Below are 114,496 nucleotides of genomic sequence, written 5' to 3'. Positions count from 1 at the left end.
GGCGCGCTGTTCCAGGCCATCTCCCGCAACCCGCTGGGCAGTCCGGACGTGCTCGGCCTCGGGCAGGGGGCGACGGCCGGCGCGCTCGTGGTGATCGTGCTGACCTCGGGGACCGCCAACCAGGTCACCGTCGGCGCGCTGGTGGGCGGCCTGGTGACCGGGCTCGCCATCTACGTGCTCGCCTGGAAGCGGGGCGTGCACGGCTACCGGCTGGTCCTGGTCGGCATCGGCGTCTCCGCCATCGTCACGGCGGTCAACGGCTATCTGCTGACCAAGTCCGACATCGTGGACGCGGCCCGCGCGGTCGTGTGGATGACCGGCTCCCTCGACGGCCGTGACTGGGACCAGGTGTGGCCACTGCTCGCGCTGACCGCGGTGCTGGTTCCGCTCGTCCTCGTCAACGCGCGTGGGCTGCGGATGATGGAGATGGGCGACGACGTGTCGTACGCCCTCGGGGTGCGGGTCGAGCGGGTGCGGCTGCTGCTCATGGTGGCGGCGGTGCTGCTCACCGCCTCCGCCACCGCCGCGGCCGGTCCCGTCAGCTTCGTCGCCCTCACCGCGCCGCAGCTGGCCCGGCGCCTGACCCGCTCGCCCGGTCCGAACCTGCTGCCCTCGCTGTGCATGGGCGCCGCCCTGCTCGTCGTCGCCGACTGGGTCTCGCAGCGGGCGTTCGGCTCCGAGCAACTGCCCGTGGGCGTGGTCACCGGCGTGCTCGGCGGGGTCTACCTGCTGTGGCTGCTGGTCAGCGAGCGCAGGGCGGGCCGGATATGAGCACCGGTGCGGAGAAGAGCACCGGCAGCGGACTGAACAACCAAGGGAGCCCAGTGAACCGCCTGTCCACCGAGAAGGTCACCCTCGCCTACGACCAGCGGGTCATCGCCGAGCAGCTGTCGGTGGAGATACCCGACCAGTCGTTCACGGTGATCGTCGGCCCCAACGCATGCGGCAAGTCGACGCTGCTGCGGGCGCTGTCGCGGATGCTCAAGCCGAGCGAGGGCCGGGTGCTGCTCGACGGGCAGGTCATCCAGTCGATGCCCGCGAAGAAGGTCGCGCGGACCCTCGGCCTGCTGCCCCAGTCGTCCGTCGCGCCCGACGGCATCACCGTCGCCGACCTGGTCGGCCGCGGCCGCTACCCGCACCAGGGCATCCTGCGCCAGTGGTCCGCGGACGACGAGTGGGTCGTCCAGGAGTCCATGCGGCAGACCGGTGTCGCCGAACTCGGTGACCGTTACGTCGACGAGCTCTCGGGCGGGCAGCGCCAGCGCGTGTGGATCGCCATGGCGCTGGCCCAGCAGACACCGCTGCTGCTGCTCGACGAACCGACGACCTTCCTGGACATCCAGCACCAGATCGACGTACTGGACCTGTGCGCGGAGCTGCACGAGGAGCAGGGGCGCACGCTCGTCGCAGTGCTGCACGACCTGAACCACGCCGCCCGCTACGCCACCCACCTCATCGCCCTGCGCGAGGGCCGGGTCGTCGCCGAGGGGGCCCCGAAGGACATCGTCACGGCGGCACTGGTCGAGGAGGTCTTCGGACTGCGCTGCCAGGTCATCGACGACCCGGAGACGGGCACGCCGCTGGTCGTGCCGGCGGCGCGCAAGACCCGCGCTCAGGGCACGGGCGGCAAGGTCGCGGCTACAGGAGCTTCCTGAGCTGCAACAGGTCCCGCACCCCCGCGTGCAGCCTGACCCGGCCGGAGCCCCAGGCCTTGGCGAAGTTCAGCTCGCCGCCGACCAGGGCGACCAGGTCGTCGCCGGTCATGGCGAGTCTGATCTCGGCCCTGCCGGGTGGCGGCCCCGGCACGGTGTCGTGCACGTCGATCCGCCCGCCGCGCATGCGGCCGACGAAGGTGATGTCGAGGTCCGTGATGTGGCAGCTCACCGAGCGGTCCAGGGCCGCGGCGTCGCGGACGTCCCCTTCGGCGCGCTGCATGTTGTCCGAGAGTTTGTCGAGTGCGCTGCGGCACTCCTCGATCGTGGCCATCGCGGTCGACGGTACCGCAGCGGTTCGCGGTAGCGTCGGGGCATGGACGACGCAGTTCCCGAGCCCCCGCCGGTGGCGGAGGAAGAGCCGGCGCACGACCCCGCCGCACCGGCCCCCCTGAACGTGCCGCGCACGCCCACCGGTGACGCCGCTGTGGACGCGGCCCTGGACCGGCTCGGCGACGCCGACCACCTCGCCACGGACGGGCACATCGAGGTGTACGAGGATGTACACCGGGGGCTGCGTGACGCGCTCACCGCGCTCGACGTACGCCCGGGACCCCCGGTGCCCCCGACACCGCCTGGACCTAGGAGCTGAACCGAACGTGGCAGGAGTCGCACGCCGCCGTCTGGACGCGGAGCTGGTCCGCCGGAAGCTCGCGCGTTCGCGTGAGCACGCCGGCCAGCTGATCGCCGCCGGACGCGTCTCCGTCGGCAAGACCGTCGCGACCAAACCCGCCACGCAGGTGGAGACCGCGGTCGCGATCGTGGTGGCCCAGGACGACGGCGACCCCGACTACGTCTCCCGGGGCGGCCACAAGCTCGCCGGGGCGCTCGCCGTCTTCGGGCCGCGGGGGCTGCCCGTCGAGGGGCGCAGGGCGCTCGACGCGGGCGCGTCCACCGGCGGTTTCACCGACGTCCTGCTGCGGGCGGGCGCCGCCCACGTCGTCGCCGTGGACGTCGGATACGGACAGCTCGCGTGGTCCCTCCGGAAGGATGAACGCGTCACCGTCAAGGACCGTACGAACGTACGCGAGTTGACGCTTGAAGCGATCGATGGGGAGCCAGTGGATCTTGTCGTGGGGGATCTGTCCTTCATCCCGCTCGGGCTGGTCCTGCCCGCCCTGGTGCGGTGTGTGAAACCGGACGCCGACCTGGTGATGATGGTCAAGCCGCAGTTCGAGGTGGGCAAGGAGCGGCTGGGCAGCGGGGGAGTGGTACGCAGCACCGAGCTGCGCGCCGAGGCGGTACGGGGGGTGGCCGAGAAGGCCTGGGGGCTGGGGCTCGGGGTGAAGGGTGTGACGGCCAGTCCGCTGCCCGGGCCGTCGGGGAATGTCGAATACTTCTTGTGGCTGCGGGCCGGGGCACCGGAACCGGACCCGGCCGACGTTGACCGTGCAGTGGCGGAGGGGCCGCGTTGACCGAGAACCGAGCTCGTACTGTTTTCCTGCTCGCCCACACGGGGCGGCCCGCCGCCGTGCGCAGTGCCGAGCTCGTGGTGAAAGGGCTGCTGCGCTCCGGGCTGGGCGTGCGCGTCCTGGCGGCCGAGGCGCGCGACCTGCCGCTGCCGGCGGAGGTGGAGCTGGTCAAGGAGGCCACTCCGCAGTGCCTCGACGGGTGTGAGCTGCTCATCGTGCTGGGCGGCGACGGCACGCTGCTGCGCGGTGCCGAGTTCGCGCGGGCGTCGGGTGTGCCGATGCTGGGCGTCAACCTCGGGCGTGTCGGGTTCCTCGCGGAGGCCGAGCGGGACGACCTCGACAAGGTTGTCGACCGGGTGGTGACCAAGGCGTACGAGGTCGAGGAGCGGATGACCGTCGACGTCGTGGTGCACCGCAACGGGGACATCGTGCACACGGACTGGGCGCTGAACGAGGCGGCCGTGCAGAAGGTGTCCGCCGAGCGGATGCTGGAGGTCGTCCTGGAGATCGACGGGCGGCCGGTGACGGGGTTCGGCTGTGACGGGATCGTGTGCGCGACGCCGACGGGGTCGACGGCGTACGCGTTCTCCGCGGGCGGGCCGGTGGTGTGGCCGGAGGTCGAGGCGCTGCTGATGGTGCCCATCTCCGCGCACGCGCTGTTCGCGAAGCCGCTCGTGACATCGCCGGATTCCGTGTTGGCTGTGGAGGTTCTGCCGCACGTTCCGCCGGGTGTGCTGTGGTGTGACGGGCGGCGGACCGTGGAGCTGCCGCCGGGGGCGAGGGTGGAGGTGCGGCGGGGAGCCGTGCCGGTGCGGCTGGCCCGGCTGCACCATGCTTCGTTCACGGACCGGCTGGTGGCGAAGTTCGCGCTGCCCGTTTCCGGGTGGCGGGGGGCTCCGCACTAGTGTCCCGCGCCGGAAGTTCCTAGGTAGTTCCCGCTGAGCTGCGGACGGTCAACGCCCCTGGTCGGCGGCGAGAATCCGACCGCCGAGACGAGACAGATCTACCGACGGATTTCTGGCGCAGCACACTAGCGGGCCGAGGGGGGTGGTCGCGGCGCGTCGGCGGGTGCGGGTGGATTGTGGTTGTTCGCGCCCACGCGGCGGAGCCGCACATTGATACAGCCCCGCGCCCCTGGGCCCGGTCCACTCGCGTGGGTGACAGGGGTGGGGAGGTCGCACTTCTCCGTCCCGACCTCGTAAGGTCGTGTCCGTGTTGGAGGAGATGCGGATACGGTCGCTGGGCGTGATCGACGATGCTGTCGTCGAGCTGTCGCCCGGGTTCACCGCGGTCACCGGTGAGACGGGTGCGGGCAAGACCATGGTGGTCACCAGCCTGGGGTTGCTGCTGGGCGGGCGGGCCGACCCTGCGCTCGTGCGGATCGGGGCCGGCAAGGCGGTCGTGGAGGGGCGGATCACCGTCCCCCGGGACGCCGCGGCCGCGGTGCGTGCCGAGGAGGCCGGGGCCGAGCTCGACGACGGGGCCCTGCTGATCAGCCGTACCGTTTCCGCCGAGGGGCGCTCACGGGCGCACCTGGGCGGACGCAGCGTGCCCGTGGGCGTGCTGGCCGAACTCGCCGACGAGCTGGTGGCCGTGCACGGGCAGACCGACCAGCAGGGGCTGCTCAAGCTGTCCCGGCAGCGGCAGGCGCTCGACCGGTACGCGGGCGACGCGGTCGCCGGGCCGCTGGCCAAGTACGGCGAGGCGTACAAGCGGCTGCGGGCCGTCTCCACCGAGCTCGACGAGATCACCACCCGGGCGCGCGAGCGGGCCCAGGAGGCCGATCTGCTGCGTTTCGGGCTCGACGAGATCGCCGCCGTGGAACCCCGTGCGGGTGAGGACGTGGAGCTGGCCGAGGAGGCCGAGCGGCTGGGGCACGCCGAGGCGCTGGCGTCCGCCGCCGCGGCCGCGCACGCCGCCCTCGCGGGCAACCCCGAGGACCCGGAGGGCGTCGACGCCGGGACGCTCGTCGCGGGCGCCCAGCGGGCCCTGGACGCCGTACGGTCGCACGACCCGGCGCTGGCCACGCTCGCCGACCGCATCGGGGAGATCGGGATCCTGCTGCGCGACGCGGCCGGCGACCTCGCGGGATACGCCGACGACCTGGACGCCGATCCGCTGCGGCTGTCGGCCGTCGAGGAGCGGCGGGCCGCGCTGACCGGACTGACGCGGAAGTACGGCGAGGACATCGCCACCGTGCTGGCCTGGGCCGAGCAGAGTGCCGCCCGGCTGACCGAACTCGACGGTGACGACGAGCGGATCGGGGAGCTGACCGCCGAGCGGGACGCGCTGCGGTCCGAACTGGGCGGTCTGGCACAAGCCTTGACCGACGCCCGGGCGGAGGCCGCCGAGCGGTTCGCCGCCGCCGTGACCGCCGAGCTGGCCTCGCTCGCCATGCCGCACGCGCGCGTGTCCTTCGACATCCGGCAGACCGAGGACCCGGAGGGCGTCGAGGTCGGCGGGCGTCCGGTCGCCTACGGGCCCGCGGGCGCCGACGAGGTCGAGCTGCTGCTGGCCCCGCACCCGGGCGCGCCGCCCCGGCCGATCGCCAAGGGCGCGTCCGGCGGTGAGCTGTCGCGGGTGATGCTGGCCGTGGAGGTCGTGTTCGCCGGGACGGATCCCGTGCCCACCTACCTCTTCGACGAGGTCGACGCCGGAGTCGGTGGCAAGGCGGCGGTCGAGATCGGCCGGCGGCTCGCGCGGCTGGCGAAGACCGCACAGGTCGTGGTGGTGACGCATCTGCCGCAGGTGGCCGCCTTCGCCGACCGGCAGCTGCTGGTCGAGAAGACCAACGACGGGTCCGTGACCCGCTCCGGCGTCAAGGTCCTGGAAGGGGAGGAGCGGGTCCGCGAACTGTCCCGCATGCTCGCCGGCCAGGAGGACTCGGAGACGGCCCGGGCGCACGCGGAGGAGTTGCTGGCGACGGCAAGGGCGGACGGTTAGCCGGGGCGACGCCACCGGCGGGGGTGTCGGCAGGGAACGGGCGGGTCGCCCAAGTTCACTCGTGTGGGTGACTCGGCCCGGCGCATTCCCCCGGTGCCGCGCCCCGCTGCCCGGCCGCCGGCGTTCCGGCGTTCCCGGAACCCCCGTCTGTCCTGGCATCCTTGGCGGAGTACGCGTGCGAAACCGCGTCGTGACCGCCCGACCCGAACCAGGAGCCCGGCCACGTGACCCCCGTGAGCAGCCACGCACCGCATGGCCAGTTGCCGCTGCGCACCGTGCAGGTGCTGGGCGGAGGCAACGCCGCCAGCAGTGCGCATGTGCGCTCGCTGGCCGCGGGGCTCGTCGCGCGGGGCGTGAAAGTCACGGTGTGCGCCCCCTATGAGGCGGACCGCGCCTATGACTTCGGTGGAGTCGGCGCCGACCACGTGCATGTGCCGCGCAGCAGCGACCCGGTGTCGGTGGCGGCCCTGCGGGCGGCCTGCGCCCACGCCGATCTGGTGCACGCGCACGGGCTGCACGCCTCCTTCCGTACCGTGCTCGCCCTCAGCGGGCGGCGCGTACGCACGCCGCTGGTCGTGACGTGGCACGACCGGGCGCACGTCGACGGTGCGCGGGCCCACCTGCTGCGGGTGCTCGAGCGGAGGGTCGTGAAGGCGTCCACCGTGGTGCTGGGCACGACCTCGGCGCTCGTGGACCGGGCCCGGCTCACCGGCGCGCGGGACGCCCGGCTCGCGGCCGTCGCGCTGCCCGGCTCCCGCAGGCCCCCGGAGCCCGACGACCCCGATCGGCGGCGGCCCAAGGCGCGCGCCGAACTGGGCGCCATCGGACGGCCGCTGCTGATGGCCGTCGGCTCCCTGGACCAGCACCGCGGATACGACGTACTGCTGGACGCCGCGCGCGCCTGGCGCCGGCTCGACCCCCTGCCCCTGGTCGTGATCGCCGGGGAGGGGCCGCTGCGTGGTGAACTCCAGGCACGGATCGAGGAGGAGGGACTGCCGGTCCGGCTCATCGGGCGGCGCGACGACATCACGGACCTGCTCGCCGCCGCCGACCTCGCCCTGCTGCCGAGCCGCTGGGAGGCCCGCTCCGTCCTCGCCCAGGAGGCCCTCCACGCGCGCGTGCCGCTCGTCGCCACGGAGGTCGGCGGCATCCCCGAACTGGTCGGCGACGCCGCCGAACTCGTCCCGTACGGGGACGCGAAGGCCTTCGCCGACGCCGTCGTCGGGCTGCTCGGCGACCGGACGCGCCGGGAACTGCTGATTGCCAGGGGCGCCCGGCAGGCCGCCACCTGGCCGACTGAGGACGAGACGGTCGCACAGGTCCTGAGCGTCTACGACGAGTTGACCCAGCCGAGGCCGCTGCCTTGAAGGCCCCTACGGCACGTGCCGGCGGGCCCGCAGAGCCAGGCTCAGGGCCAGGACCGTCTGCGGGTCGTCGAGGTCCGTGCCCAGCAACTCCCCGATGCGTGCCAGGCGGTTGTAAAGGGTCTGCCGGTTCAGGTGCAGCTCCCGGGCCGTCTCCGCCTTGCGGCCCGCGTGGGCGAGATACGTCGTGAGCGTGGGCAGCAGCGCCGGCCGGGAGCGGCGGTCGTGCTCCAGGAGCGGGCCGAGAGCGCGGTCGACGAAGGCCGCCAGGTCCGGCTGGTCACGCAGCCGCCACAGCAGCAGGTCGATGTCGAGGCTCCGGGCGTCGTACCAGGGCCGGTCCGGCAGGCCCTGGGCCGCCGTGGCCGTCTCGGCCGCGTGCCGCAGGCCCGAGGCCGCCGCCGTCCAGCCCCCGGCCAGGCCCACGACCACCACGGGCGGCTGCCCGCCCGGCCGCGGCATCCCGGCCCGGCCCACCCCCGCCCGCAGCGCCGCCGCCACCCGGTCCGCGACCGTCTCCCGCTCCGGCTCCGCGCGCAGGCCGAGCAGCACCAGCACCCGGCCCTCCACCGGCCGCACCCCCAGCAGCACCGGCACGCCCAGCGACGCCAGTTCCTCCGAGATCGCCCGCGCCGGCACCGCCCAGCCCCCGCCCGAGGACAGGGCGTCCCCGAGCCGCATGACCACCGGCAGCAGCGGGCCCTCTCCCGGCCGGAAGCCCAGCACGCGTGCCTGCGCCGGGGCGTCCTCGGCCGTGATCCGGCCCTCGGCGAGGTCGGTGAGGAAGTCGCCGCGTCCACGCGCCGCCAGTTCCTCCTCCTGGCGGGCCTGCATCAGCACCACGGCCAGGATGCCCGCGGCCCGCTCGGCCGCCATCCGGTGCACCGGCGCCGGCGCGGACCGCACGGGCAGCAGCACAAGCCGTGCCCGGACGCCGCCACTGCCCGGCCCGCCGCCCGGCACGTCCACCAGGACCGAACCCGCCGGCGGCGGTTCCTCCTTGTGCCGGCCCCGCAGCCCTTCCCACACCTGGAGCGGGTCCGCGCCCTCGGGGCCGGCCCCCGCCGCGTACAGCAACTGCCCGTCCGCCGTCTCCAGGAACACCGGGTTGCCGGCGAAGTCGGCCAGGATGCCGAGCACTTGGGGCACTCCGCCGCCCCCCAGCACGGCCTGCGTGCACCGCCGGTGCACCTCCTCGGCCCGCTGCAGGAGGGCGTAGTGGCCGTTGACGATCTCGGTGTGGACCTCCTCCGTGACCGTGACGAACGGCACCTCGCGGTGCAGCTGGACCAGCGGCAGCCCGGCCGCGCGTGCCGTGTCGACCAGGGCCGCGGGCAGCCGGGTGAAACGCGGACCCAGCTCCACGACCAGGGCCGCGATGCCGCGCTCGGCCAGGGTGCGCACGAACGCCCGCTGCTCGGCGGGGCGGGTGCCGAGGCCGTAGCCGGTGGTCAGCAGCAGCTCGCCGCCCTTCAGCAGGGAGGCGATGTGCGGCACCTCCCCGGCGTGCACCCAGCGCACGGTCCGCCCGAGCCGCTCGGCTCCCGCCAGCACCTCGGGCAGCCCACTGCGCAGCCCCGGCAGCTCCAGCGCCCGCCGCACGGTGATCCCCGCGCCCTGGCTGTCGTGATCGCTGTCCGTCGCGCTGTCCATGTGCCGGACGCTACCCGCGCGGGTGCCTCGCGGGCATCTCCGGAGGGACACGAGGACGATCACGCCCTGGAATACCCGGTCAGCGACCGGGTATCGGCGTCCTCGTGGACTTGAGCGTGGTCGCGGTGGGGCGAGAGGACGACAGTCCGGTCGAGGAGCCGTTGCGGGTCGCGGTGCTCGCCGACCGGCTCGGCTACCGGGAGGTGTGGGCGGGCGAGGGACCGACGTGGGACTCGTTCGTCCTGGCGGCGGCGATCGGCGCGACCACGGAGCAGGTCGCGCTGACCGCCGGGCCCGTGCCGGTGTCGGTGCGCGACCCGCTCACCATCGTGCGGGGCGCCGCCTCCACCGCGGCCGTCACCGGCCGGCCCGTCGGCGTGGCCCTGGGCACCTCCAGCAGGCGGGTCGTCGAAGGCGTGCACGGCCGGCCGCGGACCCGGCCCGCCGCCGCCCTCGCGGAGTCGGCGGCGGCCGTACGGGCGCTGATGCACAGCGTGCCGGGCGAGCCGATCGTGCCCGGCAGCGCCTTTCCGCGCCGGCTGCCGCCGCCCGGTGGCACGCTCACCGTCGCGGCGTTCGGGGAACGGGCGGTCGCCGCGGCCGTCGCGCACGCCGACCGGATGCTGCTCGATGTCGTCTCGCCCGAGCAGGTCCGCATGCTGCGGGACCGGATGCTCTCCGCCGCCGGGAAGGCGGGCCGCACGCCGCCGCGGCTGACCGCGTGGCTGCCCGCCGCCGTGGACCCGGACCCGGAGTCGCTCACCCAGGTCCTGCGCAGCGTCGTGGGATACCTCGCCGTCCCGGGCTACAGCGACATGTTCGTCGACGCCGGGTTCGCCGAGGTCGTCGAGCTGGCGGCCAAGGGCGCCGACCCGGACACCCTGCTGAGGGCGCTGCCGCCCGAGGCCGCCGGCACGGTCGCCCTGGTCGGCGACGCCGACACCGTCCGCGCCCGTATCGCCGCCTACGCCGAGGCCGGACTCGACGAGATCGCGCTCGTCCCGGCCACGGCGGGCGATCCCGCGGGGGAGCGCACGCTCACGGTCCTCAGGCCGCGATGACACCCCCGCGGGCCGCCCCGCTCAGCCGCCGTACGCGCCCGAGGCCGTCAGGCGCAGCGCCGTGTCGATGAGCGGCACGTGGCTGAACGCCTGCGGGAAGTTGCCCACCTGACGCTGCAGCCGCGGGTCCCACTCCTCGGCCAGCAGGCCGAGGTCGTTGCGCAGGGACAGCAGCTTCTCGAACAGCTTGCGGGCCTCGTCCACGCGGCCGATCATCGCCAGGTCGTCGGCCATCCAGAACGAGCAGGCCAGGAACGCGCCCTCGTCACCGGGCAGGCCGTCCACGCCCTCGTCGCCGCCCGAGGTCGGGTAGCGCAGGATGAAGCCGTCCGGCGTGGACAGCTCACGCTGGATCGCCTCGATGGTGCCGATGACCCGCTTGTCGTCCGGCGGCAGGAAGCCCACCTGCGGGATCAGCAGCAAGGAGGCGTCCAGCTCCTTCGAGCCGTACGACTGCGTGAAGGTGTTGCGCTCCTTGTCGTAGCCCTTGTCGCACACGTCCCGGTGGATGTCGTCGCGCAGCTCGCGCCAGCGCTCCAGCGGGCCGTCCGCGTCGCCGGACTCGATGAGCTTGATCGTGCGGTCGACCGCGACCCAGGCCATCACCTTGGAGTGCACGAAGTGGCGGCGCGGGCCGCGCACCTCCCAGATGCCCTCGTCCGGCTCCTGCCAGTGGTCCTCCAGGTAGCGGATCAGCTTCAGCTGGAGCAGCGCGGCGTAGTCGTTGCGCGCGAGACCCGTCATGTGGGCCAGGTGCAGGGCCTCGGTGACCTCGCCGTAGACGTCCAGCTGGAGCTGGTGCGCCGCGCCGTTGCCGACCCGGACGGGGCCGGAGCTCTCGTAGCCCGGCAGCCAGTCCAGCTCCGCCTCGCCCAGCTCGCGCTCGCCGGCGATGCCGTACATGATCTGCAGGTTCTCCGGGTCGCCGGCGACGGCCCGCAGCAGCCACTCGCGCCAGGCGCGGGCCTCCTCGCGGTAGCCGGTCCGCAGCAGCGAGGACAGCGTGATCGCCGCGTCGCGCAGCCAGGTGTAGCGGTAGTCCCAGTTGCGGACGCCGCCGATGTCCTCCGGCAGGGAGGTGGTCGGCGCGGCGACGATGCCGCCGGTCGGGGCGTACGTCAGGGCCTTCAGCGTGATCAGCGACCGGACCACGGCCTCCCGGTAGGGGCCGTGGTACGTACAGTGGTCGACCCACTCGCGCCAGAAGTCCTCCGTCGCCTCCAACGACTGCTCCGGCTCGGGCAGCGGCGGCGGCTCCTTGTGCGAGGGCTCCCAGGAGATCGTGAACGCGATCCGCTCGCCCGGCGCGACCGTGAAGTCCGCGTACGTCGTCAGCGACTTGCCGTACGTCTCCGCGGATGTGTCGAACCACACGGAGTCGGGACCCGCGACGGCCACCGTGCGCCCCTCGTGCTTGTGCACCCACGGCACCACCCGGCCGTAGGAGAACCGCATCCGCAGCGCGGAGCGCATCGGCACCCGGCCCGAGACGCCCTCCACGATCCGGATCAGCTGCGGGGCGCCGTCACGCGGCGGCATGAAGTCGGTCACCCGGACCGTGCCCCGCTGGGTGTCCCACTCGGACTCCAGGATCAGCGAGTCGCCCCGGTAGCTGCGCCGCGCCGCGGTGGGCGGCTCCTGGTCGGAGGCGTACGCGGGACCGAGCCGCCAGAACCCGTGTTCCTCGGTGCCCAGCAGGCCGGCGAAGATGGCGTGCGAGTCGAAGCGGGGCAGGCACAGCCAGTCGACTGTCCCGTCCCGGCAGACCAGGGCAGCGGTCTGCATGTCTCCGATGAGTGCGTAATCTTCGATGCGCCCGGCCACGTGCAACTCCAGTCGAACGGCCACGTCACCCCGCAAGGGGGCTGTCGCTAGTGCGGTCAAGGGGGGTTTCAGCAGGTCTTGCAATGCGTCGTTGAGCGATGAAGCAAAACAGGTCACTCAGCCGTGATGCAAAGCGCCAATTGTTGCTCAACGAACTGACGAGCTCACGTTGTTCCGGTGGTTACGGGCGGGGGGTGGTGCCGTTGGGCCGGACGGGCTCGGCAGCGAGTGTCCGAGCAGGATACGACGCACGCGGGTGATCCGGGTGCCCGTCCAGGCAAGGCGGGTACGCCGAACGAGTGAGCAGCGGGTGAGGGGCCGGTGACGATGACCGTCTCCGTGTCGGAATGTGTGCGGAGCGTGGCCGGAAGCCGTCCCCCCGCGGCGCTGATACGCTGGTAGCCCGTGGACCGGTGGGCCCCTTCCCGACAGGGAACCCCCGAACCGCAGCGACGGCGCCCCGGAGCATTCCGGCGGCCAGCCGCACCGCACCCCCAGACCGCGACCACGGGAGCCCCGTCTTGGCCATGCCGCCCGCCGCTTTTCGTAACTCGACGACCAAGCACATCTTCGTCACCGGGGGTGTCGCCTCCTCGCTCGGCAAGGGCCTGACGGCCTCCAGCCTCGGCATGCTGCTCAAGGCCCGGGGCCTGCGCGTCGTGATGCAGAAGCTCGACCCGTACCTGAACGTCGACCCCGGCACGATGAACCCCTTCCAGCACGGTGAGGTGTTCGTCACCAACGACGGCGCCGAGACCGACCTGGACATCGGCCACTACGAGCGCTTCCTCGACCGCGACCTCGACGGCTCCGCGAACGTCACCACCGGCCAGGTGTACTCCACCGTGATCGCCAAGGAGCGGCGCGGCGAGTACCTGGGCGACACCGTGCAGGTCATCCCGCACATCACCAACGAGATCAAGCACCGCATCCGCCGCATGGCGACGGACGAGGTCGACGTCGTGATCACCGAGGTCGGCGGCACGGTCGGCGACATCGAGTCGCTGCCGTTCCTGGAGACCGTCCGCCAGGTCCGGCACGAGGTCGGCCGTGACAACGTCTTCGTCGTCCACATCTCTCTCCTGCCGTACATCGGTCCCTCGGGTGAGCTGAAGACGAAGCCGACCCAGCACTCGGTTGCCGCCCTGCGCAACATCGGTATCCAGCCGGACGCCATCGTGCTGCGCTGCGACCGCGAGGTGCCCACCGCGATCAAGCGGAAGATCTCGCTGATGTGCGACGTCGACGAGGCCGCCGTCGTCGCCTGCCCCGACGCCCGCTCGATCTACGACATCCCCAAGACCGTGCACGGCGAGGGCCTGGACGCCTATGTCGTGCGCAAGCTGGACCTGCCGTTCCGGGACGTCGACTGGACGACCTGGGACGACCTGCTCGACCGCGTCCACAACCCCGACCACGAGATCACCCTCGCCCTGGTCGGCAAGTACATCGACCTGCCCGACGCCTACCTGTCGGTCACCGAGGCGCTGCGCGCCGGCGGCTTCGCCAACCGCGCCCGCGTGAAGATCAAGTGGGTCACCTCCGACGACTGCAAGACCCCGGCCGGCGCCGCGGCGCAGCTCGGCGACGTCGACGGCATCTGCATCCCCGGCGGCTTCGGCGAGCGCGGTGTGACCGGCAAGGTCGGCGCGATCCGCTACGCCCGCGAGAACAAGGTGCCGCTGCTCGGCCTCTGCCTCGGCCTGCAGTGCATCGTGATCGAGGCCGCGCGCAACCTGGCCGACATCTCCGACGCCAACTCCACCGAGTTCGACCCCGCCACCGGGCACCCGGTCATCTCCACCATGGCCGAGCAGATGGACATCGTCGCCGGTGAGGGTGACATGGGCGGCACCATGCGGCTCGGCATGTACCCGGCGAAGCTGGCCGAGGGCTCCATCGTGCGCGAGGTGTACGACGGCAAGGAGTACGTCGAGGAGCGCCACCGGCACCGCTACGAGGTGAACAACGTCTACCGGGCGGAGCTGGAGAAGCAGGCGGGCATCCTGTTCTCCGGCACCTCGCCGGACGGCAAGCTCGTCGAGTACGTCGAGTACCCGCGCGACGTCCACCCGTACCTGGTCGCCACGCAGGCCCACCCGGAGCTGCGCTCGCGCCCGACGCGTCCGCACCCGCTGTTCGCCGGGCTCGTCAAGGCCGCGGTCGAGCGGAAGACTTCGAAGTAACACACCAGTTGTACGGTGGCCGGGGTGCATCCCTTCAAAGGGTGTGCACCCCGGTTTCGTTTCGGCAGGTCGCAGGGCACGTGGAAGGACAGGCATGACGATCAAGGACACTCCCGAGGAGTGGGAAGTCCGGGCGACGAACACCCCCTTCGTGGGCAACAAGACCTCCGTCCGCACCGACGAGGTGGTCATGCCCGACGGCACCGTGGTCGGCCGTGACTACCAGGTCCACCCGGGCTCCGTGGCCGTCCTCGCCCTCGACGAGACCGACCGCGTCCTGGTCCTGCGCCAGTACCGCCACCCGGTGCGCCACAAGCTGTGGGAGATCCCGGCCGGACTGCTCGACGTCCCCGGCGAGAACCCGCTGCACGCCGCGCAGCGTGAGCTGTACGAGGAGGCGCACGTCAAGGCGGAGGACTGGCGGGTGCTGACCGACGTCTACACCACGCCCGGCGGCTGCGACGAGGCGGTCCGGATCTTCCTCGCGCGCGATCTGTCCGAGGCCGAGGGCGAGCGCTTCGCGGTCGAGGAGGAAGAAGCCGACATGGAGCTCGACCGGGTGCCGGTCGAGGACCTCGTGCGGGGGGTGCTGGCCGGCGAGCTGCACAACAACTGCCTGGTCGTGGGCGTCCTCTCCCTGGTCGCCGCGCGGGGCGGTGACGGCCTTGACGCCCTGCGCCCGGCCCAGGCCCCGTGGCCGGCCCGCCCCTTCGAGGCCTGAACCGTCCGAGGCGGCGGGATCCACGAACCGCCCGGGGCGGGTGCTCGTGCCCGGGCCGGTCTCCGGGAGGTGGGGTGCTCGTGCCCGGGCCCGGTCTTCGGAGGTGGGGTGCTCGTGCCTGGGCCTGGGAGGCGGGGTGCCCGGGCCCGGTCTTCGGAGGTGGGGGTGCCCGGGCCTGGGAGGCGGGGCGCTCCTGGGCGGGCACCGTGCTCGGCGCCGCGCCTGCTGGTCGGGCGGGTGCGGCCACCGGCCGGGCCGGCTCGTACGGCACCGGCGGCAGGCCGTGGCCGCCGGGCCGCCCGGCACCGTCTCCTCGTGGTGAGGCCGACCCGAAACCCCGCGATGTGAAGATCCGCTGATCCGATCGGGGGAAGTGCCGTTCCACCCCTCGCGCTCCACCCGGGAACGTTGCAGAGCGTGAACTAGGCTCTGTGGCACGCCCGAACCGGAGTCCCGGCGGGCTCGCGTGTGCGGTGGGACGGGAGTGTGGCCCGTGACGGATCAGGTCGTGGAGACAGGCGACGTGCGGCCGACCGGGCGCACTGCCGGGCAGATCGAGTTCCTGGGCCGCACACGGGAGTTGAAGGAACTGCGCGCCGACATCGAGCGCGCCGGACTGGACACCCTGTCGGGCCGCAAGGCACCCCGCGCACGCGTGCTGCTCATCGCGGGACGGCCCGGCTCGGGCCGCACCGCGCTCGCCGAGGAACTCGTACGTCAGGTCGCGGACCGTTACCCCGACGGGGTCCTGCGCGCCCGCCTCACCGACCCCGACGGCACTCCGGTACCCGTCGGACGCGCCGCTCGGGACCTCCTCACCGCCCTGGACGAGCAGGCGCCCGCCGGGGCCTGCGAGGACGACCTCACCGACGCCCTGCGCACCGCCCTGGCCGATCGCCGCACCCTGGTCCTGCTGGACGACGCGGCCGACGCCGAACAGGTCGACGCCCTGCTGCCCGACACCCCGGACTGTCTCGTCGTCGCGGTCTCCGAAGGCCCGCTGACCGGCATCTCGGACGTCCGTCCGTGCACCCTGGGCGGCCTGGACGCCAAATCCGGCGTGGAGCTGCTGACCCGGCACACCGGCTCGGTCCGCATCACCGTCGACCCCCGGGCCGCCGAGGGCCTGGCCGAGGAGTGCCAGGGGCAGCCCGCCGCGCTGATGCTGGCGGGCGGCTGGCTCGCGGCCCGCCCCCAGGCCGCCGTCTCCGACCTCGCCAAGCAGTTGCGCGCCGAGGACACCGAGGGCACCGCCCTGACCCGGGTCTTCCGGCTCGCCCACGCCGCCCTGCCCGCGACCGCCGCCCGGATGCTGCGCCTGCTCGCCCTCGCCCCGGCCGGGCTGGTCGATCCGCAGACCGCCTCCGCGCTCGTCGGCTGCTCGGTCGGCAGGGCCCGTACCGTCCTGGACGACTTCGTCGCCCTCGGCTTCCTGCACGCGGTGGACTCCCCGCTGCCGCAGTACGAGGTGCCCGGCTGCCTGCACCCCCAGCTGCGGATCCTCGCCGAGCACCATGAACGCCCGGCCGAGCTCCAGCTGGCCCGCGCCCGCATGCTGGAGCGGACCGTGCGGCTGCTCCAGGCCTGCCGGGCGATCACCGAGACCGACAGCCCCCAGGCGCGCCAGAAACTCCTCGACATGCCGCGCGCCCTGCGCTTCCCGACCCCGCGGGCGGCCGCGGACTGGCTGCGCCTGACCCGGCCCGCCCTGCTGGCCTCGGCCCGGCTCGCGGTCGCCGACGGGGAGCTGGACACCCTGGCCCGACGGCTGATGTCGCAACTGGTGCGGGCGATGGCGGCGCACATCGGCACCCAGGCCGCCGCGCCCGACCTCTACGACATCCACGGCATGGTCCTCGACGTCGCCGAGCGTCGTAACCTGCCTCGCGAGCGGGCCGCCGCCCTGCTGAACCTCGGCGACCTCGACGCCCGCACGGGCCGCACGGCCGACGCCCTGGCGCGCTACCGGCTCGCGCTGGACGCCGGGCGTGAGGTGAACGACCCGTACGCGACCGGCCGCGCGATGGAATCCGTAGGCGGCGCGCACCTGGAGCTCGGCGACTTCGACCGGGCGGCCGACTGGTTCGGCCGCGCCCTGGTCGAACGGCTCGCCCGGGACGAGCGCGCCGAGGCGGCCCGGCTCTACGGGCGGATCGCCGCGGCCCACACCTTCGCGGGCCGCTACGGCGAGGCCCTGCGGAACTGGCGCGCCGCGATCGCCGGGCACCGCAAGAACGGCGATGTGGCCGCCCAGGCACGGGCGCTGAGCGAGCTGGCGCGGGTCCAGGAGTACGCGGGCCGTCCCGAGGAGTCGCTGCGCACCTGCCGAGAGGCCGTGGAGTGGGCGCGGCGCGCCGAGGACCCGCGGTTGCAGGCCGCCCTGCATCTGCGGGTCGCCGACACTCTCGAGCACCTGGGTGATCCCGCGTCGGCCGGGCTGCACCGGGGCGCCGCCGAGCGGATTCTCGGCGACTCAAACCTTCAAACTGAGCCAGACGCCTGCGAAATCCGTACCGCATCAGCTGAAGATTGATGCAATGAAAGGCTAGACAGCGAGAACGCCTTCATTAGACTGGCTCTGCCGCACTTCCCCTGCGGTCTCTCCCGGTGTGCCCGTGTGTGCCCGGGTATGTCTTATTAAGACCCCCATACCCTCTGAGCCAAGGACCGTGATCCACGTGAAGGTCGGCATCCCCCGCGAGGTCAAGAACAACGAGTTCCGGGTGGCCATCACCCCCGCAGGTGTGCACGAGCTGGTGCGCCACGGCCACCAGGTCGTCATCGAGCGCGGCGCCGGCGTCGGCTCCTCGATCCCGGACACCGAGTACGTCGCCGCCGGCGCGCGGATCCTGGACACCGCCGACGAGGTGTGGGCCGCCGCCGACCTGCTGCTGAAGGTCAAGGAGCCCATCGCCGAGGAGTACCACCGCCTCCGCAAGGACCAGACGCTCTTCACCTACCTGCACCTGGCCGCCTCCAAGGAGTGCACGGACGCCCTCCTGGAATCCGGCACCACGGCGATCGCCTACGAGACCGTCGAGCTGCCCAGCCGCGCGCTGCCGCTGCTGGCCCCGATGTCCGAGGTCGCGGGTCGCCTGGCCCCGCAGGTCGGCGCCTACCACCTGATGCGCGCCAACGGCGGCCGGGGCGTGCTGCCCGGCGGTGTCCCCGGTGTGCTGGCCGGCCGGGCCGTCGTGATCGGCGGCGGTGTCTCCGGCTGGAACGCCGCGCAGATCGCCATCGGCATGGGCTTCCACGTGACCCTGCTCGACAAGGACATCAACAAGCTCCGCGAGGCGGACAAGATCTTCGGCACGAAGATCCAGACCGTCGTCTCGAACGCCTTCGAGCTGGAGAAGGCCTGCCTGGAGGCCGACCTCGTCATCGGCGCGGTGCTGATCCCCGGCGCCAAGGCCCCGAAGCTGGTCACCAACGAGCTCGTCTCGCGCATGAAGCCCGGAAGTGTTCTTGTCGACATCGCGATCGACCAGGGCGGCTGCTTCGAGGACTCCCGTCCGACCACCCACGCCGAGCCGGCCTTCCAGGTCCACGACTCGGTCTTCTACTGCGTCGCCAACATGCCCGGCGCGGTGCCGAACACCTCCACCTACGCGCTGACCAACGCCACGCTGCCGTACATCGTCGAGCTGGCCGACCACGGGTGGGTGGGCGCCCTGCGCCGCGACCCCGCGCTGGCCAAGGGCCTCAACACGCATGACGGCAAGGTCGTTTACCGCGAGGTCGCCGAGGCGCACGGCGTGGAGCACGTGGAGCTGTCCTCGCTGCTCGGCTGAACCTCGCGGCCGGTAAGTCGGCTAAGTAACCAACCGGCAAAGGCGATACGTCAACACCCGTCGTCAACGCCGCGCACCCGGCCGGACCTTGCCCGACAAGGTCCGGCCGGATGTGTGTATGGTCACTTCGCGATTCTCGAGCAACTCGCCTCGAACGTAACCCTTCAACCGATTCGCACACCGGTGAAACCTGCCGTGCGACGGCCGTACGCCCTTGACAGCCGGATGTTTCATTGCCGACACATCGGGCCGGGTCCGGCGGATTGTGTTGCTGCGGACGCCCGACACGCCATAGAGTCGCCAATCGTCGGCATGGTGCCACGCTGACCTGTCTAGAAGTTTCCTGGTCACCAAGGAGGTAAGACGACTTGTGAATGAGTCGACATTTACTCCCGGGGGTGGTCAACCAGGAATGCCTGCACGGGACCAGGGTCCCGCGGGGTTCGAGGCTGTCGGCTCCGTCGCTGTGCGCACCTTCGCAGCCCACCAGAGTCAGCAGGCGACTCACACAGCACACCAGAAGATGGATGGCCATCACGTGAACGCCATGGCCGGCGACGGAAGTGGCGCGCCCCACAACCACTTCGCCGACTACGACGAACTGCCCGAGGGGCACTTCTACGACCCCGACGCGGAGTACGAGCCCGACCCCGAGTACGCGGCCACTCTCGCGCCCGACGCGGCCAGACAGCGCCGGGAGCGGGTCGGCCCGACCGGGCGCCCGCTGCCGTACTTCCCGATCCCGGGGCCGCTGCCCGACCACGGTCCCGCGAAGATCATCGCGATGTGCAACCAGAAGGGCGGCGTCGGCAAGACCACGTCGACCATCAACCTGGGTGCCGCGCTCGCGGAGTACGGACGCCGGGTCCTGCTCGTGGACTTCGACCCGCAGGGCGCGCTGTCGGTCGGACTCGGTGTCAATCCGATGGAGCTCGACCTCACCGTCTACAACCTGCTCATGGAGCGGGGGATGGCGGCCGACGAGGTGCTGCTGAAGACGGCGGTCCCCAACATGGACCTGCTGCCCAGCAACATCGACCTGTCGGCGGCCGAGGTCCAGCTGGTCTCCGAGGTCGCCCGCGAGTCGACGCTGCAGCGCGCCCTGAAGCCGCTGCTGCCCGACTACGACTTCATCGTCATCGACTGCCAGCCCTCGCTCGGCCTGCTCACGGTGAACGCCCTGACGGCCGCCCACAAGGTGATAGTGCCTCTGGAGTGCGAGTTCTTCGCACTGCGCGGTGTGGCCCTGTTGACGGAGACCATCGAGAAGGTCCAGGAACGGCTCAACCCGGAGCTGGAGCTCGACGGGATCCTCGCCACGATGTACGACTCGCGCACGGTGCACAGCCGTGAGGTGCTGGCGCGGGTGGTCGAGGCGTTCGACGACCACGTCTACCACACGGTCATCGGGCGCACGGTCCGCTTCCCGGAGACCACGGTCGCCGGTGAGCCGATCACCACGTACGCCTCCAACTCCGTCGGTGCCGCCGCCTACCGCCAGCTCGCCAGGGAGGTGCTCGCCCGGTGTCACGCCGAGTGAGTCTGCCGGGGGCCGACGAACTCTTCCGTACGACAGGGGGGATGGCGCTTCAGTCGTCCCAGCCCAGGCGTCAGGCCAACGGCGACGCCCGGGTGCCCGCTCCGGCGGGGGAGGGCGACGCCGCGGCGGCCGCGGAGGACGCGCCGCAGTCGGTGCCCGCGCAGGGTGGCGACGGCGAGGGCGCCGAGCATGTCGCGGTGGATGCGGAACCGGCCGAGGCCGGGGAGGCCCACAGCCGTTCCGCGGCCGCCGGGCGCTCCGGCTCCGCCCGTCGGCAGACGGCGCAGGAAGGTTCTGCCGCCGGGACCGCGGGTGCCGCGGGAGCCACGTCCCGCAAGCGCGGGCGCAGCCCCTCGCGCCGCCCCAGTGGCCGTGAGCGGCACGACGAGAAGATCACGGTGTACGTGTCGGCCGAGGAGCTCATGGACCTGGAGCACGCCCGTCTCGTGCTCCGCGGTGAGCACGGCCTGGCCGTCGACCGCGGACGCATCGTCCGCGAAGCGGTCGCCGTGGTCCTCGCCGACCTGGAGACCCGCGGAGACGCCAGCATCCTCGTACGACGACTGCGCGGGCGGTAGCGGTAGCCTGCGGGGGCCATGACCTCGAACGTTCCCCCACCACCCCCCGGCGGCCCGGTCGGCCGCCGGCGTGCGCTGGGGCGGGGACCGGCGGCTCCATCGGCCGGGTCTCCTGCGGAGGCGAACGGGACGGCTCCGCCGACTGAGCCCGCCGAGCCGGCGCAGACCGTCCGGCCGGGAGTTTCGGCCGCGGGCGCGGCGGGGGAGGACGTGGCCCGGACGAACGCGGCCCGGACTGACGCGGCCCGGACTGACGTGGCCCGGACTGACGTGGGCTCGGCCGGGCCCGTGGCGTCCTCGACCGGGTCCATGGACGGGGCCCGGCCGCCGCAGGCCGGGGCGTCGCCCGGGGCTGTGGAGCCCGCGGTCCCGCTGGCCCAGGAGTTCGCTGAGGCGGCTCCCGTGGCCGGACCGGCGGAGGCCTCCGGGGCCGATCCCGGCCCCGCCCCGTCGGCACAGGACGCGGAAGCGGCCGACGACGGGGTCTTCAAGGTCCGGCTCGCCAACTTCGAAGGGCCCTTCGACCTGCTGCTGCAGCTGATCTCGCGGCACAAGCTGGACGTCACCGAGGTCGCGCTGTCGAAGGTGACCGACGAGTTCATGGCGTACATCCGGGCCATGGGGCCGGACTGGGACCTGGACGAGACGACCGAGTTCCTGGTCGTCGCCGCCACGCTGCTGGACCTGAAGGCCGCGCGGTTGCTGCCCGCCGCCGAGGTGGAGGACGAGGGCGATCTGGCGCTGCTCGAAGCGCGGGACCTGTTGTTCGCCCGGCTGCTGCAGTACCGCGCGTACAAGCAGATCGCCGACATCTTCAGCGGACGCCTCGACGACGAGGCCCGGCGCTACCCGAGGACCGTCGGGCTGGAGGCGCACCATGCCGAGCTGCTGCCCGACGTCGTCATCAGCATCGGCGCGGAGGGCTTCGCGAAGCTCGCCGTGAAGGCGATGCAGCCCAAGCCCAAGCCGCAGGTCTACGTCGACCACATCCACGCCCCGCTGGTCAGCGTGCAGGAGCAGGCGCAGATCGTCGTGGCCCGGCTCCGGGAGCTCGGCGAGGCCGGCTTCCAGGACCTCGTGGCGGACACCGACGACACCTTGACGATCGTGGCGAGGTTCCTGGCCCTGCTGGAGCTGTACCGCGAGAAGGCCGTCGCGCTGGAACAGGAGACCGCGCTCGGGGACCTGCTCGTACGGTGGACCGGCGGGGACGGGGACGAGACCCCGACCGTCACCGACGAGTTCGACCGGCCGCCCGAGCCGCCGAAGGAGGAGAAGAAGGCGTGAGCGAGCGAACGACCGACCTGCCGGCCGGGCCGCGTGCCGTCGCCGATCTCGACCTCAAGCCGGCCCTGGAGGCCGTCCTCATGGTCGTGGACGAGCCGGCGACCGAGGAGCATCTCGCGCGGATACTGGAGCGGCCCAGACGCCAGATTGCGGACGCCCTGCGCGAACTGGCCGACGAGTACACCGTCCAGGGCCGCGGATTCGAGCTGCGCCACGTCGCGAACGGCTGGCGCTTCTACACCCGGGCCGCGTTCGCCCCGGCCGTCGAGCGCTTCGTCCTGGACGGCCAGCAGGCCCGCCTCACCCAGGCCGCCCTGGAGACCCTGGCTGTCGTCGCCTACCGGCAGCCGGTCAGCCGCAGCCGGGTCTCGGCCGTGCGCGGAGTCAACTGCGACGGTGTCATGCGCACCCTCCTCCAGCGCGGTCTGATAGAGGAGGCGGGCACGGAACCCGAAACAGGTGCGATCCTGTACACGACGACGAACTACTTCCTGGAGCGGATGGGCCTGCGCGGTCTGGACGAGCTCCCGGAGCTCGCGCCCTTCCTCCCGGAGGCGGAGGCGATCGAGGCCGAGACCCAGGAAGGCGTACCGTCGTTCGACCCGGACGCGCCTGACGACGACGTGCCGGGCAGCCGCCCGGCCACCCCGGGTACCGACGACGAAGACGACCAGACGGAACTTTGATGCGAAGCAGCGGCAGCGGCAAGAGCGGCGGGCGCGGTAACCACCGCGGCGCCGGCAACAACAGGGACCAGAAGCAGGGGCAGGGCCGCCCCAGCAAGCCCCGCCCCGAGGAGCGCCGCTACGACGTGGGCCCCGGGGCGACGAAGGACGGCCCCAAGGCCGGGCGCGGCGGTGCCGCGCGCGGCGGCGCCAAGGGGGGGCCCAAGCAGCCCCAGAAGCAGGGGCGCTCGACCCCGGCGCGCCCGCGTGAGTACGACGCGAAGGTCGAGGAGCGCAACCGCGACCGGTACGCCGGCAAGAAGGAGGTCAAGCTCCCCAAGACCTTCCCCGGCGCCGAGCAGGAGGGCGAGCGGCTGCAGAAGGTCCTCGCCCGTGCGGGCTTCGGCTCCCGGCGCGCCTGCGAGGAGCTGATCGAGCAGGCCCGGGTCGAGATCAACGGCGAGATCGTCATGGAGCAGGGGCGGCGCGTCGACCCGGAGAAGGACGAGATCAAGGTCGACGGGCTGACCGTAGCCACGCAGCGCTACCAGTTCTTCGCGCTGAACAAGCCCGCCGGTGTCGTGTCGACCATGGAGGACCCGGACGGCCGGCAGTGCCTCGGTGACTACGTCACCAACCGCGAGACCCGGCTCTTCCACGTCGGCCGGCTCGACACCGAGACCGAGGGCGTCATCCTGCTCACCAACCACGGCGAGCTGGCCCACCGGCTGACCCACCCGAAGTACGGCGTGAAGAAGACCTACCTCGCGCACATCGTCGGACCCATCCCGCGCGACCTGGGCAAGCAGCTGAAGGACGGCATCCAGCTGGAGGACGGCTACGCCCGCGCGGACCACTTCCGGGTCGTCCAGCAGACCGGCAAGAACTACCTCGTCGAGGTCACCCTCCACGAGGGCCGCAAGCACATCGTGCGCCGGATGCTCGCGGAGGCCGGCTTCCCGGTCGACAAGCTGGTGCGGGTCGCCTTCGGGCCGATCACCCTGGGCGACCAGAAGTCGGGCTGGCTGCGGCGGCTGTCCAACACCGAGGTCGGGATGCTGATGCAGGAGGTCGACCTCTAGGCATCACCGCCTCCGAGGGCTTGTGCGTCACCTGCACCCCCTTTTATAGTCAGAGCGACTATAAAAGGGGGTGCAGGTGCATGGCCGACTACGACAAGTACGCCCACGAACCCTTCGCCGTCACCGTCGACCTGGCCGTGTTCACTCTTCGCGAGGGCGCGCTGCACGTGTTGCTCGTCGAGCGCGGGCAGGAGCCGTACGCCGGGCGCCGGGCCCTGCCCGGCGGGTTCGTGCAGCCCGAGGAGTCCGCGGAGACGGCAGCCCGGCGTGAACTCGCCGAGGAAACCGGCCTGTCGGACGTCTCCGGGCTGCATCTGGAGCAGCTGCGGACCTACAGCGAGCCCGGCCGCGACCCCCGGATGCGGGTCGTGTCGATCGCCTTCGCCGCACTGCTGCCCGACGCGCCCGAGGCGCACGGCGGCAGTGACGCGGCCCGGGCCGACTGGCTGCCGTACGACACGGTGGGGCCGCTCGCCTTCGACCACGACCGCATCCTGGCCGACGCCCACGACCGCGTCGGCGCCAAGCTCGAGTACACCTGCCTCGCCACCGCCTTCTGCCCGCCCGAGTTCACCCTCGGCGAGCTCCAGCAGGTCTACGAGACCGTGTGGGGCACCGCCCTGGACCGGCCCAACTTCCGGCGCAAGGTGCTCGCCACGCCGGGCTTCGTCGAACCCGTCCCGGGTGCGGCGCGACTGACCGGCGGCCGGGGCAAACCCGCCGCGCTGTACCGGGCCGGAAGCGCCACCACCCTCCATCCGCCGCTCCTCCGCCCGACCCGGGAAGGACGCCCCGCATGACCATGCTCGTCCACAAGCAGGCCGCCACCGGCGCGCTCACCGGGCTCGCCCTCGGGGACGCGCTCGGTTTCCCGACCGAGTTCAGTGACGTCCCCTCGATCCTCGCCGAGTTCGGTCCGTGGCGGGAGATGGAGCTGCCGCGGCGTGCCCGCGTCTCGGACGACACACAGATGACGCTGGCGCTGGGCCGCGCGGTGCGGACGGCGATGGACCGGGGGCTGCTCACCCCGTTGCGGCTGGCCCGGCCCCTGCGTGAGGAGTTCGTGGACTGGTACCAGTCGCCGGAGAACAACCGGGCCCCCGGCCGCACCTGCCTCAAGGCCTGCTATCTGCTGAAGGACGAAGCCCGTCCCTGGCAGGACGCCGCCCAGATCCAATCCAAGGGCTGCGGTGCCAACATGCGCGTCGCGCCCCTGGGGCTGGTGCCCGGCCTCAGTGACGAACAGCGGGCCGGTGCCGCCCAGTTGCAGGCGGCGCTGACACACGGGCACCCCACGGCCCTGGCGGCCTCCGACCTCACCGCACACGCCGTACGCCTGCTCGCCCAGGGCGCCGAGCCGACCGGGCTGGTCGGGCTGCTCCGCTCGTACGCCCTGGAGAACCGTGGTCACTACCACGAGCGCTGGCTCGGCGACCTGTGGCGCCGGGCCGAGGACCCGAGCCCCGAGCGGTTCATCGCGCGCGGCTGGGACGAGTGCCTGGAGGCCCTCGACCGGCTCCAGCACGCCGTGCGCACCGTCTCGCCGGAGACCGATCCCTGCCTGGCCACCGGCGAGGGCTGGATCGCCGAGGAAGCCCTGGCGACCGGGCTGCTGTGCTTCCTGCTCTTCGTCGACGAGCCGGTGACGGTCCTGCGGCGGGCTGCCTGCACCGTCGGCGACTCGGACTCGATCGCCTGCCTGGCGGGCGCTTTCGCGGGCGCCTGCCTGGGCGCGGAGGCCTGGCCCACCGAGTGGGCCGACCGCGTCGAGTACCGGAGCGACCTGCTCACCCTCGGGGCGCTGTGGGACGCGTGAGGAGGGCCCTCACGCCAGGCGGATCGAGTTCCCCTCCACGGTGATCGGCTCGGCGGGCAGCGGGCGGGTCGCCGGACCCTGAGCCACCGACCCGTCGGTGATCTCGAACCTGCTGCCGTGGCAGGGGCAGTTGATCGTGCCGTCGGAGACGGACCCCACCGTGCAGCGCTGGTGGGTGCAGATCGCCGAGAAGGCCTTGAACCGGCCCTGCTCCGGCTGGGTCACCACGATCTCCTCGTCTTTGAAGATCTTGCCGCCGCCGACCGGGATCTCGTCGATGCCGGCCAGGACCCGGCCGGCGGGCCCGCTGGACGCTCCCTCGGCGGTGGGGGAGTCCGTGGACGCGGAGCCGTTGTCGCCGCCGCCCCCACCGCAGGCCGCGACGAGCGCCGCCGCACCTGACGCGCCCGTGGTGAGGAGAACCGTGCGGCGTGTGGTCTCGTAGCTCATGTCGTCACTCCGGAAGTGCCAAAGAGAGGATGAATCAGAGGTTGGTTCATTTTGCACTGAACCGACCCAAAGCATGCGAACCCGGCGTCTCGCCGGGCGGGCGCCGCGCCCCCGGGCCGCGCGGCTGACTAGGCTGGCCGGAGGCAGAGCGACACGTACGTGAGCAAGGAGCATCGCCGTGGCGGTACGAGCGGTCCGGGGCGCCGTCCAACTCGAACGGGACGAGGCCGGGCACATGGACGAGCAGGTCGGAGCCCTGCTCACGGAGATCCTCGAGCGCAACGATCTCGCCGCCGACGACCTGATCAGCATCTGGTTCACGGCCACGCCCGATCTGCACAGCGACTTCCCGGCGGCCGCCGCCCGCAAGCTGGGCATCGTCGACGTCCCGCTGATCTGCGCCCAGGAACTGGACATCGAGGGCGCCATGCCCCGCGTCGTCCGTGTCCTCGCGCACATCGAGTCCGACCGGCCCCGGGCCGACATCGCCCACGTCTACCTCGGCGCCGCGGCCGCCCTGCGCAAGGACATCGCCCAGTGAGAACCGCACTCGTCATCGGCACCGGCCTCATCGGCACCTCCGCCGCCCTGGCCCTGTCCCAGCGGGGCGTCACCGTGCACCTGGCCGACCCCGACCCGGAGCAGGCCCGTACGGCGGCCGCGCTCGGCGCCGGGACGGACGAGGCCCCCGACGGGCCCGTCGACCTCGTGATCGTCGCCGCCCCGCCCGCGCACGTGGCCGACGTGCTCACCGACGCCATGCGCCGCGGCGCGGGACGCGGCTACCTCGACGTCGCCAGCGTCAAGGGCGGGCCGCGCCGCGAGCTGGAGGAACGCGGCCTCGACCTGACCGCGTACATCGGCTCCCACCCCATGTCGGGGCGGGAGAAGTCCGGCCCGCTGGCCGCGACCGGGGACCTCTTCGAGGGCCGCCCCTGGGTGCTGACCCCGACCCGGGACACCGACACCGAGGTGCTGAACCTCGCCCTGGAGCTGGTCTCCCACTGCCGCGCGGTGCCGGTGGTGATGGACGCCGACGCCCACGACCGTGCCGTCGCCCTCGTCTCCCACATGCCGCACCTGGTCTCCAGCCTGGTCGCCGCGCGGCTGGAGCACGCCGAGGAAACCGCCGTACGGCTGTGCGGGCAGGGCATCCGGGACGTGACGCGGATCGCCGCCTCCGACCCCCGGATGTGGATCGACATCCTCTCCGCGAACCCCGCGCCCGTCGCCGACCTGCTCACGGACGTCGCCGCCGATCTGGAGGAGACCGTGCGGGCCCTGCGCGCCCTGCAGTCCTCCGACGAGCACAAGCGCCGCGAGGGCGCCGGCGGGATCGAGGACGTGCTGCGGCGCGGCAACGCCGGGCAGGTCCGCGTCCCCGGCAAGCACGGGTCCGCGCCCCGGGCCTACGAGGTCGTGGCCGTGCTCATCGACGACCAGCCGGGACAGCTCGCCCGAATCTTCGCCGACGCGGGCATGGCCGGCGTCAACATCGAGGACGTACGGATCGAGCACGCGACGGGTCAGCAGGCGGGTCTGGTGCAGTTGATGGTGGAGCCGAAGGCGGCCCCCGTGCTGAGCGCCGCGCTGCGGGAACGGGGCTGGGCACTCCGGCAGTAGCTCCGGCAGCAGGAGGCCGGCCGGTTCGTGCGCCGCGTCCGGGGACCGCCGCCCCGGTTCCCGCCTCGACCTGAACGGCCTCGTCCGCAGGCGCCGGCCGGGCTGGACGCGGCTGAGCGCCGCCGCCGGCTGTGCGAGGGGAGCGGCCCGGGTGCGGGGGCGGGGTGTCGGCTGTGCGAGGGGGCGGCCCGGGTGCGGGGGCGGGTGCTCGCCGCTCCGCCGGGCGCCACATCGCCCGGTTCCGGCATCCGCCGCCGGTGCCGTCGTCCCTCGCGTGGCGGACGGCTGGGCCGGACAGGGCTTCGCATCGTCGTCAGCCTCGTGCCGGGCGGGGTGGGTGCGGCCGGGTGGTGTTGTCAGGCCCGTGCCGGGCGGGGTGGGTGTGGCCGGGGGGTGTCGTGAGCCCCGTGCCCGGCGGGCTGGGCCGGACGGGACTGCGCATCGTCGTCAGTCCGCGCCGGGGCGGGGCGGGTGTGGCCGGGTGGTGTCGTCAGGTCTGTGCCGGGTGGGGCAGGCGCCGCTCTCCGCCTCGGGGCGCTGCCGTGGACGCGCGGCCGGACGAGTGACCCGCACCCAGTAACCTTGTGCGGGGCACTCGCGCCCTCACCCCCGCCGAGCCCGGTTCAGGAAGGTCCCCACTGTGGAAAGCGCCACGCCAGTGATTGTCGCCATCGACGGCCCGTCCGGCACGGGCAAGTCGAGCACCTCGAAGGCCGTGGCGGCGCAGCTCGGGCTGAGCTACCTGGACACCGGCGCCCAGTACCGGGCGATCACCTGGTGGATGGTGAACAACGGCATCGACATCGACGACCCGGCGTCCATCGCCGCCGCCGCGGGCAAGCCCGAGATCGTCTCCGGAACGAACCCGGGAGGTCCGACCATCACCGTCGACGGCGTCGACGTGGCCGGTCCGATCCGCACCCAGGAGGTCACCTCCAAGGTCAGCGCCGTCAGCGCGGTGCCCGAGGTGCGCGCCCGGATCACCGAGCTGCAGCGGTCGATCGCCGCTTCCGCGACGCAGGGCATCGTCGTCGAGGGCCGGGACATCGGCACCACGGTGCTGCCCGACGCCGACCTCAAGATCTTCCTCACCGCCTCCGCCGAGGCCCGCGCCGCCCGCCGCAGCGGCGAGCTGAAGGGTGCCGACGTCCACTCCACCCGCGAGGCCCTGATCAAGCGGGACGCCGCCGACTCCAGCCGCAAGGCCTCCCCGCTCGCCAAGGCGGACGACGCCGTCGAGGTGGACACCACCGCGCTCACCCTGGCCCAGGTCATCGAGTGCGTCGTCACCCTCGTCGAGGAGAAGCGGGCCGGAAAGTGACCGAACTGCCATCGGCGCGGGGCGCCGAGGTCGGGCGGCGCATCGGCGTCGGCCTGATGTACGGGCTGTGGAAGCCGCGTGTGCTCGGCGCCTGGCGCGTGCCGGCCAGCGGCCCGGTGATCCTCGCGGTCAATCACTCCCACAACATCGACGGCCCGATGGTCATGGGCGTGGCGCCCCGGCCGACGCACTTCCTGATCAAGAAGGAGGCGTTCATCGGGCCGCTGGACCCCTTCCTGCTCGGCATCGGGCAGGTGAAGGTCGACCGCACCACCACCGACCGCACGGCGATCACCCAGGCGCTGGGCGTCCTGGCGGGCGGCGGCGTGCTCGGCATCTTCCCGGAGGGCACCCGGGGTGAGGGAGACTTCGCCTCACTGCGCGCCGGGCTCGCCTACTTCGCCGTGCGCAGCGGCGCCCCGATCGTCCCGGTGGCCGTGCTGGGAAGTTCCGGGAAGCGGGGACGGTTGATAAAGGGGCTGCCTCCGCTGCGCTCGCGCGTCGACGTCGTCTTCGGCGAGCCCTTCGAGGCGGGCGACGGCAGCGGACGCCGGACGCGCAAGGCGCTGGACGAGGCGACCGGGCGCATCCAGAAGCAGCTCGCGGCCCACCTGGAAAACGCCAGGCGCCTCACCAGGCACTGAGCGACACTGAGTAGTGGATCAGCCCGAACACAGCGGGTACTCCACCGACCACCACGATGAACGACGAGGTACGGACTTCATGAACGACCACATCCAGCCCGACGGCTCGGACGCGTCCGAGGGCGCGTACGAGCACGACCACGGGGCGCTCGGCGACGCCGAGTTCGCGGAGTTCATGGAGCTCGCCGCGGAGGAGGGCTTCGACCCGGAGGACGTCGAGGGCGCTCTCGAGGAAGCGGGCCACGGCCCGCTGCCCGTGCTCGCCGTCGTCGGCCGCCCCAATGTCGGCAAGTCGACCCTGGTGAACCGCATCATCGGGCGCCGCGAGGCCGTCGTCGAGGACAAGCCCGGCGTCACCCGCGACCGCGTGACCTACGAGGCCGAGTGGGCCGGCCGCCGCTTCAAGGTCGTCGACACCGGCGGCTGGGAGCAGGACGTGCTCGGCATCGACGCCTCCGTGGCCGCCCAGGCCGAGTACGCCATCGAGGCCGCCGACGCGGTCGTCTTCGTCGTCGACGCCAAGGTCGGCGCCACCGACACCGACGAGGCCGTCGTCCGGCTGCTGCGCAAGGCCGGCAAGCCGGTCGTGCTGTGCGCCAACAAGGTGGACGGCCCGAGCGGCGAGGCCGACGCCTCCTACCTGTGGTCACTGGGCCTGGGGGAGCCGCACCCGGTCTCCGCGCTGCACGGCCGGGGCACCGGCGACATGCTCGACCAGGTCCTGGAGGTGCTCCCCGAGGCGCCGCGCCAGACCTTCGGCGCGGGCGGCACCGGCGGACCGCGCCGCATCGCCCTGATCGGCCGCCCGAACGTCGGCAAGTCCTCCCTGCTGAACAAGGTGGCGGGCGAGGAGCGCGTCGTCGTCAACGAGTTGGCGGGCACCACCCGTGACCCGGTCGACGAGCTCATCGAACTCGGCGGGGTCACCTGGAAGTTCGTCGACACGGCGGGCATCCGCAAGCGCGTCCACCTCCAGCAGGGCGCCGACTACTACGCCTCGCTGCGCACCGCCGCGGCCGTCGAGAAGGCGGAGGTCGCGGTCATCCTGATCGACGGCTCCGAGTCCATCTCGGTGCAGGACCAGCGGATCGTGACCATGGCCGTCGAGGCCGGCCGCGCGATCGTCCTCGCGTACAACAAGTGGGACACCCTCGACGAGGAGCGCCGCTACTACCTGGAGCGGGAGATCGAGACCGAGCTCGGCCAGGTGGCGTGGGCGCCGCGGGTGAACGTCTCGGCGCGCACCGGGCGGCACATGGAGAAGCTGGTCCCCGCGATCGAGACGGCCCTGGCGGGCTGGGAGACCCGGGTGCCGACCGGCCGGCTGAACGCCTTCCTCGGCGAGCTGGTCGCCGCCCACCCGCACCCGGTGCGGGGCGGCAAGCAGCCGCGCATCCTGTTCGGCACCCAGGCGGGCACCAAGCCGCCGCGGTTCGTGCTGTTCGCCTCCGGCTTCATCGAGGCGGGCTACCGGCGCTTCATCGAGCGCCGCCTGCGTGAGGAGTTCGGCTTCGACGGGACGCCGATCCACATCTCCGTGCGGGTGCGCGAGAAGCGCGGCAAGAAGAAGTAGCGCGGAACACCGGAAAGGGCGGCCCCGAACGGGGCCGCCCTTTCCGGTGTCCGGTGCTCGCTCAGACGCCGCCGCGCCGCCCCGGCGGCAGCGCGGCCGGTACGTAGTGCATGCCGGTGCCGTGCGCGATGGTCCCGACGCGTTGCCACTGCGGCTGCTGCCCCGCGGCATGGCGGGCGCTCTGGGCACCCGCGCTGTAGGCGCTGTACGAGCCGCCGTACGTCCCTCCGTACGAGCCCGAGCCGTGCGGGGGGTTCCCGAAGGCGGTGAAACCCAGCTTCTCCTCGCCACTGCGGTCGCCGGGAAGTGCGCGGAAGGACTTGACGTACTCGGCGTAGAGCGCGTCGTAGATCGGCGTGGCCGATGGGCCGCCCTGGGAGTCCTGAGCCGATCGCGCGGACGGGATCGGCGAGAAGGACTGGCGGCGGGAAACGTCGTATGCGTGCACGTATGTCCAAACGACCCCGCGGGTCAAGGGATGCGGCCCGGGTACGGCTTTCGCAGGTCTACGGCGTGCGCGGGTGACGCGCGGCTCAGGTGCCGGCCAGCGGCAGCGCCGAGGCGACCAGCTTTCCGTTCGCCGCCGCCTTGTCCAGTGCGTCCCGCAGCAGGTCCTCGCGCGGCTGGCGGCCGATCGACCTGGCGGGCGAGGCGAACATCAGCACCTGCTGGTGCTTGTTGGCGGCCGCGCGCCAGCCCTCGGTCACCTGGAGCGGCTGGTGCGCCTGCCACCAGGCCACCGGCTGGCCGCCGTTGGCGCCCGGCTGGAGCACCGCGTGCAGCTGGCCCACGGCGAGCAGCACCGACCAGCCGTGCAGGACCGGCGGTACGGCCGACAGCTCGGTCAGCGGCATGAAGCCCTGTTCGATGAGCAACGGCAGGAAGTCGTCGCCGGCGCCGGTCGTGCCGGGCCGGGCGATGGGCCCGGTCGGCTCCACCACCAGGGCCGGGTGCAGCTCGCCGGCGATCAGGACGAGCCCGCTGGTCACGCCGAGCACGGCCTGCTCGGGCACCACCTTGTCGGGCTCCAGGTCGACGGTGTCGCCGGCGATGGACTTCACGGCGCCCCGCAGCTGCTCCTCGGTGACCTGCACGATCTGCGAGGGCAGGCAGCCGGCGTGGGCGAAGGCGAGGACGGCGGTCTCGTCCCCGATGAACAGCACGGTGCTGGTGCGCTCCTGCTGGGAGTTGCCCGGAGTGCGGCAGGACGTGCAGTCGTAACTGCCCGGGGCGGTCTCTCCGGCGAGCAGGCGGTCGGCTTCTTCGTCGCCGATCTCGGCACGTACCTCGTCGCTGACGTCGAGCATGCGCGGCACGGGTGGCTCCCTCGGGGATGCGGTGCGTGGCAAAGCCGGGTGGCTCCCGGCCCGTGGTCCGGGTAGGTCCCGGCTCATGAAGATGACAACGGGCGATCTGTGGCGGGAGTCACGCCCCAGGGCGAACGGAATCGAACCATCCAGCGCACAGGGTCACGCGCGGTGCGGAATCGCGTATTCGCCGTCAACTCCGCGCTGACTGACGGGTGTTGAGAGGGTGAAGTGGGTCACAGGGTGAGAGGAAGGTTGGTCGACAAATCCGGAAATCCACGAATGAAGTGGGTGGCCGGAAATCGCCGTTACTCAAGGTACCGGTGAACGGGCCGGTTCGGACAGGTGACCGATTCCAGATTCCGCCGTCCCGCGACTGCCCTACCGGCCTTGAGGACAGCGGCTGTCCGCAAGGCCTGGCAGACTCGCCCCATGTTGGAGACCTCGGCCCGCCTGCTGCGTCTGCTGTCCCTGCTCCAGGCCCACCGCGAGTGGTCCGGCGCCGACCTGGCCGACCGGCTCGGTGTCAGCGCCCGCACCCTGCGCCGGGACGTGGACCGGCTGCGGGAACTCGGCTACCCGGTCAACGCCAGCCCCGGCACCGGCGGCGGGTACCAGCTGGGGGCGGGCGCCGAACTGCCGCCCCTGCTCCTGGACGACGACGAGGCCGTAGCCGTGGCGGTCGGACTGCGCACGGCCGCGGGCCAGGGCATCGACGGCATCGGCGAGACCTCGGTCCGGGCCCTCGCCAAACTGGAGCAGGTGCTGCCGAACCGGCTGCGCCGCCGGGTGAGCGCCCTGAACGCCGTCACCGTGCCGATGCTGCGCAGCACGCTGCCCTCCTCCGTCGACCCGTCCGTGCTCACCGAACTCGCCCACCTGTGCCGGGACGCCGAGCGGCTGCGCTTCGAGTACCGCGGCCACGACGGCACCGCCACCCGCCGCACTGTCGAACCGCACCGCCTGGTGTGCACCGAGCGCCGCTGGTACCTCGTCGCCTGGGACCTCGCCCGGGAGGACTGGCGCACTTTCCGCGTCGACCGCATCACCCCGAAACCCCCGCACGGTCCGCGCTTCGTCCCCCGCGACCCGCCTGCCGAAGACCTGGCCGCCTACGTCTCCCAGGGCGTCTCCACCCGCGTGTACGCCGCCCACGCCCTCGTGCGGCTACTGGCGCCCCTGGAGGAGGCCGCCGCGCACATCTCGCCTTCCGCCGGGGTGCTGGAGGCAGAGACCGAGGACACCTGCCTGCTGCGCTGCGGCGCCGGCAGCCTCGACGTGATGGTCATCCACGTCGTCATGCTGGGCTTCGAGTTCGAGGTGGTGGAGCCCACCGAACTGATCGAGGCGGTCAGGAGGACGCGCGACCGGCTTGATGGGGCTCTGGCTCGGGCTGCGCAGTCACCGCCGCGTACTGGGGATGGTGCAGGTCGAACGCCGGAGACTCGGAGCGGATCCGGGGCAGCGTCGTGAAGTTGTGCCGCGGCGGCGGGCAGGAGGTCGCCCACTCCAGGGAACGGCCGAAGCCCCAGGGGTCGTCGGCCTCGACCTTCTCGCCGTACCTCGCGGTCTTCCACACGTTGTAGAGGAACGGCAGCGTCGACATGCCGAGCAGGAAGGCGCCGATCGTCGACACCGTGTTGAGCGCGGTGAAGCCGTCCGCGGCGAGATAGTCCGCGTACCGGCGGGGCATGCCCTCGGCGCCCAGCCAGTGCTGCACCAGGAACGTGGTGTGGAAGCCGACGAACAGCGTCCAGAACTGGATCTTGCCGAGCCGTTCGTCGAGCAGCTTCCCGGTGAACTTGGGCCACCAGAAGTAGAAGCCCGCGAAGATCGCGAAGACGACCGTGCCGAAGACGACGTAGTGGAAGTGCGCGACCACGAAGTACGTGTCCGTCACATGGAAGTCCAGCGGCGGCGACGCCAGGATCACCCCGGTCAGCCCGCCGAACAGGAACGTCACCAGGAACCCCGTCGCCCACAGCATCGGCGTCTCGAACGACAGCGAGCCCTTCATCATGGTGCCGGCCCAGTTGAAGATCTTCACACCCGTCGGCACCGCGATCAGGAAGCTCATGAAGGAGAAGAACGGCAGCAGCACCGCGCCGGTGGCGAACATGTGGTGCGCCCACACGATCATCGACAGGCCGGTGATCGCCATCGTCGCTCCGATCAACGTCAGATAGCCGAACAACGGCTTGCGGCTGAAGACCGGGATGATCTCCGTGATGATGCCGAAGAACGGCAGCGCGATGATGTAGACCTCGGGGTGGCCGAAGAACCAGAACAGGTGCTGCCACAGGATCGCCCCGCCGTTGGCCGCGTCGAACACCTGTGAGCCGAACCGCCGGTCCGACTCCAGCACCAGCAGTGCCGCCGCCAGCACCGGGAACGCCATCAGGATCAGGATGGACGTGAACAGGGTGTTCCACACGAAGATCGGCATCCGGAACATCGTCATGCCCGGGGCGCGCATCCCGATGATCGTGGTGATGAAGTTGACCGCGCCGAGGATCGTGCCGAAGCCCGACAGCGCCAGCCCCATGATCCACAGGTCGGCCCCGATGCCCGGCGTGCGCTCCGCGCTGTTGAGCGGGGCGTAGGCGGTCCAGCCGAAGTCCGCCGGCCCGGAGGGCACCAGCAGCGAGCCGAGCACGATCAGCCCGCCGAACAGGAACAGCCAGTACGAGAGCATGTTCAGCCGCGGGAAGGCGACGTCGGGCGCGCCGATCTGCAAGGGCATCAGCTCGTTCGCGAAGCCCGCGAAGGTCGGGGTGGCGAACAGCAGCAGCATGATCGTGCCGTGCATCGTGAACGCCTGGTTGAACTGCTCGTTGTTGATGATCTGCAGGCCGGGACGGGCCAGCTCGGCGCGCATCAGCAGCGCCATCACCCCGGCGACCAGGAAGAACAGGAACGCCGTGGTCAGGTAGAGATGGCCGATCTTCTTGTGGTCCGTCGTCGTCAGCCAGTCGACCACCACCCGGCCGTGCCGCGTGCGCGGCGCGGGCGGTGCCCCCACCGGTACGGTCTGCGTCCCCATCACTCGCTCGCCCCTTCGCTCCTCGCGTACCGGGCCCGCCGCGGCCCGCGCCTCACGTACCCCCGAGCTCACGCCATGATGCTCGCGTCACCGCGCGCTCCGACAGGGGGCGTAGCGGCCTCTTCGCGCCGAAGCCATCCATTTCCCGAAGCACGCCGACTCCGCCGGGCAGGTCGGGAACCGGAAGGGAAAGGAGTTCCGGAGGCGATTTTCCCAGCGCTTTCCGCAGGGCTTTCCATGAGCTCATGCGACACGCGGAAATGACGATCGAATGCCTGCGGAAGGCGTACGGAACCGCTCGTCCGTGTGACGGACTGCATCCGAAACGCCTGTCGTGATCTTGTGACAGAAGCGTGACCGGGGGCGGACAGTGACCGGACGGGCCCGGACTTCCACGGTCGCCGGGCAGGACATAGCGTGGCGGCATGGCACCCAATCCGACACCTTCCGCGGAACCCGACGACAGCCCGGACACCTACGTCGGCCTGGAGGCCGGCCGGGCCGAACACCTCGCACGTGAGCGGGGCTGGCCGACGGTGCGCTCGCTGCCGCCGGGGGCGATCATCACGATGGAGTACCGCGTGGGCCGGCTGAACTTCGAGGTCAGGGGCGGCCGGGTGGCGCGGGCCTGGAAGGGCTGAGACAGGACGAGGGCCCCGGTTCCGTTGGGAACCGGGGCCCTCGCGCTGTCGGACGGGGTGCGTACCGTCCCGTGCTCAGCCGCCGGTCAGGGGCCGGGACGACGGAGTCGAACCGCGCGGATGGCGCTCAGGGTGCGGCGGGCGGCGGCTGCCGGCCGGGGTGACCGGAGCGCGCTCGGAACGGGTGGTGTGCGGGCCCGGCGCAAGGTAGGCCGGGGCCCGGGGGGAGCGGACCGCGACGTCCTCCCGTTCGGGCAGCGGCGTGACCGACGCGGGCGGCGCGCCGGCCGGGGCGGCCGAGGTGCCTCGCCGGCGGACCAGCAGACGGTCGCGCAGGTCGAAGATCCAGGCCTCGGCGCGCGCGATCAGCGGCTCGAACCACGGTAGGCCGAGCAGGATCAGCAGACCCGCGGCCCAGCCGAGCAGCACGTCGCTCAGCCAGTGCGTACCGAGGTAGACGGTGGCCATCCCGACGCCGAGCGAGGTCACCGCGGACACGGCGGACAGCCAGCGCTGCGCTCTCGCGCTGGAGGCCAGGTAGGCCAGGATTCCCCAGGTCACCACGGCGTTGGCGGTGTGACCGCTCGGAAATATATCGCCGCCGAGCCACATCTCGTTCGCGCCGATGGTGGTCGCGTAGTGCGGCCCCAGGCGGCCCATGCCGTACTTGGCGGCGCCGACCGTGATGTTCAGCAGCAGCAGCGAGACGCCGAGGGCGAGCAGCGGTCGCAGGGTGTGCTGCCGCCAGGAGCGCCAGCCCAGCCACGCCGCGACCATCACGGCGGTCGGGCCGCGCTGTCCGAGGACCACGTAGTAGTCGACGAACCAGTGGATCTCCGACCACTGCTGGTACGGGCGGAAGAACATGACCTGCCAGTCGAGCCGGACCAGCCAGGACGTGATCACCACGGCCCACACGATCGCGCCGTAGAAGGCCAGGGTCCCCGCGAAGAGCACGATGCGGTGCCTGCTCATCTTCGGTACATCGATGTGGGCCGGTCGTTCCGGCTCACGGTCCAGCCGGGCGAACACCCGGTCCAGACGGGTGAGCTTCGGTTCGGTACGCACCCAATCGACGTTACAGCGAGTGAGCTCGGATCCCGGGCGAATCAACGGCTTTGTGATGACGATGTGATGTGGGATTCCTCTCAGGAGGAGGTTTATTTCCAGCGAATGCGCTATCGCAGAGGGCTGCGACCTTCAATTCCTTTGATCATTCCGGAGGCGGGTTATATTGCGCTTTTGAATTCGTTCACCCGGGCATGGTGCGGAATTCCCCTGGCGCTCACAGCGGGTCAGGGCGGACCGGAGCCGTTCAGCCAGAACGCCCCGTACACCGCGGAGGCCACCCCGACGGCCCCGAGTACCGCTGCCGACCTGCGCGTATGTGTCTTCGCCAGGGCCAGTGCGAGGGGCAGCAGCAGCGGGAAGGCGGGCATCAGCAGACGCGGTTTCGAGCCGAAGTAGCTCGACGCGCACAGGGCGAGCGCCGTCACGAGCCCCGTGTAGACCAGCAGCGGCAGCGGCTGGCGCTGACGTACTCCGGTCCCATACAGCCAGACGACTGACGCGACCCCCAGGATCAGCCCCACACCGGCCAGGGCCGACGGGAACGACGTGAACTTGTCGGCGACGAACCGGCCGAAGGCGTAGCCACCGTCGAAGCCGTTGCGCCACCCGGCCTGGACCTCCAGATAACCCAGCGGCCCCCTGCCGGTGTGATGCCCGACCCAGAGCACGTAGCCGGCGGTGCCGAGGGGAGCCAGGAGCATGCCGAGGAAGCGCCGGGCACGGGTTGCGGGCGCGCCGGCGCGTGGCGCGCTCCGCGCGCCGTCCGGCTGGGCCGCGCCTCCGTCCCGTACGAAGGAGGCCACCGCCGCCACCCACACCGCCGCCACCACGGCCAGTCCCACCGGACGAGTCAGCCCCGCCGACAGCGCCAGCGCGCCCGCCGTCACCCAGCGGCCGGTCAGGACCGCGTACAGCGACCAGGCCGCGAGGGCCGTGAACAGCGACTCGCTGTACGCCATCGACTGCACGATCCCCACCGGCAGGACGGCCCACAGCAGCACCGCGCACACCCCGGCCCGGCGGCCGTACACATGGTCCGCCACGGCGAAGACGCCCCAGGCAGCGGCGAGCGAGGCGCACAGGCTGACCAGGAACCCCCCGTCCGCGTACGACAGCGGCGACACCGCCGCCACCAGCCGCTCCAGCCAGGGCAGCAGCGGGAAGAACGCCAGATTCGAGTGCACGTCCCCGTTCGCCAGCCGCACCTCGTAGCCGTAGCCGAGCTCGGCGACCCTGACGTACCAGAGCGCGTCCCAGCGGGCCGTCAGCAGTGTGTACGCGTTCTTGTCCCGCGCCGCGCTCCACAGGAACAGGGCGAGCAGGCCCAGCGCGCGGACGGCCGCGTACCCGGCGAGCGCCGGGGCCGCCCGGCGCAGCGCCCCGGCGCGGGGCGGGGCCGCGCGCGTCTCAAGAACGGTCACGGGCCCGATTATCGACCCGGGCCGCAACCGTCCGGCCGCCCGGTGCGTCGACGAGGTGGGAGGCAGTGGCGTACGCCACATCCGTCCGCTCAAGGTGTGAGAGGTCCGCCACTGGCCTCCGGCGGGGACTCGCGTACGCTGACGTGTCACTCGCTGTTCGTTTGCGCGGGCCGGAGACCACCGCTCCTCTCCGGCCGAGTCGCGGGGGCGTCCCCCACCCCGCGAGCCCGCCGATCGCGAGGGAACATCTGGGAGGTACGTACATGTCCGGGACGACCACGGCCGCCGCTGTGCTGCGCCGTCGGCCGGCCGGGGCCGGTGCCGACCGCTGGGTGGTTCTCGTCGTCCTCTGCGTCAGCCTGCTGCTGGTCGCCGTCGACGCCACCGTGCTGCACGTGGCGGTCCCCGCCGTCACCGAGGACCTGAAGCCCGGCGGGATGGAGCTGCTCTGGATCGTCGACGTCTACCCACTGGTCTGCGCCTCGCTGCTGATCCTGTTCGGCACCCTGGGCGACCGCGTCGGCCGCCGGAGAGTCCTGCTCCTCGGATACACGCTGTTCGGCGTCGCATCGGGCTTCGCCGCCCTGGCCCAGAGCGCCGAGGTGCTGATCATGGCGCGGGCGCTGCTCGGCGTGGGCGGCGCGATGATCATGCCCGCGACCCTGTCGATCCTGCGGCAGGTCTTCCCGGACCGGCGCGAGCGGGCGCTCGCGATCGGCATCTGGAGCGCCGTGGCCGCGGTGGGCGCGGCGGTCGGGCCCCTGCTCGGCGGCTTCCTGCTGGAACACTTCTGGTGGGGGTCGGTCTTCCTCGTCAACATCCCGTTGATGCTGGTCAGCCTCCCGGTGGGACGACTGCTGCTGCCCGAGTCGAAGGGCGACCGCGAGGGCCCGTGGGACGTCGTCGGCGCGCTGATGGCGGCGGCCGGGCTGTTCGGTGTCGTACTGGGTGTGAAGGGGCTCGGCAGCGGAGGGCCGGTGGGCGGCCTGCTCACCGTGCTGCCGTTGGCGGTGGGCGCGGTCCTGCTGGCCGGTTTCGTCCGGCGGCAGCGGCGGCGGGCCTGTCCGCTGGTGGACCTCAAGATGTTCGCCCGGCCTGCGTTCAGCACATCCGTCGGATGCATCGTGCTGGCGATGCTCGCGCTGGTCGGCCTGGAACTGATCGCGGCGCAGTACCTGCAACTGGTGCTCGGCCTGTCACCGCTGGAGACCGGGCTGCGGCTGCTGCCCCTGACGTTCGCGGCGATGGCGGCCGGGCTGGCCGGGGCGCGGATGCTACGGCGGTTCGGGCCGCGCCGGATGGTGTGCACCGGATTCTGCGTCACGGCCTTCGCGGTGGTGCTGCTGACGGCGCTGGGCCGGACGGACGAGTGCGCGCTGATGCTGACCGGGTTCGTGCTGCTCGGCTTCGGGCTGGAGACGACGCTGTTCGGGGCGTACGAGTCGATGCTGAGCGAGGCCCCGCAGGAGCAGGCCGGCGGGGCGGCGGCGATCGGGGAGACCTCGTACCAGCTCGGAGCCGGGATCGGGATCGCGCTACTCGGCACGGTGATGAACGCGGCCTACGCGCCCGGGCTGTCGGGCGTTGCTGGTGTGCCGGCCTCGGCGTCCGCGTCCGCGGCGCATTCGCTGGGGGAGGCGTACGAGGTCTCCGCGCGGCTGGGCGGGCCCGCCGGTGCCGCGTTGCGGCATGCCGCCCGGGACGCGTTCGTGCACGGGCTGCATGTGACGTTGCTGGTGAGCGCGGGACTGCTGCTGCTCGGCGCGGTGATGGCCTTGCGGCTGCCGCGGGTCATGCAGTGCGAGCCGGGCCCGGTGGACCTGCCGGCCCCCAGGGACGCGGCGGACTCACGCGTCTCGGTGTGACGCCCCGCTCCCGGTTTGCGGCTACGGGTGGTGCCGGGGTGGGTGGGCGTCGTAGCGTCTGGTGAGCGGTGCTGGTTGAAGAATTTCGGAGGGCGTCGATCATGTCCGGTTCGTCCAAGCTGCCTCCCTTCGATCCCGCCGACCCCCTCGGTCTGGACGACCTGCTGGAGCCGGAGGACCTCGGGATCAGGGACACCGTGCGGGCCTGGGCCGCGGACCGGGTGCTGCCGTACGTCGCCGAGTGGTACGAGAAGGGGGAGCTGCCGGGCATCCGGGAGCTGGCCAAGGAACTCGGCGACATCGGCGCCCTCGGCATGTCCCTGGACGGGTACGGCTGCGCCGGGGCGTCCGCCGTGCAGTACGGACTCGCCTGCCTGGAGCTGGAGGCCGCCGACTCCGGCATCCGTTCCCTCGTCTCCGTGCAGGGCTCCCTCGCCATGTACGCCCTCCACCGGTTCGGCAGCGAGGAACAGAAGCAGCGGTGGCTGCCGCGCATGGCCGCCGGCGAGGTCATCGGCTGTTTCGGGCTGACCGAGCCCGATTACGGCTCCGACCCGGCCTCCATGCGGACGTACGCCAAGCGCGACGGCTCCGACTGGATTCTCAACGGCCGCAAGATGTGGATCACCAACGGCTCGGTCGCCGGAGTCGCGGTCGTGTGGGCACAGACCGACGACGGCATCCGCGGCTTCGCGGTGCCCACCGGCAGTGACGGATTCTCCGCACCCGAGATCAAGCACAAGTGGTCCCTCAGGGCCTCGGTCACCAGTGAGCTCGTGCTCGACGACGTCCGGCTGCCCGCCGATGCCGTCCTCCCGGAGGTCACCGGCCTGCGAGGGCCCCTCAGCTGTCTCTCCCACGCCCGCTACGGAATCGTCTGGGGCGCCATGGGCGCGGCCCGCAGCAGTTTCGAGGCCGCGGTCGACTACGCGAAGTCACGGGAGCAGTTCGGGCGGCCCATCGGCGGCTTCCAGCTCACCCAGGCCAAACTCGCCGACATGGCGGTCGAACTGCACAAGGGGATTCTGCTCGCCCATCATCTGGGGCGGCGTATGGACGCCGGCCGCCTGCGTCCCGAGCAGGTCAGCTTCGGCAAGCTCAACAACGTCCGGGAGGCGATCGAGATCTGCCGCACGGCCCGGACCATTCTCGGCGCCAACGGCATCTCGCTGGAATATCCCGTGATGCGGCACGCCACCAACCTCGAGTCGGTGCTCACCTATGAGGGCACCGTCGAGATGCACCAGCTCGTGCTGGGCAAGGCGCTCACCGGACTCGACGCCTTCCGGTAGACCGGTCCGGTAACCCTGCGCGGGGGCAGGGCCGGTGAGCGGCCCTGCCTCAGCTCTGGTTGAAGAAGCCGTCCGTGCGGTGCGCGGCCGGGTCGCCGTTGACGATCTCGGTGTTGGCGGGGGTCAGCAGGAACACGCGGGTCGACACTCTCTCGATCGAACCGCGCAGGCCGAAGATCAGCCCGGCCGCGAAGTCGACCACGCGCTTGGCGTCGGAGGCCTCCATGGCCGTGAGGTTCATGATGACCGGCACGCCTTCGCGGAACAGCTCGCCGATGGCGCGTGCGTCCCGGAAGCTGTCCGGGGTCACCGTCCCGATGCGGCGGCCCTTCTCCTCGGCGACGTCCGAGGCCACCTTGACGCGCGGATCAGTGACCCAGGCCTCCCCGGGCTCGGTCCCGTCGGAGTAGTCGTCGTCGTAGTAACGCTCGTCTTCGTTGTCGTCGACGAGGCCAAGCCAGGCACTTGCCTTGCGTACCGATCCCATGGACGCCTCCTCTCACAGCGGTCTTTCTGCTTTCCGCATCCCTATGGTCGTCCATGATGCGGATGGCGCGCCAAGTGGATAGACGCCGCACGGGGGGTTTGTGACGGTACTGGTGCACAGCGAATCCGTCGAGAGTCCGTGTGTCCCAAGGGTCGTTTCCCAAACGGCTGCTGACTGTGAGTGAAATATGATTCTTCTCGGCGTACGGGTGATGGCCGGGGCGTACGGGTGAATGCGCGGACCGATACGATGCCGCAGCTCAGCATCGTTACGAAGCTCGGGGGAGCGTTGTGTTCGGAATCGTCAGGCCCTGTAGACACCGGCTCGGAGAGAAGCTCACAAGCCAGTGGATGGCGCATTTGTGCGGGCTCTGCCTCGCACTGCGCGGTGACCACGGACAGTTCGCGCGGATAGTGACGAACTATGACGGACTGCTCATATCGGTTTTGACGGAAGCTCAGACGGAGAGTGACGGTGCCGGGCGGCGAAAGGCCGGACCGTGCCCACTGCGCGGCATGCGCACCGCCTCCGTCGCGCACGGCGAGGGGGCCCGGCTGGCGGCAGCCGTCTCCCTGGTGCTGGCCTCGGCGAAGGTGCGCGACCACGTCACCGACGGTGACGGGCTGTTGGCCCGCAGACCGGTGGCGCGTGCCGCGCGCCGGGTCGCAGCGAGCTGGGACACGGCCGGCGCCCGGACCGGCATCGCCGTGGGATTCGACACCGACCTCCTGGTGGACGCCGTGGACCGGCAGGCCGGGATCGAGGCGCTGGCCGGTCCCGGGACGCTGCTCCTGACGGTCACCGAACCGACCGAGACCGCGACCGCCGCCGCCTTCGCGCACACGGCGATCCTCGCCGGCCGGCCGCGGAACGCCCAGCCGCTCGCCGAGGCCGGACGGCTCTTCGGGCGCCTCGCGCACCTGCTGGACGCCGTGGAGGACCAGCACGCTGACGCGGCGTCAGGCGCCTGGAACCCGATCGCGGCGACCGGCACCCCTCTGGCGGAGGTCCGCCGGATCGCCGACGACGCGGTGCACGGCGTCCGGCTGGCGTTGCGCGACGTCGAGTTCGCCGACGCGCGGCTCGTCCATCTGCTGCTCGTGCACGAACTGCGGCGCTCGGTGGACCGGGCCTTCGGCACGGTGCCGGTGTGCGCCTCCCACCAGGGCGGCGGGCCCTACGGGCAGCAGGGACCCCACGGACAGCAGCCGCCGGGGCCCTACGGCTCCCCGCAGCACCCGTACGCGGGCGGCGGCGGAAATCCGTACGCCGGTGGCGGAGGGGTATACGGCGGAGACGGGTTCGGTGGCGGCGGTTTCGGCGGGGGTGGTTTCGGTGGCGGCGCGCCGGTGCCGCAACCGCCCCGCCGACGTGGGTTCTGGGCCGGCTGCGGGATGTTCTGGCTGCTGTGCTGCACCTGCAAGCTGTGCTGCGCCAAGGAGTACGAGGGGCCGTGGTCCCGGAAGAGGCGCGAAGGTGCCTGCCGGGACTGCGACTGCGACGGGTGCGACTGCTGCTGCCCCTGACGCGGCGGACCCGCCCCCGTGTGACAGGGCCGCCCGTGTGACGACGGACGCGTCCCAGGGCCGGCGGCGGCACGAGCGGCGCGTCGTGTCGATGCGGGCGCCGTACGAACCGCTCGCGCTCACCGGCGTTCTCCCTCCGTCCCGAGGGCTTATGCGGACGGTCGACTTCCGGACATCCCCGGGCCCTGGCGGGCCGACGACGGCGCGGTCGGCCGACCGCCCCGGAAGCGGACGCGCTCACCGTGGAGGGGCAGTCCTTCGGCGGTGAGGTCCGGCTCGCGGCCGACCCGGGCCCCGCGCGCGGCGCTTGGGTGGCGCGCGGCGAGCCACGGCTGGTCGTGCTGGTGCGCGAGAGGGCGGGGGCGCATGCGACTGCGCCCCCGGAGTCCTCCGCGCGCCGGGCGTTCCGCGCCTGCCAAGGCACGCGTACGACCCGCGTCGGGCGTTTAGCGCCTGGCGGGGCACGCGTACGACCCGCGCCGGGCGGGGTCGGGGCGCTTCACGCCGTACGACATCTGCCGCACGGTCAGGATGGCGTACGCCGCCCTTTCACCGGCCGCTTCGTCTGGACCTTTCGCCGCCCGCCGAGAACACGCCGGAGGCCGAGGTCGCGGCGGGGAAGCGCGCGCTGGTGCGAGGAGCGGGCGGGGGTCCGGAAGCCGACCGCGAGGCGGCTTCGTCAAGAACTCCCAAAGGTTGAAGTCCGAAAGGCACTCTTGCGCCGACCGGCCGTTCGGCCGAATACTCCCCTTCAGCGCTTGTCAGGGGCACGGCGAGTTCGGAATCCGGACAGCTGGTCTCTGACTGCGCCTCACGGGCCCACAACCCCACGAGGGCCCCCGACTTCCTTTGTGGAGGAACGAAAAGTGAGGATCAAGCGCACCACCCCCCGCAGTGGCATTTCGAGACGGACCCGGCTGATCGCCGTTTCCACCGGTCTCGTCGCCGCCGCAGCGATCGCGATCCCCAGCGCGAACGCCTCCGACGCCCCCACCACCTTCAGCGCCGCCGAACTCAAGAGCGCCAGCGGTTCCTTGCTGAAGGCCGACGTCCCGGGCACCGCCTGGGCCGTCGACAGCAAGACCGACCGCGTACTCCTGACCGTCGACAGCACGGTCACCCAGTCCGAGATAGCGAAGATCAAGCAGCAGGCCGGCGCCAACGCCGACGCGCTCACGATCAAGCGCGTCCCCGGCAAGTTCAGCAAGCTCATCCAGGGCGGCGACGCCATCTATGCGAGTAGCTGGCGCTGCTCCCTCGGCTTCAACGTCCGTGCCAGCAACGGCACCGAGTACTTCCTGACCGCCGGTCACTGCACCGACGGCGCGGGCACCTGGTACTCCAACTCCGGCCGCACCTCGGTCATCGGCTCGACCGCCGGCTCCAGCTTCCCGGGCAACGACTACGGCATCGTGCGCTACAGCGGTTCCGTCAGCCGTCCCGGCACCGCGAACGGCGTGGACATCACGCGCGCGGCCACCCCGAGCGTGGGCACCACCGTCATCCGCGACGGCTCCACGACCGGTACGCGCAGCGGCCGTGTCACCGCCCTCAACGCCACCGTCAACTACGGTGGCGGCGACATCGTCTCCGGCCTGATCCAGACCACCGTCTGCGCCGAGCCCGGTGACTCCGGCGGTTCGCTCTACGGCAGCAACGGCACGGCGTACGGTCTGACCTCCGGCGGCAGCGGCAACTGCTCCTCCGGTGGCACGACGTTCTTCCAGCCCGTCACGGAGGCCCTGAGCGCCTACGGCGTCAGCGTCTACTAGGCCCCCGGCGGCAGTTCGCAGCACCTTGTGGCCCCCGCACGCACCGCGTGCGGGGGCTTCACGCTGGGTGCGGGCGCCCTTTCGGGACGGGGGCGGCGCGGGGCGAAATCCGGCCATGGGTAGACCGCGTAGAGTACGTGCACATTACTCGCGCGTAATGTTTGCAGTCCGAACGCGCGGGAGTTGGGTCCGATTTGGCCGTGGACGGTCAACTTGGGGGGGCGTGTGAAGCGCCGTCTACGCGCGTCTCGAACTCACCCTTGTGTGCTCCCCGTTGTCCTCGGAATAGTGGACGCTCGTCAACGAGGCCCTTCCGGCCCGTGAGGTCCCCACAACCTCTCGCGCCGACCCCCCACAGGAGGACAGAAGTTGAAGCACCGACGCATACCCAAGCGGCGTGCGGCCGTGGCAGGTGCGGGCATCACCGCACTCGTCGCCGCGGGAGTGACGTTCCAGACCGCGAACGCCAGTGAGACCCCTGAGGCGTCCGCACCCCGGACCCTGTCGGTCACGGCGGCCGGAAAGCTCGCCTCGGCGCTGGCCGAGGACCTGGGCGGTGACGCGGCCGGGACGTACTACGACACCAAGAGCAAGAGGCTCGTGGTGAACGTGCTCGACGAGGCCGCCGCGCAGGCCGTCGAGAAGGCCGGCGCCAAGGCGAGAGTCGTGGCGAACTCCCTCGCCGAACTCAACAGCGCCCGCAGCACGCTGAAGCAGGACGCGACGATCCCGGGTACGGCCTGGGTGACCGACCCGACGACGAACAAGGTCGTCGTGACCGCCGACCGCACGGTCTCCGAGGCCGAGTGGGCGACGCTGACGAAGGTCGTGGACGGGCTCGGGGCGAAGGCCGAACTCAAGCGGTCCAAGGGGGAGTACAAGCCCTTCATCGCCGGTGGCGACGCGATCACGGGCGGTGGCGGGCGCTGCTCGCTCGGCTTCAACGTGGTCAAGGGCGGCGAGCCGTTCTTCCTGACCGCCGGGCACTGCACCGAGGGCATCTCCGCCTGGTCGGACTCCAGCGGCAAGGTGATCGGCACCAACGCGGACTCCAGCTTCCCGGACGACGACTACGGGCTGGTCAAGTACAGCGCGGGGGTCGCCCACCCGAGTGAGGTGAACCTGTACGACGGGTCCACCCGGAAGATCTCGGGCGCCGTGGACGCGACCGTCGGCATGGCGGTCACCCGGAGTGGATCGACCACGCAGGTGCACGAGGGCGAGGTCACGGGACTGGACGCCACCGTGAACTACGGCAACGGCGACATCGTCAACGGGCTGATCCAGACCGACGTGTGCGCGGAGCCGGGTGACAGTGGCGGGTCGCTGTTCTCGGGCGACAAGGCGGTCGGGCTCACCTCCGGCGGCAGCGGTGACTGCACCTCGGGCGGGGAGACGTTCTTCCAGCCGGTGACCGAGGCGCTGTCGGCGACCGGGACGCAGATCGGCTGACACGCTGCGTGTGTGAGGTCCCGCCCCTTGTGCGAGGGGCGGGACTTTTTGCGGATACCTCCGGTGGAGGTGCGCGTCGTCTGCGCCTGTTCGCCGGGTGGTGATTCGGACCGCACTGGGGGTGCGCGTCCGCTTCGCCTGACCGCCGGGTGCGGGGCGGGGCCGCGTCGGGGGTGCGCGTCTTCGCCGGGTGCCGGGTGGTGGTCGGGGCCGCGCCGGGGGTGTCCGTCCTCGGAACGGCGCGATGGGGTCGGACGCCGACTGACTGTTCGTCGACGCGCCAACCGCTGCGGGCGGACACCCCCCGACACGTCCCCTTCGCGCCGTGCGCGGGTGCGCCGCCGGTGACTGGAGGCGGGCCCCGCCGGTCTGCTCCACGCGGGTCGAGGTGGAGGTGAGGGCCGGATGGGCGTCCGTGTCGAGGAAGTCGGCGCCGCGCAGACGCCGGTGACGCTTGGCGTTCGCGGGTCTGGGCGCTCGTCCCCCGGGGGCCTCGCGTGCGGTGGTTACGGCGTCCTTCGGCGTGCCGCCGCTGCCATGGTGATCGCTGTTCCCGCCGCTGCCCATGCCGCCAGAACCAGGAGGGGGCCGGTCATCGCGTTGTTGTCGAAGTAGGCGATGGAGCGGGTCGCCCAGGTGCCGGCGCCCGGGGGCAGGGCCGGGCCGATCGCCTTCCAGAAGGGCGGGAGGAGGGGCGGGGGCCACGGGGTGTTTCCGCAGGTGGGACGGGGCCGAACGGATGTCGTACATACATTCGAGGATGGGGGTATGGTGGGGGTGAGGTTATTGGGAACAGATGTTCGAGAGCTGGTGTGGCTCACGAGTGCGGGAGGTGCGTGTGCCGGGGTTCACGCATCTGCACACCGTCTCCGGATTCTCGGTGCGCCATGGAGCCTCGCACCCGGAGCGGCTGGCCGAGCGTGCCTCCGAGCGGGGCATGGACGCCCTGGCGCTGACCGATCGCGACACGCTCGCCGGCGCGGTCCGGTTCTCCAAGGCCTGCGGGAAGACGGGGGTCCGTCCGCTGTTCGGGGTCGATCTGGCCGTGGCGGGTGCGGAGCCCGGGGCCGGGCAGCGGGGACGGCGGCGCCGGACCCCGGTGCGGGGTGGTGCCTTCGTCGACGAATCGGCCCCTCGTGCGATCTTCCTCGCCCGGGACGGTGCCCGGGGCTGGGGGGAGCTGTGCCGGCTCGTCTCGGCCGCCCACGAGGGGGAGAGGGCGACGCCCCTGCTGCCCTGGGGGCGCCGTCCTGCCGAAGGGCTGACCGTGCTGCTCGGGCCGGAATCGGATGTCGGACGCGCCCTGGCCGCGGGGCGTCCCGACCGTGCGGCCCGGCTGCTCGTGCCCTGGCGGGAGAACTACGGCGACGACCTGCGGCTGGAGGCCGTCTGGCACGGCCGGAGAGGTACGGGGCCCGGGTCGCTGCGGCTGGCCGCCCGTACCGTCGGCTTCGCCGCCGAGCAGCGGATCCGGCCCGTGCTCACCAACGCGGTGCGGTACGCCGACCCGGGGCTGGGGCCCGTCGCCGACGTCCTGGACGCCGCCCGGCGACTGGTGCCCATCGATCCGGCCGGGGAGCTGGACTCCGGCGAGGCGTGGCTCAAGGACGCCGGGGACATGTTCCGGGCGGCGGAGCGGATCGTGGAGGCCGCGGGGTTCCGGCGGGAGACCGCTCACCGGCTGGTGGAGCAGACGGAGGCCACGGCCGCCGAGTGTCTGGTGGACCCCGAGGGCGATCTCGGGATCGGCACCGTCCACTTTCCCGAACCGCATCTGGTCGGCGCCGGACGCCGTACCGCCCAGCGGACGCTGGCCTCGCGGGCGGCGGCGGGGATGGTGCTGCGCGGGTACGACCGGCGGCGGGAGTACTGGGAGCGGATGCACCATGAGCTGGACATCATCGCCCACCACGGATTCGCCTCCTACTTCCTGACCGTCGCCCAAGTGGTCGACGACGTACGCGAGATGGGTATTCGGGTGGCGGCCCGGGGGTCCGGGGCCGGGTCGCTCGTCAACCATCTGCTCGGGATCGCGCACGCCGACCCGATCGAGCACCGGCTGCTGATGGAGCGGTTCCTGTCGAAGGAGCGGGTCGTGCTGCCCGACATCGACATCGACGTGGAGTCCGCGCGCCGGCTGGAGGTCTACCGCGCGATCATCGACCGGTTCGGCACCGAGCGGGTCGCGACGGTCGCCATGCCGGAGACGTATCGCGTACGGCACGCCATCCGTGACGTGGGGGCCGCCCTGTCCATGGACCCGGCCGAGATCGACCGTATCGCCAAGTCCTTTCCGCACATCCGGGCCCGGGACGCCCGCGCCGCGCTGGCGGAACTGCCCGAGCTGCGCGCGCTGGCGGGGGAGAAGGAGAAGTACGGCAGGCTGTGGGAACTGGTCGAGGCGCTGGACGCCCTGCCGCGCGGGGTCGCCATGCACCCGTGCGGAGTGCTGCTGTCCGACGCCTCCCTGCCGGCGCGTACCCCGGTCATGCCGACCAGCGGCGAGGGCTTTCCGATGTCGCAGTTCGACAAGGACGACGTCGAGGAGCTCGGGCTGCTGAAGCTCGATGTGCTGGGTGTGCGGATGCAGTCGGCCATGGCGCACGCGGTGCAGGAGGTGGAGCGGGTCTCGGGGAAGAGGGTCGATCTGGACGCGCTGTCGCCGGATGACCCCGCGACGTACCGGCTGATCCAGTCCACCGAGACGCTCGGGTGCTTCCAGATCGAGTCGCCCGGGCAGCGGGACCTGGTCGGGCGGCTCCAGCCGGCCGGCTTCCACGACCTCGTCGTCGACATCTCGCTGTTCCGGCCCGGCCCGGTCGCGGCCGACATGGTGCGGCCGTTCATCGAGGCGCGGCACGGACGGGCGCCCATCCGGTATCCGCACCCGGATCTGGAGGGGCCGCTGAAGGAGACCTACGGGGTCGTCGTCTTCCATGAGCAGATCATCGACATCGTCGACATCATGACCGGCTGCGGGCGCGGCGAGGCCGACCGGGTGCGGCGTGGGCTGTCGGACGCGGAGTCGCAGGGGCGGATCAAGGTGTGGTTCGCGCAGCACGCGGCGGCGAACGGCTATGACGCGGAAACGATCCAGCGGACCTGGGAGATCGTCGAGGCCTTCGGTTCGTACGGCTTCTGCAAGGCGCACGCGGTCGCCTTCGCCGTGCCGACGTACCAGTCGGCGTGGCTGAAAACCCATCACCCGGCCGCCTTCTACGCGGGGTTGCTCACGCACGACCCCGGGATGTACCCGAAGCGGCTGCTGCTGGCGGACGCGCGGCGGCGCGGGGTGCCCGTGCTGCCGTTGGACGTGAACACATCGGGAGTCGCCCATCGTATCGAACTGGTGTCCGGTAAATGGGGGCTGCGGCTGGCGCTCTCCGATGTGCACGGCATCAGCGAGGCCGAGGCGGCGCGGATCGCCGAGGGACAGCCGTACGCCTCGCTGGTCGACTTCTGGGAGCGGGGCCGCCCCAGCCGTCCGCTGGCCCAGCGGCTCGCGCAGGTGGGAGCGCTGGACGCGTTCGGCGCCAACCGCCGGGATCTGCAACTGCATCTGACCGAGCTGCACCGGGGCGCCCGGGGTGCGGGCGGCGGGCAGCTCCCCCTGGCCGGAGGCCGGAAGACCGCTCCGGCCGGGCTGCCCGACCTCACCTCCTCGGAACGGCTCAGCGCCGAGCTGGGCGTGCTGTCCATGGACGCCTCACGCAACCTGATGGACGACCACCGGCAGTTCCTCGACGAGCTGGGCGTGGTGTCGGCGCGGCGGCTGCGCGAGGCCCGGCACGGAGAGACGGTGCTGGTCGCGGGCGCCAAGGCGGCCACCCAGACCCCGCCGATCCGGTCCGGCAAGCGGGTCATCTTCAGCACCCTGGACGACGGCACGGGCCTGGTCGACCTCGCCTTCTTCGACGACTCCCACGACGCCTGCGCCCACACCGTCTTCCACTCCTGGCTGCTGCTGGTGCGCGGGGTGGTGCAGCGCCGAGGCCCGCGCAGCCTCAGCGTGGTGGGCGCCGCCGCCTGGAACCTCGCGGATCTGCTGGACGTGCGCCGGGAGGAAGGGCTGGAGGGGGTCGCGGCCCGGCTGGCCGGCCCCGGCGGCGGCGATGCCGGTGACGAGGGTTCCGGCGATGACGCTTCCGGCGGCGACGGCGAGGGGGCCGCGCGCCGGCGGCTCGCCGGGTCGGACGGAGCGCCCGCGCCGACGGGCTCCGCGGCCAGGGATCCGATGGAGCAGCGGAAGATCCGCATGCCCACGGGGTACGAGATGCACCCCTGGGCCGATCTGCGTCCGGCGGGCGAAGGGCCCGCGAACACGAGGAAGTTGTGGCACCAGAGTCCGGGGAGTGCGGGATGACCATCCTCTGCGTACGTTTCCAGCTGCCTCCGACGAGCGAGGCCGACCTGCCCCACCTGCTCGGGATGCTCGAGGAGTTCACCCCCGTCGTCCAGGCCCTGCCACCGGACGGGGCGCTGGCCGACCTGCGCGGCGCCGAGCGGTACTTCGGGCGGGACGCCGTCGAACTGGCCTCGGTGATCCGGGTGCGGTCGCTCGCGCTGTACGGCGTCGACTGCGTGATCGGGGCGGGGCCCGGGCCGATGCTGGCCCGGATGGCGCTGCGCGACGCCGTGCCCGGGGTGACGTGTGCGGTGCCCGACGAGCCGGGCGCCATCACGGAGTTCCTCGCGGACAAGCCCGTCGCCGAGCTGCCCGGCGTGGGCACCGCGACCGCCCACACGCTGGGAGACTACGGTCTCGACACCCTCGGCCGGGTCGCCGCCGCACCGCTGTCCACGCTCCAGCGGCTGGTCGGCGCCAAGGCCGGCCGCGAGCTGCGTGAGAAGGCGAACGGCGTCGACCGCGGCCGGGTCGTGCCGAACGCCGTCTCCCGGTCCCTCGCCACCGAACGCCCCTTCGGACGCGACGAACTGGACCCGGACCGGCACCGCCGGGCGCTGCTGTCGGCCGCCGAGGAGATCGGTGCCCGGCTGCGCGCCCTGGAGAAGGTCTGCCGCACGCTCACCCTGACCGTGCGCTACGCCGACCTCCCCCACTCTCGAACAGGCTCGAGCGGGGGGACCCCCATCGCCACGACCCGCAGTCGCACCCTGCCCGAACCGACCGCGCACTCCCCGGCGCTGACCAGGGCCGCGTACGGCATGTACGAGGCGCTCGGGCTGCAGCGGGCCCGGGTGCGGGCGATCTCCCTGCGCGCCGAGGGGCTCGACCCCGCCGACCAGGCCTCCCATCAGCTGACCTTCGACCCGGTGGACGAGAAGGTCCGCCGTGTCGAGGAGGTCGCGGACCGCGCGCGAGCGAAGTTCGGGCCGCGGGCGGTGATGCCCGGGGGGCTGGGGGGGCGGGCGGCGTAGAGCCTTCCGCGTGACGTCAGTTGGCCCACGGCGGCACGACGCGGGTGCCGTCGGCCAGCCGTGCCTCCAGGCCGATCGAGGTGGTGACCCAGGAGTACGCGGTCCGGTCGGTCGGGTTCTCGACGGTCAGGGTGGCGCCGGGGTTGATGATCACCGTGTCGCCCGCGGCGATCCGCTCGGTGCGGCCGTCGAGGGTGATCAGCAGTTCGCCGTCGAGCAGATGGAAGATCTCCTCGCGGCTGACCGCGTGCGCGGGTGCCTTGAGGCCGGGCGGGATCTCGCCGCGCCAGGCGCACAGCTCCTTGCTGCCGCTGCTCGGGATGGCGTACGAGACGAAACGGGCGCCGTGGATCTCGTGGGTGACGCCTTCGGACGAGCGGACGATGGGCATGAGGCCTCCATGTAGTCAAGCAGGTTGACTATATAATCAAGCTGCTTGACCATCGCGTCAAGGGTGTTTCAATGCATGTGTGCACAACTCCGAGGCCATGGCCCTGTCCACCGCCCTGCTCGCCGCCGCCGGCGGGCTCACGCAACGCATCCACGAGGGCGTGCTCGCCCGCGGCTTCGAAGGGCTGCGGCCCGCGCACGGTTTCGCCTTCGCCCGGCTCGCTCCGGACGGCGCGACGGTCACCGACCTCGCCGTCCACCTCGGGGTGACCAAGCAGGCCGCGAGCCAACTCGTCGACGAGATGGTGCGCAAGGGGTACGCCGAGCGGCGGCCGCACCCCGGGGACGCGCGGGCGCGGCTGGTCGTGTTGACCGGGCGGGGCCGGGACTGCACACGGGCCGCGGAAGAAGCGGCGGCCGAGGCGGTGCGGGAGTGGAGTGCGGTACTGGGGGAGGGAGAACTGCGCCTCCTGGGCGAGCGGTTGCTGCGCGTCGCCCCCCACGGGCCCCTACGACCCGCCTGGTGAGGCGGGGTCCCCGGGTGGCGGTTACCACTGGAAGTTTTTGCTGACGCGTAACTTCCCAGTTTGACTACTCGCCCGTAACTTGACGAGTGAACAGCATCCTCGTGATCCGGATCACAGGGCCTCGTGCCGTCGCGCCCCCTTTGAGCCGCAAGGAGATCACCCGATGCTGCCCTGGAAACGAGTGCTCAGACCCCTGGCCGCGCTGCTGCTGACCGCCGCCGCCGTCACCGCCCCCGCCACCACCGCCCAGGCCTCCGGCGCCCCGAACTCCGGCTGGAACGACTACTCCTGCAAGCCGTCCGCCACCCACCCCCGCCCCGTCGTCCTGGTCCACGGCACCCTCGGGAACTCCGTCGACAACTGGCTGGGCCTCGCCCCCTACCTGAAGGTCCGCGGTTACTGCGTCTTCTCCCTCGACTACGGCCAGTTGGAGGGCGTCCCCTTCTTCCACGGCCTCGGACCCGTGGAGAAGTCCGCCGGACAGCTGAAGGACTTCGTGGACCGGGTGCTCGCGGCCACCGGCGCCGCCGAGACCGACATCGTCGGGCACTCACAGGGCGGCATGATGCCCCGCTACTACGTGAAGTTCCTCGGCGGAGCCGCCAAGGTGAACGCCCTGGTGGGTATCGCGCCCAGCAACCACGGCACCACCCTGAGCGGGTTCACCCACCTGCTGCCCTACTTCCCCGGCGCCGCCGACCTGTTGGCGAAGAACACCCCCGCCCTCGCCGACCAGGTCACCGGCTCCGCCTTCCTCGCCAAGCTCAACACGGGCGGCGACACGGTGCCCGGGGTGCGCTACACCGTCATCGCCACCCGGTACGACCAGGTGGTCACCCCGTGGCGCAGCCAGTACCTGAGCGGGCCGGACGTGCGCAACGTCCTGCTCCAGGACCTGTGCCCCCTCGACCTGTCCGAGCATGTGGCCGTCGGGCTGCTCGACCGGGTCGCCTTCCACGAGGTGGCCAACGCCCTCGATCCGGGGCGGGCCAGGCCCACCACCTGCGCATCGGCCTTCGAATGACACGTGTCATCCTCTGACACGTGTCAGGGAGACGTGTCGGGGCCTGTCCGGCCTGAGCCGCCGGACAGGCCCCTGGTCAGGGGGCGGTGGACCGGGTCAGCGGACCCCGTTCACCGGGCCGTTGTTCACCGGCCGTGCCGTCCGGCGCTGTCCGTCCGGCGCCGGGCCGACAGGAACAGGGCCGACGAGCCGAGCGCCAGGGTGGCCGCGCCGCCGATCGCGAGGTAGGCGGTGCCGCTGTCACCGCCGGTCTCGGCGAGGTTCTCGGTGGCACCGGCCGCCTCGGGCCGGTTGGGCGCGGATGCGGCGGCCTTCGGCCGGACCGCCGTGCTCCCCTCCTTCGGGGCCGCGGCCGGCTCGGCCGAGGTGCTGGGGTCGTTGTCGCCGTGCCCGTGGTGCTCGATCGTCGACTTGTCGTTGCCCTCCTCGATCTGCTCCTCGGTGGGAGCGGAGGCCGAGGGGGCCGGGGTGGCGCCCCCTGCCGCGCCGCCACCGCCGCCGAAGCCGACGTCCGAGCAGGAGTAGAAGGCCTCCGGGCTGTCCGACCGCTGCCAGACCGCGTACAGCAGGTGCTTGCCCGAGCGCTGGGGCAGGGTCCCGGAGAACGTGTAGAAGCCGCCGGTGGCGGCCGGGTTCGTGGACGTCGCGACGGGGTGCGCGAGATCCAGGTCCTTCCAGGCGAGCGGCTCGGCCGGGTCGTAGCCGGGCTTGGTGATGTACACCGTGAAGGTGCCCTTGTGGGGCGCGGTCACGCGGTACTCGAAGGTGTGCGAGCCGCTGCTCACCCCGGTCGCGGGCCAGTCGGCGCGGGCCAGGTCGAGGCCCTTGAACTCCTCGTTGTTCGCGCTGCACAGCTTGCCGTCCGGGATGAGCTGCTGGTGCCGGCCGCCCGCGTCGCCGATGCGGATGCCGTTCCAGTCGTAGAGGGCCTGGGTGCCGCCGGCCGCGACCGCCGCCTCGCACGCGGCCGACCTCGGGCTCTCGGGGCCCTCGGCGTAGCACTGCGAGACCCGGCTGACCGGGTCGCCCATCGAGCCGTGCGCGGCGGCCGGGACGGCGGTCAGCGCGGTCAGGGCGAGCGGGAGGCCGCCGAGGGCGGCGGCGGTGGCGGCCTTGCGGCGTGCGGGCATGCGGGAACTCCTCGAAACGGTGCGGGGGAAGGGCTTGGCCCCGGTGGGCCGGATCCCGTGGGGTGATCCGAAGCTAACCCCTGAAAACCGGGAAATCGCCTGCTGAGGGCGGGTGGAGGAGATCCTTATGGCCCGCTTAAGGGAGTGTTCGGACTGGCATCAGGTAGGTACCGTCACGGCATGGCAGACGAGGAGATCCGGCCGGCCGGGGCCGCCGACGTACCGGCCGTCGCGGAGGTGATCGACGCGGCCTTCCGCCCCTACGTCGAGCGCATCGGGCGGGCGCCGCAACCCATGCGGGAGGACCACGCGGCGAACGTGGCCGCGGGCAAGGTGTTCGTGACGGGCGATCCCGTGACCGGGCTCGTCGTGGTCGAGGCGTTCGAGGACCACCTCTTCCTCGACACCATCGCCGTCCACCCCGCGGCACACGGCCGGGGAGTGGGTCGGCGCCTGCTGCGGCTCGTGGAGGCACACGCGCGCGGGCTGGGACTGTCCGAGATCCGGCTCTACACGAACGCGCTGATGTGGGAGAACCAGAAGAGCTGCCCGAGGTACGGCTACGAACGGGTGGAGCCCCGCACGGACGGGCCCCATGACCGCCTGCACTACCGCAAGCGGCTGCCCTGCCCCTCGTGGGCGGTCCCTGCGGCGCGTCTCATGACCGGCACCGGCCGCTCAGGCGTCCGGCCACCACGTGCGAGCGATGTCCTTGCGGACCTCCGGGCGTCCAGCGGGGCGCTCGTCGGCTTCGTCGCGGACCCGGCGGACGTCCGTCTTCTTCAGGGGCTTCTGCACGGTCACACGGCGCATGGCTGCCTCCTCAAGGGTCTACCGGGTTCCGCGTTCTCACGGAGGTAGACCTTTCGGGGGAGGGTTACTCATCGCTCCCGGTCTGTCAGTGGCGGCAGTCACGATTCGGGTGTCAGTGGCGGGTGTCACTCTTGGGTCATGACGAACGACAGGGAGCCGGTGACCTGCTCCGACGTGGACTGGGACGCCGAGGCGGCCTCCTTCGACGAGGAACCCGACCACGGCCTGCGCGACCCCGACGTGCGCCGCGCCTGGGCAGGGCGGCTGCGCGGTTGGCTGCCGGAGCGCGCGGGCGACGTCCTCGACCTCGGCTGCGGCACCGGCAGCCTGTCACTCCTCGCGTCCGAGCAGGGCCATCGCGTGACGGGCGTGGACCTCTCCCCGGCGATGGTGACGCTCGCCCGGGAGAAACTGGCCGGGCGCGACGCCGTGTTCCTCCTCGGGGACGCGGCGTCACCGCCGGTCGGGGAACGGCGCTTCGACGCCGTGCTCGTCCGGCACGTCCTGTGGGCCCTGCCCGACCCCGGCCGCGCCCTCAGACGCTGGTGCGGGCTGCTGCGGCCGGGAGGGCGGCTCGTGCTGGTCGAGGGCGTGTGGGGAAGCGTCGCGCCGGTCGGCGTACCGGCCGAGCGGATCACGCACCTGCTCGGTCCCCTCGCCGGGCAGGTGCGCGTGGAGCGGCTCTCCGGCGATCCGCTGCTGTGGGGCGGGGCGGTGGCGGACGAGCGGTACGCGGTGATCGCGCGGGCCCGGGCGTCAGGCCAGGAGCGCGGTGAAACCACCGTCGCGGGCCAGTGACTCCAGCTCGTCGAGCGCGGCCAGGGCGGCCCGCGCCGCCACTGGGTCCGACTCGCCGAGGCCGCTCTCGGCGAACTCGTCCTCGTCCAGGCGCCGCACGTCCGTGCCGTCCGCGGAGCGCCACAGGTCCAGGTCGAGATCCTCCACGACCAGCTCCGGGCCGGAGCACCGGGCGGGGCGGGTGACATCGCAGTACCAGCCCTTCAGCGTGCCCGTGGCGGAGCGGACCTCCTTCACCGCGTACCACCGGTCGCGCCAGTAGTACTCCGTGAAGACGTCCCCGGGCTCGAAGCGGACGAACTCGAAGTCGCGGACGCCGGAGCCCGCCCAGGGCGCGCGTACCACGACGCGCGTGCCGTCGTCCGCCAGCAGCTCGCCGGTGTAACGGATCTTCGTACGGCCCGCCTTGACGAGGACGACGTCCAGCCGGGCGGGCCCGTCAGCCGAGTTCGCGGACATAACGCACCTCCTTCGCGCAGACTTCGTAGCCGAACCACTTGTTGATGGCGATCATCGGCTCGTTTCCGGTGTCGTTACCGGTGAACGCCTCCGTGTACCCCGCGGCGCGGGCCCGGTGCAGGGAGTCGTTCTTGGCGAGCTTCGCCAGGCCCCTGCCGCGGAACGCGCGGGCGGTGCCGGTCATGGCGGTGCCGTAGCGGGAGTCGCCGTCGGTGTACGCCACGCTGAACGCGGCGGGACGGCCGTCGACGACGGCGACCGTGGTCAGGTCGCGGTTGAGCAGCGGATGCTTCCAGTGCTCCTCGACCCAGGCCTCGTAGTCCGCGAACTCCACGTCGATGTCGCTCGGTTCGTCCGACGACGTCTCCGCGTCCAGTTCGAACATCGGGCGCGGGTCGTCCTCGAAGTCGGAGGCCGTGCGCAGTTCGACTCCCGGCGCGGGCTCCTGGCGGGGCGGCAGGGTGCCGGCCGCCAGGTCCAGGCGCAGGAACCAGGCGGAACGGCTGGCCCGGAAGCCGCGCCGCTCGGCGAAGGCACGGTGGCCTGGCTCGTCCAGCACCCAGGAGAACAGTTTTGTGACGCCCAGGCGCCCCAGGCGCTCCTCGGCGGCGCGCAGCAGGAGCGAACCGGCGCCGCGCCCCCGGTGGCCGGGACGGACGTAGATGTTGGCCGAGCCCTGGCCGGGCTCAGGACTGTCGTGGGCGACGCTGACCTGAGCCGTGCCGATGATCTCACCGTCCTCCTCGGCGACGAGCTGCCCGAAGTGGGCGTCCGGGTGGGCGTGCGTCAGGGTGTGCACCACGGACTCGGGTGTGGAGAGCATGTACGGAAGGGCGAGGCGGCGGGTGGTGGAGAACCCCTCGGCGTCGGCCGGGACATCGGGGCGCAGGTCACGCACGATCACGGTCATGGAGGCGCACGCTACGGGTGAACCCCTCGGGGATGCCTCTCATTTTCCGCCGGGTGCGCGACAATCGGCCCGTGACCTTGAGGATCGACATCGACGACAGTGCTCCCCCCTACGAGCAGGTGCGAGCGCGGATCTCCGAGCAGGCGCGGTCGGGCGCGCTGCCGGTGGGCTACCGGCTGCCGACCGTGCGGGGACTGGCGGAGTCGCTGGGCCTGGCCGCGAACACGGTCGCCAAGGCGTACCGGGCGCTGGAGGCGGACGGGGTGATCGAGACGCGGGGCCGCAACGGCACGTTCGTGGCCGCGGCCGGCTCGGCGGCGGACCGCGAACTGGCCTCGGCCGCACAGGCCTACGCGGAGCGGGCCAGGAGGCTCGGGCTGGGCGAGGACCTCGCGCTCGCAGCGGTCCGGGACGCCCTGCGGGCGGCTCACGGGGAGTAGGGCCTCAGCCGGACGGCCGCGTCAGCCGCTGCGGTGTCCGAGTGATGTCCAGACCCGCCGACCTGCCCGCCCGTGCGAACGCCATCGCGTCCGCCACCGCGGCGCCTCCCGGGTCGTTGTTGAAGTAGGCGTAGACGTCCCCGCCGTCGGACCAGGTCGTGGCGATGCGGTCGAGCCAGGTGGCGAGGGAGCGGTGGCCGTAGCGGGGCCAGGGCCGGGCACGGCCCTGGTGGAAGCGGACGTAGCCCCAGTCGGTGGTGCGCCACAGCGGTGTGGCCGGGCGGGCCAGGATGTCGGCCCAGCACAGGGCGGCGCCCCGGGACTCCAGGACCCGGCGGACCTCCGGTGTCCACCAGGAGTCGTGGCGCGGCTCGACCGCGACCCGGGTCGGGGCCGGGAAGCAGGCCAGGCACGCGGCCAGCAGGCCCGGGTCGGCGCGCAGGGTGGGCGGGAGCTGGAGCAGGACCGGACCCAGACGGTCGCCGAGACCCGCCGCGTGGCTCATCAGCCGGTGCACCGGCTCCTCGGGGTCCTTGAGCCGCTTGATGTGCGTCAGATAGCGGCTCGCCTTGACCGCGACGACGAAGTCCCCGGGCACCCGCCCCCGCCAGTTCTCGAACGTCTCCCGGGCCGGAAGCCGGTAGAAGGCGTTGTTGATCTCGACGGTGGCGAACTGCCCCGCGTACTCCTCCAGCCAGAGCCGCATCGGCAGCCCGGACGGGTACAGGACGTCCCGCCAGTCTCGGTACTGCCACCCGGACGTGCCGACGAACAGGGTCATATCCCCATCAAAGCACCAGGCGCCCTGGAGGACGGCAACGGCGGCCCGGTGTCCCGCGGACCCGCTACGCGGCGGCGCGCGTGTGGAAGCGATAGAGCAACAGCAGGAAGACGGCTGCCGTGACCAGCAGTGTCGTGATGACCACCGGGCGGAGGTCGTCCCCGGTCTGGCTGTAGAGAAAGCCCAGCGCGGCGCCGGCGAAGACGGCCCGGAGCAGGGCGTGCAGGGCGTGCAGGTCGCGCCTGAGACGCCGCGTCGCCTGGACCACGGCGACGCAGAGGGCCATGAAGGCCAGCGCGCTCCACACACCCCACGCCACATCCGGTCCGGTGATCGGGCCGCCGTGACGCCGGTTCACCGCGACCCAGTTGCCGTAGACGGCACCCAGGACGACGGGCAGGACCCACCGCCCGACGCGGTGGGCCGGTTCGCTGAACACGGTGGGTGCCGTGTGTGCCATCGGAGGCCTCCCTGGTCCATGCGGAGCTCGGCATCGCTCCGCCGGACACTGTGGCACGCCCGGGTGACAAGAAGGTGAGAAGCGGTTGTGAACGGCCCTCGAGGGTGGCCTCGCTACAGATACAGCCCCGCGTCGACGCCCCCGCGCGGTTCCGGCAGGGAGGTCGGGGACGTGCCCCGGCGCAGCGCGTACAGCTCCGCCAGCGTCGCGCCCTCGCGGCCGACCCCGTCTTCCCGGCCCAGCCAGTTCACCGCCTCGGCTCGGGTCAGCGGACCGATCTCGACCCGGGCGAGGCAGCGGCCGGGTCGGACCACGGCCGGGTGCAGGCGCTCCAGGTCCTCGTTGGTGGTGACCCCGACCAGGACGTTGCGGCCCTGGCCGAGCAGGCCGTCCGTCAGGTTCAGCAACCTCGACAGGGCCTGACCCGCCGTGTGCTTGGCCTCGCCGCGGATCAGCTCGTCGCAGTCCTCCAGGAGCAGCAGCCGCCAGCGGCCCTTGCCCGTCGCGTCCTCCTCGCCGATGGCGATGTCCATGAGGTAGCCGACGTCGGAGAAGAGCCGCTCGGGGTCCAGGACGCAGTCCACCTGGCACCAGTCGCGCCAGGACCGGGCCAGGGTGCGCAGCGCCGAGGTCTTGCCGGTGCCCGGCGGGCCGTGCAACAGGAGCAGCCGGCCCGCGATGTCCTCCGGGGTCGTCTTCATCAGGCGGTCCATGGCGTCCGCCACCGGCGCGGTGTAGTTGGGCCGGACCTCTTCCCAGGTGCCCGCCGCGATCTGGCGGGTGGTGCGGTGCGGGCCGCGGCGCGGGGAGACGTACCAAAAGCCCATCGTGACGTTCTCCGGCTGCGGTTCGGGCTCGTCCGCCGCGCCGTCCGTGGCCTGGTCGAGGACCTTCTTCGCCAGTTCCTCGCTGGTCGCCGTCACCGTGACGTCGGCGCCCCGGTTCCAGCGGGAGACCAGCAGCGTCCAGCCGTCGCCCTCGGCGAGGGTCGCGCTGCGGTCGTCGTCCCGGGCGACGCGCAGCAGGCGGGCACCGGACGGCATCAGCGTCGCCCCGGACCGGACGCGGTCGATGTTCACCGCGTGGGAGAACGGCTGCTCGCCCGTCGCGAAGCGGCCGAGGAACAGCGCGTCGACGACGTCGGACGGGGAGTCGGAGTCGTCGACGTTGAGCCGGATCGGCAGCGCCTCGTGCGGGTTGTCAGACATGCCGCCATGATCCGGCACGGGAGCGCCGCGTGCACCCGGTTTCCCGGTGCACGCGGCATGTAGTCCCGCGCAGGTCAGCCCTCGGTGCGGGAGATGAGGCGGCGGGCCCGCCGGGTCCCGCGGACCACGGCGTACCCCTTGGTCAGGGCGCGGTCCCGGGCGAACGTACGGGTGATCGCGCGGCCCTCGACCACCCGCTCGAACTCCTCGATGCCGGTGCCGCGGCGCACCGTCACCCGCCGCAGGGCGTACGGCCCCTGCGCCCGGCGCGCCAGGCCGTTGCCGACGGCGAGGGCCTGGGCGTAACCCGTCTCGCGCACCGCCTGCCGGACCCGGCGGCTGGAGTAACCGTAGGGGTAGGCGAACGAGGCGGGCACGGCGCCCAGTTGGTCCGAGACGATCTCCTTGCAGTGGATCAGCTCGAACCGCAGGGTGGCCTCCGAGACCTGGTCGAGCTGCGGATGGCTGTGGCTGTGCCCACCGATCTCGACGCCCGCCGCCGCGAGTTCGCGGACCTGGTCCCAGTCCAGCATGGTGTCCAGGCCGCCCCCGGTGTCGTACGGGCCCCTGAGCCACCCGGTGGTGACGAACAGGGTGGCCGGGAAGCCGTGTTCGGCGAGCGCGGGCAGGGCGTGCCGGTGCACACCCTCGTAGCCGTCGTCGAAGGTGATGAGGACCGGCCGCTCCGGCAGCGCGCGGCCGGAGCGCCAGCACGACGCCAGTTCGGCCGTGGTGACCGGGGTGCGGCCCCGGTCGGCGAGCACCGCCATCTGCTCGGCGAACGCTTCCGGGGTCACCGACAGGGCGCGGGTCGCCTCGTTCGGGTCGGTCGCGACCGCGTGGTACATGAGGATCGGTACGCGGGCGTCACTCACGTGCCGTCACCTCCACCTGCGGCACCGAGAAGGTGGTCCCGCCCCGGCGTGCCCGTGCGCTGCCGACGACGTAACCGCCCGCCGCCGTCAGCACCCCGGCCACGATCGCCCCGGCCCGTCCGGCACCGCCCGGCCGGGCCAGCAGGGCGTCCCGCAGACCCCGGGCCACCCCGGCCGGCAGGACCCGGGTGGCGTACCGGCGCTCGGACTCCAGGCCCTTCTCGGCCCCCACGCTCCGGGCCACCAGGGCCTTGGACAGGCCCTCGGCGTAGGTGCGGGTGCGGAAGTAGCGGAACCGCTCCCGGATCTCGGGCACCCGGTGATGGATCACCGCCCGGTCGTCGATCAGCAGGACCGCGTCGGGCCGGGCGCGGCTGAGGCGGATGCACAGTTCCGTCTCCTCGCATCCCAGCGGGCGTTTGTCGCCGTCCCGGCCGATGCCGGTGGCGAAGCCGCCCGCCGCGTCGAAGGCGCTGCGGCGGAACGAGGCGTTGCCGCCGAGCACGTTGCGCACCCGCACCCGGCCGCGCGGCAGGCCGCGGTAGGTGCAGCCCACCACCCAGTCGAACTCCTCCGGGAACCAGTCGGGCCGCCGCCCCGACGCCCAGACCGGCACCGTGCGCCCGCCGACCGCCATCACCCGCGGGTCGGCGTACGCCTCGGCGAAGTGCCGCAGCCAGTCGCGCTCGGCCACGGCGTCGTCGTCGAGGAAGGCCACGATCTCGCCGCGGGCCGCGGCGATGCCGGTGTTGCGGCCGGCGGACAGGCCGCGGGGGCCCGCGTTGGCGAGCACCCGCACGTCGTCGGCTTCCTTGTACTCCTTGCCGAGACGGTCCAGAAGGGCCTGGTGGTGATCGACGACCAGCAGCGTCTCCAGGGCCGGTCGTGACTGCGCGCGGACCGAGGAGACCGCCGCGAGGACGTCCTCCCAGCGGTCCTCGGTGTACGCGCAGATCACGACGGAGATGCCGGGACCGCTCAAGACACCTCTCCCCGCATGGTGTCCAGCATCGGCGACTGGGGTGAACGGCGGCGCAGCGCACGGCGGTTGGAGCGCTCCTGAAGGATCACCCGGAGCACGCGCAGTCCGTCCCGCACGGCCCGCAGATTGCTGACGCCGTGGATGCGCAGGTACTCGTGGCTCGGGATCTCCTGCACCTTGAGCCCGGCCTTGACGACCCGGATGTTCATCAGCGTCTCGACCTCGAAACCGGTGCAGTCGAGGTCGATCTTGTCGAGGCAGTGGCGCCAGAACGCGTTGTAGCCGTAGCAGAGGTCGGTGTAGCGGGCGCCGAACTTGCGGTTGACGACCGTGCACAGCGCCCAGTTGCCGAGCTTGCGGATGAAGGTCATGTCGTCGGTGCCGCCGCCGTTGGCGAAGCGGGAGCCCTTGGCGAAGTCCGCGCCGGAGACCAACGCGGAGACGTAGGAGAGGATCTCCCCGCCGTCCGCCGAGCCGTCCGCGTCGACCATCACGATGATGTCGCCCGTACAGGCCTGGAAGCCGGTGATCAGGGCGTCGCCCTTGCCCTTGCCCCGCTGCTCGACGACCTTGACCTCGGGCCACAGCTCGCGGGCCACCTCGACGGTGTTGTCGGTGGAGTTGCCGTCGACCAGGACCACTTCGTGGATCCAGTCGGGCAGGGTCTTGAAGACGTACGGAAGGTTCTCCGCCTCGTTCATGGCCGGGATGACCACGCTCACCGGCGGCGCTATGGCCAGGTGCGAGGAGACGGGCCGGTACTTGGAGGCGGTCGGCGGACGCTGCTGCGTCGCGGCCGGCTGCAGAACTGAGCTCATGGGTCTGGTCCCTCTCGTCCGGTGGACCGCCCCCCCAGGGCAGTCCGGATCCAGTCCGGTTCGAAAGGGGGGTTCTCACCCGAGGCACGCCGGGTGAGCTGGCAAAGCTGGCCGGCCGCGAAAAACGGCAGCCGACCGCGCGGCACGGCCCGGAGACAGTTGCGGTCGCCGAGCACGGCACCCCCCTACCGCGCCCCGCGCCGGTTCGTCGCGGTCCTTGAGCCCTCCCCTAGAGCCGCGTACTGACGGACCGATGCGGGTGAGATGTATGACGGTATTGACGATTGAACCCGTATGGCAAGACCTGGAGCGGACTCTCACGTTTTTGTTGGTTTGGTCGTTGTGAGGGACCGCTCGTGCGACGCAAGTTGCCCATTCCCGTCGCATAAACATGCGGTCACCGGAGGGGATCAGGACCTCCGGCGAACGTGTGTGCGGGGGTTCGGAGGACCGGACCCCGTGCCTGCGACGTGCGGGGTCACCATCGGTGCCCGCTGCGCGTCTTGAGCCGTGGTGAACGCGCCGAGCGTCCGGGGAGAGGTCGAAAAGACTTGGCATGGACACTTCCTGTCAACTCGCGTAGCTGCTACGACGGTTATGGCAGAGATCCTGCTAAAGGGAGGTTCCATGAGACGTTCCCGACTTGTCGTCCTCGTGAGCTCGCTCCTCCTCGCCGTCGGCACCGCCCTGACCGGGGCAGCGACGGCGCAGGCGTCCTCACTCGCCGCAACCGGCGGCTACGTGGCCCTCGGTGACTCCTATTCCGCGGGAGTCGGAGCCGGCAGCTACATCAGCTCCAGTGGCGAATGCAAGCGCAGCACCAAGGCGTACCCCTACCTCTGGGCCGCCGCCCACTCACCCTCGACCTTCGACTTCACGGCCTGTTCGGGCGCCCGAACGGGTGATGTTCTGGCGAGTCAGCTCGCCCCGCTCAGCGCCTCCACCGCCCTCGTCTCGATCAGCGTCGGCGGCAACGACGCCGGCTTCGCCGACGTGATGACGACCTGCGTGACCCAGTCCGACAGCTCCTGTGTCTCCCGCATCAACACCGCCCGGGCGTACGTGGACTCCACGCTGCCCGGCAAACTCGACAGCGTGTACTCGTCGATCCGCTCCAAGGCCCCCGCCGCCCGGGTCGTCGTCCTCGGCTACCCCCGCTTCTACAAGCTCGGCACCACCTGCCTCGGCCTGTCCGAGACCAAGCGCAAAGCCATCAACGACGCCTCCGACCACCTCAACACCGCCGTCGCCAAGCGCGCCGCCGACCACGGCTTCGCCTTCGGCGACGTACGCACCACCTTCACCGGCCACGAGATCTGCTCCGGCGACTCCTGGCTGCACAGCGTCAGCTGGCTGAACATCGGCGAGTCGTACCACCCGAAGGCAGCCGGCCAGTCGGGCGGCTACCTGCCCGTGCTCAACAGCAACGACTGACCGCTCAACCGGAGTCCGAGTCGGAGTCCGAGTCCGACTCCGACTCCGACTCCGGGTCCGGGTCCGTGCCGGAAGGAGAAGGGGAGGCCCCGCCCGTCGGGGTCTCCGTCTCGCACGTCACCGAGAACGGCACCGACTCGGACGTGGTCCGCACCGGCTCGCGCACCTCGACGCCGATCTCGTTCTCGAACGTCCCGGTCTCCGCCTCGGTCGTCACTCGCACCGTGTCCCGCTTCGAACGGCCGCCGCCCTCCGCGAACGACAGCGTCTTCCAGCCCCCGTCGAGCACCTGGCCGTCCCCCGTCACCCAGCGGTAGCTCACCTCGGCCGGCAGCCGCCCCACCGTGAGCGTCGCCGTGAACTCGGGCGCCCGGGCGTCGGGCGGCGGACACGTCCCCGAGTAGTCCGTGCGCCGGCCCTCCAGGGCGACCCGCACCGACTGCGGCGGCGGACTGCTCTCCTTGGTCCTGCTCGGCGTCGGCGACGGGCTGGACTTCTCCGTCCCCGTGTCGCGCGGGGGGCTCTTGGATGCCGTGGGTGTGCTCTCCCCGGCGCCCTGCTCGTTGTCGCCGGAACCGTCCCCGTTGTTCAGCAGCGCGTAGGTCAGCCCGCCCGCCGCGAGCGCCAGGGCGATCACACCCGCGACCAGCACCCGGCCGGCCCGGCGGTCCCGGTCCGGGCCGGTGGCCGTCGTGGTGGCACCCGACCCGGACGCCGCCGTCCGGCCCGGGAACGGCGCCGGGGGTGTGGGCGCGTGCTCGGGACGACCCGCCACCGCCGGCGGGAACGGAACCGCCCGTGTGGTGTCCGCGCCCGGCGAGCCGCCCGCGGCGACGACCCGCAGATCCTGCTCGGCCCGCTCGGGCGGCAGCCTCTGCCCGGGATCCTTGCGCAGCAGCCCTTCGATCACCGGGGCGAGCGGACCGGCCCGGTACGGCGGCGGCAGTTCCTCGTCGACGATCGCCCGAAGCGTGCTCAGCGGGGTGTCGTGACGGAAGGGGGAGCGGCCCTCGACCGCCGCGTACAGCAGCACCCCGAGCGACCACAGGTCGGACTCCGGGCCCGGTGTGCGGCCCAGCGCCCGCTCCGGGGCGAGGAACTCGGGCGAGCCGATGACCTCGCCGGTCATGGTCAGGGCGGAGCTGCCCTCGACCATGGCGATGCCGAAGTCGGTGAGCACGATCCGGCCGTCGTTCGAGATCAGTACGTTGGCCGGCTTCACGTCGCGGTGCAGCACCCCGGCCTCGTGCGCGGAGCGCAGCGCGGCCAGCACCTCGGCGCCGATGTGCGCGGCGCGCTGCGGTGTCATCGGGCCCTCGGCGTCCAGGACCTCCGCGAGGGAGAGGCCGCGGACCAGTTCCATGACGATCCACGGCCGGTCGTCGTCCGTCGCCACGTCGTACACCGTCACCACATTGCGGTTGGTGACCCGGGCCGCCGCCCACGCCTCCCGCTCCAGGCGCGCGTACATCCGCCGCACGTCGTCGCCCGCCAGACCGGCCGGGGCACGCACCTCCTTGACGGCCACCTCGCGGTGCAGCACCTCGTCGAGGGCGCGCCACACCGTGCCCATACCGCCCTCGCCGAGCGGTGCCAGGAGCCGGTAGCGGCCCGCGATCACGCGCTCATGGCCCGGTTCTTCGAACACGGCGCCCCCATTCGCAGCCGGGCGAGATCTCCATGACGGGTGTTTTCCCCACGGGGTCGCATTTCCTCACGAGGTGGGATTTCTTCACGACGTCCGCTGCTCTGCTGACGTCCGATGCCTCACGAACGTAACTCAGCCGAGTGCGGATGCCGCCCCCTTGAACACGAGTCCGGCCCCGAGGACCACCACGGCGAAAGCCGAGCCTAGGGGTGCGGTCCGGCGTACCAGGGCCGTCATCGGGCCCGCCGTCCAGCGGGGGCGCCGGTCCAGCAGCCGGCTCATGCCGCTGCCGGCCTTGACGACGGCGTATCCGGCGGCCGTGAGGGTGAGCGCCAGTCCGACGCCGTAGGCGACGACGAGCAGCAGGCCGAACCAGGCCTGCCCGAGGGCCGCGGCACCGACCAGCACCACCACGGCCGACGGGCTGGGCACGAGGCCGCCCGCGAAACCCATGAGGATCGTGCCGCGGAGGGTGGGGGCGACGGGGTGGCTGTGCGTGGATCCACCGTGGGTGTGCTCGATCGCGTGGGGATGCGGGTGGGGGTGGCTGTGGTCCTGCCCGTGCCCGTGCCCGTGCCCGTGCCCGTGCCCGTGCCCGTGCCCGTGATCGTGGTCGTGGTCGTGCTTGTGGTGATGGTCGTGGCTGTGGCCGTGAGTGTGGCCGTCGTGGTCATGCGTGTGGCCGTCGTGGCCGTGCGTGTGGCTTGCGTGGCCGTGACGACGGCCGTGCGGGTGCCCGGTGTGCGCGCGGCCGCGCAGGGCGCGGCGGACCAGGCTCGCGCCCGCCAGGGTCACCAGCAGACCGCTGGCGACGCCGAGCCAGGCGATCACCGAGGGCGCCGCCGCCGAGCCGGCCGTGACCAGCAGGCCCAGGGCGACCACGCCCAGGGTGTGCGTGATCGTCACCGAGGCGGCCATGGGCAGGACGTCCTTCATCCGGGCCTGGCCGCCCCGGGCCGCCGCCGTCGCGGCCATGATGGTCTTGCCGTGGCCCGGGGCGAGCGCGTGCATCGCACCCAGGACGACGGCGATGAGGAGGGCCAGCGCCGCGAAACCGGCGGTGAGGTCCTGCCGGGCGACCAGGTCGTCCAGGGCACGCGTCCAGCGATCCGCTCCGCGCGGGAGCACGGAGGCCGCGGGGGCGTCCGACTCCTCCTCGGCCAGGGCGGCGCCACCCGGGCGCACCCGCAGGGCGGCCGACGCGGTGTCGGCCGGAGAGGACAGCAACTCCTCGGGGTAGCTGGTCAGTTCGGCCGATATCGACTTCTCCGGCACGTCCGAAGCGGCGAGCGTCATCCGGTCGCCCCGAGCCGTGATCTCCCGCCAGCCCGGGCCGGTGGAGGCACTCGCGCCACGGAAACCGAGGGACACGGTCTCCTTCCCCGACGGCAGCGGAGCGGTCAGCTCGCACTCCACACGGAGGGTGTCGAGCCCCGCCTGCCCGGGCCGCACGCGCGCGTGGCTGCGCTCGGCGGTGAGGGCCACCGCACGGCCGTCGACGGTCGCCCTGCTGTCCTCGGCGGCCGTGGCGCACCGCTCGCGGGCCCACAGGGCGATGCCCAGCCGTTCGATGTCCGGACCCGCCTGCGTCGCCGGGATCTCGGCGAGGTCCTCCACGTGGTGGACCCGCAGTTCACCGGGGGCGGCGACGAGGCCGTCGTAGTGGTTGACGGTGAAGTTGCCCAGCGGGTGGGCGCTCGCCGTGGCGGCGGGCAGCAGGGTGAGCGCGCAGGCGGCCGTGAGGACGGCGGCGCCGGACGCGAACAGCCGGCGCAGGGTCACCGGTTGCCCTCCAGGTCCTTGAGTGCGGTACGGGCCTCACGCGCCCCGAGGGGCGAGAAGCCGGGGTTCAGGTCCAGCGCGGCCCGCAGATGCGTGCGGGCCGCGCGCTCGTCGCCGGTGGCGCGTTCGATGACACCGCGGTGGTAGAGGAAGACGGCGTTGCGGTAGCCGGTGGCCGTCGCCCGGCGGGCGTACGGAAGGGCCTCCTCGTCACGGCCGTTGACATGCAGGGCCCAGGCGAGGGCGTCGGCGGTGTGCACGCTGTGACGCCGGTCCCACTCGGCGCGGGCGGCGCGCAGGGCCTCCTTCCGGTCGCCGTGGTCGGCGGCGGCCATGGCCGTGTCGAGGTCGGCGTTGACACCGCCGGCGCGGGCGAGGGCCGTCCAGGCGTCGACGAGGACGTACTGGTCGCCGGCTTTCGCCCGGTCGCCGTCGGCGCCGCGGTCCTCGTAGAGCTCGCCGAGGGCGACGAGCGGGCCGGGCAGCGGGAAGCGGGCGACGACCTGCTCCAGCCCCCGCACGGCGGCCGCCCGGTCACCGCTCGCCGCCTGGGCGCGGGCACGGCCCTCCAGGGCGGGCAGATACGCGTCGTCCGCGGCGAGGGCGCGGGCGTAGTGGCCGAGCGCGGCCTTGTACTCGCCCTGGTTCCAGGCGAGTTGACCGAGGGCGGTGGCGACGTACGCGATGTCGGCGGGCGCGTTCGCGGAGTCCAGGGCGCGCTCCAGTACGGTACGCGCCGTGCGGACGTCGCCGCGCAGCTCGCGCACGTACGCGTACCGCGTGAAGACCGGCACGCCCGGGCGCCTGTCGTCGGCGGTGTCGGCGGCCTCGGCGGCCTCGTCGTACCGGCCGAGTTCGACGAGGGCGTCGATACGGGTGCACAGGGCGCGTTCGTTGTAGGGGTTCTGTGCGAGCGCCCGGCCCGCGTACGTCAGGGCGTCCGGGAAGTCGTGGCGGGCGGCGGCGAGGGCGGCCCGGCCTGCCAGTGCCTGGTCGTTGCCGGGCCGCAGTTCGAGCGAGCGCTTCAGGGCGCGCCCGGCCTGCGGGTACCGGGAGGGATCGCCCTTCGTCCGGGCCTGCTCGACGTAAGCGACGCCGAGAGTGGCCCAACTGCCGAAGTCCCTCGGCTGGGCGCGGAGATGCCTCTGCAGGGACGCGATGCCCGCGTCGAGGTCCCCCCGGGCGAGATCGCCGGGCGACAACGCCCCGGCCGCGGACACGGCGGTGACACCGGCCCCCCGGTCCTGCGCACCCCCGACCGCGATGGCCCCACCGGTCACCGCGACCGCCAGCAGCGCGGCGCACCCGGCCAGCCGCAGTGCCCGCCACCGCCGCCCCCCGTCGGCGGCCCGCCGCAGGGCGGCGACCCGCTGACCGGTGCCGGGCCCGGGGCCGGAGCGGCCCTCGGTGGGGTGGGCGCCGGGAGTGCCGTCCCCGCCCGTGCCGGAGTCGGCCCCCGTCCCGGCAGCCGAAGCCTCCCGCTCCCCGGTGTTCCCGGGTTCCGGGGTCGTCGACGGAGCTCCGTCGTCGTCACGCCTCTGCGGTGTGCTGTCGGTCGTACGCGGAGGCATGACCTCTCCTCGTCGGATGTGCTGGTGCTGGGTCAGGGGGCGCGGCCCGTGCCGTGGGGGGGCGGGGGTACGGGCCGCGCCGGCAGGGGGAGCGGAGCGGGTCAGTACGCCCGGTTCCGCATGCGGCGCCACCACATCAGCGCCGCGCCGATCAGGACGATGCCGCCCGCTCCGGCCCCGGCGGACGCGGCGATCAGGCGCATGTCGTCCGAACCCTGCGCGCCGGCCGGCTGGAGCGCGTCGCCCAGCTGGCTGCGGACGTCGTTGCCGCCGTCCACGCCCTTGGCGAGCGGACCGCGCGAACCCTCCGTCGGCAGGGCGACGTACGGGAAGGCCTTCTCGAAGTCCTTGTCGTTCTTGTCGACCGCGTCACCGAGGTCGTTCTTCGCGCCCAGCAGTTCGCCCTCGACGACCTGGAGCGAGGCGTCGATCACGTCGTCGGTGAGGCGACGGCCGTTGGGGAAGCCGGCGGTGTCACCGTCGAGGACACCCAGCCGCTTCGGCTTCGCGGCCGGCTTGATCGAGGTGTTGAGCCGCAGCTGCTCCGACGGCGTCACGTGCGGCGGCTGGTTGAGGTCCTTGACGCCCTTGAGGAAGACGTCGACCAGGTCGTTGCGCGGCTCGGCCGGCGCCGGGATCTTGTAGATCGCCTCGATGAGCTTGGGCAGCTCCGGGTTGGTGACGTTCTCCAGGAACTGCGCGTCGTCCCGCGGCGCGGAGGCGTTGAACGTGTCCTTGTCCTTCAGCGGGTTGACGACCTCGTTGACCAGCGGGTTGCCGAGGCGCGAGACCTGCGAGAAGTAGCCCTTGGCGTTCTTGCGCTGGGTCGTCGACCAGATGCCGACGATCGGCTGCTCGTGGGACTCGGTGATGAAGCTGTTGGGGACCTGCAGGGCGATCGAGTTGACGTTGTAGCCCTTGAGGGTGTCGTTGCCGACCTCGGAGAGGTTCCCGCCGTACAGCAGGTCGAAGACGCGCAGGTCCAGGAAGAACGGGTCGTCGGCCTGCCCGGCGAACGTCTGGGCGCCGCCCGCGAGTTTGTGCACCGCCTGCTTGCGCAGGGTGCTGTAGTCCGGCATCGACGCCTTGCCGACGTTCGACGGCGCCACCGGCACGTCGTCGGCGACCTTGGTCTTCGACACGGCCTTCAGACGCTTCAGCTTGATGAGTTCGAGGTCGTACGTCTGCGTGATGTTGAGGTCGGGGTCGTCGAGGCTCTCGACCGGGCCCGTGTTGTACAGGAACGTCTTCTCGTTCTTCACATGGGTCTTGAACGTGTATCGGAAGAGCAGGTCCTCCTGCGCGTCGCCGTTGCTGTCGATGCGCAGGTCGTACTGGGCGTCCTCGGCGAACGGGAAGAAGTTGGGCCCGCCGGCCGGTTCCTCGAAGGGGATCCAGTTCGCGACGATGGTCGTCGTGTCCGGCTTGTCCGGGCTGACGAACGCGTACACGTCGGTGTTGTCGTACTGCGGGGTTCCCGAGATCAGCGGGGCCTCGCGGTGGCTGGAGGCGGAGGCCGCCTCAGGTTCCAGCGCGGTCACACCGGCGGCCGTGAGCCCGCCGGTGGCCAGCGCGCCACAGATCACGGTCGCGATGCTCGCGCGTCCCGCACCGGTCCTGGAGATAGGTGTCATGCCGTCCGTCCTCCGTGCCAACTTGCCTGACACACGCCATTCGGAGCGGTCGGCGAAGCGGATTGGTCGAATCTCAAACGTTCTTACGGCGAGGGCGGAAAGTTGTTTCATCGCCGGGCGACCCGCGTTTTCGGCGAGCTGATCCGTAACCCCTGCCGGAGGTGTGTGTGGTGCGAATGCCTCGTGCGAGGGGACAGGCCCGGTGCGGCCTCGGAGAGGGGGACCGAATGGAGGCGGACGAACTGCTGTTGCGGGTGGCGGGCGGGGACCAGCAGGCCTTCGAAGGGCTGTACGGACTGGTGTCCGGCCCCGTGTTCGGGCTCGTACGGCGTGTGGTGCGCGATCCCGCCCAGTCGGAGGAGGTGGCTCAGGAGGTGCTGCTCGAACTGTGGCGGTCCGCGGGGAAGTTCGACCCGGGCCGCGGCAGCGCCATGTCGTGGATCCTCACCCTCGCCCACCGCCGCGCCGTCGACCGGGTGCGCAGCGCCCGCGCGGCCGGGGAGCGCGAGCAGCGCGAGGCGCTCCGCGCGAACCAGACCGCTTTCGACCAGGTCACCGAGGAGGTCGAGGCCGGACTCGAACGCGAATGGGTCCGCCACTGCCTGGACCGGCTCACGGTTCTGCAGCGCCAGTCCGTCACCCTCGCCTACTACGAGGGCTACACGTACCGTGAGGTGGCCGAGCAGCTCTCCCTGCCGCTGGGCACCGTCAAGACCCGGATGCGTGACGGGCTGACCCGCATGCGCGAGTGCCTCGGAGGCGCGGCATGAGCCTCTTCCGCCGCGAGGACCCGCACTCGCTCGCCGCGCCCTACGCGCTCGACGCCCTGGAGCCGCCGGAGCGGGTCCGCTTCGAGAAGCACCTGCGGGACTGCGACCGCTGTGCCGCCGAGGTGCGCGCCCTGACCGAGGACGCCGTCCGGCTCGCCTGGTCCACGGCCGCCCCGGCCCCCGCCGCGCTGCGCGACCGGGTCATGCTCGCCGTACGGACGACTCCGCAGGACCCGGCGCCGCAGGGCGCGGCGCGCGAGCCGGCCCGCGCGCGTGCGACGCGGCTGCCGCCGCACGTGTGGGGCACCCGGCCGCCACCCCGGCAGCGGCAGCGGCGCCGGGTTCCGCTGTTCGTGCCCTTCGCGACGGTCACCGCCGCCGCGGCCCTCGTCGTCGCCGCGCTGTTCGCCGTGCAGGCGAACCGGGCGCAGGACCGGCTGACCGCCGAGCAAGATCGGTCACGTGAGATCGCCCACGTTCTGGCGGCTCCGGACGCCCGTGTGAGCAGCGGCCGGGACGGGCGGGGCCGCACCATCGGAGTGGTCGCTTCCGCCACGGAGGGGAGCGCGGTGGTCACCCTCGGCGGATACGGCGCCCCGTCGGGCGGGCGCGTGCACCAGTTGTGGCTCATGCGCCCGGGTGCGCAACCGCGCTCCCTGGGGCTCTTCGACGGCGACGCGCCCCTGGTCGCGACGGATCTCGGCACCTCGGCGACGTCACTGGCCGTGACCGTCGAGCCCGCCGGCGGATCGCCGCAACCCACTACCCAGCCGATCATCCAACTCGCCCTGAAATCTGCTCGATTCGGAGAGTAACCGGAGATACATCGTCAACCCCCTTATGGGGAAGGTGAATCCTGTGACCGCGATACACGCGTGCCCGGACGGGGAGATAGGGTTAGCCTGCCCGGGCCGGGTGGACTCGTACGGGTGGGGAGTGACATGGAACAGATAACAGTGCGCAGCAGGGCCAGGGTCCCTGCGATCACCTGCGGGAGCAGCGCGACCAGTTCGCGCCTCGACCGCCACCTCTCGGTGCTGGGCGGCCCCGCCGTCCCTCAGCGGGAGACGGTCGAGGCGACCTCGCTGATGCGGGAACTGACCGCGCGTCAGTCGCACGACCGCAGTGGCAGGGGCGCACGCGTGCGTCGCGTCTCGCTCTTCGCGCCGCTGCGCCGACTGCGCCGCTCGCTGTTCGGCAGCAGGTAAGGGCCCCGCGCTCGGGCGGTCACGCCACTTCCGGTGCAGCGCTGCGACACCCGTCGTCCGTCACCCCGCGGCACGCAGCGACGCCAGAAGTGTTCCCGAGCGCGGTACGCCCCCTGTCGGTGTCTCATCCCCGCCCGGCAGTGACCGGGGGCGACCTCCACGGCTCCGGCCGCCCGCTCACCGCTCCCCGTGCGCGTACCGGCGCACGGCCAGCGGCACGAACACCCCGAGCAGCACGGCGCACCACAGGAGCGCCCCCGCGACAGGATGGGCCACCGGCCAGGCCGCCCCGTCGGGCACCGACGCGTTGCCGAAGAGATCCCGCAGGGCCGTGGCCACCGCGCTGATCGGATTCCACTCCGCGACCGTCCGCAGCCAGCCCGGCAGCCCGCTCGTCGGGATGTAGGCGCTGGACAGCAGCGGCAGCAGGAACGTCGCACCGCCCAGCTGACCGGCCGCCTCCTCGTTGCGGGTGAGCAGGCCGAGGTAGATCCCGGCCCAGGTGCACGCGAAGCGGAACAGCAACAGCAGCGCGAACGCCGCGAGAGCCGCGAGCGGACTGCCCTCGATCCGCCAGCCCACGGCCAGGCCCACCAGCAGGAACGGCACGGTCCCTGCGGTCGTGGCCACGAGGTCCGCCGCGGCCTGCCCCAGCGGCACCGCCGCCCGGCTCATCGGCAGCGTACGGAAGCGGTTCGTCACGCCCCGGTGCGTGTCCCCGGCCGCCTGGAACATGCCGGTCATGATCCCGCCCGAGGCGGTCGCCACCAGCAGGCCCGGCACCAGGAACGACCGGTACGCCTCGCCCGGCACCGCCAGAGCGCTGCCGAAGACGTAGCCGAAGAACAGCAGCATGCTGATCGGCATGACCTGGGTGAGAATCAGCAGCCCAGGGTTGTTCCGCATCCGCAGCAGCTGGCGGCCCAGCATCGCGGTCCCGTCATACGCCAGCATGCTCATGCGGCACGCTCCTTCTCGTCGGTCGTCTCGGTCGAGGTCTCCGTCAGACGCAGGAACACGTCGTCGAGGGTCGGCGGGCGCAGGCTCACGTCGAGCAGCGGCACCCCGGCCGTGTCCAGGGCGCGCACCAGCAGCGGGATCGTGAGCGTCGCGTCCTTGCTGACCGCGCCGACGGCGTTGCGCTCGTGGTCGAACGACGGCTGCGCGCCCGTCAGCCGGTCGAGTACGGCCGCGGCCTTCACCAGCACGTCCGCGTCCGGCACGACGACCTCGGCGTGCGCCCCGACGAGCGACTTGAGCTGCGCCGGGGACCCGGTGTGCGCGACCCGGCCCCGGTCCACCAGGGCGATGTCGTCGGCCAGTTGGTCGGCCTCCTCCAGGTACTGGGTGGTGAGCAGCACGGTCGTGCCCTCGGCGGTCAGGCCGCGCACCACGTCCCAGATGAGGGTGCGGCTGGCCGGGTCGAGGCCGGTGGTCGGCTCGTCCAGGAACAGCACGTCGGGGCGGCGGATCAGGCTCGCCGCGAGGTCCAGGCGGCGGCGCATGCCGCCGGAGTAGGTGGACGCGGGGCGGTCGGCGGCCTCGGTCAGGCCGAAGCGGTCGAGGAGTTCCGCGGTCCGGGCGGCCGGGCCGCGCACCCGGTGCAGCCGGCCGAACAGCTGGAGGTTCTGGCGCCCGGTGAGATCCCCGTCGATCGAGGTGTCCTGCCCGGTGACACCGATCCGGGCGCGTACGGCGGCGGGCTCCCGGACGAGGTCGTGCCCCGCCACCCGGGCTGAGCCCGCGTCCGGCCGCAGCAGCGTCGTCAACAGCCGTACGGCCGTCGTCTTGCCCGCCCCGTTCGGCCCGAGGACCCCGCAGACGGTCCCCTCGGCGATCGCGAGGTCCAGCCCGCGCAGGGCATGGACCTCCCCGAACCGCTTCTCCAGACCTTCACTAAGTACAGCGTACGTAGAAGTCATGGCGTGACCATAGCGCACTACGTACGCTGTACGTAACTAGGATGGTGGCCGAGGTGATGATCGATGGCGGGCCGAGCGGCCGTACCCGAAGTGATCTGGGCGCGCCCCGAGCGCACCGGCCGTGGGCCGAAACCGGCGTTCACCCGCGCCGACATCGCGGCGGCGGCGGTGCGGATCGCCGACGCGGACGGGCTGGACGGGGTGACGATGCGCCATGTCGCCGCCGAACTGGGCTGCGGCACGATGTCGCTGTACAACTACGTCCCCCGCAAGGAGGACCTGTACGAGCTGATGATCGACGCCATCGGCGCCGAGCACGAGATGTTCGAGCCCACCGGTGACTGGCGCGCCGACATGCTCCGCAACGCGGAGGAGACGCGCGCGATCATGTACCGCCACACCTGGGTGCCGCGTCTGATGCCGGGGGTGTTCGGCTTCAGCCCCAACACCCTGCGCTACCTGGAGCACTGCCTGGCCTGCCTCGAACCGCTCGACGTGCCGGCCGGCACGAAGACGGAACTGATCGCGCTCCTCAACGGCGTCGTGACGACCTACACCGGGAACGAGATCGCGACCGCCGAGCGCACCCGCTCCATGCCGTGGACGGCGGAGGAGGAGAACGCGGTCCGCATGGCCTATCTCGGCAGCCAGATCGCCACCGGCGCCTATCCGCGGATGATGGCGGCCTTCACGGAGCAGAGTGGGCCGGTCGACCTGGAAGCCGTGTTCAGACGGGCGCTCGAACGCGTCCTGGACGCCTTCGACCCCGAGTCGCGCTCAAGCAGCCAGCGCGGCTAGAGCAGCGCCAGTTGACCCTCGGGGCCCTCCTCGGGTTCCTCCAGTACCGACGCCGGCCGGCGGGCCGCGTCCGGTACCGGCAGGACGCCCGCCGTGCGCAGCTCCGTGGCCGTGACCGGGTCGGTGATCTCCGGCTCTTCCAGGGGGCGCAGTTCGGCCAGCAGTGCGAGAACGGTGATCAGCTCCAGGAGCTCGGACGTCCAGGGCTGCGGCCAGGTCAGGGGGCGGATCGCCGCCAGCGTGCCCGGCTCGGGGGTGGCGACGCGGGTCGCGAACCACTGCTCCAGGACGTGGACTCCGCCCACCTCGAAGTCCCAGGCCTCCGGCGGCACGGGGGAGACGCGGCCCTCGTCCAGGAACAGCGCCTCCTCGTCCCGGTCGTAGCGCAGTGTCGCGGGCCGGGAGGGCAGCGGGGCACGGACATAGGGGCGGCGGCCGCCGGGGAGCTTCGGGCGTTCGCCGTCGCGGCGCATCAGCCAGAGCATCCGGTGGCCCAGTTCCAGGCCCCCCTCCCACTCGTCGGCGTCCCCGGTGAGCGGGACGGTGAGATCCGGACGGGCCGTGGCCGTGATCCAGGCCAGGACGTCCAGTGGCGCCGGGGTGCCGCCCAGGCGGGTGCCGAGGTGCTCCAGCAGGCCCGGGGCCAGGTTCGGCTCGCGGCCCCCGGGACGCCGGTACAGCGGGCGGACGCGGCCGGGGCGCAGCAGCGGGAGAAGTGAGGTGGCGAGCAGGGGAGGGGTGGTCCCGGGCGCCTCCACCACGAAGACCTGCCGTTCGTCCGCCACCCGCCACAGTTCCGGCCGGGCCGCGTCGATCAGCCGCTGGTCGGGGATCAGCCACTGTTCGTCGTAGGGCGCGAGCAGGACGCGCACCGGCTCCGGGCAGGGCCCCGAGGCGCGGGCCAGCTTCTGCGTGCCGCTGCCGGTCCGGCCGGGAAGCCGGCCGACCGCCGTGTGCAGTGTGCGCGAGCGGGTCGGCTCGAACAGGATCTCGCGGTCGGGCCCCTCGGCCTTCACCAAGGTGTCCCAGCGGGCCTTCAGGGACGCCGCGTCGGGCGCCGCCGGCCAGCCCCGGCCGAGCCGCGGCGGTGCGACGGACCACGGCATGAGGTCCGCCAGCGGCGGAGCGTCGTCGTGCGTCACGCAGGGCATCGTACGACCTGCCGAGGACAGGCGGGTCAGGTGGCGTCCAGGGTCACCGTGAAGGAGAACCGGTCACCGCGGTAGTGGATGACGGCCACGTCCAGAGGCCGCCCCGCGGCGTCGTACGTCACGCCGGTGTAGTGCAGGATCGGGCTCAGCAGCGGGACTCGGAGCAGTTTCGCGGTCTCCGGGTCGGCCAGCCGCGCCTCCACGGTGTCCGTGATGCGGCTGATGTCCGCCCCCACCACGTCCCGCAGCACCTTCGTCATCGGCCACCGGACGAGGTCGTCCAGGTCGATCCGCGCGGCCAGTTCGGGGCGTACGTAGTTGCGGGCGTGGTTCGTCGGCTCGCCGGTCTTCTCGTCGCTGCGCAGCCGGTGGTAGGTCGCGACCTCCCGCACATCCGGGAAGAACTCGGCGAGTTCGCCGGGCACCGGCGTGGTGCCGTGATCCAGCAGGTCGGTCGTCATGCCCGACTGCTGGGCCACGATCGCGTCCACCGAGCCGAGCAGGCGCACGGGGGAGCCCCTGCGCGCGTCCGGCTCGATGAACGTGCCCCGGCGGCGGTGGCGCGAGATCAGCCCTTCGTCCTCCAGCTCCTTCAGCGCCTGCCGCATCGTCAGCACGCTCACGCCGTAGTGCCCGGCCAGCTGCTCCTCGGTGGGCAGCCGCAGCGGGTCCCGGGGCGAGCGGCCGAGGATCGAGGCCCGCAGCGACTGCGACACCTGATACCAGAGCGGCAGCTTGCGGTTCAGGACGATGGAATCCGGAGCGAAGGAGGTCACGGGCCATCCGTACCGGTAGGAAATGATCAGTGCAAGGGGGCTTCCGACGGATCTCCGTGCAAGAAGGAGCGGCGTTCGGTCAGAAGCCGCCTAGGGGCGGAAGTGCCGCTCCAGGCCCTGCCAGACGTCGTCGTAGCGCTGCTGGAGGTGTTCCGCGCGGGCCGCGTGCGGGGTGAGGGTGAGCGGCCAGCGCGTCTCGAACATGAACGCCAGGCCGTCGTCGATCTTCTGCGGCTTCAGCTCGGCGGCGCTCGCCCGGTCGAACGTCTCCCGGTCCGGGCCGTGCGCCGACATCATGTTGTGCAGCGAGCCGCCGCCCGGCACGAAGCCCTCGGCCTTGGCGTCGTAGGCGCCTTCGATCAGGCCCATGTACTCGCTCATCACGTTCCGGTGGAAGTACGGCGGCCGGAAGGTGTCCTCGCCCACCAGCCAGCGCGGCGCGAACACCACGAAGTCGGCCCCGGCCAGCCCCGGAGTGTCCGACGGGGAGGTCAGCACGGTGAAGATCGACGGGTCCGGGTGGTCGTAGGTGATGGTCCCGAGCGCGTTGAAGCGGCGCAGGTCGTAGACGTAGGGCAGGTGGTTGCCGTGCCAGGCGACCACGTCCAGCGGGGAGTGGTCGTAGGTGGCCGTCCACAGGTGGCCGCAGAACTTGTTCACCACCTCCACCGGGCCCTCGACGTCCTCGTACGCGGCGACGGGCGCGCGGAAGTCCCGGGGGTTGGCGAGTCCGTTGGCGCCGATCGGGCCCAGGTCGGGGAGGCGGAAGGGTGCGCCGTAGTTCTCGCACACGTACCCGCGGGCGGACTCGTCGAGCAGCTCCACACGGAAGCGGACGCCACGCGGGATCAGGGCCACATGTCCCGGCTCCGCGTGGAGCAGACCGAACTCCGTGCGCAGCAGCAGTCCGCCTCGCTCCGGGACGATCAGCAGCTCGCCGTCGGCGTCGCCGAAGACCCGGTGCATCGAGACGTTGGCCGTGTAGAGGTGCACGGCGATGCCGGTGCGCTGGGTGGCGTCGCCGTTGCCGCCCAGGGTCCACAGGCCCGCCAGGAAGTCGGTCTCGGGCGCCGGGTCGGGCAGCGGGTTCCAGCGCAGGCGGTTGGGGTCGGGCACGGTCTGGGTGAAGGGGGCGGTGCGGATCGAGCCGTTGTGGATCCGGGTGAACGCCGGGTGCGCGGCCGACGGCCGGATCCGGTACAGCCACGAGCGGCGGTTGTGCGCCCGTGGCTCGGTGAAGGCCGAACCGCTCAGTTGCTCCGCGTACAACCCGAGCGGGGCCCGCTGGGGCGAGTTGCGGCCCTCGGGCAGGGCCCCCGGGACGGCCTCCGAAGTGTGCTCGTTGCCGAAGCCGGAGAGGTAGGTCAGCCCTTCGGCGGTCTTCCGCGCTGCCCCACGCTCGAACCCGCTCGTGCGGGTGGTGCCCCCATCGCCCATGTTCGCCGCTCCCTTGCGTTCGATTCCTATGGAGTACCGTAGGATTGCGATTTCCCCGACGCAAGGGGGGCGCGCCCCTCCTCATGAGGGATGACCTGAACCCGACTTGAGAACGATCCGCCGGGCCGGACGTGTGTTCTACGCTCCCGATATGTCGTGGACACGGAAATCTGGTGCCGCGCTCGCGGTCTGTGTCCTCCTTCTGGCCGGATCCGCGGGCTGTGGCTCCGGCGACGCCCGGGAGGGCGTCGCGTCGCCCTCGCCGGCCGGCCGGATCCTGGAGGACCGGGACCCGGAGGGCCGGCCCTTCCGGGAGGTCGGGCCGGAGGAGGCACCCGACGTCGGGATCGAGGTGCAGCCCGACGCGGCCGGCGGCTGGGACGTGCGCCTGACCGTGCGGAACTTCCGCTTCTCGCCGGCCGGCGCGGCGGCCCGTGCGGTGCCCGGCCGCGGCCTGGCGCACCTCTACGTCGACGGCCGTCCCGTCGCCCGCCTCCGCGCCCCGGAGTACCGGCTGGACGCCCGCCTCGTGCCGCGCGGCACACACCGCGTCACGGCCCGCCTCTACGCCGACGACGCCACCGTCTGGGCGGTGGACGGCAAGCCCGTGGAGAGCACGGCCGACGTCACCTCCTCGGGGCCCGGCACCGGCGGCGTGACGCCGGACGCCGCCTCCCGCCGCAAGGCCCGGACCCAGGGGACGGACCTCGGGGGGCGAGGTGCACCGGAGCGCGCCGAAGCGGCATCATGAAGCCCGTGCCCCACGCGACATCACTCCGTCGTGCGCCCGTGCAGCGGCGCAGTGCCGAACGTCTGACCAGAATCCTCGACGCCTGTGCCGGCCTCCTCGACGAGGTCGGCTACGACGCCCTGAGCACCCGTGCCGTCGCCCAGCGGGCCTCGGTCCCGATCGGCTCGGTCTACCGCTTCTTCGGCAACAAGCGGCAGATGGTCGACGCCCTGGCTCAGCGCAACCTCGAACGGTACTCCGCACGCGTCACCCAGCGCCTCCAGCAGGCCGGTCAGGCCGGGGGCTGGCGCACCGCCATGGACGCCGTGCTCGACGAGTACCTGGAGATGAAGCGCACCGCGCCCGGCTTCTCGCTCGTCGACTTCGGCAACCAGATCCCGGTCGGGGCCCGCCACGCCGAACCCAACCACCGCGTCGCCGACCGGCTCACCGAACTTCTCTCCGGGTATCTCGGGCGCGAGCCCGACGAGGATCTGCGCCGCGTCTTCCTCATCGCCGTCGAGACCGCCGACACCCTCGTCCACCTGGCGTTCCGGGTCGCACCGCAGGGGGACGAACGGATCATCGACGAGGCCCGGGAGATGCTGCGTGGCTATCTGGCGCGGACGCTCGATTGACCTCGATCCCGCCAGGGGCTCCCCGCCGTCCATACCGGTCGGTATGCTCGGGCGGGTCAACGCGTCACCGTAGCCGCCGCCCCGGGAGGACCCGTGTCCCGCACCGCCCTGCGTATCTGTCCCCTGTGCGAGGCCACCTGCGGCCTGACCCTCACCATCGAGGGGACCCGCGTCACCCACGCCCGCGGCGACCGCGACGACGTGTTCAGCAAGGGATTCATCTGCCCCAAGGGCGCTTCCTTCGGAGCCGTCGACTCCGACCCCGACCGGCTGCGCACACCGCTCGTGCGCCGGGACGGCGAACTGCACGAGGCCACCTGGGAGGAGGCCTTCGACGCGGTCGCCGCGGGCATCCGGCCCGTCGTGGAGCGCCACGGCCCGCACTCCGTCGGGGTCGTCCTCGGCAACCCCAACGTGCACACCATGGCCGGCGCCCTCTACCCGCCGGTCCTGCTCGCCGGGCTCGGCACCCGCAGCGTCTTCACCGCCTCCACGGTCGACCAGATGCCCAAGCACGTCTCCAGCGGCCTCCTCTTCGGCGACGCGAACGCCATCCCCGTGCCCGACCTCGACCGCACCGACCATCTGCTGCTGATCGGCGCCAACCCGCTGGAGTCCAACGGCAGCCTGTGCACCGCCGCCGACTTCCCGGGCAAACTCAAGGCACTCAAGGCCCGGGGCGGCAGGCTCGTCGTGATCGACCCGCGGCGCACGCGCACCGCCAAGCTCGCCGACCGGCACATCGCGATCCGGCCCGGCACCGACGCGCTGCTGCTGGCGGCGATGGCGCGGGTGCTCTTCGACGAGGATCTCGTCGACCCCACCGCGCACACCCAGGGCGTCGAGGAACTGTCCGACGCGCTGCGCGAGTTCACCCCCGAGGCCGTCGCGGAGGCCTGCGACGTCGAGGCCGGCGGGATCCGCGCCCTCGCGCGGGAACTGGCCGCCGCCCCGACCGCCGCCGTCTACGGCCGGATCGGCAGCTGCACCGTCCCGCACGGCACCCTCGCCAGCTGGCTCGTCGACGTCCTGAACATCCTCACCGGCAACCTCGACCGGCCCGGTGGCGCGCTCTTCCCGCAGGCGGCCACCGACAAGACCCCGCGCCCCGCCGGACCCGGCCGCGGCTTCGCCCTCGGGCGCTGGCACTCCCGGGTGAGCCGGCACCCCGAGGCGAAGGGCGAACTGCCCCTGGCGGCCCTCGCGGAGGAGATCGAAACCGCCACCGAGGAGGGCGAGCCGGTGCGGGCGCTGATCGCCGTCGCGGCCAACCCCGTGCTGTCCGCGCCCGACGGCGACCGGCTCGACAAGGCCCTCGACTCGCTCGACTTCATGGTCAGCGTCGACCCGTACCTCAACGAGACCTCGCGCCACGCCGATGTGGTGCTGCCCCCGCCGCCGCCCTCCCAGAGCCCGCACCACGACTTCGCCTTCAACACCCTCGCCGTGCGCAACCAGGTCCGCTACACGCGCCCCGCGATCCCGCTGGAGCCGGGCCGCATGGCCGAGACCGAGATCCTGGCGCGGCTGATCCTCGCCGCCACGGGCATGCACGGGGCCGATCCCGCGGCCGTCGACCAGATGGTCATCGACCAGACCCTCGGCAAGGCGGTCAAGGAGCCGCACTCACCCGTCCACGGCGGCGACCCGCGCGAGCTCGCCGCCCGGCTCACCGGCGACACCGGCCCCGAACGGCGGCTCGACCTGATGCTGCGCCTCGGCCCCTACGGCGACGGCTTCGGCGTACGACCGGACGGACTGACCCTGGAGAAGCTGCTCGCGCATCCGCACGGCATCGACCTCGGCCCGCTCGAACCCCGCCTGCCGCAGCCGCTGAAGACCCGCAGCGGCAAGGTGGAGCTGCTTCCCGGCCCGATCGCCGACGACCTGCCCCGCCTGCGCGCGGCCCTGGCCGAACGCCCCGAGGGACTCGTCCTGGTGGGCCGCCGCCATCTGCGCTCCAACAACAGCTGGATGCACAACGTGCCCGCCCTCACCGGCGGCTCCAACCGCTGCACCCTGCACATCCACCCCGAGGACGCCGAGCGGCTGGGCGTCGAGGACGGGGCCGCCGTCCGCGTCAAGGGCGCCGGGGGAGAGGTCACCGCACCCGCCGAGGTCACCGACGCGGTACGCCGGGGTGTGGTGAGCCTGCCGCACGGCTGGGGCCACAACCGTCCCGGCACCCGCCTCAACCACGCCGCCACGGACCCCGGCGTCAACGTCAACCAGCTCCTCGACGGCCGGCTGCTCGACCCGCTGTCGGGCAACGCGGTCCTCAACGCGGTGCCGGTCGAGGTGGCCCCCGCGTCGGCCGCAGGTGGCGCCTCCGTGACCGAAAAGCTCACCGCTCTGACCTGAGCAAAGCTGTGACCAGCAGTTTTGCGCTTATTGCTCGCACGTCAACGTCTTGTTAACGCTGCTTGAACGGACCTAACGTCTCGGACACCGCCGGCCCTGGTGGGAGTTCAAGGGCGAACGTTAGGTATCCACTCATGCTGACCATCCTCGGCTTCGCCATGATCGCGACCTTCCTGGTCCTGATCATGATGAAGAAGATGTCGCCGATCGCGGCGCTCGTGCTGATTCCCGCGCTGTTCTGCGTGTTCGTCGGCAAGGGCGCCAAGCTCGGCGACTACGTCATCGACGGCGTGACCAGCCTCGCCCCCACCGCGGCGATGCTCATGTTCGCGATCGTCTACTTCGGCGTGATGATCGATGTCGGTCTCTTCGACCCGATCGTCCGCGGCATCCTCAAATTCTGCAAAGCCGACCCGATGCGAATCGTCGTCGGCACCGCCCTGCTCGCCGGGATCGTCTCGCTGGACGGCGACGGCTCCACGACCTTCATGATCACCGTCTCGGCGATGTACCCGCTGTACAAGCGCCTGAAGATGAGCCTGGTCGTGATGACCGGTGTCGCCGCCATGGCCAACGGCGTGATGAACACCCTCCCCTGGGGCGGCCCGACCGCCCGCGCCGCGACCGCGCTGAAGCTCGACGCGAGCGACATCTTCGTCCCGATGATCCCGGCGCTCCTGGTCGGCCTGCTCTTCGTCTTCTGCCTCTCCTACGTGCTCGGTGTGCGCGAGCGCCGGCGGCTGGGCGTGCTGACGCTGGACGAGGTGCTGGAGGAGAAGGTCGAGGAGAAGGAGACCGAGACGGTCCTCGTGGGCGCCGGAGGCTCCGGCGACAAGGCCGACCTGCGCAAGGGCGTCGCGGGTGGCGCGGGGTCCGGCACGGACGCCGACGAGCAGGCCGACGACTTCCAGGGCCTCGACCCCCACCGCGCCACCCTGCGCCCCAAGCTGTACTGGTTCAACGCGCTGCTCACCGTCGTCCTGCTCACCGCCATGATCATGGAGTGGCTGCCGATCCCGGTGCTGTTCCTGATCGGCGCCGCGCTCGTCCTCTCGGTGAACTTCCCGCACATCCCCGACCAGAAGGCCCGCCTGGCCGCCCACGCCGACAACGTCCTGAACGTCTCCGGCATGGTCTTCGCCGCCGCTGTCTTCACCGGCGTCCTCCAGGGCACCGGCATGGTCGACCACATGGCCAAGTGGATGGTGGACGTCATCCCCGCCGGCATGGGCCCGCACATGGCCCTCGTCACCGGCATCCTGAGCCTGCCGCTCACCTACTTCATGTCGAACGACGGCTTCTACTTCGGTGTCCTGCCCGTCCTCGCCGAGGCGGGTGCCGCGCACGGGGTCACCCCGCTGGAAATGGCCCGCGCCTCGCTGGTCGGCCAGCCGCTGCACATGTCCAGCCCGCTCGTCCCGGCCGTCTACGTCCTGGTCGGCATGGCGCGGGTGGAGTTCGGCGACCACACCAGGTTCGTCGTCAAGTGGGCCGCCCTCACCTGCCTGGTCATCCTCGGCGCGGGCATGCTCTTCGGGATCATCTGAGCCCTTCATGGAGGACGTCGTCGTGAGGCCCGGTGGGAACCGCGGCTGGCTGCTCCGCCTCGTCATCGCCTTCGGCTTCGCGCAGGGGGCGGTGTCGATGGCCCGGCCCGCCGTCTCCTACCGGGGCCTCGCGCTGGCGCGGACGAGCGGGCCATCGGTGTCATCGCCGGTGTCTACGCGCTGCTGCCCCTCTTCGCCGCCGTGCCGCTCGGCCGCCGTACCGACCACGGCCGCTGCGCGCCCCTGCTGCCGGTCGGCGTCGTCCTCATATCCGGCGGCTGCGCCCTCAGCGGCGTCGCCGCCTCCCTGTGGACGATGGCCCTGTGGAGCGGGGTGATGGGACTCGGGCACCTGTGCTTCGTCATCGGCTCCCAGTCCCTCGTCGCCCGCCAGTCCGCGCCGCACGAACAGGACCGCAACTTCGGCCACTTCACCATCGGCGCCGCCCTCGGCCAACTGGTCGGCCCGGTCGCCGCGGGGACGCTGATCGGCGCCGAGGACATGGCCGGCAGCAGCGCGCTCGCCCTCGTCGTGGCGGGCGCGACCGCGGCCGTCGCCTTCACCTCGCTGTGGCGCATCGAGCATCCGCCCGCGGTGAGGCCTTCACGCCGGTCACCGGCGCGGCCGCGGTCGGCCTGGCCGCCGTCGCCGGGACGGTCTGGTTCCGGCTCCGTCGCCGCCCCGATGGCGCCGCGTAGGCCACGTTCCACGGATCGCTCCGCTCGGGCGGGACAGGGCGGGGGCGCGCTCGGGCCCGACGCCGGGCCGGTGAGGGGCAGGGGTGGTGCCGGGGACGGGTCCGCCCCGGCGGTCCGGCGTGGGGCCGGGTCCGGGTCCGGTTCCGCCGACGCGCCGTCGGGGCGGCGCGGGGGCGGAACCGGGGCTACCGCGGTGGACCGCAGGAAGGGCTACTCGGGCAACGTGGTCGTCTTCGCCCACCTCACCGGCATCCGCTGACCCGGGGCGGTTCCGGCCGGGGCCTGAACCGGGCCGTCCGCCTTCTCACCAGATGGACCGGAGCCTCCGATTCTGTCGGGTGTCTTCCCCAGGCCGCGCACATTCCGTTAACTTCCGTGACGCACAGCCCCGTACGACCCGCACGGGGCTTCCGACCGCGGAGCACCAACGCCCGGATGACCCCTCGGGGGCCCCTCATGACACGCGCCATCTCCCTGCACGACGTGAGCAAGGCCTACACGCGGGGTCTCCGTGTGGTGGACCGGCTCTCGCTGGACATCACGCCCGGCGAGTTCCTCGTGCTGCTCGGCCCGTCCGGCTGCGGCAAGTCGACCGTGCTCAGAATGATCGCCGGGCTGGAGGAGATCGACGAGGGCCGGCTGCTCCTCGACGGCCGGTACGCCAACGACCTGCCGCCGTCCGGCCGGGACATGGCGATGGTCTTCCAGAACTTCGCCCTCTACCCGAACATGACCAGCCGCGCCAACATCGGCTTCCCGCTGCGGATCGAGGACCCGGGCGCGGACCCGCGCCCCCGCGTCGACGCCACCGCCCGCATGCTCGGCATCGAGGACCTCCTCGACCGCCTCCCCGGCCAGCTCTCCGGCGGAGAACGCCAGCGGGTCGCGATGGGCCGGGCCATCGCCCGCCACCCCTCCGCCTTCCTCATGGACGAACCGCTGTCCAACCTCGACGCCAAGCTCCGCACCCATCTGCGGGCCGAGATCGCCCGGCTCACCCAGGAGCTGGGCGTCACCACCATCTACGTCACCCACGACCAGGCCGAGGCCATGTCGCTCGGCGACCGGGTCGCGGTGCTGCGCGGCGGTGTGCTCCAGCAGATCGACACCCCCCGCGTGGTCTACGCGCTGCCCAGCAACGTCTTCGTCGCCGCCTTCATCGGCACTCCGCGCATCAACCTGCTGCGCGGCCTGGTGCGGGCCCCCCTCGACGGGGCGATGACCATCAGCCTGGGCAAGCAGTTCCTGCGCCTGCCCGAGCCGCTCTCCCTGGACCACCAGCTGCTGCGCGTCCAGCAGGGCCGCGAGGTCATCGTCGGTTTGCGCTCGGAGGCCGTCCGGATCGCCAAACACAGCGCGGCCCGCCCCGGCGAGGTGCCGATCACCGGCCTGGTCGAGCACGTGGAGTTCCAGGGGCACGAGATCCTGGTCCACTTCGACACCGGCTCCAGCCCCGCCGTCGTCCCCGAGCTGGAGGCCCCGCGCCCCCGCCCCGGCCGCCCCGCCCGGCGGCGCCGTCGCGACGGCTCGGTCCTCACCCGGCTGCGGGAGCGGTCCGGAGCCGGGCGGGCCGGACCCGTCGTCGCCCTGGACCGCCCGGAGGACGCCCCGAGCGGCGCCATGACCGCCGAGGACCGCCTGCCCGGGGACCTCATCGTCCGCACCACCCCGGACCTGGCCCTGCGCCACGGCATGCAGGTGCCGCTCCTGGTCGACCTCGCCCATCTCTTCGTCTTCGACCAGAACGGCGACCGCATCTGCCCACACCCGGCGCGCCTTCCCGACCTGGGGGAGTGAGGAGCGGCACACCCGGGCGGGGAGCACACCGTGCTGTGATGACCCGGCAGGCCCGGGGGCCGGAACCCCGGGACGTCTGGCGCCGAAAAACTATCGCCGCTAGTTTATGTGTCGGACGACGACGCCCCGCCCCGGAGGAAACCGCGATGAAGGCACACGACGGCATGTACATCGGGGGCGCCTGGCGCCCCGCCGCCGGCCACGACGTGATCGAGGTCGTGAACCCCGTCGACGAGCAGGTCATCGGCACGGTCCCCGCGGGCACCGCCGAGGACGTCGACCACGCCGTACGGGCCGCCCGCGCCGCCCTGCCGGACTGGGCCGCGACCCCGCCCGCCGAGCGCGCGGCGCGTCTGGCCGCCCTGCGGGACCTGCTCGCGGCCCGCGCGGACGAGATCGCCGAGACGGTCACGGCAGAGCTCGGCTCGCCGCTGAAGTTCTCGCAGGCCGTCCACGCGGGCGTGCCGATCGCGGTCGCGGGCTCGTACGCCGAGCTGGCGGCGACGTACGCCTTCGAGGAGAAGACCGGCAACTCGGTCGTGCATCACGAGCCGGTCGGTGTCGTGGCCGCGATCACGCCCTGGAACTATCCGCTGCACCAGATCGTCGCCAAGGTCGCCCCGGCCCTCGCGGCGGGCTGCGCGGTCGTGGTGAAGCCCGCCGAGGACACCCCCCTGGTGGCCCGGCTCCTGGCCGACGCGGTGCACGAGGCCGGGTTCCCGGCGGGCGTCTTCAACCTGGTCACCGGTCTCGGCCCGGTCGCCGGCCAGGCCCTCGCCGAGCACCCCGGGGTCGACCTCGTCTCCTTCACCGGCTCCACCGCCGTCGGCCGGCGGATCGCCGCGATCGCCGCCGGGCAGGTCAAGAAGGTCGCCCTCGAACTGGGCGGCAAGTCCGCCAACGTCATCCTCCCCAGCGCCGACCTGGCCAAGGCGGTCAACGTCGGGGTCGCCAACGTCATGTCCAACTCCGGGCAGACGTGCAGCGCCTGGACCCGGATGCTCGTCCACCGCGACCGGTACGACGAGGCGGTCGAGCTGGCCGCGGCCGCCGCCGCCAAGTACGGCGAGCGCATCGGACCGGTCGTCAACGCCAAGCAGCAGGCCCGGGTCCGCGGCTACATCGAGAAGGGCGTCGCGGAGGGCGCCCGGCTGGTGGCCGGCGGCCCCGAGGCCCCGCGCGAGACGGGCTACTTCGTCAGCCCCACCGTCTTCGCCGACGTCACCGAGGACATGACCATCGCGCAGGAGGAGATCTTCGGCCCGGTCCTGTCGATCCTGAGGTACGAGGACGAGGAGGACGCCCTGCGCATCGCCAACGGCACGGTGTACGGTCTGGCCGGCGCCGTCTGGGCCGGGGACGAGGCCGAGGCGGTGGCCTTCGCGCGCGGGATGGAGACCGGCCAGGTCGACATCAACGGCGGCCGCTTCAACCCCCTCGCCCCCTTCGGCGGCTACAAGCAGTCGGGTATCGGCCGCGAACTCGGCGTGCACGGCCTGACCGAGTACCTCCAGACCAAGTCCCTCCAGTTCTAGGCCCTGCCGTCCGGATCGCGCCGCAGACGCGGCATCGCCCAGCACCCTCAGTTTCCTGCGGCCTGCTCCGAACGACAGGCCCTAGCCCCAGGGAGTCCCCTCCGTCATGGCTGTCCGCGCCGCCGTCCTGCCCGCTGTCGGCTCCCCGCTGGAGATCACCGGCATCGACCTGCCCGACCCCGGACCCGGCCAGGTCCGCGTCCGGCTCGCCGCAGCCGGGGTCTGCCACTCCGACCTGTCCCTGTCCGACGGCACCATGCGCGTGCCCGTCCCCGCCGTCCTCGGCCACGAGGGCGCCGGCACGGTCGTCGCCGTCGGCGAGGGTGTCACCCATGTCGCGCCCGGCGACGGGGTCGTTCTCAACTGGGCCCCGTCCTGCGGCGCCTGCCACGCCTGCTCACTCGGCGAGGTGTGGCTGTGCGCCAACGCCCTGGGCGGCGCCGCCGAGGTCTACGCCCGCACCGCCGAGGGCACCGACCTGCACCCCGGCCTGAACGTCGCCGCGTTCGCCGAGGAGACCGTCGTCTCCACGTCCTGCGTCCTGCCCGTCCCGGACGGCGTCCCGCTCACCGACGCCGCTCTCCTCGGCTGCGCGGTCCTCACCGGCTACGGCGCCGTCCACCACTCGGCCCGCGTCCGGCGGGGCGAGACGGTCGCGGTGTTCGGCGTCGGCGGAGTGGGGCTGTCCGCGCTCCAGGCGGCCCGGATCGCGGGCGCCTCGAAGATCGTCGCGGTGGACGTGTCCGCCGAGAAGGAGGAACTGGCCCGCGCGGCCGGCGCCACCGACTACCTCGTCGCCTCGGACACCACCGCCCGCGAGATCCGCGGTCTCACCGGCAAACAGGGCGTGGACGTCGCCGTGGAGTGCGCCGGCCGCGCGGTCAGCATCCGCACGGCCTGGGACTCCACCCGTCGCGGCGGCCGCACCACGGTCGTCGGCATCGGCGGCAAGGACCAGCAGGTCACCTTCAACGCCCTGGAGATCTTCCACTGGGGCCGCACCCTCTCCGGCTGCGTCTACGGCAACTCCGACCCGGCGCAGGACCTCCCGGTGCTGGCCGAGCACATCCGGGCCGGCCGCCTGGATCTGAGCGTGCTGGTGACCGAACGCATCTCCCTCGACGGCATCCCGGCGGCCTTCGAGAACATGCTGGCGGGCAAGGGCGGCCGGTCCCTGGTCGTCTTCTAGTGTCCCGCGCCGGAAGTTGTCCCGCGCCGGAAGTTCCTAGGTAGTTCCCGCTGAGCTGCGGACGGTCAACACCCCTGGTCGGCGGCGAGAATCCGACCGCCGAAACGAGACAGATCTACCGACGGATTTCGGGCGCGGCACACCAGCCCGGTGCCCGTGGTGCCCCGGCCTCCTCGCGAGGCCGGGGCCTTCGGCATGTCCGGCCCCGTGGTCGAGCTCCGTGGTCGATGCCAAGTACAGGCAAAAGTCCTGGTGCACGACCCGTTGACGCACATACCGTCCGGTCAGTACGTTCCCCGGAACCCGCGCCACCCCCCGTTCCGTCCCCGCACCCCCCGGAGCGTGCACCACATGGATTCGGCCCCTTCCGCTCAGCCCGCCACGAACACTCCCGCCGTCGGCAATCGCCGCCGGGTGGCCACCGCCGCGGCACTCGCCTCGGCCGTCGAGTGGTACGACTACTTCGTCTTCGGCATCGCCGCCGCCCTCGTGCTGGGCGACCTCTACTTCCCCTCCGGCAACGCCACGGCCGGCGTCCTCGCCTCGTTCGCGACCTTCGCCGTCGGCTTCCTCGCCCGCCCCATCGGCGGCATCGTCGCCGGACACCTCGGCGACCAGCGCGGCCGCAAGCCGATGCTGGTCCTGGCGCTCACGCTGATGGGCGTGGCCACCACCGGCATCGGTCTGCTGCCCACGTACGAGACGATCGGTGTGGCGGCCCCGATCCTGCTCGTCCTGCTGCGTGTCGCCCAGGGCGTGGCCGTCGGCGCCCAGTGGGGCGGCGCGATGCTCCTGGCCACCGAGTACGCCCCGGAGGGCAAGCGCGGTGTCTACGGCAGCGTCGTGCAGCTCGGCGTCCCCATCGGCGTGGTCACCGCCAACACCGTCTTCCTGCTGGCCGGTGCGTTCACCAGCGACGCGGCGTTCGCGTCCTGGGGCTGGCGCGTGCCGTTCCTGATCGGTCTGCTGGTCCTCGCCCTCGCCTGGTACATCCACACGCGCGTCGAGGAGACCCCGGCGTTCCGGGAGGCCGAGCGGGCGCTCTCCGAGAAGGAGAAGTCCGAGAAGAACTCGCCGCTGCGCACGATCCTGCGCGGCCACCTGGGCACGGTGTTCCTGGCCGGTGGTTCCTTCGCCGTGAACACCGCCACCTTCTACATCCTCATCACCGGCGTCCTCGACTACACGACCCGAGAGCTGGACATGGACAAGGGCGCCGTGCTCACCGTCTCCCTCTGCGTCAGCCTCACGCAGCTCGTGCTGATCCCCGCAGCCGCCGCGCTGTCCGACCGCGTCGGCCGCCTCCGGGTCTACACCCTCGGCGCGGTCGGCATCGCGCTGTGGGCGGTGCCGCTCTTCCTGCTGATCGACACCCGCTCGCTGCTGTGGCTCGCGGTCGGCACGTTCGTCGCCAGCTGCTTCCTCAGCATCATGTACGGCCCCCAGGCCGCCCTCTTCGCCGAGCTGTTCACGCCCGAGATGCGTTACACCGGCGCCTCCCTCGGCTACCAGATCGCGGCCGTCGCGGGCGGTGGGCTCGCGCCCTTCGTGATGGTGCTGCTGCTGGAGGCGACGGGCACCTCGATGGCCGTCTCCGGCTACATCATCGGGCTCTCGGTGATCGCCCTGGTGTCGATCAAGATCCTCGCGGACCGGGCGCGCGCCGCGGAGCCGGAGACCGCGAACGAGGCCCGCGCGGAGGCCGAGTCAGCGAGCTGAGTCCGGGGTCTGCTCGGGCCGGGGTTCCACCACCGCTCCCGGAACCCCGGCCCGGGCCGCCGACCGCGAGCGCGACCGGGACACCGCCACGCCCGCCAGGCATAGTGGGGCGCTGTGCGGGGTCGGACGGGGTGTCGTGCCGGGTCGGACGCGGCGCCGTAGCCGGTTCCCACGGGGCACTGGGCCGGTTCCGGCGGGGCCCTGTGCCGAGTCCGACGGGGCACTGTGCCAAGTCGGGTGGGGTGCCGTGCCCCGGGCGGGGCACTGTGCCGAGTCCGACGGGGCACTGTGCCAAGTCGGGTGGGGTGCCGTGCCCCGGGCGGGGCACTGTGCCGAGTCCGACGGGGCACTGTGCCAAGTCGGGTGGGGTGCCGTGCCCCGGGCGGGGCACTGTGCCGAGTCCGACGGGGCACTGTGCCAAGTCGGGTGGGGTGCCGTGCCCCGGGCGGGGCACTGTGCCGAGTCCGACGGGGCACTGTGCCAAGTCGGGTGGGGTGCCGTGCCCCGGGCGGGGCACTGTGCCGAGTCCGACGGCGTGCCGTGCCCCGGTCGGGCCGGGTGCCGTGCCGAGTCGGGTGGGAGTCGGGCGCGGCTACCGCAGGGCCGCCGCTCGTACCCCCAGCAGATCGAAGAGGGCGCGTTCACCGGCCGCCGTGACCTTCACGGCCCGCTCCGAGCCGATGCGCACGCACCACCCGGTGTGCAGGGCGTGCCGGCACAGGGCCGCGCCCGCGACGCCCGCGAGATGCGGGCGGCGTTCGGTCCAGTCGAGGCAGGCCCGCGCCAGGGGGCGTCGGCCCCGCCCTTCCAGGCCGATGCCGGCCGCCGCGAACCACGCCAGCCCCGCGTCGGTGAGCGCGAAGCCGGTCTCCTGCTCCAGCAGCCCGCGCGCCGTCAGCGCGTCGGTGACGGCGATGCCGAGCCGCCCGGCGAGATGGTCGTAGCAGGTCCGGCCCCGGGCCATCGCCGAGCCGGCGCTCGACTCCCGCAGGTTCCGCGGCCGTACGGCCGCGGACGGCGCGACCTGGGCGGCCAGGTCCTCCACGAGGTGGGCGACGCGGGCGTCGGCCAGCCGGACGTACCGGTGCCGGCCCTGCCGTTCCTCGGCGAGCAGTCCGCCCGCGACGAGCCTGCCCAGGTGCTCGCTCAGGGTCGAGGCGGCGACACCCGCGTGCCGCGCCAGCTCGCTCGCGGTCCAGGCCCGCCCGTCCAGCAGCGCCAGCAGGCACGCGGCCCGGGTCTCGTCCGCGAACAGCGCGGCGAGCCGTGCCAGGGCGGTGGCCTGCGGGTCCCTCGTCGTCATGCCATCAGCATGGAACACGGACTCTTCGGCATCCGCCGAACTGTCCCGCCCGGCTCCTACGCGGTCGGCCGGACCTGCTCGTACTGCCGCGCCAGGCCGTCCAGCAGGGCCCTCAGCCCCGTCTCGAAGGCGCGCTCGTCGATTTTCTCCTGCTGCTCGGCCAGGAGGTGGGCCTGCTGGAGGTGGGGGTAGTCGGCGGGGTCGTAGGCACTCGCGTCGTCGACGAATCCGCCGGCGAAGGAGCCGAGCGCGGAGCCCATCACGAAGTACCGCATCAGCGCGCCGATGGAGGTGGCCTGTGCCGGCGGCCAGCCCGCGGCGACCATCGCGCCGTAGACGGCGTCCGCGAGGCGCAGTCCGGCCGGGCGGCGGCCGGGGCCGCGGGCCAGCACCGGGACGATGTTCGGGTGGTCGCGCAGCGCGGCCCGGTAGGAGACGGCCCAGTCGTGCAGGGCGGTCCGCCAGTCCCGGCCGTCCTGGAACATCGACAGGTCCACCTGGCCGCTCACCGAGTCGGCGACCGCCTCCAGGATCTCGTCCTTGGTGCGGAAGTGGTTGTACAGCGACGGTCCGCTGACCCCGAGTTCGGCGGCGAGCCGCCGCGTGGAGACGGCGGCCAGGCCCTCCGCGTCGACGAGCGCCCGGGCCGTCTCGACGATCCGGTCGGTGCTGAGCAAGGGCTTGCGCGGTCGGGCCATGGCGCACATAGTAGGGCTGCGCAGAGAAACTAGCAGTGCTAATTTAATTGTACGGCTTTCAATGAGGTGACCTGTGGTGAATCTGGAGCTCAGCGAGGAGCAGAGCGCGGTCCGGCAGCTCGCGCGGGACTTCGTGGAGCGCGAGATCACCCCGCACGTCGTCGCCTGGGACCGTGCCGAGGAGGTCGACCGGGCGATCGTGAAGAAGCTCGGCGAGGTCGGCTTCCTGGGCCTGACGATCGACGAGGAGTACGGCGGCTCCGGCGGTGACCACCTCGCCTACTGCCTGGTCACGGAGGAGCTGGGCCGGGGCGACTCGTCCGTGCGCGGCATCGTCTCGGTCTCCCTCGGGCTCGTCGCCAAGACCGTCGCCGCCTGGGGGAGCGAGGAGCAGAAGCGGCGCTGGCTGCCGGGGCTGACCTCCGGCGCGTCGGTCGGCTGCTTCGGCCTGACCGAGCCGGGCACGGGCTCGGACGCGGGCAGCCTCACGACCCGGGCGGTGCGGGACGGCGACGACTACGTCATCAACGGCAGCAAGATGTTCATCACCAACGGCACCTGGGCCGACGTCGTCCTGCTCTTCGCCCGCTCCACGGACGCCCCCGGCCACAAGGGCGTCTCCGCCTTCCTCGTCCCCACCGCCACGCCGGGCCTGACCCGCCGCACCGTCGACGGCAAGCTCGGGCTGCGCGGCCAGGCCACCGCCGAACTCGCCCTGGAGGATGTGCGTGTACCGGCCTCCGCGCTGGTCGGGGAGGAGGGCAAGGGCTTCTCGATCGCGATGTCGGCTCTCGCCAAGGGCCGGATGTCGGTCGCCGCGGGCTGCGTCGGCATAGCCCAGGCCGCCCTCGACGCCGCCGTGCGGTACGCGGGGGAGCGCGAGCAGTTCGGCAAGACCATCGCCCACCACCAGCTCGTCCAGGAACTGCTCAGCGACATCGCCCTGGACGTCGACGCCGCCCGGCTGCTGACCTGGCGGGTCGCCGATCTGATCGACCGGGGGCGGCCGTTCGCCGTCGAGTCGTCCAAGGCCAAGCTGTTCGCCTCGGAGGCCGCCGTTCGCGCCGCGAACAACGCGCTCCAGGTCTTCGGGGGCTACGGCTACATCGACGAGTACCCGGCGGGCAAGCTGCTGCGGGACGCCCGCGTCATGACCCTCTACGAGGGCACGAGCCAGATCCAGAAGCTGGTCATCGGACGGGCGCTCACGGGGGTCTCCGCGTTCTGAGTACGCATCTGAGTACGTCGGCGGATGTGGCACGGGCCACGTCCGCCGATGCTTTCCCTCATGAGTGACACACCGGGCAAGCAGCAGAACACGGCCGCCTTCTACGGTCAGGCCGTCGCCTCCTTCGCCGTCGCCATGGCGGCCACCGCCGTCGGCATCTACCAGCTGAGCGCCGACGCCTGGGTGCGGGGCTTCCTCGCCATCGCCGTCCTGTACCTGGTCACCTCGTCCTTCACCCTGGCCAAGGTGATCCGGGACCGGCAGGAGGGGGCGACCCCCTCGTACGCCCCCTTCGAAAAGCACTGAGCTTCGAAACACTGCCGCCGATGGCCCATGTAATCGCCGCTGTACGGGACGCACAGCCTTTCGCCGAGGCATGGTTGCCGCCGACCGCGGAGGGCGGCGCACAAAGCACTGAGCAGCCACCGAGAGCACGGATCAGCCGCACTAAGCGCCCGCTCACCTTCGGCGGTATGGTGTTGCTCCTGCCAGTGGAGAGGGGCGAGTGATGAGTACGGCGGAGGAGACGGCCGACGGCGAGGCGCAGGCGTGGGGCGAGGTCACGCCCGACGCGGCGCGGCGGCTGCTGGTCGCCGCGGTGGAGGCCTTCGCCGAGCGTGGCTATCACGCCACGACGACCCGTGACATCGCGGGCCGGGCGGGGATGAGCCCGGCCGCGCTCTACATCCACTACAAGACCAAGGAAGAGCTGCTGCACCGCATCAGCAGGATCGGGCACGAGAAGGCCCTGGAGATCCTGCGGACGGCGTCCCGGCGCGAGGGCAGTGCCACCGAGCGGCTCGCCGACGCGGTGAGTTCCTTCGTGCGCTGGCACGCGGGCGGCCGTACCACCGCGCGGGTCGTGCAGTACGAACTCGACTCGCTCGGCGCCGATGCCCGGGCCGAGATCCTCGCGCTGCGGCGCCAGGTCGACGGCGAGGTGCGCGGGATCATCGAGGAGGGCGCGCGGTCCGGCGAGTTCGAGGTCATCGACGTGCACGGCACGACGCTGGCAGTGCTGTCGCTCTGCATCGACGTGGCACGGTGGTTCAACGTCGACGGGCCCCGGACGCCGGACGAGGTCGGCGCACTGTACGCCGATCTCGTGCTGCGCATGGTCGGCGCCCGGGGCCAGGGACCGGAGGCCGGGTCTCAGAGGTAGTAGCGCGCCACGGACTCGGCGACGCAGACCGGCTTGTCGCCGCCCTCGCGTTCGACGCTGAAGGCGACGGCCACCTGGACGCCGCCGGGCACCTCCTCGACCGCGCTGATCGCCGCGGTGGCGCGCAGTCGGGAGCCGACCGGGACCGGGGCGGGGAAACGCACCTTGTTCGTGCCGTAGTTGACGCCCATCTTCACGCCTTCGACGGCGATCAGCTGCGGCCCGAAGAGGGGCAGCAGCGACAGGGTCAGATAGCCGTGCGCGATGGTGGTGCCGAAGGGACCCGCGGCGGCCTTCTCCGGGTCGACGTGGATCCACTGGTGGTCACCGGTGGCCTCCGCGAACAGGTCGATCCGCTTCTGGTCGATGTCCAGCCAGTCCGTGTACCCCAGTTGTTCGCCCACCGCCGACTTCAGGTCGTCGACGGACGTGAAGATCCTCGGCTCTGCCATGTCTTCCAGGCCTCTCGTGTGCAGGGGGTCTGCGCGCTCATATATCTAAGCGACTGCTTAGCATGGTCGGCCGTGGGGGCTGTGTCAACGGACTCGGTAGGGTTCGACGGGTGCCTCAGATTCCAGAGAAGATCCATGAGCTCACGGTCGGCCAGCTCGCGGCGCGGAGCGGCGCCGCCGTGTCCGCCCTGCACTTCTACGAGTCCAAGGGCCTGATCAGCAGCCGCCGGACCGCCGGCAACCAGCGCCGCTACTCCCGTGACACGCTGCGCCGGGTCGCCTTCATCCGGGCCGCGCAACGCGTCGGCATTCCGCTGGCGACGATCCGCGACGCGCTCGCGGAGCTCCCCGAGGAGCGCACGCCCACCCGGGAGGACTGGGCCCACCTGTCCGAGACCTGGCGCGCCGAACTGGAGGAGCGCATCAAGCAGCTGAACCGCCTGCGGGACCACCTCGCCGACTGCATCGGCTGCGGCTGTCTCTCCCTCGACACCTGCGTCCTGTCCAACCCGGACGACGTCTTCGGCGAACGCCTCACCGGGTCCCGCCTGATGGTCGACCGGGGCGGTCGCGGCTAGCGTCCGCCCGGCCCGCCCGGTACTCCGCCAGCCCGGCCGCGACCAACCGCGCGTTGGACGGCGCCCGTTCGCCCCCCGGCAGATACAGGACGTCCTCCAGTCCCACCCGCGTGGCCAGGCCCAGCCGGCCCGCGAGCCGCAGCACCGGCCAGGCGCCCCCGTCCTCGCCGTGCAGCAGGACCGGACGTCCGTGCGCGGCCCCGATGGCGGACAGCAGGGCCCGCGCACGGGAGACGGCGCTCAGCGGGTCCGTGTCCGTCACCTCCGCCAGGACCCTCAGCACCTTCGGCCCGAGCGGTGAGGCCGCGAACCGCTCCGCCCCGTCGGTCCCGGACCAGATGCCGGCCTCCACGCCGACCCCGCGCTCCATGAGCAGGGCGGCCGTCTCCTCCGCCCCCGGCTCGTGCCAGTTGACCGAGGCGTGGTCGGGCAGCACCGTCCACGCGCGTATCCGCTCCAGCCGGGCGGCGGGGTCGGGCTCCGCCCACGCACCCGTGGTCACGCCGACCGGCACCGGCACCCGCGCCCGGATCGCCGACAGCGTCGGCGCGAGCACCCGCGGCGACAATGTGTCACTCCCGCAAGGCGTCTTGGGGTGGACGTGGATGTCCGTCGCCCCGGCGGCGACGGCCTCGGCAGCCGAGTCGGCCATCGACTCGGGTGTCAGCGGCACGGCCACACCGTCGGCGGCCGTCCGCGAACCGTTCAGGCACACCTGCGTCATGTCGTCGATGGTGCCGGTCGCCACCGACAGTGGGGGTGCGGCATCCCCGGCGCACCCCCCGCGCACCCGCATCCGTCAAGCCGACACCAACAGCCTCGCCCGCCGGGCGTACGCCAGGGACTCGGGCGTGAGCACGGGGCGCGGCACCAGGATTCCGCAGTCCGTGCAGACCGGTCCGGACGAGGGTTCGTGGTCCAGGTCGTACCTCCAGACGAGTTGTTCCCCACCGCACACCGGGCATGCCGAGCCGGGCTCGCGCTCCAGCGCGGCGATGAGCCGGCGCAGCACCTCGGCCAGCGGTTCACGGGGGTGGACCGCCGGATCGTCGCACCACGCCACGCCGAAACCGCCCCAGGTCAGCCGGTGCCAGTCGTCCACACTGCCCGGCCTGCGCAGTCCGTCGTGCTTCTCCTTCTTGCGGCGCTCGGCGAACCCGACCTCGTAGGCCAGCCAGACCGCCCGCGCCTCCTCCAGTTCGTCCAGTGCGGCCACGAGCCGCACCGGATCGGGGGAGCGGTCCTCGGGCCCGAACCCCGCCCGGGAGCACAGATGGTCCCAGGTCGCCCTGTGTCCGTAAGGGGCGAACCGCTCAAGGCACTTGCGCAGCGAATAGCGCCGCAAGGCCAGATCGCACCGCGGATCGCGGACCTGTCTCGCCAGACTCCGGAAACCGGCCATCGTCCTGCACCTCCGTCACACCTGCACCTGTAAATCCGGTCACTTCGGCGTCGTCGTAAGGACGTCGCCGAATAGACGTATCGACAAGCGAATCGGCTCCATCCGATTTCAAATGGCCTCCATAAGCCGCCCGGAGGGGCTCGCATGTCGACTGCCGTGGTCCGTGTGCCTGTTGTGCTGTCTCCGAAAAGTGACGCCTGTTCATCTTCAAGCCGGGGGATACCGGCGGTAACATCCGGCCCACCCCCGTCGGGAGGAGCCCCCCATGCCACGGCACGCCCCACGCACCGTTCTCGACAGAATGAGAACTCCCAGCGGAATCCCCGGGTTCCTGAAGACAGCATCGGTATGCGCCCTGATCGCAGGTCTTTTGTCGCCGCTTGCCCCGGCTGCCGCCTCGGAAACAGCTGCCGCGCAGGTCACGGTCGCGGCGAACGACCACTGCGGCCATCAGTGTTCGGACATCCTCCCGCCCGGCCAGAACGGCAACGCCACCCTCGCCCAGATCCTCCTGAACCAGGCCTTCGGCACTCAGCCCGAACACGCCGAGGACCAGCTCGGGCCCTACGCGGGCCTGGCCAAGGGCTACCCCGGCCTCACCAACGACAAGATCAACACCTTCTTCAACGACGCCTCCTTCGGGGTTCCCGCCGACCAGGTCGCCTCCACCGTCCGGCCCGCCGGACGCGGCGATGTGACGATCGTCCGGGACAAGAAGACCGGTGTGCCGCACATCACCGGTACCACCCGGTACGGCACGGAGTTCGGCGCCGGCTACGCGGCAGCCCAGGACCGGCTGTGGCTGATGGACGTCTTCCGGCACGTCGGGCGTGGTCAGCTGACCTCCTTCGCGGGCGGTGCGCCCTCCAACCAGGGCCTGGAACAGCAGTTCTGGAGGCACGCCCCGTACAGCGAGGCCGACCTGCAGGCGCAGATCGACAACGCCGTCGCCGGCAACGGCGACCGCGGACAGCAGGCTCTCGCCGACGTCAAGGCCTACCTCGACGGCATCAACTCCTACATCGACGCCTCCGACCGTGGGCGCTTCTTCCCCGGTGAGTACGTGCTCACCGGGCACAAGGACTCAGTCACCAACGCAGGGACCATCGAACACTTCAAGATCACCGACCTGGTCGCGCTGGCCTCCGTCATCGGCGCGCTGTTCGGCTCCGGCGGCGGTGGCGAGGTGAACAACGCCCTCTCGCTGCTGGCCGCCCAGGAGAAGTACGGCGTCACCGAGGGCACCAAGGTCTGGGAGTCCTTCCGGATGCGCAACGACCCGGAGGCCGTCCTCACCCAGCACGACGGCAGCTTCCCGTACGGCGGCAAGCCCGACCGGGCACAGGGCGCCGCCCTGCCCGACGCCGGCTCGGTGACGGCGGAACCGCTCGTGTACGACCGCACCGGCAGCGCCACCACGGCCCGTGCGACCGGCGCGTCCGGCGAAGCGGCGAAGGCCGCCCTCTCCTCGGCCAAGCGCGGCATGTCCAACGCCCTCGTGGTCAGCGGCGAGCACACCGCGAGCGGCCACCCCGTCGCCGTGTTCGGCCCGCAGACCGGCTACTTCGCCCCCCAACTGCTCCTGCTCCAGGAGATCCAGGGTCCCGGCATCAGCGCTCGCGGCGCCTCCTTCGCGGGCCTGAGCATGTACGTCGAGCTCGGCCGCGGCCAGGACTACGCGTGGAGCGCCACGACGTCCGGCCAGGACATCATCGACTCCTACGCCGTCGAGCTGTGCCAGGACGACTACCACTACCTGTACCGCGGCACCTGCACGCCGATGGAGAAGATCGAGCAGAAGAACGCCTGGAAGCCCACGGTCGCCGACGGCACCCCGGCCGGCTCGTACACCATGCGCGTCTGGCGCACGAAGTACGGCCCCGTCGAGTACCGCGCGACGGTCGGCGGCAAGCGCGTCGCCTACACCACCCTGCGCTCGTCCTTCATGCACGAGGCCGACTCCATCATCGGCTTCCAGATGCTGAACGACCCGGACTACGTCAAGGGCCCGGACTCCTTCCAGAAGGCCGTGCGGCACATCAACTACACCTTCAACTGGTTCTACGCCGACTCCGAGCACACCGCGTACTACAACAGCGGCGACAACCCCGTGCGGGCGACCGGCGTCGACGCCGAGTTCCCCGCGTGGGCACGACCCGCGTACGAGTGGCGCGGCTGGCAGCCGGAGACCAACACGGCCGACTACACCCCGGCCTCCGCCCACCCCCAGTCCACCGACCAGGACTACTACATCTCCTGGAACAACAAGCAGGCCCGCGACTACACGACCGCGCCCTGGGGCAACGGCTCCGTGCACCGCGGCAACCTCCTGGAGGACCGGGTGAAGAAGCTGGTCCAGCGGGGCGGGGTGACCCGGGCCGCCCTGGTGCAGGCCATGGCCGACGCGGGCCTCGCCGATCTACGGGCGGAGGACGTCCTGCCCAGGCTGCTGAAGGTGGTCAACAGCTCGCCGGTCACCGACCCCGCCGCGGCGGCCGCCGTGACCAAGCTCCAGACGTGGCTGGCGAACGGTGCCCAACGCACGGAGACCGCCGCCGGCTCGAAGAAGTACGCCGACGCCGACGCGATCCGCATCCTGGACGCCTGGTGGCCGCTGCTGGTCGAGGCCGCGTTCGAACCGGGCCTGGGCAGCGAGCTGTACAGGGCCTTCACCGCCAACCTCCCCGTCGACGAGTCCCCGTCGGCCGCGCACGGCCCGACCGGCTCGCACGCGGGAAGCTCCTTCCAGTACGGCTGGTGGAGCTACGTCGACAAGGACCTCCGCGCGGTGCTCGGTGAGCAGGTCAAGGGCCCCCTGGCCCGGAAGTACTGCGGCGGCGGAAACCTCGAGGCCTGCCGGGACACCCTGGTCGGCACCCTCAAGGAGGCGGCCGGCAAGACCGCCGCCCAGGTCTACCCCGGCGACGACGTGTGCGCGGCGGGCGACCAGTGGTGTGCCGACTCGATCAACCACCGCACCCTCGGCGGCATCAAGCACGGCAAGATCGGCTGGCAGAACCGGCCGACCTACCAGCAGGTCGTGGAGTTCACCTCACACCGGTGACGCACCACGCGGCGGCGGGTCAGCGGACGCGGCCCGCCGCCAGCACCAGCCGGGCCAGTTCCGGGTGCAGGATGTCGCTGTGCGCACCTGCCGGCGGGCCACCGCGTCTGACCACCGCCGCCGCGTCGACGTTCACGCACCCCGAAGCGGGCAGTGTCCCCTCCAGGGCCTCGGCGAGGGTGTACGCGCGCGTGCCCGGCACCGCGCGCACCCCGCCGTAGCCCATGGCGCCCCACTTGGCGCCCAGGGCCCGCCCCAGGTCCAGCTCGACGGCCGACCGGCTGTCGCCCGCCATCCGGGACGCCAGCGGATACAGCGTGCCGAGGGCCGCGTCGTGCCGGGAGTGGCAGCACACCAGGGGCCCGTCGACGCGGTTCTGCTGACCCTGGAGTACCCCTCCGGCCCGCGCGTCGTGCGGCAGCCGGGCCGCGAACGCGTAGTGCGAGAAAGCCCCTTGGAGCAGCGTCACCGACTTCACCGTGCGCACGCCCTCGGGGAGGCCCCGCAGCGCGAACGAGACCAGCCGCGCTCCGAAACTGTGCCCGACGAGGTGTACGCGCACTCCAGGCGCCGCCTTCGCGAGCAGGCCGACGACCCGGCCCAGACCCCGCTCGCCGACGGTCCCCGCGCGCCGCTTCATCGCGTAGTACGTCGCCTGCCGCAGCAGTTCGTGTGCACCGTCCCAGGGGTTGGGGATCCTGAACCCCTGCTGCGCCCCGGGCGCCTCCAGTTCCGCCAGCGCCCGCGCGAACTCCTCGCAGACCGCCGCCGACGACCCGGCGAACATCCGCGGGGCGCTCTGCGGCACGCCCTCCGCCACCGTGTCCGCCGCGAACAGCGCCTGCGGCCCGGGCGCCACCACCTCCACCAGCGTCCGCACCAGCCGCCCGAACTCCTCCAGTTCGGCCTCCTCGGGCGGCTGCTGCTCCAGCAGCCGGGCGATCTGGTCGACCAGGATCGCCCGGCCCGGGAAGGTCTCCAGCAGCGCGTGCCGCGTGTCCTTGTCCAGCACCGGGCGTCTGGGCGGATCGGCCGTCACGGCCCGCGGGAAGTCCGGGACCGGCTCGTCGGAGAACCGCATGGAGGGCCACAGCACTCCGACGTATCCCACCCGGGCGGCCGGGGCCAGCCGCGGGACGGGCGCGAAGAAGCGGTCGTACAGGCGGGTCGCGCCCGAGCGGTCGTTGTTCCAGCCGTGCGCGAAGACGATCAGATCGCGCACGCCCCGCTCGGTCACGCCGGCGAGCAGCCGGTCGCGCCGGCGGCCCGCGGGGTCCCCGTCCGCGTCGAAGGCCAGCTCCCAGTAGGGAGTCACACTCATCGCCGGATCCGCCATGACAGGCCCCCTGGTCCCCGGGTGACGCCACGGTGTGGGCGCATCGTCCTGCCAACGGGGGAGCTTGGCCATACGTCACGGGCGCATCGGTGCTCAGCGGTAGAGGAGGTACTTCCGCCGCGTCCTGCGGAACGCCGCCAGATCCTCCTGCCATCCGGCCACCACCTCGTCGGTGTCCGCACCGGCGTCGATCATCGTGCGGACGCGCGTGGAGCCGGTGAGCTTGTCGATCCAGTGGTCCGGGCGCCAGGCGAAGCCGCTCCAGACCCGCTGGGCGGTCACGAGCAGGGCGATCCCCGTGCGGACGGGGTCGAAGGCGGCCCGGTCGTGCACATGGAGCTGGACACCGCCGATCGTCCGGCCCTGGAATTTCGAGAAGGTGGGCGCGAAGTACGCCTCCCTCAAGCGCACTCCGGGCAGCGCGAGTGCGTTCGCCGCCGCCGCCCAGCGCCGGTCGATGCCCTCCGCGCCCAGCAACTCGAACGGGCGGGTGGTGCCGCGTCCCTCCGACAGGTTCGTGCCCTCGAACAGGCACGTCCCCGAGTAGACCAGGGCCGTCTCGGGCGTCGGCATGTTCGGGCTCGGGGGCACCCAGGGCAGCCCGGAGGCGTCGTGGAAGTCCGACCGCTTCCAGCCCGACATCGTCACGGTCTCCAGTGGCACGGGCTCGGTGAGGAACTCCGCGTTGAACAGCCGCGCCAGCTCGGCGACGGTCATCCCGTGGGCCTGGGCGATGGGCTGCCGCCCGACGAACGTGGCGAACTCCTTGTGCAGCACCGGCCCGAGGGCCGCCCGGCCGGTCACCGGGTTCGGCCGGTCCAGCACCACGAACCGCTTGCCCGCGAGCCCGGCGGCCTCCATGCAGTCGTACAGGGTCCAGATGTACGTGTAGAAGCGCGCGCCGACGTCCTGGATGTCGAAGACGACCGTGTCGACCCCGGACGCGGTGAAGACGTCGGCGAGCGGCCGGCCGCTCTTGAGGTACGTGTCGTAGACGGGCAGACCGGTCGCCGGGTCGTCGTAGCGGCCCTCGGAGCCGCCGGCCTGGGCGGTGCCGCGGAAGCCGTGCTCGGGGCCGAAGACGGCCCTCAGATCGACTCGGGTGTCCGCGTGCATGACGTCGACGATGTGGCGGGCGTCGCGCGTGATGCCGGTGGGGTTGGTGACGATGCCGACCTTCTGGCCTTCGAGTGGCGCGTAACCTGCGTGGGCGAGTCGTTCGAAGCCGGTGCGGAGGTGTCTGTGGCGTTGGGCGGCGTCCGCGGTGGACGTGGCCGACACGGCTGCCGCCGTGGCGGTGGTGATGACGGCTCGTCTGGAAGGGCGCATGCGGTGACCTCCTTGAGCGGGGACGTCGGCATGGGCACGGTATGCGCTCGCGCGGGCCGTGGGGAGGCTGCCGGGCCTGTGGCTTGTTGCGCGGTTCCCCGCGCCCCCAAGGGGCGTTTCGCACCTCTTCCGCCGCACATACCGACCGGTTAGTCTGACGCCATTGCAGAGCCGCGACTGAGGAGACCGATGGTGGGAGCCTTTCAAGAGGCCGGAGTCGTTGTCACGGGGGCCGGCGGCGGAATCGGGGCCGCGCTGGCCCGACGGTTCGCGGCCGAAGGGGCCCGGGTCGTCGTCAACGACCTCGACGCCGAGCGGGCCAAGCAGGTCGCGGCCGACATCGGCGGCATCGCCGTGCCCGGCGACGCCTCGGCGATCGCCCGCGACGCCCGCGACGCACTCGGCGGGACCGTCGACGTCTACTGCGCCAACGCCGGTGTCGCCGCCGACGGCATCGAGCCCGGGCAGCCGCTGGACGAGAAGGCGTGGGCCCTGTCCTGGGACGTCAACGTCATGGCTCATGTGCGGGCCGCGCAGGAACTGCTGCCCGACTGGCTGGAGCGCGGCAGCGGGCGCTTCGTCTCCACCGTGTCCGCCGCCGGGCTGCTCACCATGATCGGGGCCGCCCCCTACGCCGTCACCAAGCACGGCGCGCTCGCCTTCGCCGAGTGGCTGTCGCTGACGTACCGGCACCGGGGGGTGAAAGTCCACGCCATCTGCCCCCAGGGCGTGCGCACCGACATGCTGGCCGCCACCGGCAGCGCGGGCGACCTGGTGCTCCAGCCGACCGCGATCGAGCCGGAGGCCGTGGCGGACGCCCTGATCGAGGGCATCGAACAGGACCGCTTCCTGATCCTGCCGCACCCCGAGGTCACCGCCTACCACCAGGCCCGGGCCGGTGACCCCGACCGGTGGCTGTCCGGCATGAACCGCATCCAGCAGCAGTGGGAGGGGAACCGGTGACCGAGTCCCGCTACGCGGCCAAGCCCTGGCTCGACCTGCTCAGCGACGCCCAGAAGGGCGCGATCAGCCCGGCCGCCTCCCTCGTGCACGCCCTGCGCCGGGCCGTGGCCGAGACACCCGACGGCGACTTCCTGGCCTACTTCGACGGCCGGCTGACCTACCGCGAGGTCGACGAGCTCAGCGACTCCGTCGCCGGGCATCTCGCCGCGCGCGGTCTGCGGCACGGCGACCGGGTCGCGGTGCTGCTGCAGAACTCCCCGCACTTCGTCCTCGCCGTGCTGGGCGCGTGGAAGGCGGGCGCGGTCGTCGTGCCCGTCAACCCGATGTACAAGTCGGGCGAGGTGTCCCACGTCCTGCGGGACGGCGAGGTCGCCGCGCTGATCTGCTCGGACCGGGCCTGGGAGTCGTATCTGCGCGAGACGGCGGCGGACTCGCCGGTGCGGATCGTGCTCACCGGATGCGAGCTGGACTTCCAGAGCCGCGGCGACGCGCGGGTGCTCGGCTTCGAGCGGCTCGCGAAGGCCCCGGACGCCGACGACCTGGTGACCGTCGCCCGGGCCGGGCACGAGCCGCCCGCCGACCGGGACCCCGAGGCCTCCGGGGTCGCGCTGATCAGCTACACCTCGGGCACGAGCGGCACGCCCAAGGGCGCCACCAACACGCACGGCAACATCATGTACAACGCCGAGCGGCAGCGGACCGGCCTCGGGCTGCCCGAGCGGCCGGTCTACTTCGCGCTGGCACCGCTCTTCCACATCACCGGCATGGTGTGCCAGTTCGGCGCCTGCCTGAACAGCGGCGGCACGCTCGTGCTGGCCTACCGTTTCGAGCCGGGCGTGGTGCTGGACGCGTTCGCCGAGCACCGCCCGCACTACACGGTCGGCCCGTCCACCGCCTTCATGGCGCTCGCCGCCCACCCCTCCGTCACCCGCGACCACTTCTCCTCCTTCCGGGTGATCTCCTCCGGCGGCGCCCCCCTGCCGCCCGCCCTGGTGGAGAAGTTCCGGGCCGGCTTCGGACCGTACCTTCGCAACGGCTACGGACTGACGGAGTGCACCGCGCCCTGCGCCTCCGTGCCGCCGGGCCTGGAGGCGCCGGTCGACCCGGTGTCCGGGACCCTCGCCGTGGGACTGCCCGGCCCCGACACGGTCGTACGGATCGTCGACGACGCCGGCCGGGAAGTGCCGTTCGGCGAGCAGGGCGAGATCGTCGTCCGCGGCCCGCAGGTCGTGCCCGGCTACTGGCGCCGCCCCGACGCCACCGCCGAGACCTTCCCCGGCGCCGAACTGCGCACCGGCGACATCGGCTTCATGGACGAGGAGGGCTGGCTCTACGTCGTCGACCGCAAGAAGGACATGATCAACGCGTCCGGCTTCAAGGTGTGGCCCCGCGAGGTCGAGGACGTCCTCTACACCCACCCGGCCGTGCGCGAGGCCGCCGTCGTCGGAGTGCCCGACGGATACCGCGGCGAGACCGTCAAGGCCTACATCAGCCTGCGTCCGGACGCCGACACGGACCCCGATGCACTCGCCGCCTACTGCAAGGAGAGACTGGCCGCCTACAAATATCCGCGCCACGTGGAGATCCTGCCGGACTTGCCCAAGACGGCCAGTGGGAAGATCCTCCGTCGGGAACTTCGTTCCCGTACGCAAGGCAATTGACAGCAGAACGGAAAGGCAGGTGGCGGCAGTGCCCAGGACCACGGACTCGGACGGCACGCCCGTGCCTCAGCGGCTCCTGGCCGCCGCCACCCGGCTCTTCGCCGAGCAGGGCTACGACCGCACCTCGGTGCAGGAGATCGTCGAGGCGGCCGGCGTCACCAAGGGGGCGCTGTACCACTACTTCGGTTCCAAGGACGACCTGCTGCACGAGGTGTACGCGCGCGTGCTGCGCATCCAGCAGGAGCGGCTGGACGCCGTGGCGGGTGCCGACGAGCCGGTGGAGAAGCGGCTGCGGGCCGCCGCCGCGGACGTCGTGGTGACCACCATCGACAACCTCGACGACGCGATGATCTTCTGGCGTTCGATGCACCACCTCGGCCCCGAGAAGAACAAGCAGGTCCGCGCCGAGCGCCGCCGCTACCACGAGCGCTTCCGCGCGCTCGTGGAGGAGGGCCAGGAAGCGGGCGTCTTCTCCCGGGCGACCCCGGCGGATCTGGTGGTCGACTACCACTTCGGCTCGGTCCACCACCTGTCGACGTGGTACCGCCCGGACGGCCCGCTCAGCCCCCAGGAGGTCGCGGACCACCTGGCCGACCTGCTGCTTCGCGCGCTGCGTCCGTAAGGGCGGGCAAGGAGACGAGCGCGGCGCGCCCGGCGGCGAGGATCCGTCGGGCGCGGGGGAAGTCGTGCAGCTGCTTCTCCAGCAGGCCCAGGCACGGCAACAGCGAGCGCGCCGGGACCCGGCGGGCCGCGAGGACCTCGGCGGTCCAGCCGAGGAAGCCGGTGAGGACGTCGTCCGCGTCGACGTACAGGGCGGCGGTCAGGAAACCGACGATGTGGGCGATGTCCTCGGCGGTGCGCTCGCGCTGCTCGTCGCTGTAGTCGCGCATCGCGGGGACGTGCTGCTCGAGACGCCGGAAGGTGTCCCGCACCAGCCGCGTGGCGGACTTGGCGACCAGCGTGTACTCCTGGTCGCCCAGATGCGGCAGATCGTCGATCGCCCGGTGGGCGGGCACCGGCCGGGCCGGCGGACCTTCCGCGAGCCGGTCCGCCGCGGTGCGGGCGTCGGGCGCCCACGCGTCGGCGCCCAGGAGACGGGCGTAGCGGCCGTCGGCACCGAAGGCGAGACCACCGGCCATGACCGGGGTCCCGGCGGCCTGGACGGCGGTGATCGCGCTGTGCGCGAGCGGCAGACGGGTGGGCAGCGAACTGGACAGGCACACCACGTCCGGCCCGGTGCGGTGGACGTGGCCGATCAGGTGGGCGGTGGGAACCTGCGCCCCCGGGTAGTCCACCTGCCAGCCGCGCAGCCGCAGCGTCTCGGACACCAGGCGCGCCGGCAGGGCGTGCCACTCCTGGTCCACGCAGGCGACCGTGATCCGGCCCAGCGACGCTCACCGTGCTCGCAGCGCCGGTGCGGAGCCCGGCCGGGGAAGAAGTCATGTACGGGCCCCTACGCGTGACCCACACCTCACTTTTGCGACGACGGAAGAGGGCTGCTCTCGAAGCACCGTCCCGCAATCCGGGTGGCTGGTGCAACCAACCGGGTCGGTTCCCGGCCCCGCGGGGAACCGACCCGGGGCACGACGCGCCCGAAAACGGCTGCCTACCCCGTCGGCCGGTCACGAGACCGTGCGAAGTTTCACATCCCGTCCGCAGCCGGGGCGGCCCGGCCCGCCCCTCCACGACAAGGGGCGGCGGGGAGAGCCCCCCACCGCCCCGCCGCGTCACATGTACCGCTTCAGCTCCCGCCGGGCCAGCGACCGCTGATGCACCTCGTCAGGTCCGTCCGCGATCATCAGCGTCCGCGCACCGGCGTACAGCTCCGCCAGCGGGAAGTCCTGGCTCACTCCACCCGCGCCGTGCAACTGGATGGCCCGGTCGAGGATGTCCACCACCGCCCGAGGCGTGGCGATCTTGATGGACTGGATCTCGGTGTGCGCGCCCCGGTTCCCGACCGTGTCCATCAGCCACGCGGTCTTCAGCACCAGCAGCCGCAACTGCTCCACCGTGACCCGCGCGTCGGCGATCCAGTTGTGCACCACACCCTGCTGCGCCAGTGCCTTCCCGAACGCGGTCCGGGCCACGGCCCGCTCGCACATCAGCTCGATGGCCCGTTCCGCCATGCCGATGAGCCGCATGCAGTGGTGGATCCGTCCGGGACCCAGTCGCGCCTGAGCGATGGCGAAGCCGCCGCCCTCCTCGCCGACCAGGTTGGAGACCGGCACGCGCGCGTGGTCGAAGATCACTTCGGCGTGACCGCCGTGGTAGTGGTCCTCGTACCCGAACACCTGCATGGCGCGCTCGATGGTGACGCCCGGGGTGTCGCGCGGCACCAGCACCATCGACTGCTGACGGCGGATGTCCTCGCCGTCCGGGTCGGTCTTGCCCATCACGATGAAGAGGGTGCAGTCGGGGTGCATCGCCCCGGAGATGTACCACTTGCGGCCGGTGATGACGTACTCGTCGCCGTCCCGCTCGATGTGCGTGGTGATGTTGGTGGCGTCGGAGGAGGCCACCTCCGGCTCGGTCATCGCGAACGCCGAGCGGATCTCACCGGCCAGCAGCGGCTCCAGCCACTGCTTGCGCTGCCGCTCGTCGCCGAACTGGGTGAGCACCTCCATGTTCCCGGTGTCGGGCGCCGCGCAGTTCGTCACCGTCGGCGCGAGCTGCGGGGAGCGGCCCATGATCTCGGCGAGCGGAGCGTACTGGAGGTTGGTGAGCCCGGCCCCGTACTCGGAGTCCGGCAGGAACAGGTTCCACAGGCCCTGCCTGCGGGCCTCGGCCTTGAGCTCCTCGACCACGGGCACGGTCTCCCACGGCGAGCCGAGCCGCTCGCGCTGCTCGTGCGCGACGGCCTCGGCCGGGTAGACGTACTCGTCCATGAAGGCGAGGAGTTTGGCGCGCAGCTCTTCGGTGCGCGCGTCGAAAGCGAAGTCCATGTGGATCAGCCCTCCTGGAGGCCTTCGTGGAGCGTGGTCAGTCCGTGCCGGACGAAGACGGGGACGAGGTCGCCGATGCGGTCGAAGCCGCGGCCGACCGTCTGGCCCAGCGTGTAGCGGTAGTGGATGCCCTCGAGGATCACGGCGAGCTTGAACCAGGCGAACGCCGTGTACCAGGAGACCGCGGAGACGTCGCGCCCCGAGCGCGCGGCGTACCGCTCGATGAGTTCCGACGGCGCCGGGTGCCCGGGGGCCTCGGCGGTCGTGGAGACGGGGGAGTCGGGCATGCCCAGCGGCATGCTGTACATGACCAGCAGGCCGAGGTCGGTGAGCGGGTCGCCGAGCGTCGACATCTCCCAGTCGAGGATCGCCCGGATGGAGTCGTCCTCCCCGATCAGCACGTTGTCCAGCCGGTAGTCGCCGTGCACGACGGCCGCGGCGGGGGAGTGGGGCAGCTCACGGCCGAGGGCGGCGTGCAGCTCGTCGATGCCGTCCAGGTCGCGGTTGCGGGAGGCGTCCAGCTGCTTGCCCCAGCGCCGCAGCTGCCGGTCGAGGAAGCCCTCGGGCCGGCCGAAGTCCGCCAGGCCCACCCCGCCCGGGTCGACCGCGTGCAGCTCCACCAGCGTGTCGACGAGGTTCAGCACCGCGCCCCGGGTCCGCTCGGGGCCGAGCGGGGTCAGCTGGTCGGCGGTGCGGTAGGGGGTGCCGTCGACGAACTCCATGACGTAGAACGGCGAGCCGAGCACCTCCTCGTCCTCGCACAGCAGCACCGGCTCCGGCACGGGCACGGCCGTCGGGTGCAGCGCGCTGATCACCCGGTGCTCGCGCTTCATGTCGTGCGCGGTGGCCAGGACATGGCCGAGCGGAGGCCGGCGCACGACCCACCGGGAGGTGCCGTCGGAGACCGCGTAGGTGAGGTTCGACCGTCCGCCCTCGATCAGCCGGCCGGACAGCGGGCCGTTCACCAGGCCGGGCCGCTCGCGGTCGAGCAGGCCGCGCAGCCGGTCGAGATCCAGTCCGGGCGGATGGTCGGGGCTCATGCGTCGCTCCTACGGGCAGGTGAACAGTTCCCGACTCATGATGCCGACCGGTCGGTATGTCGTCCAGAGCGGGGCCGAAACGTGATCGGACCCACGATAGGCCGACCGCTCGTCCCGGGAGGCGGCCGGGGAGGTTTCGGCCGGTTCGTTCAGGCCATCCGGCTTGCGCGCCCCGCGACGACACCGGAAGGTCAAAGCCATGAAGGCCATCAGCTACTCACGGTACGGCGGTCCCGAGGTGCTGGCGTTCGGGGAGGTCCGTGACCCGAAGGTCGGCCCCGACGCGGTGCTGGTCAAGGTCCGGGCGGCGGCCGTGAACCCCGTCGACTGGAAGGCCCGCGAGGGATACCTCGACGGGATCCTCGCCCCCGTCTTCCCCGTGGTGCCCGGCTGGGACGTCTCGGGCGTCGTCGTACGGCCCGGCGTGGCCGTCTCGGAGTTCGACGTCGGGGACGAGGTCATCGGGTACGTGCGCGAGGACTTCCTCTCCCGTGGCACCTTCGCCGAGTACGTGGCCGCACCCCTGCGCACCCTCGCGCGCAAGCCGCGCAACCTCTCCTTCGAGGAGGCGGCCGGGCTCCCGCTGGTCGGGCTCACCGCGTTTCAGGTGCTCACGAAACTGCTGGAGGTGAAGCGGGGCGAGACCGTCCTGGTGCACGCCGCGGCAGGCGGTGTCGGCTCGATCGCCGTGCAACTGGGCGTCCATCTGGGTGCCCGGGTGATCGGTACGGCGAGCGAGTCCAACCACGACTTCGTGCGGGGTCTGGGAGCCGAGCCGGTGGCGTACGGCGAAGGCCTGGGCGAGCGGGTGCGCGGACTGGCCCCGGAGGGCGTGGACGCGGTGTTCGACACCGTCGGCGGCGACGCGCTGAAGGTATCCGCGAATCTGCTGGCCCCCGAGGGCCGCCTGGTCTCCATCGCCGACAACGACGTGGTGACCTACGGCGGCCGCTACTACTTCGTCCGCCCCGACGCGGAGGACCTCCGGCGGGTGGCCGACCTGGCGGAGCAGGGCGTGGTGAGCGTGTACGTCGACGAGACGTTTCCCCTGGAGCGGGCGGCGGACGCGCACCGGCTGAACCAGGAGGGCCGGACCCGCGGCAAGATCGTCGTGACGGTGGACTGGGAGAGCGACGGCGAGTGAGGGTCGCAGCGGCCTGGTGTGCTGCGCCAGTGCCGCGGCAGGCGGCATTCGCCCTGCCGCGACGCGCGGCATGCTCCCCCGTTCTCGGTCGGGTGCGGGCGGCCTGTCTCGCCTGAGCTGGCGGTCAGCCAGTCCTGATGGTCGGCAAGGCTGACCAGAGCCTGACAAAACCCTCACAACCGGCGTCACCGGTTCACTGAACGCCCGGCGGTAGCGGCGGCGCCGACCGCGTCACTCCTGTACGAACACAACGCCGGAACCGTCGACGGCGACGTCGGCCCCAACACCATCCGCGGCCTCCAGCGCTTCCTCGTCTCCAGGTTCCGCTCGACAGCGTCGAGGAGCGCGGCGTTGTCCCAGCCGGGTAGCGGGTGGGGAGTCGGCGTCCGCGTCCGGCCTCCCGCCCGCCCGCGGCCCGGGAAGGCATCGACCTCCTTCAGTCGTGCCCTCGCGGCGGACGTGCCCGAACTCCCCCCAGGTGCAGGGTGGTTGGGATGGGGCGGGCCATGATGGGATCATGGCAGATCCCGAGTTCATCCTCCGAGGAGTGCGCACGTGAGCGACAACCCGGCCGGCAGGACGGTCCTGGTGACCGGTGGCAGCGGCTTTGTCGCAGCCCATCTGGTACGGCAGTTGCTGGAGCGCGGCTACCGGGTGCACACCACCGTGCGCAGCACGGCGAACGTCGCGAAGCTGGAGCCGCTGCGGGCGATGCGGGACGAGCACCCCGGCCGCCTCGACCTCTTCGAGGCGGATCTGCTCGCGGACGGCTCCTTCGACGAGGCGATGAAGGGCTGCTCCGTGGTCTTCCACGTGGCCTCGCCCTTCCTGATGCCGGAGAAGATCAAGGACGGCCGCCGGGACATGCTGGAACCGGCGCTCCACGGCACGCGCAACGTGCTCGCCGGCATCGACCGCACGGAGACCGTCGAGCGGCTCGTCCTCACCTCCACGGTGGGTGCGATCTTCGGCGACTATGCCGACGTCCTGCGGATGGACGACCGGATCCTGTCGGAGAAGTACTTCAACACCACGAGCACGGTGGAGAACAACCCGTACCACCACGCCAAGACCGTGGCGGAACGGGCGGCCTGGGACGCGGCGGCCGCGCAGGACCGCTGGAGCATGGTCTCCGTCAACCCCGGCCTGATCCTGGGCCCTTCGCTCACCCCCGCCTCGGACTCCGGCAGCCTGTTCCTCCTGGACGAGCTGTTCAAGGGCTACTTCTTCTACGGCGCCCCCGATTTCAGCTTCACGACGGCCGACGTACGGGACGTGGCGGCGGCCCACATCGCGGCGGCGGAACGACCCGAGGCACACGGGCGTTACCTCGTCGCGGCACAGGAGATGACGTCGTTCCACCAGATGTCGACGATCCTGCGCACGCACCACCCCGGGAACCTCCGCCTCCCCCGCACCGCCCTCCCGCACTGGCCCGTCCGCGTCCTGGGACCGGCCTTCGGCCTCAGCCAGGACTACATCCGCAAGCACCTCGGCATCCGCTTCCGCGTCGACAACCACAGAAGCGTCGAGGAACTAGGGCTCACCTACCGCCCGATCGAGGAGACGCTGCTCGACCACTACCGGTCGTGGCGCGAGCAGCGACAGCAGCGGCGGAGGACCCGGGGAGGGTCCGGCGGAAGGCGCCCGCCGCGGCACTAGGCCGCTTCTGATGGATCTCCGTGGGAGAAGGAGCGGCGTTCGGTGCGTGCTCTGGGGGTCCCCCCTG

General features: G+C 72.2%; 97 protein-coding genes and 5 pseudogenes (1 of these 102 cut by a window edge). 62 read left to right on the top strand and 40 right to left on the bottom strand.

Annotation, left to right across the window (positions count from 1 at the left end; genetic code table 11):
* Both QNO09_RS29295 and QNO09_RS29290 read left to right on the top strand, forming a co-directional pair.
* On the top strand, positions 1–771 hold the 3' portion of the coding sequence (locus tag QNO09_RS29295) for a FecCD family ABC transporter permease (protein WP_283973265.1). Its footprint begins 267 nt before the window's first position; only the last 771 of its 1,038 coding nucleotides appear in the window; the start codon falls outside the window, past its left edge; the stop codon is at positions 769–771.
* The gene (locus QNO09_RS29290; protein ID WP_283973264.1) at positions 768–1,655 is read left to right on the top strand and encodes an ABC transporter ATP-binding protein; all 888 of its coding nucleotides are present in this window, start codon (positions 768–770) and stop codon (positions 1,653–1,655) included. The genes QNO09_RS29295 and QNO09_RS29290 overlap by 4 nt, the downstream gene beginning before the upstream one ends.
* Here QNO09_RS29290 and QNO09_RS29285 read toward each other — a convergent pair.
* Complete coding sequence (locus QNO09_RS29285; RefSeq protein WP_283973263.1) at positions 1,639–1,986, bottom strand: sterol-binding protein; 348 nt, start codon at positions 1,984–1,986, stop codon at positions 1,639–1,641. The two genes, QNO09_RS29290 and QNO09_RS29285, sit on opposite strands and share 17 nt — an antisense overlap.
* A 42-nt stretch (positions 1,987–2,028) precedes the next feature.
* On the opposite strand from QNO09_RS29285, the gene QNO09_RS29280 reads away from it, so the two are divergent.
* The 5 genes from QNO09_RS29280 (at position 2,029) to QNO09_RS29260 (ending at position 7,434) form a co-directional block, all read left to right on the top strand.
* Positions 2,029–2,304: a hypothetical protein gene (locus QNO09_RS29280; protein WP_283973262.1), complete on the top strand. Its 276-nt coding sequence runs from the start codon at positions 2,029–2,031 to the stop codon at positions 2,302–2,304.
* A gap of 7 nt (positions 2,305–2,311) precedes the next feature.
* On the top strand, positions 2,312–3,127 hold the full coding sequence (locus QNO09_RS29275) for a TlyA family RNA methyltransferase (protein WP_283973261.1): 816 nt from the start codon (positions 2,312–2,314) through the stop codon (positions 3,125–3,127).
* Entirely contained in the window at positions 3,124–4,029 is a 906-nt protein-coding gene (locus QNO09_RS29270; protein ID WP_283973260.1) for an NAD kinase, read from the top strand. The genes QNO09_RS29275 and QNO09_RS29270 overlap by 4 nt, the downstream gene beginning before the upstream one ends.
* Positions 4,030–4,348: 319 nt before the next feature.
* Positions 4,349–6,067, top strand: coding sequence for a DNA repair protein RecN (recN, locus tag QNO09_RS29265; protein ID WP_283973271.1), 1,719 nt, complete (start codon positions 4,349–4,351; stop codon positions 6,065–6,067).
* Positions 6,068–6,291: 224 nt separating this feature from the next.
* Positions 6,292–7,434, top strand: coding sequence for a glycosyltransferase family 4 protein (locus tag QNO09_RS29260; RefSeq protein WP_283973259.1), 1,143 nt, complete (start codon positions 6,292–6,294; stop codon positions 7,432–7,434).
* Positions 7,435–7,440: 6 nt separating this feature from the next.
* On the opposite strand, the gene QNO09_RS29255 is transcribed toward QNO09_RS29260, so the two are convergent.
* Positions 7,441–9,084 carry a PucR family transcriptional regulator gene (locus tag QNO09_RS29255; RefSeq protein ID WP_283973258.1) on the bottom strand — a complete coding sequence of 548 codons (1,644 nt, stop codon included), beginning with the start codon at positions 9,082–9,084 and terminating at the stop codon, positions 7,441–7,443.
* Positions 9,085–9,188: 104 nt separating this feature from the next.
* On the opposite strand from QNO09_RS29255, the gene QNO09_RS29250 reads away from it, so the two are divergent.
* Entirely contained in the window at positions 9,189–10,145 is a 957-nt protein-coding gene (locus tag QNO09_RS29250) for an LLM class F420-dependent oxidoreductase (protein WP_283973257.1), read from the top strand.
* Between the two features lie 21 nt (positions 10,146–10,166).
* On the opposite strand, the gene QNO09_RS29245 is transcribed toward QNO09_RS29250, so the two are convergent.
* The gene (locus tag QNO09_RS29245; protein WP_283973270.1) at positions 10,167–11,969 is read right to left on the bottom strand and encodes a glycoside hydrolase family 15 protein; all 1,803 of its coding nucleotides are present in this window, start codon (positions 11,967–11,969) and stop codon (positions 10,167–10,169) included.
* 527 nt (positions 11,970–12,496) lie between these two features.
* Here QNO09_RS29245 and pyrG point away from each other — a divergent pair.
* From pyrG to QNO09_RS29190, 11 genes are all read left to right on the top strand, one after another.
* Complete coding sequence (gene pyrG, locus QNO09_RS29240; RefSeq protein WP_283973269.1) at positions 12,497–14,155, top strand: CTP synthase; 1,659 nt, start codon at positions 12,497–12,499, stop codon at positions 14,153–14,155.
* A 94-nt stretch (positions 14,156–14,249) separates the two neighbouring features.
* On the top strand, positions 14,250–14,876 hold the full coding sequence (locus tag QNO09_RS29235; RefSeq protein WP_283973256.1) for an NUDIX domain-containing protein: 627 nt from the start codon (positions 14,250–14,252) through the stop codon (positions 14,874–14,876).
* Between the two features lie 493 nt (positions 14,877–15,369).
* Positions 15,370–17,409, top strand: coding sequence for a tetratricopeptide repeat protein (locus tag QNO09_RS29230; protein WP_283973255.1), 2,040 nt, complete (start codon positions 15,370–15,372; stop codon positions 17,407–17,409).
* A 136-nt stretch (positions 17,410–17,545) separates the two neighbouring features.
* Positions 17,546–18,670, top strand: a complete 1,125-nt coding sequence (gene ald, locus QNO09_RS29225) for an alanine dehydrogenase (protein ID WP_283973254.1) — start codon at positions 17,546–17,548, stop codon at positions 18,668–18,670.
* A gap of 412 nt (positions 18,671–19,082) precedes the next feature.
* On the top strand, positions 19,083–20,210 hold the full coding sequence (locus tag QNO09_RS29220; RefSeq protein WP_283973253.1) for a ParA family protein: 1,128 nt from the start codon (positions 19,083–19,085) through the stop codon (positions 20,208–20,210).
* Complete coding sequence (locus QNO09_RS29215; protein WP_283973252.1) at positions 20,195–20,788, top strand: hypothetical protein; 594 nt, start codon at positions 20,195–20,197, stop codon at positions 20,786–20,788. The genes QNO09_RS29220 and QNO09_RS29215 overlap by 16 nt, the downstream gene beginning before the upstream one ends.
* A gap of 18 nt (positions 20,789–20,806) precedes the next feature.
* The gene (locus tag QNO09_RS29210; protein WP_283973251.1) at positions 20,807–22,075 is read left to right on the top strand and encodes a segregation and condensation protein A; all 1,269 of its coding nucleotides are present in this window, start codon (positions 20,807–20,809) and stop codon (positions 22,073–22,075) included.
* Entirely contained in the window at positions 22,072–22,761 is a 690-nt protein-coding gene (gene scpB, locus QNO09_RS29205) for an SMC-Scp complex subunit ScpB (RefSeq protein WP_283973250.1), read from the top strand. Before QNO09_RS29210 ends, scpB begins: the two co-directional genes overlap by 4 nt.
* Positions 22,761–23,822, top strand: coding sequence for a pseudouridine synthase (locus QNO09_RS29200; protein WP_283973249.1), 1,062 nt, complete (start codon positions 22,761–22,763; stop codon positions 23,820–23,822). The genes scpB and QNO09_RS29200 overlap by 1 nt, the downstream gene beginning before the upstream one ends.
* Positions 23,823–23,902: 80 nt before the next feature.
* Positions 23,903–24,622: an NUDIX hydrolase gene (locus QNO09_RS29195; RefSeq protein WP_283973248.1), complete on the top strand. Its 720-nt coding sequence runs from the start codon at positions 23,903–23,905 to the stop codon at positions 24,620–24,622.
* Entirely contained in the window at positions 24,619–25,638 is a 1,020-nt protein-coding gene (locus tag QNO09_RS29190) for an ADP-ribosylglycohydrolase family protein (protein ID WP_283973247.1), read from the top strand. Before QNO09_RS29195 ends, QNO09_RS29190 begins: the two co-directional genes overlap by 4 nt.
* A gap of 9 nt (positions 25,639–25,647) precedes the next feature.
* Here QNO09_RS29190 and QNO09_RS29185 read toward each other — a convergent pair whose 3' ends face one another.
* Positions 25,648–26,088, bottom strand: coding sequence for a Rieske (2Fe-2S) protein (locus tag QNO09_RS29185; RefSeq protein ID WP_283973246.1), 441 nt, complete (start codon positions 26,086–26,088; stop codon positions 25,648–25,650).
* A gap of 178 nt (positions 26,089–26,266) precedes the next feature.
* On the opposite strand from QNO09_RS29185, the gene aroH reads away from it, so the two are divergent.
* From aroH to der, 5 genes are all read left to right on the top strand, one after another.
* Positions 26,267–26,629, top strand: a complete 363-nt coding sequence (aroH, locus tag QNO09_RS29180) for a chorismate mutase (protein ID WP_031106761.1) — start codon at positions 26,267–26,269, stop codon at positions 26,627–26,629.
* Positions 26,626–27,711, top strand: coding sequence for a prephenate dehydrogenase (locus tag QNO09_RS29175; protein ID WP_283973245.1), 1,086 nt, complete (start codon positions 26,626–26,628; stop codon positions 27,709–27,711). The genes aroH and QNO09_RS29175 overlap by 4 nt, the downstream gene beginning before the upstream one ends.
* A gap of 640 nt (positions 27,712–28,351) precedes the next feature.
* Entirely contained in the window at positions 28,352–29,032 is a 681-nt protein-coding gene (gene cmk, locus QNO09_RS29170; protein WP_283973244.1) for a (d)CMP kinase, read from the top strand.
* A complete protein-coding gene (locus QNO09_RS29165) occupies positions 29,029–29,676 on the top strand; it encodes a lysophospholipid acyltransferase family protein (RefSeq protein WP_283973243.1) in 648 nt (215 codons plus the stop codon). Before cmk ends, QNO09_RS29165 begins: the two co-directional genes overlap by 4 nt.
* Before the next feature lie 79 nt (positions 29,677–29,755).
* Complete coding sequence (gene der / locus QNO09_RS29160) at positions 29,756–31,249, top strand: ribosome biogenesis GTPase Der (RefSeq protein WP_283973242.1); 1,494 nt, start codon at positions 29,756–29,758, stop codon at positions 31,247–31,249.
* A gap of 61 nt (positions 31,250–31,310) precedes the next feature.
* Here der and QNO09_RS29155 read toward each other — a convergent pair whose 3' ends face one another.
* Together QNO09_RS29155 and QNO09_RS29150 are read right to left on the bottom strand one after the other, a co-directional pair.
* Positions 31,311–31,697, bottom strand: a complete 387-nt coding sequence (locus QNO09_RS29155) for a hypothetical protein (protein ID WP_283973241.1) — start codon at positions 31,695–31,697, stop codon at positions 31,311–31,313.
* Positions 31,698–31,782: 85 nt separating this feature from the next.
* Positions 31,783–32,565 carry a DUF8842 C-terminal domain-containing protein gene (locus QNO09_RS29150; protein WP_283973240.1) on the bottom strand — a complete coding sequence of 261 codons (783 nt, stop codon included), beginning with the start codon at positions 32,563–32,565 and terminating at the stop codon, positions 31,783–31,785.
* A gap of 423 nt (positions 32,566–32,988) precedes the next feature.
* Between QNO09_RS29150 and QNO09_RS29145 the strand changes: the two genes are divergently transcribed.
* Positions 32,989–34,029 (top strand): helix-turn-helix transcriptional regulator, encoded by a 1,041-nt coding sequence (locus QNO09_RS29145; protein ID WP_349636992.1) that lies wholly within the window; start codon positions 32,989–32,991, stop codon positions 34,027–34,029.
* Here the strand turns inward: QNO09_RS29145 and ctaD are convergent.
* Positions 34,028–35,599 (bottom strand): annotated as a pseudogene (ctaD, locus tag QNO09_RS29140) (aa3-type cytochrome oxidase subunit I); the annotation flags it as partial. The gene QNO09_RS29145 and the pseudogene ctaD sit on opposite strands and share 2 nt — an antisense overlap.
* A 425-nt stretch (positions 35,600–36,024) precedes the next feature.
* Here ctaD and QNO09_RS29135 point away from each other — a divergent pair.
* Positions 36,025–36,240 (top strand): I78 family peptidase inhibitor, encoded by a 216-nt coding sequence (locus tag QNO09_RS29135; RefSeq protein ID WP_283973238.1) that lies wholly within the window; start codon positions 36,025–36,027, stop codon positions 36,238–36,240.
* Between the two features lie 75 nt (positions 36,241–36,315).
* Here the strand turns inward: QNO09_RS29135 and QNO09_RS29130 are convergent, their stop codons facing one another.
* Entirely contained in the window at positions 36,316–37,308 is a 993-nt protein-coding gene (locus QNO09_RS29130) for a phosphatase PAP2 family protein (RefSeq protein ID WP_283973237.1), read from the bottom strand.
* Between the two features lie 227 nt (positions 37,309–37,535).
* A complete protein-coding gene (locus QNO09_RS29125) occupies positions 37,536–38,732 on the bottom strand; it encodes a putative hexosyltransferase (RefSeq protein WP_283973236.1) in 1,197 nt (398 codons plus the stop codon).
* A gap of 263 nt (positions 38,733–38,995) precedes the next feature.
* Between QNO09_RS29125 and QNO09_RS29120 the strand changes: the two genes are divergently transcribed.
* Together QNO09_RS29120 and QNO09_RS29115 are read left to right on the top strand one after the other, a co-directional pair.
* On the top strand, positions 38,996–40,597 hold the full coding sequence (locus tag QNO09_RS29120; RefSeq protein ID WP_283973235.1) for an MFS transporter: 1,602 nt from the start codon (positions 38,996–38,998) through the stop codon (positions 40,595–40,597).
* 101 nt (positions 40,598–40,698) lie between these two features.
* Complete coding sequence (locus QNO09_RS29115) at positions 40,699–41,889, top strand: acyl-CoA dehydrogenase family protein (protein WP_283973234.1); 1,191 nt, start codon at positions 40,699–40,701, stop codon at positions 41,887–41,889.
* Positions 41,890–41,938: 49 nt separating this feature from the next.
* Here the strand turns inward: QNO09_RS29115 and QNO09_RS29110 are convergent, their stop codons facing one another.
* The gene (locus tag QNO09_RS29110; RefSeq protein WP_248507614.1) at positions 41,939–42,376 is read right to left on the bottom strand and encodes a cell division protein SepF; all 438 of its coding nucleotides are present in this window, start codon (positions 42,374–42,376) and stop codon (positions 41,939–41,941) included.
* A 290-nt stretch (positions 42,377–42,666) separates the two neighbouring features.
* On the opposite strand from QNO09_RS29110, the gene QNO09_RS29105 reads away from it, so the two are divergent.
* The 3 genes from QNO09_RS29105 to QNO09_RS29095 all read left to right on the top strand — a co-directional run bounded on the left by QNO09_RS29105 (position 42,667) and on the right by QNO09_RS29095 (position 47,126).
* Positions 42,667–43,902 (top strand): DUF5685 family protein, encoded by a 1,236-nt coding sequence (locus QNO09_RS29105; protein ID WP_283973233.1) that lies wholly within the window; start codon positions 42,667–42,669, stop codon positions 43,900–43,902.
* 866 nt (positions 43,903–44,768) lie between these two features.
* On the top strand, positions 44,769–45,674 hold the full coding sequence (locus tag QNO09_RS29100; RefSeq protein ID WP_283973232.1) for a S1 family peptidase: 906 nt from the start codon (positions 44,769–44,771) through the stop codon (positions 45,672–45,674).
* A 369-nt stretch (positions 45,675–46,043) separates the two neighbouring features.
* Positions 46,044–47,126 (top strand): S1 family peptidase, encoded by a 1,083-nt coding sequence (locus QNO09_RS29095; protein ID WP_283973231.1) that lies wholly within the window; start codon positions 46,044–46,046, stop codon positions 47,124–47,126.
* Between the two features lie 506 nt (positions 47,127–47,632).
* On the opposite strand, the pseudogene QNO09_RS29090 reads toward QNO09_RS29095, so the two are convergent.
* A pseudogene (locus QNO09_RS29090) lies at positions 47,633–47,827 on the bottom strand (DUF3533 domain-containing protein); the annotation flags it as partial.
* Between the two features lie 137 nt (positions 47,828–47,964).
* Between QNO09_RS29090 and QNO09_RS29085 the strand changes: the two are divergent.
* Together QNO09_RS29085 and QNO09_RS29080 are read left to right on the top strand one after the other, a co-directional pair.
* Positions 47,965–51,489 (top strand): DNA polymerase III subunit alpha, encoded by a 3,525-nt coding sequence (locus tag QNO09_RS29085; protein ID WP_283973230.1) that lies wholly within the window; start codon positions 47,965–47,967, stop codon positions 51,487–51,489.
* Positions 51,486–52,505, top strand: a complete 1,020-nt coding sequence (locus QNO09_RS29080; protein WP_283973229.1) for a DNA polymerase Y family protein — start codon at positions 51,486–51,488, stop codon at positions 52,503–52,505. The genes QNO09_RS29085 and QNO09_RS29080 overlap by 4 nt, the downstream gene beginning before the upstream one ends.
* 16 nt (positions 52,506–52,521) lie before the next feature.
* Here the strand turns inward: QNO09_RS29080 and QNO09_RS29075 are convergent, their stop codons facing one another.
* Positions 52,522–52,896 (bottom strand): cupin domain-containing protein, encoded by a 375-nt coding sequence (locus QNO09_RS29075; protein ID WP_283973228.1) that lies wholly within the window; start codon positions 52,894–52,896, stop codon positions 52,522–52,524.
* A gap of 79 nt (positions 52,897–52,975) precedes the next feature.
* Here QNO09_RS29075 and QNO09_RS29070 point away from each other — a divergent pair, with 79 nt between their 5' ends.
* Both QNO09_RS29070 and QNO09_RS29065 read left to right on the top strand, forming a co-directional pair.
* Complete coding sequence (locus tag QNO09_RS29070) at positions 52,976–53,422, top strand: MarR family winged helix-turn-helix transcriptional regulator (protein ID WP_283973227.1); 447 nt, start codon at positions 52,976–52,978, stop codon at positions 53,420–53,422.
* A 163-nt stretch (positions 53,423–53,585) separates the two neighbouring features.
* Positions 53,586–54,446: an esterase/lipase family protein gene (locus tag QNO09_RS29065; protein WP_283973226.1), complete on the top strand. Its 861-nt coding sequence runs from the start codon at positions 53,586–53,588 to the stop codon at positions 54,444–54,446.
* Between the two features lie 125 nt (positions 54,447–54,571).
* Here QNO09_RS29065 and QNO09_RS29060 read toward each other — a convergent pair whose 3' ends face one another.
* On the bottom strand, positions 54,572–55,576 hold the full coding sequence (locus tag QNO09_RS29060) for a lytic polysaccharide monooxygenase (RefSeq protein ID WP_283973225.1): 1,005 nt from the start codon (positions 55,574–55,576) through the stop codon (positions 54,572–54,574).
* A 180-nt stretch (positions 55,577–55,756) separates the two neighbouring features.
* Between QNO09_RS29060 and QNO09_RS29055 the strand changes: the two are divergent.
* A pseudogene (locus QNO09_RS29055) lies at positions 55,757–56,200 on the top strand (GNAT family N-acetyltransferase); the annotation flags it as partial.
* Positions 56,201–56,527: 327 nt separating this feature from the next.
* On the top strand, positions 56,528–57,187 hold the full coding sequence (locus tag QNO09_RS29050; protein WP_283973224.1) for a class I SAM-dependent methyltransferase: 660 nt from the start codon (positions 56,528–56,530) through the stop codon (positions 57,185–57,187).
* On the opposite strand, the gene QNO09_RS29045 is transcribed toward QNO09_RS29050, so the two are convergent.
* Positions 57,146–57,646: a ribonuclease FAU-1 family protein gene (locus QNO09_RS29045; RefSeq protein WP_283973223.1), complete on the bottom strand. Its 501-nt coding sequence runs from the start codon at positions 57,644–57,646 to the stop codon at positions 57,146–57,148. The genes QNO09_RS29050 and QNO09_RS29045 overlap by 42 nt on opposite strands.
* Positions 57,627–58,556: a GNAT family N-acetyltransferase gene (locus tag QNO09_RS29040; protein WP_283973222.1), complete on the bottom strand. Its 930-nt coding sequence runs from the start codon at positions 58,554–58,556 to the stop codon at positions 57,627–57,629. Before QNO09_RS29040 ends, QNO09_RS29045 begins: the two co-directional genes overlap by 20 nt.
* A gap of 71 nt (positions 58,557–58,627) precedes the next feature.
* On the opposite strand from QNO09_RS29040, the gene QNO09_RS29035 reads away from it, so the two are divergent.
* On the top strand, positions 58,628–58,996 hold the full coding sequence (locus QNO09_RS29035; RefSeq protein ID WP_283973221.1) for a GntR family transcriptional regulator: 369 nt from the start codon (positions 58,628–58,630) through the stop codon (positions 58,994–58,996).
* A gap of 4 nt (positions 58,997–59,000) precedes the next feature.
* Here QNO09_RS29035 and QNO09_RS29030 read toward each other — a convergent pair whose 3' ends face one another.
* The 6 genes from QNO09_RS29030 to QNO09_RS29005 all read right to left on the bottom strand — a co-directional run bounded on the left by QNO09_RS29030 (position 59,001) and on the right by QNO09_RS29005 (position 64,120).
* The gene (locus QNO09_RS29030; RefSeq protein WP_283973220.1) at positions 59,001–59,777 is read right to left on the bottom strand and encodes a DUF72 domain-containing protein; all 777 of its coding nucleotides are present in this window, start codon (positions 59,775–59,777) and stop codon (positions 59,001–59,003) included.
* Positions 59,778–59,841: 64 nt separating this feature from the next.
* The gene (locus QNO09_RS29025) at positions 59,842–60,237 is read right to left on the bottom strand and encodes a hypothetical protein (RefSeq protein WP_283973219.1); all 396 of its coding nucleotides are present in this window, start codon (positions 60,235–60,237) and stop codon (positions 59,842–59,844) included.
* Between the two features lie 113 nt (positions 60,238–60,350).
* Entirely contained in the window at positions 60,351–61,445 is a 1,095-nt protein-coding gene (locus tag QNO09_RS29020; protein ID WP_283973218.1) for a DUF5925 domain-containing protein, read from the bottom strand.
* Positions 61,446–61,519: 74 nt separating this feature from the next.
* Positions 61,520–62,320 carry a polysaccharide deacetylase family protein gene (locus QNO09_RS29015; protein WP_283973217.1) on the bottom strand — a complete coding sequence of 267 codons (801 nt, stop codon included), beginning with the start codon at positions 62,318–62,320 and terminating at the stop codon, positions 61,520–61,522.
* Positions 62,313–63,302: a glycosyltransferase family 2 protein gene (locus tag QNO09_RS29010; RefSeq protein WP_283973216.1), complete on the bottom strand. Its 990-nt coding sequence runs from the start codon at positions 63,300–63,302 to the stop codon at positions 62,313–62,315. The genes QNO09_RS29015 and QNO09_RS29010 overlap by 8 nt, the downstream gene beginning before the upstream one ends.
* Positions 63,299–64,120, bottom strand: coding sequence for a glycosyltransferase family 2 protein (locus QNO09_RS29005; protein WP_283973215.1), 822 nt, complete (start codon positions 64,118–64,120; stop codon positions 63,299–63,301). The genes QNO09_RS29010 and QNO09_RS29005 overlap by 4 nt, the downstream gene beginning before the upstream one ends.
* 627 nt (positions 64,121–64,747) lie before the next feature.
* On the opposite strand from QNO09_RS29005, the gene QNO09_RS29000 reads away from it, so the two are divergent.
* Positions 64,748–65,554 carry an SGNH/GDSL hydrolase family protein gene (locus tag QNO09_RS29000; RefSeq protein ID WP_283973214.1) on the top strand — a complete coding sequence of 269 codons (807 nt, stop codon included), beginning with the start codon at positions 64,748–64,750 and terminating at the stop codon, positions 65,552–65,554.
* 4 nt (positions 65,555–65,558) lie between these two features.
* Here QNO09_RS29000 and QNO09_RS28995 read toward each other — a convergent pair whose 3' ends face one another.
* The 4 genes from QNO09_RS28995 to QNO09_RS28980 form a co-directional block, all read right to left on the bottom strand.
* A complete protein-coding gene (locus QNO09_RS28995; RefSeq protein WP_502962358.1) occupies positions 65,559–67,175 on the bottom strand; it encodes a serine/threonine-protein kinase in 1,617 nt (538 codons plus the stop codon).
* Positions 67,176–67,334: 159 nt separating this feature from the next.
* Entirely contained in the window at positions 67,335–68,984 is a 1,650-nt protein-coding gene (locus tag QNO09_RS28990; RefSeq protein WP_283973212.1) for a nickel transporter, read from the bottom strand.
* Positions 68,981–70,555, bottom strand: coding sequence for a tetratricopeptide repeat protein (locus QNO09_RS28985; protein WP_283973211.1), 1,575 nt, complete (start codon positions 70,553–70,555; stop codon positions 68,981–68,983). The genes QNO09_RS28990 and QNO09_RS28985 overlap by 4 nt, the downstream gene beginning before the upstream one ends.
* A 101-nt stretch (positions 70,556–70,656) precedes the next feature.
* Positions 70,657–72,189 (bottom strand): DUF4331 domain-containing protein, encoded by a 1,533-nt coding sequence (locus QNO09_RS28980; RefSeq protein WP_283973210.1) that lies wholly within the window; start codon positions 72,187–72,189, stop codon positions 70,657–70,659.
* Between the two features lie 227 nt (positions 72,190–72,416).
* Here QNO09_RS28980 and QNO09_RS28975 point away from each other — a divergent pair, with 227 nt between their 5' ends.
* From QNO09_RS28975 to QNO09_RS28965, 3 genes are all read left to right on the top strand, one after another.
* Positions 72,417–72,959, top strand: coding sequence for a sigma-70 family RNA polymerase sigma factor (locus tag QNO09_RS28975; protein WP_283973209.1), 543 nt, complete (start codon positions 72,417–72,419; stop codon positions 72,957–72,959).
* A complete protein-coding gene (locus QNO09_RS28970) occupies positions 72,956–73,774 on the top strand; it encodes an anti-sigma factor (RefSeq protein WP_283973208.1) in 819 nt (272 codons plus the stop codon). Before QNO09_RS28975 ends, QNO09_RS28970 begins: the two co-directional genes overlap by 4 nt.
* Before the next feature lie 126 nt (positions 73,775–73,900).
* Positions 73,901–74,167: a hypothetical protein gene (locus QNO09_RS28965; protein ID WP_234848210.1), complete on the top strand. Its 267-nt coding sequence runs from the start codon at positions 73,901–73,903 to the stop codon at positions 74,165–74,167.
* Between the two features lie 177 nt (positions 74,168–74,344).
* On the opposite strand, the gene QNO09_RS28960 is transcribed toward QNO09_RS28965, so the two are convergent.
* Together QNO09_RS28960 and QNO09_RS28955 are read right to left on the bottom strand one after the other, a co-directional pair.
* Positions 74,345–75,127, bottom strand: coding sequence for an ABC transporter permease (locus QNO09_RS28960; protein WP_283973207.1), 783 nt, complete (start codon positions 75,125–75,127; stop codon positions 74,345–74,347).
* Complete coding sequence (locus tag QNO09_RS28955; protein WP_283973206.1) at positions 75,124–76,089, bottom strand: ATP-binding cassette domain-containing protein; 966 nt, start codon at positions 76,087–76,089, stop codon at positions 75,124–75,126. The genes QNO09_RS28960 and QNO09_RS28955 overlap by 4 nt, the downstream gene beginning before the upstream one ends.
* 63 nt (positions 76,090–76,152) lie before the next feature.
* Here QNO09_RS28955 and QNO09_RS28950 point away from each other — a divergent pair, with 63 nt between their 5' ends.
* A complete protein-coding gene (locus QNO09_RS28950) occupies positions 76,153–76,887 on the top strand; it encodes a TetR/AcrR family transcriptional regulator (RefSeq protein ID WP_283973205.1) in 735 nt (244 codons plus the stop codon).
* Here QNO09_RS28950 and QNO09_RS28945 read toward each other — a convergent pair.
* The 3 genes from QNO09_RS28945 to hmgA form a co-directional block, all read right to left on the bottom strand.
* Entirely contained in the window at positions 76,884–78,038 is a 1,155-nt protein-coding gene (locus tag QNO09_RS28945; RefSeq protein ID WP_283973204.1) for a type ISP restriction/modification enzyme, read from the bottom strand. The two genes, QNO09_RS28950 and QNO09_RS28945, sit on opposite strands and share 4 nt — an antisense overlap.
* 26 nt (positions 78,039–78,064) lie before the next feature.
* Positions 78,065–78,814, bottom strand: coding sequence for a GntR family transcriptional regulator (locus QNO09_RS28940; RefSeq protein ID WP_283973203.1), 750 nt, complete (start codon positions 78,812–78,814; stop codon positions 78,065–78,067).
* Positions 78,815–78,904: 90 nt separating this feature from the next.
* Positions 78,905–80,251, bottom strand: coding sequence for a homogentisate 1,2-dioxygenase (gene hmgA, locus QNO09_RS28935; RefSeq protein WP_283973202.1), 1,347 nt, complete (start codon positions 80,249–80,251; stop codon positions 78,905–78,907).
* 151 nt (positions 80,252–80,402) lie between these two features.
* Between hmgA and QNO09_RS28930 the strand changes: the two genes are divergently transcribed.
* The 9 genes and pseudogenes from QNO09_RS28930 to QNO09_RS28890 all read left to right on the top strand — a co-directional run bounded on the left by QNO09_RS28930 (position 80,403) and on the right by QNO09_RS28890 (position 92,465).
* The gene (locus tag QNO09_RS28930; protein WP_283973201.1) at positions 80,403–81,002 is read left to right on the top strand and encodes a hypothetical protein; all 600 of its coding nucleotides are present in this window, start codon (positions 80,403–80,405) and stop codon (positions 81,000–81,002) included.
* Positions 80,999–81,619 (top strand): TetR/AcrR family transcriptional regulator, encoded by a 621-nt coding sequence (locus QNO09_RS28925; RefSeq protein WP_283973200.1) that lies wholly within the window; start codon positions 80,999–81,001, stop codon positions 81,617–81,619. Before QNO09_RS28930 ends, QNO09_RS28925 begins: the two co-directional genes overlap by 4 nt.
* Before the next feature lie 93 nt (positions 81,620–81,712).
* Positions 81,713–83,980, top strand: coding sequence for a molybdopterin oxidoreductase family protein (locus tag QNO09_RS28920; RefSeq protein ID WP_283973199.1), 2,268 nt, complete (start codon positions 81,713–81,715; stop codon positions 83,978–83,980).
* A 134-nt stretch (positions 83,981–84,114) separates the two neighbouring features.
* The gene (locus QNO09_RS28915; RefSeq protein ID WP_283973198.1) at positions 84,115–85,527 is read left to right on the top strand and encodes a CitMHS family transporter; all 1,413 of its coding nucleotides are present in this window, start codon (positions 84,115–84,117) and stop codon (positions 85,525–85,527) included.
* 22 nt (positions 85,528–85,549) lie between these two features.
* Positions 85,550–86,136, top strand: a pseudogene (locus QNO09_RS28910) (MFS transporter); the annotation flags it as partial.
* Positions 86,137–86,681: 545 nt separating this feature from the next.
* Positions 86,682–88,022: an ABC transporter ATP-binding protein gene (locus QNO09_RS28905; RefSeq protein ID WP_283973197.1), complete on the top strand. Its 1,341-nt coding sequence runs from the start codon at positions 86,682–86,684 to the stop codon at positions 88,020–88,022.
* Positions 88,023–88,168: 146 nt separating this feature from the next.
* A complete protein-coding gene (locus QNO09_RS28900) occupies positions 88,169–89,557 on the top strand; it encodes an aldehyde dehydrogenase family protein (protein WP_283973196.1) in 1,389 nt (462 codons plus the stop codon).
* A 106-nt stretch (positions 89,558–89,663) separates the two neighbouring features.
* Positions 89,664–90,746, top strand: coding sequence for a Zn-dependent alcohol dehydrogenase (locus QNO09_RS28895; RefSeq protein WP_283973195.1), 1,083 nt, complete (start codon positions 89,664–89,666; stop codon positions 90,744–90,746).
* Between the two features lie 351 nt (positions 90,747–91,097).
* Positions 91,098–92,465 (top strand): MFS transporter, encoded by a 1,368-nt coding sequence (locus QNO09_RS28890; RefSeq protein ID WP_283973194.1) that lies wholly within the window; start codon positions 91,098–91,100, stop codon positions 92,463–92,465.
* Between the two features lie 592 nt (positions 92,466–93,057).
* Here the strand turns inward: QNO09_RS28890 and QNO09_RS28885 are convergent.
* A complete protein-coding gene (locus tag QNO09_RS28885; RefSeq protein WP_283973193.1) occupies positions 93,058–93,768 on the bottom strand; it encodes an ArsR/SmtB family transcription factor in 711 nt (236 codons plus the stop codon).
* Between the two features lie 56 nt (positions 93,769–93,824).
* On the bottom strand, positions 93,825–94,475 hold the full coding sequence (locus tag QNO09_RS28880) for a TetR/AcrR family transcriptional regulator (RefSeq protein WP_283973192.1): 651 nt from the start codon (positions 94,473–94,475) through the stop codon (positions 93,825–93,827).
* Positions 94,476–94,542: 67 nt separating this feature from the next.
* On the opposite strand from QNO09_RS28880, the gene QNO09_RS28875 reads away from it, so the two are divergent.
* The 3 genes from QNO09_RS28875 to QNO09_RS28865 all read left to right on the top strand — a co-directional run bounded on the left by QNO09_RS28875 (position 94,543) and on the right by QNO09_RS28865 (position 96,856).
* A complete protein-coding gene (locus QNO09_RS28875; RefSeq protein ID WP_283973191.1) occupies positions 94,543–95,694 on the top strand; it encodes an acyl-CoA dehydrogenase family protein in 1,152 nt (383 codons plus the stop codon).
* A 60-nt stretch (positions 95,695–95,754) separates the two neighbouring features.
* Entirely contained in the window at positions 95,755–96,000 is a 246-nt protein-coding gene (locus QNO09_RS28870) for a YiaA/YiaB family inner membrane protein (protein WP_283973190.1), read from the top strand.
* Positions 96,001–96,202: 202 nt separating this feature from the next.
* On the top strand, positions 96,203–96,856 hold the full coding sequence (locus QNO09_RS28865; RefSeq protein WP_283973189.1) for a TetR/AcrR family transcriptional regulator: 654 nt from the start codon (positions 96,203–96,205) through the stop codon (positions 96,854–96,856).
* Here the strand turns inward: QNO09_RS28865 and QNO09_RS28860 are convergent.
* Positions 96,847–97,308 (bottom strand): MaoC family dehydratase, encoded by a 462-nt coding sequence (locus tag QNO09_RS28860; RefSeq protein WP_033311842.1) that lies wholly within the window; start codon positions 97,306–97,308, stop codon positions 96,847–96,849. The genes QNO09_RS28865 and QNO09_RS28860 overlap by 10 nt on opposite strands.
* 110 nt (positions 97,309–97,418) lie before the next feature.
* On the opposite strand from QNO09_RS28860, the gene soxR reads away from it, so the two are divergent.
* On the top strand, positions 97,419–97,886 hold the full coding sequence (gene soxR / locus QNO09_RS28855; RefSeq protein ID WP_283973188.1) for a redox-sensitive transcriptional activator SoxR: 468 nt from the start codon (positions 97,419–97,421) through the stop codon (positions 97,884–97,886).
* Here the strand turns inward: soxR and QNO09_RS28850 are convergent.
* Together QNO09_RS28850 and QNO09_RS28845 are read right to left on the bottom strand one after the other, a co-directional pair.
* Complete coding sequence (locus QNO09_RS28850; protein ID WP_283973187.1) at positions 97,843–98,610, bottom strand: 3-keto-5-aminohexanoate cleavage protein; 768 nt, start codon at positions 98,608–98,610, stop codon at positions 97,843–97,845. The genes soxR and QNO09_RS28850 overlap by 44 nt on opposite strands.
* Before the next feature lie 75 nt (positions 98,611–98,685).
* Positions 98,686–99,288: a hypothetical protein gene (locus QNO09_RS28845; RefSeq protein WP_283973186.1), complete on the bottom strand. Its 603-nt coding sequence runs from the start codon at positions 99,286–99,288 to the stop codon at positions 98,686–98,688.
* 265 nt (positions 99,289–99,553) lie between these two features.
* Between QNO09_RS28845 and QNO09_RS28840 the strand changes: the two genes are divergently transcribed.
* On the top strand, positions 99,554–102,352 hold the full coding sequence (locus tag QNO09_RS28840; protein WP_283973185.1) for a penicillin acylase family protein: 2,799 nt from the start codon (positions 99,554–99,556) through the stop codon (positions 102,350–102,352).
* A gap of 19 nt (positions 102,353–102,371) precedes the next feature.
* Here QNO09_RS28840 and QNO09_RS28835 read toward each other — a convergent pair whose 3' ends face one another.
* Together QNO09_RS28835 and QNO09_RS28830 are read right to left on the bottom strand one after the other, a co-directional pair.
* A complete protein-coding gene (locus tag QNO09_RS28835; RefSeq protein ID WP_283973184.1) occupies positions 102,372–103,688 on the bottom strand; it encodes a serine-threonine protein kinase in 1,317 nt (438 codons plus the stop codon).
* Between the two features lie 93 nt (positions 103,689–103,781).
* Positions 103,782–105,017 (bottom strand): exo-beta-N-acetylmuramidase NamZ family protein, encoded by a 1,236-nt coding sequence (locus QNO09_RS28830; protein ID WP_283973183.1) that lies wholly within the window; start codon positions 105,015–105,017, stop codon positions 103,782–103,784.
* Between the two features lie 189 nt (positions 105,018–105,206).
* Here QNO09_RS28830 and QNO09_RS28825 point away from each other — a divergent pair, with 189 nt between their 5' ends.
* From QNO09_RS28825 to QNO09_RS28815, 3 genes are read left to right on the top strand one after another with little or no spacing between them, the layout of a single operon-like run.
* Entirely contained in the window at positions 105,207–105,980 is a 774-nt protein-coding gene (locus QNO09_RS28825; RefSeq protein ID WP_283973182.1) for an SDR family oxidoreductase, read from the top strand.
* Positions 105,977–107,641 (top strand): class I adenylate-forming enzyme family protein, encoded by a 1,665-nt coding sequence (locus QNO09_RS28820; protein ID WP_283973181.1) that lies wholly within the window; start codon positions 105,977–105,979, stop codon positions 107,639–107,641. Before QNO09_RS28825 ends, QNO09_RS28820 begins: the two co-directional genes overlap by 4 nt.
* A gap of 28 nt (positions 107,642–107,669) precedes the next feature.
* Positions 107,670–108,263 (top strand): TetR/AcrR family transcriptional regulator, encoded by a 594-nt coding sequence (locus QNO09_RS28815; protein WP_283973180.1) that lies wholly within the window; start codon positions 107,670–107,672, stop codon positions 108,261–108,263.
* On the opposite strand, the pseudogene QNO09_RS28810 reads toward QNO09_RS28815, so the two are convergent.
* The 3 genes and pseudogenes from QNO09_RS28810 to QNO09_RS28800 all read right to left on the bottom strand — a co-directional run.
* Positions 108,202–109,026, bottom strand: a pseudogene (locus QNO09_RS28810) (cobalamin B12-binding domain-containing protein); the annotation flags it as partial. The gene QNO09_RS28815 and the pseudogene QNO09_RS28810 sit on opposite strands and share 62 nt — an antisense overlap.
* Before the next feature lie 342 nt (positions 109,027–109,368).
* A complete protein-coding gene (locus QNO09_RS28805) occupies positions 109,369–110,583 on the bottom strand; it encodes an acyl-CoA dehydrogenase family protein (RefSeq protein ID WP_283973179.1) in 1,215 nt (404 codons plus the stop codon).
* A gap of 5 nt (positions 110,584–110,588) precedes the next feature.
* Entirely contained in the window at positions 110,589–111,623 is a 1,035-nt protein-coding gene (locus QNO09_RS28800) for a phosphotransferase family protein (RefSeq protein WP_283973178.1), read from the bottom strand.
* A 199-nt stretch (positions 111,624–111,822) separates the two neighbouring features.
* Here QNO09_RS28800 and QNO09_RS28795 point away from each other — a divergent pair, with 199 nt between their 5' ends.
* Positions 111,823–112,767: an NADP-dependent oxidoreductase gene (locus tag QNO09_RS28795; RefSeq protein WP_283973177.1), complete on the top strand. Its 945-nt coding sequence runs from the start codon at positions 111,823–111,825 to the stop codon at positions 112,765–112,767.
* A gap of 555 nt (positions 112,768–113,322) precedes the next feature.
* Positions 113,323–114,429: an NAD-dependent epimerase/dehydratase family protein gene (locus QNO09_RS28790; RefSeq protein ID WP_283973176.1), complete on the top strand. Its 1,107-nt coding sequence runs from the start codon at positions 113,323–113,325 to the stop codon at positions 114,427–114,429.
* The last annotated feature ends 67 nt before the right edge of the window (positions 114,430–114,496 follow it).

Source organism: Streptomyces sp. 378, assembly GCF_030124145.1.
Classification (GTDB): domain Bacteria; phylum Actinomycetota; class Actinomycetes; order Streptomycetales; family Streptomycetaceae; genus Streptomyces.
The sequence above is the reverse complement of the archived record's forward strand: the minus strand, read 5'-3'. Positions and strand labels throughout refer to the sequence as shown.

Coding starts and splice junctions, on each gene's coding strand:
- QNO09_RS29290 (WP_283973264.1), top strand. CDS start 768: ATGAGCACCGGTGCGGAGAAGAGCACCGGCAGCGGACTGAACAACCAA.
- QNO09_RS29285 (WP_283973263.1), bottom strand. CDS start 1,986: ATGGCCACGATCGAGGAGTGCCGCAGCGCACTCGACAAACTCTCGGAC.
- QNO09_RS29280 (WP_283973262.1), top strand. CDS start 2,029: ATGGACGACGCAGTTCCCGAGCCCCCGCCGGTGGCGGAGGAAGAGCCG.
- recN (WP_283973271.1), top strand. CDS start 4,349: ATGCGGATACGGTCGCTGGGCGTGATCGACGATGCTGTCGTCGAGCTG.
- QNO09_RS29255 (WP_283973258.1), bottom strand. CDS start 9,084: ATGGACAGCGCGACGGACAGCGATCACGACAGCCAGGGCGCGGGGATC.
- pyrG (WP_283973269.1), top strand. CDS start 12,497: ATGCCGCCCGCCGCTTTTCGTAACTCGACGACCAAGCACATCTTCGTC.
- QNO09_RS29235 (WP_283973256.1), top strand. CDS start 14,250: ATGACGATCAAGGACACTCCCGAGGAGTGGGAAGTCCGGGCGACGAAC.
- QNO09_RS29220 (WP_283973253.1), top strand. CDS start 19,083: ATGCCTGCACGGGACCAGGGTCCCGCGGGGTTCGAGGCTGTCGGCTCC.
- QNO09_RS29210 (WP_283973251.1), top strand. CDS start 20,807: ATGACCTCGAACGTTCCCCCACCACCCCCCGGCGGCCCGGTCGGCCGC.
- QNO09_RS29200 (WP_283973249.1), top strand. CDS start 22,761: ATGCGAAGCAGCGGCAGCGGCAAGAGCGGCGGGCGCGGTAACCACCGC.
- QNO09_RS29195 (WP_283973248.1), top strand. CDS start 23,903: ATGGCCGACTACGACAAGTACGCCCACGAACCCTTCGCCGTCACCGTC.
- QNO09_RS29190 (WP_283973247.1), top strand. CDS start 24,619: ATGACCATGCTCGTCCACAAGCAGGCCGCCACCGGCGCGCTCACCGGG.
- QNO09_RS29185 (WP_283973246.1), bottom strand. CDS start 26,088: ATGAGCTACGAGACCACACGCCGCACGGTTCTCCTCACCACGGGCGCG.
- der (WP_283973242.1), top strand. CDS start 29,756: ATGAACGACCACATCCAGCCCGACGGCTCGGACGCGTCCGAGGGCGCG.
- QNO09_RS29145 (WP_349636992.1), top strand. CDS start 32,989: ATGTTGGAGACCTCGGCCCGCCTGCTGCGTCTGCTGTCCCTGCTCCAG.
- QNO09_RS29135 (WP_283973238.1), top strand. CDS start 36,025: ATGGCACCCAATCCGACACCTTCCGCGGAACCCGACGACAGCCCGGAC.
- QNO09_RS29120 (WP_283973235.1), top strand. CDS start 38,996: ATGTCCGGGACGACCACGGCCGCCGCTGTGCTGCGCCGTCGGCCGGCC.
- QNO09_RS29115 (WP_283973234.1), top strand. CDS start 40,699: ATGTCCGGTTCGTCCAAGCTGCCTCCCTTCGATCCCGCCGACCCCCTC.
- QNO09_RS29110 (WP_248507614.1), bottom strand. CDS start 42,376: ATGGGATCGGTACGCAAGGCAAGTGCCTGGCTTGGCCTCGTCGACGAC.
- QNO09_RS29080 (WP_283973229.1), top strand. CDS start 51,486: ATGACCATCCTCTGCGTACGTTTCCAGCTGCCTCCGACGAGCGAGGCC.
- QNO09_RS29075 (WP_283973228.1), bottom strand. CDS start 52,896: ATGCCCATCGTCCGCTCGTCCGAAGGCGTCACCCACGAGATCCACGGC.
- QNO09_RS29065 (WP_283973226.1), top strand. CDS start 53,586: ATGCTGCCCTGGAAACGAGTGCTCAGACCCCTGGCCGCGCTGCTGCTG.
- QNO09_RS29060 (WP_283973225.1), bottom strand. CDS start 55,576: ATGCCCGCACGCCGCAAGGCCGCCACCGCCGCCGCCCTCGGCGGCCTC.
- QNO09_RS29050 (WP_283973224.1), top strand. CDS start 56,528: ATGACGAACGACAGGGAGCCGGTGACCTGCTCCGACGTGGACTGGGAC.
- QNO09_RS29045 (WP_283973223.1), bottom strand. CDS start 57,646: ATGTCCGCGAACTCGGCTGACGGGCCCGCCCGGCTGGACGTCGTCCTC.
- QNO09_RS29040 (WP_283973222.1), bottom strand. CDS start 58,556: ATGACCGTGATCGTGCGTGACCTGCGCCCCGATGTCCCGGCCGACGCC.
- QNO09_RS29030 (WP_283973220.1), bottom strand. CDS start 59,777: ATGACCCTGTTCGTCGGCACGTCCGGGTGGCAGTACCGAGACTGGCGG.
- QNO09_RS29025 (WP_283973219.1), bottom strand. CDS start 60,237: ATGGCACACACGGCACCCACCGTGTTCAGCGAACCGGCCCACCGCGTC.
- QNO09_RS29020 (WP_283973218.1), bottom strand. CDS start 61,445: ATGTCTGACAACCCGCACGAGGCGCTGCCGATCCGGCTCAACGTCGAC.
- QNO09_RS29005 (WP_283973215.1), bottom strand. CDS start 64,120: ATGAGCTCAGTTCTGCAGCCGGCCGCGACGCAGCAGCGTCCGCCGACC.
- QNO09_RS29000 (WP_283973214.1), top strand. CDS start 64,748: ATGAGACGTTCCCGACTTGTCGTCCTCGTGAGCTCGCTCCTCCTCGCC.
- QNO09_RS28985 (WP_283973211.1), bottom strand. CDS start 70,555: ATGCCTCCGCGTACGACCGACAGCACACCGCAGAGGCGTGACGACGAC.
- QNO09_RS28980 (WP_283973210.1), bottom strand. CDS start 72,189: ATGACACCTATCTCCAGGACCGGTGCGGGACGCGCGAGCATCGCGACC.
- QNO09_RS28975 (WP_283973209.1), top strand. CDS start 72,417: ATGGAGGCGGACGAACTGCTGTTGCGGGTGGCGGGCGGGGACCAGCAG.
- QNO09_RS28970 (WP_283973208.1), top strand. CDS start 72,956: ATGAGCCTCTTCCGCCGCGAGGACCCGCACTCGCTCGCCGCGCCCTAC.
- QNO09_RS28965 (WP_234848210.1), top strand. CDS start 73,901: ATGGAACAGATAACAGTGCGCAGCAGGGCCAGGGTCCCTGCGATCACC.
- QNO09_RS28960 (WP_283973207.1), bottom strand. CDS start 75,127: ATGAGCATGCTGGCGTATGACGGGACCGCGATGCTGGGCCGCCAGCTG.
- QNO09_RS28955 (WP_283973206.1), bottom strand. CDS start 76,089: ATGACTTCTACGTACGCTGTACTTAGTGAAGGTCTGGAGAAGCGGTTC.
- QNO09_RS28950 (WP_283973205.1), top strand. CDS start 76,153: ATGGCGGGCCGAGCGGCCGTACCCGAAGTGATCTGGGCGCGCCCCGAG.
- QNO09_RS28945 (WP_283973204.1), bottom strand. CDS start 78,038: ATGCCCTGCGTGACGCACGACGACGCTCCGCCGCTGGCGGACCTCATG.
- hmgA (WP_283973202.1), bottom strand. CDS start 80,251: ATGGGCGATGGGGGCACCACCCGCACGAGCGGGTTCGAGCGTGGGGCA.
- QNO09_RS28930 (WP_283973201.1), top strand. CDS start 80,403: ATGTCGTGGACACGGAAATCTGGTGCCGCGCTCGCGGTCTGTGTCCTC.
- QNO09_RS28925 (WP_283973200.1), top strand. CDS start 80,999: ATGAAGCCCGTGCCCCACGCGACATCACTCCGTCGTGCGCCCGTGCAG.
- QNO09_RS28915 (WP_283973198.1), top strand. CDS start 84,115: ATGCTGACCATCCTCGGCTTCGCCATGATCGCGACCTTCCTGGTCCTG.
- QNO09_RS28905 (WP_283973197.1), top strand. CDS start 86,682: ATGACACGCGCCATCTCCCTGCACGACGTGAGCAAGGCCTACACGCGG.
- QNO09_RS28900 (WP_283973196.1), top strand. CDS start 88,169: ATGAAGGCACACGACGGCATGTACATCGGGGGCGCCTGGCGCCCCGCC.
- QNO09_RS28895 (WP_283973195.1), top strand. CDS start 89,664: ATGGCTGTCCGCGCCGCCGTCCTGCCCGCTGTCGGCTCCCCGCTGGAG.
- QNO09_RS28890 (WP_283973194.1), top strand. CDS start 91,098: ATGGATTCGGCCCCTTCCGCTCAGCCCGCCACGAACACTCCCGCCGTC.
- QNO09_RS28885 (WP_283973193.1), bottom strand. CDS start 93,768: ATGACGACGAGGGACCCGCAGGCCACCGCCCTGGCACGGCTCGCCGCG.
- QNO09_RS28880 (WP_283973192.1), bottom strand. CDS start 94,475: ATGTGCGCCATGGCCCGACCGCGCAAGCCCTTGCTCAGCACCGACCGG.
- QNO09_RS28870 (WP_283973190.1), top strand. CDS start 95,755: ATGAGTGACACACCGGGCAAGCAGCAGAACACGGCCGCCTTCTACGGT.
- QNO09_RS28865 (WP_283973189.1), top strand. CDS start 96,203: ATGAGTACGGCGGAGGAGACGGCCGACGGCGAGGCGCAGGCGTGGGGC.
- QNO09_RS28860 (WP_033311842.1), bottom strand. CDS start 97,308: ATGGCAGAGCCGAGGATCTTCACGTCCGTCGACGACCTGAAGTCGGCG.
- QNO09_RS28850 (WP_283973187.1), bottom strand. CDS start 98,610: ATGACGCAGGTGTGCCTGAACGGTTCGCGGACGGCCGCCGACGGTGTG.
- QNO09_RS28845 (WP_283973186.1), bottom strand. CDS start 99,288: ATGGCCGGTTTCCGGAGTCTGGCGAGACAGGTCCGCGATCCGCGGTGC.
- QNO09_RS28840 (WP_283973185.1), top strand. CDS start 99,554: ATGCCACGGCACGCCCCACGCACCGTTCTCGACAGAATGAGAACTCCC.
- QNO09_RS28835 (WP_283973184.1), bottom strand. CDS start 103,688: ATGGCGGATCCGGCGATGAGTGTGACTCCCTACTGGGAGCTGGCCTTC.
- QNO09_RS28830 (WP_283973183.1), bottom strand. CDS start 105,017: ATGCGCCCTTCCAGACGAGCCGTCATCACCACCGCCACGGCGGCAGCC.
- QNO09_RS28825 (WP_283973182.1), top strand. CDS start 105,207: ATGGTGGGAGCCTTTCAAGAGGCCGGAGTCGTTGTCACGGGGGCCGGC.
- QNO09_RS28805 (WP_283973179.1), bottom strand. CDS start 110,583: ATGGACTTCGCTTTCGACGCGCGCACCGAAGAGCTGCGCGCCAAACTC.
- QNO09_RS28800 (WP_283973178.1), bottom strand. CDS start 111,623: ATGAGCCCCGACCATCCGCCCGGACTGGATCTCGACCGGCTGCGCGGC.
- QNO09_RS28795 (WP_283973177.1), top strand. CDS start 111,823: ATGAAGGCCATCAGCTACTCACGGTACGGCGGTCCCGAGGTGCTGGCG.